Here is a 102,454-nt window from a genome sequence, read left to right on the forward strand (position 1 = left end):
CGTCGGGCGCGCGGTGAGCAGCGCCGCGATCGAGCTCGCGCTCGGCAGCTACCCCGGCTTCCACGTGACGGCCCCGCCGGGCAAGGGCGCACCGTACGGGGTGTTCGACGCGGTGTACGTCCCGGCCGGCACGGTCCCGCACACCGCCGTGCTGCCGGACGGGGAGCGCGTGGACATCCCGTCCGCCGCCGGCGCGACGCCGGACGGCGACGTGCCCCCCGGCGCGCTGCCCGAACCCCTGCCGCCCGGCCCGACCCGTCGCGCCCCCCTCGGTCTCGTCCTGGGCGCCCGCAGCGGCGACAAGGGCGGTGACGCCAACATCGGCGTCTGGGCCCGCACCGACGACGCCTGGCGCTGGCTCGCCCACGAGCTGACCACCGAGCGGCTGCGCGTCCTGCTCCCGGAGACCGCCCGGCTGCCCGTCGCCCGGCACGTGCTGCCCAACCTGCGCGCCCTGAACTTCGTCGTCGAGGGGATCCTCGGCGAAGGGGTCGCCGCGCAGGCCCGTTTCGACCCGCAGGCCAAGGCGCTGGGCGAATGGCTGCGCGCCCGCTACGCCGACATCCCGGAGGCACTGCTGTGACCGTCCTCGGCTCGGCCCTCGATGTGACGGGCCCCGAATACGCCGCCCACCGCGAGGCGATGCTCGCCCGTCTCGCCGACCTGGAGGCGGAGCACGCCAAGGCGCTCGCGGGCGGCGGCGAGAAGTACGTCGCCCGGCACCGCAAGCGGGGCAAGCTGCTCGCGCGCGAGCGGATCGAGCTGCTGCTCGACCCCGACACCCCCTTCCTGGAGCTGTCACCGCTCGCCGCGTGGGGCAGCGACTATCCCGTGGGCGCGTCGATCGTCACCGGCATCGGCGTCGTCGAGGGCGTCGAGTGCCTGATCACCGCCAACGACCCGACGGTGCGCGGCGGCGCGTCCAACCCGTGGACGCTCAAGAAGGCCCTGCGCGCCAACGAGATCGCGTACGCCAACCGGCTGCCGTGCGTCGCGCTCGTCGAGTCGGGCGGCGCGGACCTGCCGTCCCAGAAGGAGATCTTCATCCCCGGCGGGGCGCTGTTCCGCGACATCACCCGGCTCTCGGCGGCCGGCATCCCGACGATCGCGGTCGTGTTCGGCAACTCGACGGCCGGCGGGGCGTACGTCCCCGGCATGTCCGACCACACCGTGATGATCAAGGAGCGGTCGAAGGTCTTCCTCGGCGGGCCGCCGCTGGTGAAGATGGCGACCGGCGAGGAGAGCGACGACGAGTCGCTGGGCGGTGCCGAGATGCACGCGCGGACCTCCGGCCTCGCCGACCACTACGCGCTCGACGAGCAGGACGCGCTGCGTCAGGCGCGGCGGATCGTCGCCCGTCTCAACTGGCGCAAGGCGCACGCGGATCCCCTTCCGGCAGAGCCTCCGAAGTACGCGGCCGACGAGCTGCTCGGCATCGTGCCGGAGGACCTGAAGACGCCGTTCGACCCGCGGGAGGTCATCGCCCGGATCGTGGACGGCTCGGACTTCGACGAGTTCAAGCCGCTGTACGGGCCGAGCCTGGTGACCGGGTGGGCGCGGCTGCACGGCTATCCCGTCGGGATCCTCGCCAACGCGCAGGGCGTGCTGTTCAGCGCCGAGTCGCAGAAGGCGGCCCAGTTCATCCAGATCGCCAACCAGCGCGACATCCCCCTGGTCTTCCTGCACAACACGACCGGCTACATGGTCGGCAAGGAGTACGAGCAGGGCGGCATCATCAAGCACGGCGCGATGATGATCAACGCGGTGTCCAACTCCCGCGTACCCCACCTGTCGGTGCTGATGGGCGCCTCGTACGGGGCCGGGCACTACGGCATGTGCGGACGGGCGTACGACCCGCGGTTCCTGTTCGCCTGGCCGAGCGCCAAGTCGGCGGTGATGGGCCCGCAGCAGCTCGCCGGCGTGCTGTCGATCGTGGCCCGTGCGTCGGCGGCGGCGAAGGGACAGCCGTACGACAACGAGGCGGACGCCGGGCTGCGGGCGATGGTCGAGCAGCAGATCGAGGCCGAGTCGCTGCCGGTGTTCCTGTCGGGGCGGCTCTACGACGACGGGGTCATCGACCCCCGCGACACGCGGACGGTGCTCGGCCTGTGCCTCTCCGCGATCCACACGGCACCGGTCGAGGGCGCCCGCGGCGGCTTCGGCGTCTTCCGGATGTGAGGACCCTTCCGTGATTGCTTCTGTCCTGGTCGCGAACCGCGGCGAGATCGCCTGCCGCGTCTTCCGCACCTGCCGTGACCTCGGGATCGCGACGGTCGCGGTCCACTCCGACCCCGACGCCTCGGCCCTGCACGTGCGCGAGGCGGACGCGGCGGTACGGCTGCCGGGCGCCGCGCCCGCGGAGACGTACCTGCGCGGCGAACTGATCGTGAAGGCGGCGCTGGCGGCCGGCGCGGACGCGGTGCACCCGGGCTACGGATTCCTGTCCGAGAACGCGCACTTCGCGCGCGCCGTGCTGGACGCCGGCCTGGTCTGGATCGGCCCGCCTCCCGAGGCCGTCGAGGCGATGGCCTCGAAGACGCGGGCCAAGGAGCTGATGGGCCTCACGCCCCTGGACACCGGCACGCTCACCGAGGCCGACCTCCCCGTCCTGGTGAAGGCGGCGGCCGGCGGCGGCGGCCGGGGGATGCGGATCGTCCGTTCCCTGTCCGCGCTGCCGGGCGAACTGGAGGCGGCGAGCTCGGAGGCGGCGTCCGCGTTCGGCGACGGAGAGGTGTTCGTCGAGCCGTACGTGGAGGACGGCCGTCACGTGGAGGTCCAGATCCTCGCCGACACGCACGGCACGGTGTGGGCGCTGGGCACGCGGGACTGCTCGCTGCAGCGCCGCCACCAGAAGGTGATCGAGGAGTCGCCGGCGCCCGGACTGCCGGACGGGCTCGTCGACGCGCTGCACGGGCAGGCCGTGCGGGCGGCGCGGGCCGTGGGCTACACGGGCGCGGGCACGGTCGAGTTCCTGGTGGGCCGGGACGGCCGGGCCCACTTCCTGGAGATGAACACCCGCCTGCAGGTCGAACACCCGGTCACCGAGGCCGTCTTCGGCATCGACCTGGTCGCCCTGCAGCTCGCCGTGGCCGAGGGGGCGGCCCTGCCGCCGGCCCCGCCCGCGGCCGCGGGTCACGCCGTGGAGGCCCGCCTGTACGCGGAGGATCCGGCCTCCGGCTGGACCCCGCAGACCGGGGTGCTGCACGCCTTCGACGTACCCGGCGGCCCCCCGTCCGTCCGCGTCGACTCCGGGTACGCGGCCGGCGACACCATCGGCGTCCACTACGACCCCATGATCGCGAAGGTCGTCGCCTGGGCGCCCACCCGCGCCGAGGCCGTCCGCAGGCTCGCGCTCGCCCTGCGCCGGGCCCGGCTGCACGGGCCCGTCACCAACCGGGACCTGCTCGTGCGGTCCCTGGAACACCCCGACTTCGCCGGGGCCCGCCTCGACACCGGGTTCTACGAGCACCACCTCGGCGACCTCACCGCCCCCCGGCCCGGCGAGGCGCACGCCGCCGTCGCGGCCGCGCTCGCGGACGCCGCCGCGCGCCGGGGCCGGTTCGGCGGCGCCTGGCGCAACCTCGCCTCCCAGGACCAGGCCAAGACCTACAACGGCCACGAGGTCCGCTACCGGCCCGCCCGCGACGGGGGCTACGAGCTCCCCGGCACCCCCGGCGTACGCGCCGTCGAGGCGACCCCGTCTCGCGTGCGCCTGGAGACCGACGGGGTCGTACGGGCCTACGACGTCGCCGTCCACGGCGACACCGTGTACGTCGACAGCCCCGCCGGCACCCACACCCTCACCGCGCACCCCCGGTTCACCGACCCCGCCGCCCGGGCCGAGCCCGGCTCGCTCCTCGCTCCCATGCCCGGGACCGTCGTGCGCGTCGGGGACGGCGTCCACGAGGGCGCCCGGGTCGTCCAGGGACAGCCGCTCGTCTGGCTGGAGGCCATGAAGATGGAGCACAGGATCGTCTCGCCCGCCTCCGGCACGCTCACCGCACTCCACGCCCACCCCGGCCGCCAGGTCGAGGTCGGCGCTCTGCTCGCCGTCGTACAGGACGTACCGGAAGCCCAGGAGGACATCGCGTCATGACCGTCATCGAGAGCCAGGACCACCGGGACCTGCGCGCCGCCGTCGCCGCCCTCGGCAGGCGGCACGGACAGTCCTACGACCGCGCCACGCTGTGGGCCGAGGCCGGCAAGCTGGGCTACCTCGGCGTGAACCTCCCCGAGGAGTACGGCGGCGGAGGCGGCGGCATCAGCGAACTGTCCATCGTGCTCGAGGAGTCCGGCGCGGCCGGCTGCCCCCTGCTCATGATGATCGTCTCGCCCGCGATCTGCGCCACCGTCATCGCACGGTTCGGCACCGAGGAGCAGAAGCGCACCTGGCTGCCCGGTCTCGCCGACGGCAGCCTGAGCATGGCGTTCGGCATCACCGAGCCCGACGCCGGATCCAACGCGCACCGCATCACCACCACCGCCCGCCGGACCGCCGACGGCTGGTCGCTGACCGGCCGCAAGGTCTTCGTCTCCGGGGTCGACATCGCGGACGCCACGCTGATCGTCGGGCGGACCGAGACTGCATCTTCTCGGGGGGCCGCACCGGCGCTGAAGCCCTGCCTGTTCATCGTCCCCCGCGACGCCGAGGGCTTCCACCGCTCGGCCATCGACATGGAACTGCAGGCGCAGGAGAAGCAGTTCGAGCTCGTGCTCGACGATGTGCGGCTGCCCGCCGACGCGCTGGTGGGCGAGGAGGACGCCGGCCTGCTCCAGCTGTTCGCCGGGCTCAACCCCGAGCGCATCATGACCGCCGCCTTCGCCATCGGCATGGGCCGCTACGCGCTCGCCAAGGCCGTCGACTACGCCAAGGAGCGCCAGGTCTGGAAGGACCCCATCGGCGCCCACCAGGCCATCGCCCACCCCCTCGCCCAGGCCCACATCGAGCTGGAGCTCGCCCGGCTGATGATGCAGAAGGCCGCCGCCCTGTACGACGCGGGCGACGACGTCGGCGCGGGAGAGGCCGCGAACATGGCCAAGTACGCGGCCGGTGAGGCGTGCGTGAAGGCCGTCGACCAGGCCGTGCACACCCTCGGCGGCAACGGGCTCACCCGCGAGTACGGTCTCGCGAAGCTGGTCACCGCGGCCCGGGTGGCCCGTATCGCCCCGGTCAGCCGCGAGATGATCCTGAACTACGTGTCCCACCAGTCCCTGGGTCTCCCCAAGTCGTACTGACAGACGACATCCTGGCCGTCCGTACCCACCCGCCGAGGGGGCCGTCATGGTGTTCCGCAGCAGCTACGCAGATGTTCCGGCCGTCGTCGAACCCATCCACGAGGCCGTGCTGGGCCGCGCCGCCGAGTACGGCGACACGGTCGCCCTCGTCGACGGCGCGAACGGCACCACCGTCACCTACCGGCAGCTCGACCTGTTCCACCGCAGAATCGCCGCGGCCCTCGCCGACGCCGGCCTCGTCAAGGGCGACGTACTGGCCCTGCACAGCCCCAACACGGTCGCCTACCCGGCGGTGTTCTACGGGGCGACGCGGGCCGGTGCGTCGGTGACCACCGTCCATCCGCTCTCCACGGCGGACGAGTTCGCGAAGCAGCTGCGCGACTCCCGCGCCCGCTGGATCGTCACCGTCTCCCCGCTGCTGGAGGTCGCCCGCCGCGCCGCCGAACTCGCCGCCGGGATCGAGGAGATCTTCGTCTGCGACCGCGCCGACGGGCATGCGAGCGTCCTCGACATGCTCGGCTCCACCGCCCCCGAGCCCAAGGTGGCGATCGACCCGTCCGAGGACGTCGCGGCCCTGCCGTACTCGTCGGGCACGACCGGCGTGCCCAAGGGCGTGATGCTCACGCACCGGTCCATCGCCACCAACCTGGCGCAGCTGGAGCCCTTCATCCCGATGGGCCCCGGCGACCGCATCCTGGCCGTTCTGCCCTTCTTCCACATCTACGGGCTGACCGCCCTGATGAACGCCCCGCTGCGGCAGGGCGCGACCGTCGTCGTGCTGTCCCGCTTCGAGCTCGACCCGTTCCTGTCGGCGATCCAGGAACACCGCATCAGCGGCCTGTACGTCGCCCCGCCGATCGTCCTCGCGCTCGCCAAGCACCCGGCCGTCGCGAAATACGACCTGTCCTCCCTGCGGTACATCGTCAGCGCGGCCGCCCCGCTGGACGCCCGGCTCGCCGAGGCCTGCTCGCGCCGCCTCGGCCTGCCGCCGGTGCGGCAGGCCTACGGGATGACCGAACTCTCCCCGGGCACCCACGTCGTGCCGCTCGCCGCGCAGAACCCTCCGCCGGGCGCCGTGGGGCTGCTCCTGCCGAACACCGAGATGCGCGTCCTCGCCCTCGACGGCTCCGGCGAGGACGCGGGCGCCGGCCAGGAGGGCGAGATCGCCATCCGCGGACCTCAGGTGATGAAGGGCTACCTCGGTCGGCCCGACGCCACCGCCGCCATGATCGACGCCGACGGCTGGGTGCACACCGGCGACATCGGGCGCGTCGACGAGGACGGCTGGCTCTTCGTCGTCGACCGCGTCAAGGAACTGATCAAGTACAACGGCTTCCAGATCGCCCCCGCCGAGCTGGAGGCGCTGCTGCTCACCCACGCGTCCGTCGCCGACGCCGCGGTGATCGGCGTCCCGGACGAGGACGGCAACGAGGTCCCGAAGGCGTACGTCGTACGGCAGCCGGACGCCGAGGAACTGACCGAGGACGACGTCCTCGCGTTCGTCGCCGAGCGCGTCGCGCCGTACAAGAAAGTGCGCCGCGTCGAGTTCACCGCCGGCATCCCGCGCGCCGCGTCGGGGAAGATCCTCCGGCGAGAGCTCAGGGACCGCGAGAACCGTTCCAAGGAGTAGACCCCCATGACGATCCGCACCGACCGCGACCGCGGCATCACCACCCTGACGCTCGACGACCCGGACAGCCGCAACGCGCTGTCCGCGCGGCTCGTCGGCGAGCTGGCCGAGGCGCTCGCCCGGTGCGGCGAGGACGAGACCGTACGGGCCGTGGTGCTCACGCACACCGGCACCACGTTCAGCGCCGGCGCCGACCTGAAGGCGCCGCCGAGCCCGTACGCGTTCGTCGCCCTGCTGCGGCAGATCGTGACGCTGCCCAAACCGGTCGTGGCGCGGATCGCGGGCCATGCGCGGGCCGGCGGGCTCGGTCTGGTCGGGGCGTGCGACATCGCCGCCGCGACGGACACGTCGGACTTCGCGTTCACCGAGGTGCGGATCGGGGTGGCGCCCGCGATGATCTCGCTGCCGCTGCTGCCCCGGATGGACCCCCGCGCCGCCGAGCGCTACTACCTCACCGGGGAACGGTTCGACGCCGCCGAGGCCGCCCGGACCGGGCTGCTCACGCTCGCCGCCGCCGACGTGGACGAGGCACTGGCGCCGCTGGCCGAGGGGCTGCGCAGGGCGTCCCCGCAGGGGCTGGCCGCGTCCAAGGCGCTGCTCACGGCTAGGGTGCTGGAAACCTTCGACCGGGACGCCGAAGACCTGGTCCGGCGTTCGGCGTCGCTCTTCGCGTCGCCCGAGGCGCGCGAGGGGATGACGGCCTTTCTCGAACGACGGGATCCCGCATGGGTGTTGTGACGCCGCCCCCGGCGGCGAAGGCCCCGAAGCAGGACCGCAGCCGGGCGACCCGGCAGCGGCTGCTGGAGGCCGCCGTGGCCTGCCTGGCCGAGGTCGGCTGGGCCGGCTCGACCGTGTCGGTGGTCGCCGAGCGCGCCGGGGTCTCCCGCGGCGCGGCGCAGCACCACTTCCCGACGCGCGAGGACCTGTTCACGGCCGCGGTCGAGTACGTTGCCGAGGAACGCTCGCAGGCCCTGCGGAACCTGCCCGTCCAGGACCGGGCGTCGGTCGTCGCGGCCCTGGTCGACCTGTACACGGGCCCGCTGTTCCGGGCCGCGCTCCAGCTGTGGGTGGCCGCCTCCAACGAGGAGCAGCTGCGTCCGCGCGTGACCGAGCTGGAGGCGAGGGTCGGCCGCGAGACCCACCGCATCGCGGTCCGCCTGCTGGACGCCGACGAGTCACGCCCCGGCGTGCGCGAGACGGTCCAGGGCCTGCTCGACATGGCCCGCGGCCTAGGCCTCGCCAACCTCCTCACCGACGACGCGGCCCGGCGCGAGCGGGTGGTGGCGCAGTGGGCGGTGCTGGTGGAGGAGGGGCTGGGCTGAAACGTATCTGCATACCGGGGTATGCATTCGCGCGGTATGCTCACCGCATGGCTGAGACCACGCGTATCACGGTGACTCTCCCCACGGAGCATGTGGAGGAGCTGAAGAAGCTCACGGACAACGTGTCCGCCTTCGTGGCCGAGGCGGTCGACCGCCGGATAAGGCACGTGTTGCTGGGTGAGGAACTGCAGCGCTATCAGGCGGAGCACGGCGCGTTCACCGAGGAGGAGCTGGCCGAGGCGCGCGCAGAGATCGACCAGGCGATGGACCTCGGCAGCATCTCGGCCAGGGCAGCGTGACGGACCGCATCAACACCGTCGTCCTCGACTCCGAGGGGCTGTCGGCCTGGATCGCGCAGGACCGCAAGATCACGGCGAAGATCCAGCACTTCTACAACGTGGAAGCGGGGATCGTCGTCTGCGCCAACACCATCGTCGAGGTGATGTATGACGGAGTGAGCCTTCCTCGGCTTCAGTGGCTGCTGTCGCGGGTGAAGGTCGAGGCCGTCACCGAACAGTCCGCCCGCGCCGCCGCCCGCCTCCTCAAGGAGACCGGCCTGCACGGCCACAAGGACGCCATCGACGCCACGGTCGCCGAGATGGCTCTGCGCCAGCCGGGGCCGGTCGTGATGCTCACCTCCGACGTCGACGACATGGCCCGCCTGTGCGGGGGCCGGGTCCGGCTCATCGGCGTCTGACGTACGTACGTGAACGGCGCCGCCCCCTGGTGGGCGGCGCCGTATTCGTATGCGCGCGTCAGCCCGCGATGTCCTCCCAGCCCGGGATCTCGCGCGGGCTGCGCGCGCCCGGCCCGACGTAGCGCGCCGACGGGCGCACCAGGCGGCCCGTGCGCTTCTGCTCCAGGATGTGCGCCGACCAGCCCGCCGTACGGGCACAGGTGAACATCGACGTGAACATGTGCGCCGGGACCTCGGCGAAGTCCAGCATGATCGCCGCCCAGAACTCCACGTTCGTCGCCAGCACCCGGTCCGGACGGCGGTTGTGCAGCTCCTCCAGCGCCGCCTTCTCCAGCGCCTCCGCCACCTCGAAGCGCGGCGCGCCCAGCTCCTTCGCCGTACGGCGCAGCACGCGCGCCCGCGGGTCCTCGGCCCGGTAGACACGGTGACCGAAGCCCATCAGACGCTCGCCCTTGTCGAGAGCCTGCCGGACGTACGCGCCCGCGTCGCCGGTGCGCTCGATCTCCTCGATCATGCCGAGCACGCGCGAGGGCGCGCCGCCGTGCAGCGGTCCCGACATCGCGCCCACGGCACCGGACAGGGCCGCCGCCACGTCGGCGCCGGTGGAGGCGATGACGCGCGCGGTGAACGTCGAGGCGTTCATGCCGTGCTCGGCGGCGGAGGTCCAGTACGCGTCGACCGCCTTGACGTGCTTGGGGTCCGGCTCGCCGCGCCAGCGGATCATGAAGCGCTCGACGACCGACTCGGCCTTGTCGATCTCCCGCTGCGGCACCATCGGCAGGCCCTGACCGCGCGCCGACTGGGCGACGTACGACAGCGCCATCACGGCCGCGCGGGCCAGGTCGTCGCGGGCCTGCGCCTCGTCGATGTCCAGGAGCGGTTTGAGACCCCACACCGGAGCGAGCATCGCGAGCGCGGACTGGACGTCGACGCGGATGTCACCCGAGTGCACCGGGATCGGGAACGGCTCGGCGGGCGGCAGACCGGGGTTGAAGGCGCCGTCGACGAGCAGACCCCACACATTGCCGAAGGAGACGTGCCCGACCAGGTCTTCGATGTCGACGCCCCGGTAGCGGAGCGAGCCGCCCTCCTTGTCCGGTTCGGCGATCTCCGTCTCGAACGCGACGACTCCTTCGAGTCCAGGTACGAAGTCGGACATCAGGCGGCTCCTCGAGATGTGTACGACATGGTGTGCACGGGTGGTGTGCGTGTGCCGTATGGACGGCGGGGGCGGTCCCCCCGGTGATGCCCCGTGCGGCCGGTGGTCATCCAACCGCCGGGAGGCAGGCACGATATCCCCTGCTGTAGGGAGGTCACAGCGGCCCGACCCAAGATTTTGGCCGGTCCGTCCGATGCGGGGAAGCGTGACATCCGGCACACTGCCCCGATTCGCCCAGGGAGGATTGGCGGCACTCCGTGCCGGGCAAACTGGGGCCTGCGGCAGGATGTCTCCGTGACCGACCACGCCGCCCACGATGCCGCCGGCCCGCGCCGCCCGGGCCCGGACCACGCCGCGCCGGACGTGACCGTCTCCGGCCTGCCCCTGCCGGACCCGGCCGAGACCGAGCTCGTCGTCCCGGACCCCGCCGTCATGCGCGAGCAGTACCGCTCCACGCCGCTGAACGAGTCGGCACTGGCCACCGGGCCCATGGAGCAGTTCTCCCGCTGGTTCGCCGAGGCCGCGGCGGCGGCGCTGCACGAGCCCAACGCCATGATCCTCGCCACGGCCACGCCCGACGGCCGGCCCTCCTCGCGGACGGTGCTGCTCAAGCAGTACGACGAGCGCGGCTTCGTGTTCTTCACGAACTACGACTCCCGCAAGGGCCGGGAGATCGACGCCAACCCGTACGTCTCGCTGCTCTTCCCCTGGCACCCGCTCGAGCGCCAGATCATCGTCACCGGCACCGCGTCCCGCATCGGCCGCGACGAGACCGCCGCGTACTTCCGCACCCGCCCGCACGGCTCGCAGCTCGGCGCCTGGGCGAGCGACCAGTCGTCGGTGATCGGCTCGCGCGCCGAACTGCTGCGCCGCTACGAGGAGCTGGCCGCACGCTACCCCGAGGGCGAGCAGGTCCCCGCCCCCGCGCACTGGGGCGGCATTCGGGTCGTGCCGGACGCGGTGGAGTTCTGGCAGGGCCACGAGAACCGGCTGCACGACCGCCTGCGCTACGTGCGCACCGACGGCGCCTGGCGCGTGGATCGCCTCGCGCCCTGAGGCCTGGCGCTCCGCGGCGTCCTGCGCCCGGCCCGAGCCGCTGCGCGGACGCCCGGAAACGCAGGCGACCCGTGGGCCTTGGTCCCTCCGTCCGGACGGAGGGAGCCGGCCGGACTTACCGGCGGCCCACGGGTCGGGTGACTGCTTGGGTTTCGGCAGGCGGCCTGCCGAGGTGCACAGAGTGCGACGGCAGGCCGTTAGCCCGCAGTCACCTCACGAGTCCGAAAAGAAACCATGTTTTCGGATCACCTCCTTTCGCGTGTGCCCACACCCTAAGAAGCGCTGCGGCACGGTTCAAGCGAATTAGGAGGTTCTCCGGGGTGGGGGCGATTTCGGGGAACGGTGTGTGTCCTGTGTCACGTTGAAGTTCAATGGGCCTAGGTGCGTCAGTACACGTGGACACGTCCTGCAAGGGGTGCCGGGATGAGTGCTTCCAGGAGTGAGATCACCGACGCGCTCGGGTCCGGGGAGCCGGAGCCCGGGGCCGGGGCCACGGGGCCGCCCGATGCCGACCTGCTCGCGGCGTTGCTCGACGGGATGGACGCGGCGTTGTGCGCGTTCGACGCCGAAGGGACCGTCACGCACTGGAACCGCGAGGCGGAGCGCATTCTGGGCTGGACCGCCGAGGAGGCCGTGGGGCGGCGCGGGTTCGCCGGGTGGGCGGTCCGCCGGGCCGACGCGGACGAGGTGCAGGAGCGGCTGATGGCCGCGATGGCCGTGCCGGGGCGGCAGGTGCACGAGTTCGCGCTGCTGCGCAAGGACGGGGGCCGGGTCCTGGTGCGCACGCAGTCCGCGCGGGTGCTCGGTGCCGACGGGAAGCCCGCCGGGGTGTACTGCGCGTTCAGCGAGGTCCATGCCCAGATCGATCTGGAGCGGTCCATCGCGCTGAGCGAGGCGCTGTTCGACGACGCGTCCTGGGGTGTCGTCATGGTCGATGTGGATCTGCGTCCGGCCGTGGTCAACAGCGAGGCCGCGCGGGTGCTCGGCGCCGGCCGGGCGAACGTGCTGGGCCGCCCGCTCGGGGAGCTCGTCTCCCAGGGTGTCGAGGAGCTGGAGGGCGCGCTGCACCACGTGCTGGCGGAGGGCGCGCCGCGCGGCCTCGTGGACCTGTGGGTGAGCGTCGCGACGCCGGAGGGCGAGCGCAGGCGCTGCTGGCGCAGCGGGTTCCTGCGGCTGGCCTCGCCGCTCGCGGAGGAGCCGGTGCCGCTCGGGGTGGGCTGGGTGTTCCACGACGTGACGGACGTGAAGCTGGCGGAGCAGGAAGCGGACCGGCTGCGGTTCCGTTCGGGGCAGCTGCACCGGGCGGGGCGGGTGGCCGCGGAGTGCGAGGACCCGCTGGAGGCGGCGGCCGTGCAGCTGGACTTCGCGCTCGCCGGATTCGCGGATCACGCGCTGCTCGACCTGGCGGAGGACGACGGGCAGCGCCTGGTGCGGGCGGCGGTCTCGCCGTCGGGCGCGTCGGGTCCTTCGGCGCAGGCCGCGGGCGGCGGGCTTCCGGTGCGGTACGAGCCGGGGCATCCGGTGTTCCAGGCGATCGAGCGTACGGGGTCGGTGCGGGCGAGCGCGGGGAAGGAGGCGACGCCGGGCGGCTGGGCGGAGCGCCGTCAGTGGCCCGGGGACGCGGCCCACGCGCTGTGCACGTCGCTGCGCAGCCGGGGCCGGACGGTGGGCGTGCTGACGTTCCTGCGCACCGCGAGCCGTCCCGCGTTCGAGCGCCCGGACGCGGTGTACGCGGAGAGTGTGGCGGTCCTGGTGGCGGCCTCGCTGGATCTGGCGCGGGTGACGGAGCAGACGGAACAGACGGAGCAGACGGAGCAGGAAGACCCGCCGCGCTAGCGGGGCCGCGCATGGGGCGGCGTGCCGTACGCGGGCGCCGCCCCGGGGCTGGGCGCCGGCCGGGCCGCGAACGCGATGGTGCGGCGCGGCCCCCTCAGTGACGGAAGAAGATCCGGTCGCGGTACTCCGTCATCACCCGGCCGTTCCACTCGTGTCCGCCGTCCACGTTGCCCGAGCGCAGCAGCGGGGGCTCGATGCCGCGGGCGACCAGGTGCTCGACGGCGGCGGCCGTCATGGCCTGCATCAGCGCGCTGGTCACGACCGTCGACGCGGGCGCGAACGGCGCCTCGATGCCCTCGTGCGTCAGCTCCGCGTCGCCGACCGCGATCTTGGAGTCGAGGACGATGTCGCAGTGGTCCTTGAGGAAGGTGCCGGAGGCGTGCCGGGACGTGGTCTCCTCGGCGTACGCCACGGACGTCACGCCGATGACGGTGAGTCCGAGGGCGCGGGCGTTCATCGCCATTTCGACGGGCAGGGCGTTGCGCCCGGACAGGGAGACGATCACGAGGACGTCGCCGGCCGTGGCGGGGCTGGAGTCGAGGACCGCCGCGGCGAGGCCGTCGACGCGCTCCAGGGCGGAGCCGAGCGTGGCGGGCATGACGTCGACGCCGACGGCGCCGGGCACGGCCAGCAGGTTCATCAGGGCCAGGCCGCCGGCCCGGTAGACGACGTCCTGGGCGGCGAGGGAGGAGTGGCCGGCGCCGAAGGCGAACAGCCGGCCGCCCGCGGCGACGGCGTCGGCGACGGCCGAGCCGGCGGCGGCGATGTTGGCCGACTCCTCGTCGCGTGCGCGCTGCAGCAGACCGATCGCGGCGTCGAAGAACTGACCGGCCAGCTTGCTCTCGCTCATCGCCGAGCCCTTTCCGGAGGGTGGGAGGTGGGTAGGAACCGTACGAGTGCGTGACGGCCCGGGAACAACCGTGCCGCCGATCACGTTGCGGTCTGGACCATTGCGCTGTCAATACGGGCTTCACCCGCCGCGGCACGGTTGTCGGCGGGATGCGTAAGAATTGAGCCGGGGCCGCAGCGCACGATTTATTCGAGGGGCACGTATGTCCGGACTGATCGACACGACGGAGATGTATCTCCGCACCATCCTCGAGCTCGAAGAGGAAGGTGTGGTGCCCATGCGGGCCCGTATCGCGGAGCGGCTCGACCAGAGCGGTCCCACGGTCAGCCAGACCGTGGCCCGCATGGAGCGGGACGGCCTGGTGACGGTGGCGGGCGACCGGCACCTGGAGCTGACCGGCGAGGGCAGGCAGCTGGCGACGCGCGTGATGCGCAAGCACCGGCTCGCCGAGTGCCTGCTGGTCGACGTGATCGGCCTGGAGTGGGAGCAGGTCCACGCCGAGGCGTGCCGCTGGGAGCACGTGATGAGCGAGGCGGTGGAGCGCCGTGTGCTGGAGCTGCTGCGTCACCCGACCGAGTCGCCGTACGGGAATCCGATCCCGGGCCTGGAGGAGCTGGGCGAGAAGGCGGAGGCGGACCCGTTCCTGGACGACAGCATGGTCTCGCTGGCCGAGCTCGACCCGGGCACGGACGGCAAGACGGTGGTCGTGCGGCGGATCGGCGAGCCGATCCAGACCGACGCGCAGCTGATGTACACGCTGCGCAGGGCGGGCGTGCAGCCCGGCTCGGTGGTGAGCGTGACGGAGTCGCCGGGTGGCGTGCTGGTGGGCAGCAGCGGGGAGGCGGCGGAGCTGCAGGCGGAGATCGCCTCGCACGTCTTCGTGGCGAAGCGCTGAGGCCGCGCCCGGGTGACCGGGCGGTGAACGATGTCGGGCGGCCCCGGAGTCCTGTGCTCCGGGGCCGCCCTACGTGTGTCGCCGACGCGGGTCGCCCGGCACCCGGCGCCCTGCTGGACTTTCACCGTGCTGAAACCGTTTTGCGCCCGGAATGGCAGCGGCCGGGCGGATCGCGTGCCACTCTGAAGCCGAGGCATATGACCACGGTTCGGGGAGGGGAGCCAGGGTGATGCGCCGTCTGCCGTGCGTTTCGCACGTCCCGCACGTCCTGACATGGAGGAGTCCCGACGCCCGAGGGCGCCGGGACCTGTCCTCCCCGGTGCTGACCCGGAGCCCCGAGCTCCCAGGGTCAATCCCGTCGGACCGTTTTCCCCGAGCGGCCCGCCTCCCGCAGGGAATCTCCCCTCGGCTGCGCCGTCCAATCCCCGAGCCTGGTCACTCGAACGAGGGGTGTTGCGCGACAGAGCCGCTTTTTCGAATACAGGTTCGATAGTCTGGCGTCATCTCGACACGAGCCACTCGACTCGACACGAGCCACTCGATCCGGGGGAGACAAGGGGGTGCCAGGCCAGATGGTGCGGCGCATCGATGTGACCGGAGCCGGCGGCGTGCGCCTGGCTGCCTGGGAGTTCGCGGATCCGCCGAAAGGGCGCGAGGAGCACGAGAGCGCGCCGGGGGTCTTACTGCTGCACGGGCTGATGGGCCGCGCCTCGCACTGGGCGCCCACGGCGCGGTGGCTGGCCGAGAGGCACCGCGCGGTCGCCCTCGACCAACGCGGCCACGGTCGCAGCGAGAAGCCGGTCGACGGGCCGTTCACCCGCGAGGCGTATGTGGCGGACGCGGAGGCGGCCGTCGAGCAACTGGGGCTGGCCCCGGTGACCTTGATAGGTCACTCCATGGGGGCGCTCACGGCCTGGCAGCTCGCGGCCAGGCGTCCCGACCTCGTGCGCGCGCTCATCATCTGCGACATGCGGGCGTCGGCGCTCGGGGTGGCGTCCCAGCGCGAATGGGAGGACTGGTTCCGTTCCTGGCCGGTCCCGTTCGCGACGCTGGCGGATGTCCGCAAGTGGTTCGGTGAGGACGACCCCCGGGTGGAGCGTCCGAATCCGGCGCGGGGCGAGTTCTTCGCCGAGGTGATGGCCGAGCGGGCGGACGGCTGGCGCCCGGTGTTCTCCCGCCGCCAGATGCTCACGTCCCGCGAGACATGGGTCTTCGACGCGCACTGGGAGGAGCTGGCCCAGGTCCGCTGTCCGACGCTGGTGGTGCGCGGACTCGACGGCGAACTGGGCCGCGCGGAGGCCCAGGAGATGGTCCGCGTGCTCCCCCTCGGGCAGTACGGGGAGGTCCCCGACGCCGGCCACCTCGTCCACTACGACCACCCGGACGGCTGGCGCGCGGCGATCGAGCCCTTTCTGGACGGGGTCCTGACACCGTGACGGCCCCCGCCCGGAGGCGGACGACCAGGGCGCGACCACCACGGAGCCCTGCGGCCTGTGCGGCGCGTCCTGGCGCAGGGCGTCCGGAAGGGGAGCCCTTGGCGGGGGCGCTGAAGGGCCGCGGGTTCGACGTGATGGTCACAGCGGTGAGTTGAGGCGTATGACGGACGAGTACGGCGCGTTGCGGATCCACACCGTGGAGCCGGTCGATGCGCGCACCGCCGTGTGCGTCGTGCGGTGCGTCGGCGGCGTGATCCGGCCGGGGCAGGTGTACGACGGGGGACGGCTGCGCCTGGAGGCGATCGACCGGTACGGGCGGGGCGTCGACCTCGTGGACCCGCCGCACAGCGCGAAGGTGCGGTTCTCGGGTGACGGTGTGGCGCGGCTGCGTGCCCGGAGCGTCATCGCGACCCACGGGCGCCGCCGCTACGGATACGTGGGTCCCCCGGACATCCGGCGCGCCGCCCAGGGCGCCCCGGTCGGGCGAGTGGTGCGGACGGCCGGCGACTTCGCGGCCTGGGCCGGGGAGCAGGATCCGCGCGACCTGGCCGAGCCGTTCACGTACGTCGTCGACGGCGAGGGATTCCTGCGGCTGGCGCCCCGGCGCAGCGAGCACGTCGCCTGTGCCGGAGGCGCCGCCGTCACCGGGGCCGGGGAAGTCGCCTTCCGGCGGACCGGCGACGGCCGCTGGCGGGCCGGTTACGTCAGCAACCAGTCCACGGGCTACTGCCCCGATCCCGACTCGTGGCCCGCGGTCGCCGCCGCCCTCGACCGGGCGGGCCTCGCCCGGCCCGGCGACGGCTTCACGCACGAGGTCGTCTTCCGCCACTGCGGCGCCTGCGCCGAGCTCAACGTGGTGCGCGAGGGCCACTTCGTGTGCGTCTTCTGCGACGCGGGCCTTCCGCTCGCGTGACGCGTGACGGCCCCGGGGCGCTCAGCCCTTGCTCACCGCCGTCAGGATCTCGGGCAGCCGGTCCGCCGTCCGGGGCGCGGACAGGCGCAGGCCCGCCCACGTGAGCAGCGCTCCGTACGCCGTGCCCACCGGCAGCAGCAGCCACAGCGCGGCCGACTCCGAGGCGTGCAGCCAGATCGTCAGCGCCAGCAGCGGCGTGCACAGGAGCGCCGAGAGGAGCATGCCGCCGAAGATCGAGATCCAGGCGATGCCGCCCTGCCCCGGCGCGACGTTCTTGTACGCGCTGTCCTGCGGGATCGAGTACGGGAAGTGCGCCGAGGCCACCGCCCCCGTCGCCATCATCGCGCCCAGCAGCGCGAACGACAGGCCCAGCGTTTCCGGCAGGTCCTCCCACCGGCCGAGCAGGCCCACCGTGACCAGGGCCACCAGCGTCATGTACGGCACGGTGATCAGAAGCAACGAGAGGGCGCGGGCGCGCAGTTCGGCGTACGCGTCCCGCGCGGACGAGATCGTCAGCGCGACCATCCAGAAGGCCGACGTGTCCTGGCCGAACTGGTTGTACATCAGCAGGCCCAGCATGCTCGCCGCGAAGCACACGAGATAGATCGAGCCGGTGCCCTGGAGCGCGTTGAAGACCGGCACGATCATGCCGACCGCCAGCGACGTCACCCACGCCGCCTTCGTCTTGGGGTCGCGCCACACGTATCGCAGGCTGCGCTGCATCACCGTGCCCGTACGGCCCTCGGGCAGCAGCCGGTGCAGGCCGGTCGACGTTCCCTTGCGGGTCGGTTCCGAGGCCGCCGCGAGGGTCGAGCCGTCGGGGGTCGTCATCAGCTTCGTCAGGCTGCGCTGCCACCACCACAGCAGGGCGGCCAGGGCCAGGGCAGCGAGGGCGAGTTGGCCGAGCGCGGTCCCGTACGCGCCGTCGCCCGCCGAGCCGACCGCGCCGAGCGCGGAGGCGGGCGGGACCCAGCGCACGACGTCGGCCACCGGGTCCAGCGTGGCGAGCCCGCCCGCCTCGCCGATGCGCTGCGCGCCGAAGTTCACGAGCTGGAAGCCCACCGCGATCACCAGTCCGCTGAGCACGGCCAGGTCGCGGCCCTTGCGCGAGGTCAGCAGCCGGATGTTGGCCGCGGCGACCGCCCTGGCCAGCGCCACGCAGACGAGCAGCGTCAGCGGCACGGCGAGCACCGACACCAGGACCGCACCCGCCCCGTGCGCCACGGCGATCGCCGAACCGACCGCCAGGCACAGCGTGAACAGCGGCCCGATGCCCACCACCGATGCGCCGAGCAGGGCCGTCACCAGTGGCCGCGGCCGCAGCGGCAGCATCACCAGCCGGGTCGGGTCCAGCGTCTCGTCGCCGCTGGGGAAGAACAGCGGCATCACGGCCCAGCCGAGTGCCAGGACACCCGCGAGCAGCACGACGAGCGAGGCGGCGTGCGCCTCGCCGCGGAGCAGGATCAGGCCCGCGAGCTGCGCGGCCGCGAACAGCAGCGCGCACACGAGCGAGACGATGTAGACGGCCTTGCGGCCGGACGACTGGCGCAGCCCGTTGCGCAGCAGCGACAGCTTCAGTCCGACGAAGACCCGGGTCAGCGACGCGGTGCTCAACGCGCACCGCCGCCGAGCCAGTCCAGCGAGTCCCCGGTGTCCCGGTCCCGCGCGCCCACGAGTTCCAGGAAGGCGCTCTGCAGCGTCGGCGCGTCGCCCCGCACGTCGGCGAGCGGTCCCTGCGCGCGGATGCGGCCCGCGGCCATCACCGCGACCCAGTCGCACAGCGACTCGACGAGCTCCATGACGTGGCTGGAGAAGACGACGGTCGCGCCGGACGCGGTGTAGCGCTCCAGCACGCCGCGGATCGTCTGCGCGGACACCGGGTCGACGCCCTCGAACGGCTCGTCCAGGAAGAGCACTTCGGGGTTGTGCAGCAGCGCGGCCGCGAGCCCGATCTTCTTGCGCATGCCGGTCGAGTAGTCGACGACGAGCTTGTGCTGCGAGCCGGCGAGGTCGAGGACGTCGAGCAGTTGGGCCGCGCGCTTGTCGACCTCGTCGCCCGGCAGGCCGCGCAACCGGCCGTTGTACGCGAGCAGTTCGCGGCCCGACAGGCGTTCGAACAGTCGCAGCCCCTCCGGCAGGACGCCGATGCGGGACTTCACCTCGACCGGGTCGCGCCACACGTCGTGACCGCCGACCAGCACCCGGCCCTGGTCGGGCCGGAGCAACCCGGTGACCATGGAGAGCGTGGTCGTCTTGCCCGCTCCGTTCGGTCCGACCAGGCCGATGAACCTGCCCGCCGGAAGCGTCAGGTCGATCCCCTCGACGGCGACCTGATCGCCGAACCGTTTCCACAGGCCTTCCACCCGCACCGCGGGCGGTGCCGCGCCCCCGTCCGTGCCGCCCGCTCCGCCAACTGTCTGTTCCGGCATGGTCACTGCCTCTCACTGTCCCCGTGGTCCCCGTTGGTACGGGCACAGCCTACGGACGGCCGCGCCCGGGGCGCAGGTGTGATCCGGGCAGCAACTCGCTGGTCAGCGTTGCCGGGATCGTGCGGCGGCGGTCTCCCTGCCGCAGGCGTAGGCGAGCGGGCTGATCAGCTCGTCGGCGTCCGGGAGCCATCGGTTCGCGGGGGTGGGGCGGCGCGCCCACTGCACGGCGCCCCGGCCGCCGATGCGGGTCGGCGGCGCGGCGACGTAATGGCCCTCGCCGCGGGCGGCGAGATCGAGGGAGGAGGGCGCCCAGCCCAGTTCGCGGATCAGCCCGGGGACCTTGAGGGAGGCGCCGGGGAGCACGAAGAAGAGCATGCGGCGGTCGGGGGTGCAGGTCACCGGGCCGAGGGGAAGATCCATCCGCTCCAGCCGTGCCAGGGCGAGGAACCCGGCGGACTCCGGAACGTCGATCGCGTCGAAGGTGCGGCCCGTCGGCAGGAGGATCGACGCCTTGGGCTGGTTGTCCCACAGCCGTCTGACGGCCGTGGCGCTGCCCGTCGCGTGGTTCGCCCAGTCCGGCGTGGCCGGGTGGGCGCCGGGCGTCGCGCAGCCGGCGTCTCCGCAGGAGCAGCGCTCCGCTCCGTCCACGGCCTCCAGCCAGGTGCCGGGGAGCACGTCCCAGTGCCGCTCTTCCGCGTACCGCACGGCGTTGTCCAGCATCTGCTCGCCTCGTTGCTGGGGGATCCATGCGGATTGACTGACTGACATGGTCTCTTCCACGACACACTCAACTACCGCCCCCACCTCGGGTTACGGGGCCTCTCGCGGTGGACGGTGGAGCATCGATCCTGCACACGGGGCGCACGGGTGCACGGCCGGGGGCGCGCAGGGGGCAGCGCCCGCAGGGACGGGTAGCCAGAGCGGGACACGTACGGGACGCGTACGGGAAAGGCGGGAACGGGGCCCGTGCGACGACGAAACGGAACCAACCCGACCAACTCTGCATTCTCCGCATATCAGCCGGGCAGTGATCAATTCATCGATCACCGCGGCATCAGGGGGTAGTTCATGGCAGCCAGGCCTCTCGTCGCCCGACAGCCGAACGAACGGTTGCAGGCACTCATCCAGGAAGCCGGGTGCTCGAACGCCGGTCTCGCCCGGCGCGTCAACATGGTCGGCACCGAACGGGGCCTGGACCTGCGCTACGACAAGACGTCGGTGGCCCGCTGGCTGCGCGGCCAGCAGCCGCGCGGCCGGGCGCCCGGCATCATCGCCGAGGCGCTGGGCCGCAAGCTCGGGCGCACGGTCACGATCGACGAGATCGGCATGGCGAACGGCAAGAACCTGGCGACCGGTGTCGGCCTGCAGTTCTCCCCGACCGTGGTGGGCGCGATCGAGCAGGTCTGCGAGCTGTGGCGGTCCGACGTGGGCCGCCGCGAGTTCCTGTCCGGTTCCGCCGTCGCCGCCTCCGCGCTCGTCGAGCCCAGCCGCGACTGGCTGATCACCGGCGCGGACGCCCAGGTGGCGCGTACGGCGGGGGCGCGCGTCGGCACCTCGGACGTCGAGGCGGTACGGGCCATGACCGCCGCCCTGACCGAGCTGGACCACCGCTTCGGAAGCGGGCACGTGCGGCCCGTCCTCGCGCACTACCTCAACAGCGTGGTCTCCGGCCTGCTCTCTGGGTCCTACCGGGAAGCGGTCGGCCGCGAGCTGTTCGCGGCGGTCGCCCGGCTGACCGAGCTCGCCGGGTACATGGCCGTGGACACCGGTCAGCCGGGGCTCGCCCAGCGCTACTACATCCAGGCGCTGCGGCTCGCGCAGGCGGCCGGGGACCGCGGCTACGGAGGCTATGTGCTCGCCGCGTCCATGAGCCACCTCGCCGCCGAGCTCGGCAACCCGCGCGAGATCGCGCAACTGGCCAGGGCCGCGCAGGAAGGGGCGCGCGGGCAGGTCACGCCACGGGTCGAGGCCATGTTCCACGCGGCCGAGGCCCGCGGACACGCGCTGCTCGGTGACTCCCGCACCTGCCACGAGGCCGCGGCGAGGGCGGTGGCCGCGCTGGAGCGGGCCGAGCCGGACACGGGCGACGATCCGGTGTGGATCACCCACTTCGACGAGGCGTACCTCGCGGACGAGCTGGCGCACTGCCACCGTGACCTCGGCGAGGCGGGGGAGGCCGCCCGGCAGGCGGAGGACGCGCTCGCCGGCCACCCGGCCTCCCGGGCGCGGCGTCGTGCGATCGGGCTGGTGCTGCTGGCGACGGCCCAGGTCCAGCAACGGGAGGTGGAGCACGCCTGCCACACGGCGGCCCGCGCCGTCGACCTGCTGGACACGCTGCGCTCCAGCCGGGGAGCGGAGTACCTGGACGACCTCCAGCTCCGGCTCGAGCCGTACGCGGCCGAGCCGGCGGTGCGGGAGCTGGGCGCGCGCCTGGAGATGCGGGCGGCGTGAGGGCCCGCGGGGGCCGGCGTGCCGGATGGGCTCTCCCCAGCCCGCGCAGGGCATGAACAGCGTCCTGTGTCCGCATCTTGTCACTGCTCCGGCACGTGTGTGCGGAGCGCTCCGGGCACCCGGTAGCGTGAACCGACGATTCCGTAGGTCCACACGTAGGAGTCCCGGTGACGCACAGCGGACAGGGTGACGAGCAGCGGCTGCCGGCCGCGCGGCCCGCGTACGAAGGCGTCGTGCTGCCCGCCGACGGCAGTGAGCCCCTCATACCCGGATCCCCGGGAGCGCAGGCGGCCCCTGCGGGCGGTCAGCCGTGGGGCGCGCCCTGGGGACCGCAGCAGCCGCCTGAGCCACAGGCGCCGGGCGGCGTGCCCGGTACGTCGGCGCCGCAGCCGGGCTACGGCTACCCGGGCGCGGCCGGCCCGCAGGCCCCGCAGGGCTACGGCGACCCCAACGTCCCCGGCGCGCCCGGCCCTTCGGCGCCGCAGCCGGGTTACGGTGCCCCGGCCCCGCAGGGGCAGCCCGGTTACGGATATCCCGGTGCGCCGATGCCGCAGGTGAGTGGTCCCGGTCACCCCGGTGCTCCGGTGCAGGGGCAGGCGAACGGCTACGGTGCCCCGGCTCCGCAGGGGCAGCCGGGCTACGGATATCCCGGTGCGCCGATGCCGCAGGTGAGTGGTCCCGGTCACCCCGGTGCTCCGGTGCAGGGGCAGGCGAACGGCTACGGCGCCCCGGCTCCGCAGGGGCAGCCGGGCTACGGATATCCCGGTGCGCCGATGCCGCAGGTGAGTGGTCCCGGTCACCCCGGTGCTCCGGTGCAAGGACAGACGAACGGCTACGGCGCCCCGGCCCCGCAGGCCACCGCCACGCCCGCGCAGCAGCGTGTCACGTCGCAGCCGCTGCCGCCGCAGGACGCTCCCGGGCAGGAGGAGCGCACCCAGATGCTGCCGCCCCAGGGCGGGCCCGGCTCTGTCGGGGCGTCCGACCCCACGCAGTACATCCAGCCCGTCGCCGGCGGCTCCGCCACGCCGCCCGGGGCTCTGCCGCCCGAGTCGCCCGCCGAGTCGACGACGTTCCTCGGGACCGTGCGCGCGGGCGGGGGCGACTCGGAGGCCACGCAGTACATCGCGCCCGTGCCGCCCGCCCCCGCCGCGGCGCCCTTCGGCATCCGGCCGGGTGCGCCGGGGGACAGACAGCCCCCGGCCGAGTTCGACAGCCTGTTCCGTTCGGACGCTCCCCAGGCCCAGCCGGCCGACTCCACCCAGCAGCTCCCCCGGTTCGACGCCCGGCAGGGCGCCCAGCCGTCCGCGTACCAGGAGCCGGGGCGCGCGCATCGCTACGACGACGAGCCCGTGACACGCAGGCGCTCCATCGTGCCCGTCGTGGCCGCGCTCGTGATCGGCTGCGCCGTGCTCGGGCTGGGTGTCGGGGCCGTGATGTCCGGCGGGGACGACGACGAGGACCCGGCGCCGGACAAGAACGTCGCCGCCACCACCCCCGCGCCGAGCCAGAGCGCGTCCACCCAGGCCGCCGACCCCGCCGAGCCGCAGGCGAAGGCGCTCGACAAGCTGCTCGCGGACAGCAACAACAGCCGTGCCGCAGTGATCCGTTCGGTCGAGAACATCAAGGTCTGCAAGAACCTCGACCAGGCCGTCACGGACCTGAAGGGCGCTGCCGCCCAGCGGCGCAGCCTGGTGACCCGGCTCGACGGCATGACCGTGGACAAGCTTCCGGACAACGCCGCGCTGACCGCCGCCCTGACCAAGGCGTGGCAGGCGTCGGCGTCGGCCGACGACCACTACGCGGCGTGGGCGCAGCAGGTCAAGGGCAAGAAGGGGTGCAAGGGCGGGAAGGCCCGCGTCACCTCGCAGACCGCGCAGGGCAACCGGGCCAGTGGCGAGGCGACGAAGGCGAAGAACGAGGCCGCGCCGCTGTGGAACACGATCGCCCGCACGTACGGCCTGACCGAGCGGCGCAGCGAGCAGCTGTGAGGCGGTCGGCGGGGGTGGTGAACCCGGTTCACCCGCCTCCGCCGAGGAGCCGCCCGCGGAACGCTCAGGCCGCGTCCATCAGCGTCGTGCCCACGTCCACGAAGTCCTTGCCCTGGGCCACCAGCCGTCCGTCCCGCACCACTTGGAACGTCACGCTGCGGTTGACGATCCGCGGATAGCCGGGCGCGCCGAGCATGTTCTCGTAGCCCCACCGCAGCGGCGGCGTCAGGCCGTCGGTCGTCACCTCCAGGCCCTGGTCGAGGGCGTGGGAGATACGGCCAGGGGTGATCACGTCGGTGTCGAGCGCGCGGATCACCCGCTCCAGCACCGTGTACGCGATCCAAGTGGTCTGCACGCCGGCGTCGGCCGGGTCGATGCGGTCGTCGTGGAAGGCGTGCTCGGTGACCACCTGGCGCATCCCGTCCCAGCGTTCGTCGTTCGCGTCCGGGTACCAGCCGGTGATGTAGGCGCCCTCGAAGGGGCCCTTGCGGCCGCCGGTGCGGTCGACGAGGGGCTGGCCGACGCTGCCGATGACGGACGAGATGCGGATGTGCCGGCCGTCCTCGGGCAGCCGCCGGAAGGAGTCGAAGAAGGTCTCCGTGCGGTCGCCGAGCGCGGCGGTGACGCAGCCGGGCCGGGTGCCGGAGGAGGCGGTCGACGTCCAGGTGGGCTCCGCGGCCCGCCTGCGGGCCTGCTTGGCCTGCTCGGTGTACTCGGTGGCGTCGTCGGCCGCGAGGATGTCGGCCGAGGGGATGTCCCGACTGCCTTCGTCAAGACCGGAGTTGAGCAGTTGGACGAGGTCGTCGCCGTTGATGCTGTCGGGGCGCACGAGGGAGACGCCGGCGCAGTAGTCGGCGAGCTGCCTGCCGTTGCCAGCGACGAGGGCGGGCTGGCCGCCGTTGACCGGGTAGGAGAGGTAGCTGGTGAACTCCTCCCCGGACATGCCGTATCCGCCGATGAAGGGGATGCCGGCGGCCTCGAGGGGCGCCATGAAGGAGCCGTACTGGCTGTAGGAGCCGACGACCGCGGCCGCGCCCTCCCTGACGGCCCGGCGTGCGCAGTTGGCCGCGCCCTGGGGGGTGTTGCCCTCGTTGCAGGTGATGACGCGCAGGTCGTGTCCGTCGATGCCGCCGCGCGCGTCGGCCCAGCGTTCGTAGGCCTTGGCCATCGCCATCATGCCGGGCATGTTGGTGGCCTTCGTGTCCTCGGGGGCGAACGTCATGACGGTGACGGGCTCTCTCGAGCCCCCGGCCTCTCCCGGGAGGACACCACAGCCGGCGACGAGGAACATTCCTGCCGCCACGGCCGAGGTGCACGCGGCCCGGCGACGGGTCTTGGAGGGGCGGGGGGTGGAGGAACGACGCCAACCGGTCATGACTCCACACACTTTCTCCCTCCGGGGAACGGCGCAGTGAGCATTGTTCAACGCAAGGTAACTGGAGGGTGAATTGCAGGGGCGGGTCCGGATGATCGAAAAGGGAACGTACGATCGAAGGCGTGCAGCAAGGTTCGGTCAACCCTTCCCGTCGCGGCCGTCGCTCCTCCACCATGGGCGGCATGCCGCTCAACGACATGCCCTGGTGGCGCTGGCGCAGCAACGTGCGCTCGGCGCTGCACATGCTTTCCGACCCCGTTTTCCACCAGGAGTGCTGGCTGGCCGGGCGCGAGGGGTACGGCGACGTCACGGACGCCGTGTACCGCCTGGTCGAGGACACCTGGCTGGACAACTGGTCGGCCGAGAAGTACGTCGGCACGATCTTCCGCGACTCGGGCGAGGCCGCGCTGGTTGACGTCGCCGTGCTGCGGGTGCTGCGCATCATGCACCAGGTCGGCGCGGACGCCCCGGTGTCGGCGTACCTGGAGCACCACGGCTGGCCCGAGGCCGTCCGCGCGGCCCGTGACGCGCACGTGCGCCTCGCGTCGAACGACGGCGAGGACCCGGACGCGCCGCCGCGCTCGCTGGACGTGCTGCGGATCATGACCCGGTCGGTGTGAGCCGGCTGTCCACGACCGCGTCCGCAGGACGGACGCCGGACGGGCCCGCCGCCCGTTTGTGGCAGGCTACAAGGATGACTGACCAGTACGTCCTCACGCTTTCCTGCCCGGACAAGCAGGGCATTGTGCACGCCGTGTCGAGTTACCTCTTCATCACCGGCTGCAACATCGAGGACAGCCAGCAGTTCGGAGACCGGGACACGGGCCTGTTCTTCATGCGGGTGCACTTCTCCGCCGAGGCTCCGGTGACCGTGGACAAGCTGCGCGCCAGCTTCGCCGCCGTCGGCGACGCCTTCGACATGGACTGGCAGATCCACCAGGCCGACGAGCGCATGCGGATCATCCTGATGGTCAGCAAGTTCGGCCACTGCCTCAACGACCTCCTCTTCCGCTCCCGGACCGGCGCCCTGCCGGTGGAGATCGCGGCGGTCGTCTCCAACCACACGGACTTCGCCGAGCTGGTCGGCTCGTACGGCATCCCCTTCCACCACATCCCGGTGACGAAGGACACCAAGGCCGACGCCGAGGCGCGGCTGCTGGACCTCGTGCACGACGAGCGGGTCGAGCTGGTCGTCCTCGCCCGCTACATGCAGGTGCTCTCCGACGACCTGTGCAAGCAGCTCAGCGGCCGGATCATCAACATCCACCACTCCTTCCTGCCGAGCTTCAAGGGCGCCAAGCCCTACCACCAGGCGCACGCGCGGGGCGTGAAGCTGATCGGCGCGACCGCGCACTACGTGACGGCCGACCTCGACGAGGGCCCGATCATCGAGCAGGAGGTCGAGCGCGTCGGCCACGAGGTCACGCCCGAGCAGCTGGTGGCCGTGGGCCGGGACGTGGAGTGCCAGGCGCTTGCCCGCGCCGTGAAGTGGCACGCCGAACACCGCATCCTGCTCAACGGGCGCCGCACCGTCGTCTTCGCCTGAGCGGGCGGGCGCGGACCGGGAGCCGGGGAGAGCGGGGACGCGTCCCTACGACGTGCCAGCGTCCTGCGATCCGGCCACCGGGTTGTCGCAGAGGTCGTCCAGGACGAACGCCCCCTCCTCCTCTTCCTCCTTCTCCCGCTGGAGCGCGGTCTCCGCGTCCAGCCGTTCGAGCAGGCGGGTCAGCAGCGCCGGGTCCTCCGGGTCGCCGACGAACTCCAGCACGGCCCGGTAGAACGCGTCGCGCAGCGTCGGCGGCATCGTGTCCGAGGCGTCCATGCAGATGCGGCCCGCCGAGTCGAACAGCTCCTGCACCGCCCGCGTCCCCGGCGACGGCGCCTCGGAGGCGAACGTGCCTCCCGGGAAGAACGGCCGCTCACCGGACTTCGCCGCGTCCGCCCAGTCCTTGCGGGCGGGCGCCGAGGTGAGCCGGCCCAGGAGGTCCCAGGCGGCGGCGCTCGGCCGGAAGACCGCGGCCATGTCGCCGGACACCTCGAAGACGCCGCCGCCCTCCTCGGCGGAGGCGGCCCCGCCGAGATGGCGGGCCGTCGGGGTCGGCCGCACGTCGTCGCCGTAGTGCCTGCGGATGAACGAACCCTGGTGCTCGTGGGTGCAGTCGCCGCGGTTCAGCAGCCCGTAGCGGCCGTCGTCGAGCAGCTCGAACGAGTCCGTCAGCGCGTCCGGCGCTGGGGAGCGCCCGTTCGCGGTGAGCATCCGCGCCCACTCCTCCCACACCGGGCGCGTGCTCTTCCACGACGTCTTGCCGGTCGCCCAGCGCTCGTACGCGTCCGGGCCCCGGCGCTGCAGGATCAGGTCCTCGATCCAGTCCGTGCCCGGCCAGCCGGAGGTGGCGCCGGAGTTCAGGCCGAGACACCACACGGGCTCGCTCTCCCCGACATCCGCACGGCTCCACACCAGCGACTTCAGGTCGACGCGCACCGGCGCCCAGAAGACGTGCGTCCTGGCCGCGCCGCCCCTGCCGGGGACGGTCACCGGCGGCGCCCACGGCGGGATGGCCGCCCCGGCGACCTTCTCCGGCAGCGGATGGGCGTCGCCCGAGCGCGCGTACTGGGCCAGCTCGCCGGGGCTGTTGAGGATCGCCAGGTCCGGTGGCGCACCGGCCTGGAGCTGGGCGACCAGGGTCTCGCGCAGCGAGCGCGTGCCCTTGTAGACGTACCGGTGGCCCGTCTTGTCGCCGATGCTCCTCAAGGCCGCCACGAACGGGGCCTCCTCGCCGTCCGTCCACGGGCCGAGGACGACGAGCGTCCGCTCCTCGGGGGCACTCGCGCAACCGCCCGCCGAGGCGGCGGACACGGCCAGCAGACAGGCCGCCAGGGCGAGCCTCAGGCGCTTCATGCGTCCGCGTCCTTTCGCCGGGTGAAGTGCGGCGGGTACGGCCGGGCGTACAGGTAGAGCGTGACGCCGCAGGCGAGCGCGCCGAGACCGGTCACGGGCACGGCGACGCCCGCGGTCAGCGCCCAGCCGTCCGGGTGCGCCGACCCCATCCGGGCCGCAGCCCCGCCCGCCACGCTCTCGATCTCGCGCCCGACCCCGGACACGGCCGTGACGTACTCCAGCTGGGCGACCGCGTCGTGCACCTCCTCCTGGGCGGCGTGCTCCTGGGCGCCGCCGACGGTCAGCAGTACCGGCGTCAGCAGCACGGGCACCGACGCCGCCACGATCTGGAGGCTCACCAGGCGCAGCCGGTCCCGCAGGAACACCGACGTGCCCACGACCGTGAAGGCGAACAGGGCGGCCACCAGCGCGGCCGCGGCCGCCGCCGCCTGGGTGAGGGGGCTCCAGTCGGCCAAGTCGCCGCTCTCGTCGAGGAGTTGCTCCTCCAGGACCTCGATGCGGTCCAGCACGGTGGTGGGGTCCTGCTCGCCGTTGGCCGGCTGCGGGCTGCGCAGCATCCCGGCCGCGTACGCCACCCCCGCCTCGCGCAGCACCCGGCTCGTGCGGTTGCGGTCCGCCCAGGCGATCTTGTCCCCGTACGCGACGACGAGGCCGGACACCACCCGCAGCTCCTGCTCCTGGGCCTTGCTCAGGGCCCCGGACTGGGCGACCCGGTTCAGGCTCTGGGTCGTCTCGGCCAGGTGCGAACGGTAGGTCTCGCCGAGTTCGACGAGCCCGGCGTGCTCGGGGTTCAGCAGCCGTAACTCGGCCTGGGCCTGGGTGAGTCCGAGGGAGGTCCGTGCCTGGGCGAGCCCCACGAGTGCCGGCACGGACCGGTCCCGCAGCTCTTCGGAGCGCCGGTGCACGTCGTTGTAGGCGGCGGTGCTCAGCGCCAGCGCGATCAGCGCGAGGGCGGGCAGCACCAGCATCCTGCGCCGCAGGAACGCGGCGGTCGGCCGCCCCGTGCCGGGGGAGCGGCCGGTGGCCCGCACCCACAGGGCGGGCGGGACGCGCCGGGCCTGCCGCCAGGCGCGGCCGCCGAGCCGGCGGGCGAGGGCGGCGAGCCGCCGCAGCGTCGCGGCGCGCGAGGTCCCGCCGTCGCGGGGGGCACCATCGCCGTCCTCCGCGGCCGTACGTGACGGTCCGTCGTCGCGGGGCGGCGCCGTGGCGGGCGACGCGTCCGTGCCGCCGGCCGTCATGCGGACTCCTCCCCGTCCCGGAGCAGGGCGCGCCGGGCCCACCGCGGCCAGGGCGCCGAGCGGACGCGGCCCCGGACGTGGCGGACGCCCAGCGGGCGGGTGCGGAACGCCCGGTCCAGCAGCGCCTCCGCCAGCGCCGCGTCCTCCGGCCGGTCCGTGCGGGGAACCTGCTTCGCCAGCCGGCGGTAGCTCGCCGACAGTTCGTCCCGCAGCTGCCGCTCCGTCCTCGGGACCTGCTTCTCCGAGAAGCCGGCCGCCTCCAGCCGCTCCAGGGGGCCGCCGGGGCCGGGATCCTCGCCCGCCTCCTCGACCAGGCCGAGCAGCATCGACAGCAGCTCCGTCCTGATCCGGTCCTGCGCCTGCCCGTCCGTGAGTCCCTCGTCGTTGGTCAGCCGGTGCAGCGCGGCGTAGGCGGCCGCCGGCGAGCGCCGGTTCACGTGGATGCGCACGACGGCCGTGCGCGCGGCCGTGCGGTGCCGCGAGTCCGGCGGCACGCTGTCCAGGTACGCGCACGCCTTCTGCCACTCGTCCTCCGCGAGGTGGATCCGGGCGAGCCCGAACGCCGCCGAGCCCATCGCGTGGTTGCGCTGGAGCACCGCCTCGTAGAACTTCTTCGCCTGCGCCACGTTCTCCTCCCGGTCCGCCGGAGGCCGTGGCAGCTCCGACGGTGCGTCCTCCCCCGGCGGCGCGGCGGCCAGCTTCTCGTGGCAGTAGCCGAGCGCGAGCTTGGGCGCATACTCGCCGGGAATCGCCCGGTACACCGCGTCGAAGCCGCGCCAGGCGTCCGCCGTGCGGCCGGACGCGAGGTCGATGAGCCCCTGGTGCCAGTCCAGCCGCCAGTCGTAGCGGGACCTGTCGCCCAGCCGCTCCTCGGCCAGCCTCCGCTCCGTCCCGGCCGCCGCCACGTCCCCGAGCTGGAGATGGAGCCGGCAGCGCAGCAGATGCAGTTCCGGCGAGCGCTCCCACTCACGGCTGAGCTGCAACAGACCGGCCGGGTCGTCGTACGACGTGCGCTGCAGCTCCTTCCAGTTGGGGTCCCGCACGTCCGGCTTGGGCTTCGGCAGCGACACCGCCGCCTCCGCCGGATCCGGGATGCGCGCGCCGAGGCGGTCCGGCGCGCGGTCCGTACGCCAGCGCTCCAGCGGCGGCGCCTTGCCGAGCTGGCCGTCGAGCGCGGCGGCCGGCGGGTCGAACAGGGTCGACGGCTGGTAGGTCTCCTCGCCCAGCCGCAGCGACCGCAGCTCGCGCAGCACACCGCGCAGCTGCACGGCCATCTCGTCGGCGGAGGCGTACCGCAGCTCCGGCTCCTGGGCCATGGCCCGCTCCAGCGCCCGGTTCAGCGACTCCTCGCCGATGTCGGCGGACGGCTCGGGGTCCCGGGAGAGCAGCTCGCGCAGCACGGCGCCGACGGTGTAGAGGTCGCCGGCGGTCGTCATCTCGCCCATCGGCCCCGAGCGCGGCGGCTTGTGGGTGACCGGCCCCGGCTCGCCGGGCTTGCGCACGCCGGCGACGTCGATCAGCTTGATGCCGTCGCCGCAGTGCAGGACGTTCGTGAGCGACAGGTCGCCGTAGACGAGCCCCTCCTTGTGCAGATGGCTCAGCGCGTCCAGGATCAGCAGCCCGTACGTGACGACGAACTCGCGGACCCGCGGCCCGGTGAACGGCGCTCTGCGCTCGGCGATGCGGTCCGCGACCCACGACAGCGGCGCCCCGTCGGCGAACTCCATCACGATGAACTCGTCCGGTGCCGACGGATGCCGCGCGTAGTTGACCACGCGGATGATGGACGGATGGTTGAGCCGCACCAGCCGCAGCCGCTCCTGGTGCGCCTGGCGGACGGCCGCCGGGTTGTCGGGGTCGAGGACCCCCTTGAGCGCCACCGGCCGCTTCTCCAGCAGCAGATCGCGGGCCAGGTAGACCTGCCCGTGGCTGCCCCGGCCGATCGGCCCCACCACCTCGTACTGCTGGTGCAGCAGGTCGCCGGCCGCCAGCTTCGCGCCGGAGCGGGCGGTGACCAGCGCGTCCGGCGCGCCGACGGCGACGACCGGCAGATCCGTCAGCCCCTCGCCCGGCGGCCCGGCGACGAACTCGGGCGGGCCCGCCGTCCGGTGCAGGATCTCCTCCCTGTTCTCGGCCTCCAGCAGCGCCGCCTCGATGTCGACGGCGATGCGGAACATGGCGTACGGTAGGGTCCGGCTGTCGTACGACAGACCGCCGGGGCGTAGTTGTCCGAGCTTCGCCCGTAACCGCTCGGCGTGCGCATGCCGTTCCGCCGCGTCCTTCGGCCGGGCGGGGTGTTCGCGGATGCGCCGCTCGCACACGGCGAGCCGGTCGAGCCGTGGCCGCAGCCGGACGGCACGGCGGCCCGGCCAGTCGGGCTCCATCAGGTCGGCGCCCACCCGGTCGAGCAGAGGCGAACTGCGGTCGCCGAAGACGAGGAGGAGGCGGGTCCCGCCGCCGGCGCGCAGGGCGCGCAGCAGATCCATGATCTCGTCGTCGGAGGACGCGGACATGTCGACGGCGAGGAACGCGATGTTCAGCGGCGGGCTCTCCTCGGCGATGCGCCGCAGCAGGGTCTCGAGGGACTCCGGTCCGGCTTCCTCCGCCGGCGCCGGCACGTCGAGTCCGATACGGTCCGCCGCCTGGCGTGCCAGCTCCTCCGCCGTGCGGTTCGTCGCGTCCACCGCGATGTCGATGCTGCCCAGCTGCGGCTCGCCTGCCGGAGCGGGCATCGCCGACGGCGTCGGCGGGCTCTGCTCGCGGTCCGCCAGCGTCAGCACCGACCGGATCGTGTACCGGAGGTCGTGCTCGCCGGCTCCGGCGAAGACGGGCTCCACCGGGTCGGTGTCCGGCTCGCCGTCCAGCCAGCGGGTCAGCCGCCGTTGCAGTCCCGGCACCCGCCCCGAGACCGTCCGGTCCGGGGCGACCGCCACGTCCCGGGACACGGCCCGCAGTCCGGTGATCTTCAGCCCGAGCCGCTCCAGCCGCTCCCGCCGCAGGTGTCGCAGCACCGTCTCCGTCGGGATCATGTACGCGTGGTCCCGGCGCACGCGGGCCTCGGGGGTGCCGAACTGGTGCACCAGGATGCCGATGACGCGGCGGGAGCGGCTGTGCACGACCCCGCAGCCGCTGTAGCCGTGCCGCACCACGTACGGCGAGTCCTGGGTGTCGAGCTGCACCCACTCCGGTGTCGGCGCGGGCCCGCCGCGCCCCATCAGCCGGGCGTGCAGGTGCTCGCCGCCCGGCAGGTCGTCCGGGTAGCCCGTGAAGTGGACCGGCTCGCCGGTGGCCGGGATCTGCCGGTGCAGCACCGCGGCCGGAACGTCGTGCGGCAGACCGGGCCGGTCGTCCAGTTCGAGGAGGGCGATGTCGCCGCCGAAGTCGGGGGTGGGCTCGACGAAGAACTTGGGGACCACGCGGGCGCGCACCGGCGTCGCCGGGCCGCCGGACGGCGTGGGGCGCACCACGTCGATGTACACCGTGTCCAGCCTGGCACGGGCGCCCGACCGGTCGGGCGGCGAGAGGACCGTGTGCGCGCAGGTCAGCACCCAGGAACGGGACAGGAGGACTCCGGCGCCCAGCGGGGTGCCGCCGCGGTCGGGCGTGCGCAGCAGACGGACCCGCCAACTCTCCTCGTAAGCCGAGGAGTTGGATGTGCGATACGCATCGCTCATACTGGCCAACGATAACTACGGGAAGCGGGGGGCGCGATGGCCGAGCGTGACGAAACCGCGGTGGCGGGGCTGGCCGAGGTGATCGGACAGGTCCGCGACGAGCTGGAGCGGGCCCAGCGCGCCGGCGCGGGCCGCGATCTGCGGTTCAGCGTGGAGAGCGTGCAGCTGGAGTTCGCCGTGCAGGTCAGGCGCGAGGCCACCGGGAGCGGCGAACTGCGGATCGGCGTGCTGACGGCGGGCGGGGGCGGCACGAAGGGCCACGACCGCACCCACACCATCCAGATCCAGCTCAAGCCGCACGGGCGCGACGGCAACCCGAACATCAGCGTCGGCGGCCTCGGGCCGCGCTAGCGTCCGCCCGCTGCCTCACAGCCGGCTCAGCGAGGCCGCCGCGAACAGCACGTCCCGGATCGCCTCCCGGTCACCGTCCTGGCCCGCCGCGGCTTCATCCGGCGACACGTGCCCGGCGACGAGCCGGCAGAACTCGACGCCGTCGAGCGCCACCTGGGCCACCGAACGGTCGGGCGATCCGACGGCGGCCGGCGAGTCCAGGGCGATGTACCAGTTGCCCCCGCCCGACCCCTCGACCTCCAGGTGCAGCGAGCGCCCCGGTGCCCCGGCCGCCACCAGATCGCGTACGGGCCCTGCGAGACCCGCGCGGCGCCGTTCGGCGAGGGCGGCCGGCAGGAGGCGGGCGGCGAGGTCGATCATCCGGTTGAGATGGGCGCCGCTCGGCGGGGCGTAGGGGTAGTCGACCGCGTCGGCGATGTCCTCGGCGTGGATCCAGCACTCGAAGGCCCGGTCGAGGAGCGAGTCGCGCAGCGGCAGGGCGAACGCCCCGTACGAGACGGACAGTTCGGTGACGTCCCGGCTCGCGAACGACACGGTGCGGATGAGGGCGTGGCTCTGGTCGCGCCAGGGTACGCGGATCGTGCGCGTGGGCGGCAGCTCGGCGCTGCCCCAGAACGCCTCCGTCCGCTCGGCGGGCCGCACGGGCGCGGCCCGGCCCAGCGGGTCGTCCAGACCGAGCGCGCCGGAGACCAGGCCGTCCACGCTCATCAGGTGCCCGATGACCCCGGCGACGGTCGTGCGCCGGTTGACCTGCCGGCCGCCCTCGAACCACTTCAGCCGCACGGGCGCGTGCCACTCGGACTCGCCGATGTCGCGCAGCAGCGCATCCAGCCGGGCGGTCTCGGCGTCGTACGGGTCGGCCCAGTCGGGCACAGGGATACGGGCGGGCCTGCGGCCCAGGCAGTTCTCCAGGACCTGGAAGCGCAGCAGCGGATCGAGGTCCAGGTCCCGGTCGGTGTGCAGCAGGCCGACGGCGTCGCGCAGCCGCAGCGCCTCGTCGGCGCAGGGGGCGCACTCGCCGAGATGCTCCTCGACGGCGGCGGTCTCCTCCGCGGAACAGGCGGACAGGGCCCACGCGCCCAGCAGCGACTTGAGCACGCCGTGCGACGCGGGGCCTTCGGGCGCCGCCGGCGCGCCGGCGTGCGCGCCGTGCACGGGTCCGGGCACCGCGTCGTCGCTCGCCGCCCCGTCCGCGTCGGGCGCCTCGGCATCCGCGCCGGAGCCGGCTGCTGTGCGGTCGCCCGCGGGCTGCGCGCCGGGCGTGCCAGGGACTGCCCCGGTCGCGGGTGCGGGTGCGGGGCCCGCGGCCTGCGCGTCGGGATCTGCGCCTGCCCCGGACGCCCCGGGCGTCGGGCCCGTGTCCGCGTCGGACGGGAGTACGGGGCCGTCGTCGGCAGGCTCCACGCCGTGCGCGTCATCGGGCGCGGCCGCGCCCGAGTTGTCCGCGGTGCCCGAGTTCTCACGCGGCTCCGGGCGCGGCGGACGGTACGCGTGCGGCGACAGGTCGTCCGCGGCCGGCCTGGGGGACGGTATGCGGGGAACGCCTCGCGTCTCGTCCCCTCCTCGGTCGCGATCGCGTCCGTCGCCGCCGCCGTCGAGTGGCCCGCTCACAGCGCGCGTCCGTATCCGGGCGGTGACGACCCCTCCAGCGGGCGCGTGTGCGCGGTGGACAGCAGTTGCAGCCCCAGCCGCAGCCTGCGCCGCGCCTCGTCCTCCGTCACCCCGAGGTCGGCCGCGGTCTGCCGGTAGTCCCGGCGCTGGAAGTACGCCAGCTCCAGCGCCGCCCGCAGCGGAGCGGGCATCGACGTCACGATGTAGTCGGCGCGGGCGGCGACCGCCGCGCGCCGCACCTTCTGCTCGAGCTCCTCGGCGGTGCCTCCGCCGCCCCGGGCCAGGGCCGCGGCCTCGCTCTGGCGCAGCCGGTGCACGGCCTGCTTGTTGGTGAGCCGCGCCACCCAGGAGCGCATCGAGCCCTGTTTGGGGTCGTAGGCGTCCGGGTTCTCCCAGATGTAGCCGAAGACCTCGCGGGTGACCTGGTCGGCCGCCTCCTCGTCCTCCAGCACCCGGTGGGCCTGGCTGTGCACGAGCGCGGCGAACCGGTCGTACAGCTCCCCGAGCGCCGCGGCCTCGCCCCGCGCGAGCCGCTGCTGCATCTTGCGGTCCCAGCGCGGTGGTGCGTCCTTCGCCATGCGGCCCCCAGCCGTGTCGCCCTCGCAGTCCCCGGTCCGTGCCTCGTTCGAATGTAGTGCGCCCCCTGACGTACGCACCCCTCTTTGCACCAAGTACGCCCCCTGTCGCGGCCGTGGGTGGTAGGAGCCCGCCGGGCGGGGGCGCGGACGCGGGCCGGAGGACGGAACTCCGGGTGAGATGCGTCGCGTTTCAGGGAGGGACGGCAGGGCAGTGGCCAGTGGAAGGACGGCTTCCGGTCTCCGGGCCGGCCGGTTCGACGAGAGGTCCGTACGTGATGATGCTCAAGGTGGCCGAGACCCGGCAGGGCGCGTGGACCGTGCTGCACGTCTGCGGCGAGCTCGATCTCGTGTCCTCGCCCGTGGTCCGCCAGCGGGTCCACGACGCGGTCGCGGCAGGCGACCGCGATGTGGTGCTCGACCTCTCCGAGGTCTTCTTCTGCGACTCCAGCGGCGTGGGGGTGCTCGTCGCCGCCCGCCGGCTGATGCGCTCCTGCCAGGGCAGGCTCCGGCTGATACTTCCCGCGCGCGGCGCCGAGGAGGGCTCGCACGTCAACAGGGTGCTGAGCGCGCTCGGCGTGCGCCGCCTGTTCGAGGTGTACGCGGACGTGCTCTCGGCGACGGACGACGACGCGCGGCCCCTCTCGGCGTGAGCCCGCGCGACGCGATCCCGTTCGGTCACCGGCGCGTCGTCCCGAAGTCGCCGCCCGGTAATTCACCGGGTGTGTACACGCGTCAGCGCCCGGGGCTCTACGCTCCCGCCATGGACAGCGCAGAGTATGAGCGGAAGATTGCTTCCCGCTTCGCCGCTTTCGATCAGGACGGCAACGGCTCCATCGACCGCGAGGACTTCAGCAAGGCCGCGGCCTCGGTCCTCGCCGAGTTCTCCGTGACGGCACGCTCCGTCAAGGGACAGGCCCTCTACAGCGGCGCCGAGGCGTTCTGGCAGGGCATGGCCGGGATCGCCGACGTGGACGGGGACCAGCGGGTCAGCCGGCAGGAGTTCGTGACCGGCGCGGTGAAGCGGCTGCGCGACAACCCCCAGCGGTTCGGCGAGATCGCCCGTCCGTTCCTGCACGCCGTCGTCGCCGTCGCCGAGGAGGACGGCGCCGGTGTCACCCCCGCGTCGGCCGCCCGCGTGATGCGCGCCCTCGGCGTCGACGCGCCGGTCGCGGAGCAGGCCGCGGCGGCGCTGGACACGGACGGCGACGGCAGGATCTCCGAGGAGGAGATCCTGACGGCGTTCGCCGCGTACTGCGTCACCCCCGAGCAGCCCAGGTGACAGACGGTCCCGGGCCGCCCGGCGCACTGGGCGGCCCCCACCCCGCGCCGGTCAGGCGTAGCGCTCCCTGAGCCTGTACTTGAGCACCTTCCGCAGCGTCTCGTTGCGGGGCAGTGCGTCCACCACCTCCAGTTGTTCCGGCAGTTTGTGCACCGCCAGGCCCGATGACCGCAGGTGGGAACGGAGTTCCCCGAGCGTGGGGTCGTCCGCGCCCCGGGCCCGTTCGACCACCGCGCAGACGCGCTCGCCGCGTTCCGCGTCGGGCAGTCCGATCACCGCGGCGTCGCCCACCGCCGGATGCGTGTGCAGCAGGCTCTCGATCTCCTGGGCCGAGATGTTCTCGCCCTTGCGGATGATCACGTCCTTGGCCCGGCCCGTGAGCACGAGGTGGCCGCTGTCGGTGAGGTGGCCGAGGTCGCCCGTCCGCAGGAAGCCCTCGGAGTCGAACGGGCTCTCCGTGGCTCCCAGATAGCCCCGGCAGACGGCCTCGCCGCGGAGCCGGACCTCGCCGTCGACGATGCGGATCTCCATCCCGGCGGGCGGCCGGCCCTCGGTACGGGCGAGGTTCTCGGGGGTGTCGTCGGGCGCGTTCATGGTGATCATCGGGACCTCGGTCATGCCGTAGCCGTGGGTGAGCGCGCAGCCCAGCTCGCGGACGACGGCGTGGTACAGCTCCGGCGGCTTGGGCGCGCCGCCGCCCGCGAGCAGCCGCAGGGTCGGAATGAGCTTCTCGCCGGGCCGCTTGCGCTGTTCGGCGAGGAACATCGCGTAGAACGCGGTGGAGCCGCCGGCCGTCGTGACGCCGTGCCTGCGGTACTCGGCCAGCGCGTCGGGCAGCGCGAACCGCTCGAAGAGGACCGCCGGGAACCCGTACAGCAGCAGCATCACGAGGTAGTCCGGGCCGCCGATGTGCGCGAAGGGAAAGGCGATCGAGCCGATGTCGTCGGGGGTCAGGCGCAGCGCGTGGGCGAGACACGAACCGCCCGCGATCAGGGAGCGGTCCGTGTGCAGGACGCCCTTCGGGTCGGACGTGGTGCCGGAGGTCCAGTAGATCCAGCGCACGTCGGTCCCCGACGAGGGCGGCTCGGGCAGCACGGCCGGGTCGCCGTCGGGCAGTGTCCTGTACGCCTCGAAGACGCCGCGCGCCCCGAGCCGTCCGGCCATCGCCGTGTGGTCGAAACCCCGCCACTCACCGGGCACGGCGAAGAACTCCGCCTTGGACTCGCGCAGCGCGAAGCCGGTCTCGCGGTCCCGGTAGAAGGGGATCACGGGGCTCTGCACGGCGCCGATCCTGGCGAGGGCGACGGTCAGCAGCACGGTCTCGATGCGGGTGGGCAGTTGCCAGGCGACGACCGTGCCGGGGCGTACGCCCATGCCGTACAGCCCGGCCGCGACCCGCTCGGCGCGCTCGCGCAGCCCGCCGAAGCCGAGGGCGCGCTCCTCCTGGAGAAGGACGGGGCGGCCCGGGGTGAGCGCGGCGCGCCGGTCGACGAGCTCCCACAGGGTGCGTGACGCGCCGAGCGCGTGTGCGGTCTCGTTCATCGCCGGACCTCCGTAACTGACGGACAGTCAGATAGTGCGCAGAGCGTAGGGCTCCGCGCCTTGTCGGTCCAGGGGTGCGGGACTAGCCTATGAGCTGACGACCCATCAGAAACGGTTCGAACCCGTCCGCAGCGGAGGCCCCGGTGGAACAGGAACTGCCCCGGATCGTGAGCGTCGACGACCATGTGATCGAGCCCGCGCACCTCTTCGAGACCTGGCTGCCGGCCCGGTACCGCGACCGCGGGCCCAAGCCGCTGACCGCGGGCATCGGTGAGCTCGCCTACGTGGGCGGCAAGTACCGCATCACGATGGACCCGGACGGGCCGCCGGCCGACTGGTGGATCTACGAGGACCTGAAGTTCCCGTACAAGCGCAACATCGCCGCCGTCGGCTTCGACCGCGACGACATGACGCTGGAGGGGATCACACGCGCGGAGATGCGCCCCGGGTGCTGGGACCCGAAGGAACGGCTCAAGGACATGGATCTCAACCATGTCGAGGCGTCCCTGTGCTTTCCCACCTTCCCCCGCTTCTGCGGGCAGACCTTCGCCGAGGCCCACGACAAGGAGGTCGCCCTCGCCTGCGTGCGCGCCTACAACGACTGGATGGTCGAGGAGTGGTGCGGCGACAGCGGCGGCCGGCTCGTCCCCCTGTGCATCGTCCCGCTGTGGGACGTCGGCCTCGCGGTGGCGGAGATCGGGCGGAACGCCGCGCGGGGCGTGAGGGCGGTGACCTTCTCCGAGATCCCGACCCACCTCGGACTCCCATCCATCCACTCCGGGTACTGGGACCCCTTCTTCGCCGCCTGCCAGGACACCGGCACGGTCGTCAACATGCACATCGGGTCCAGCTCCCAGATGCCCGCCGCGTCCCCCGACGCCCCGCCCGCCGTCCAGGCGTCGCTCAGCTTCAACAACGCCATGGCCTCTATGACGGACTTCCTCTTCAGCGGCGTCCTGGTGAGATTCCCCCGGCTCACGCTCGCCTACAGCGAGGGGCAGATGGGCTGGATCCCGTACGCCCTCGAACGGGCCGACGACGTGTGGGAGGAGCACCGCGCCTGGGGCGGTGTGCGCGACCTGATCCCCGAACCGCCCTCCACCTACTACTACCGGCAGATCTTCTGCTGCTTCTTCCGAGACAAGCACGGCATCGCCTCGATCGACACCGTCGGCCGCGACAACGCCACCTTCGAGACCGACTACCCGCACGTCGACTCGACCTTCCCGCACACCAAGGAGGTCGCCCTCGACCACGTGAAGGACCTCGACGACGAGACGGTGTACAAGCTCATGCGGGGCAACGCGATCCGCATGCTCGGCCTGGACCTCGTCTGATGGACCTGGGGAGTACGGCCGAGGAGGAGGAGTTCCGGGCCCGGCTGCGCGCCTGGCTCGCCGTCGCCCTCCCGAAGCTCCCACCCGAACCGCCGCCGGAGGACTGGCCGGCCCGGCGCGCGTACGACACCGCCTGGCAGCGCGCGCTGTACGACGCCGGGTACGGGGACGTGCACACGAACGCCCCGCCGGCCCTGCGGCTGGTCTTCCTGGAGGAGACGGAGCTCGCCGGCGCCCCCTACGTCGGCGCCAACTTCGTCGGACTGCTCCACGCCGGGCCCACCATCGCCGCCGAGGGCACCCCCGGACAGCGGGAGCGCTGGCTGACGCCGATCCTGCGCGGCGACGAGATCTGGTGCCAGGGCTTCAGCGAACCGGACGCCGGATCCGACCTCGCCTCGCTGCGCACCCGCGCCGTCCGCGACGGCGCCGACTACGTCGTGACCGGCTCCAAGATCTGGACCTCGCACGCGGAGGTCGCCGACTGGTGCGAACTCCTCGTCCGCACCGGCTCCGACACCTGCGGACACCGCGGCATCACCTGGCTCGCGATGCCGATGGACGCCCCCGGCATCACCGTGCGGCCGCTGCGCACCCTTGCCGGATCGGCCGAGTTCGCCGAGGTGTTCCTCGACGAGGTGCGGGTGCCGGCGGCCAACCGGGTGGGGGAGGAGAACGACGGCTGGCGGGTCACCATGATCACGCTCTCCTTCGAGCGCGGCACCGCCTTCGCCGGAGAGGTCGTCGCCTGCCGCCGCACCCTGGCCCGTCTGGCCCGCGCGGCCCGCGGCAACGGCCGCTGGGACGACACCGTGCTGCGTCGCAGACTCGGCAGGCTGCACGCCGAGTTCGCCGCCCTGTGGCGGCTCGTGCAGTGGAACGTGAGCGAGGCCGCCGCCACCGGCGGCGTCCCCGGCACCGGCGGCTCCGTCTTCAAGCTCCGCTACTCGCACGCCCGTCAGGAGCTGTACGACGCGGCCGCCGACGTCCTCGGCCCCGACGCGTTCGACCTCGGCCACGACTGGACGCGCGACCGGCTCTCCTCCCTGTCGTACACGATCGCCGCCGGCACCTCGCAGATCCAGCGGAACATCGTCGCCGAGCGGATACTCGGCCTGCCGAAGGGGCGCTGATGGACTTCCGGCTCACCGACGACCAGCGGGCCCTGCGCGCGGGCGTGCGTGCCCTGCTGTCCGCCCGCTTCGACCGCGATGCGCTGCGCGCCGCCGTGGCGGAGCCCCGGCTCGACCGGGGGCTGTGGCGGGAGTTGGGGTCCGCCGGATTCTTCTGCCTGCGGCTTCCGGAGGCGGACGGCGGCGTCGGACTGGGCCTCCCGGAGGCGGTTCTCGCCTTCGAGGAGGCCGGCCGGACCCTGCTGCCGGGGCCGTTGGTCGCCACGCACCTCGCGGCGGGCCGGATCCCCGGCGCCGCCACCGGCGAGACGGTCGTCACCGCGTCCGACGGCGCGCTCGTGCCCTGGCTGGACGCCGCCGACGCCGTTCTCGAAGAGCTCACCGACCCCGTGCCCGTACGCTCGCTCGACCCGCTGACGCCGCTGCACCGGGACACCGGCGGCCGCGGCGGGCCGCCCGATCCCGTCGCGGCGCTGCTCACCGCCGCCGAACAGCTCGGTTCGGCGGCCAGGACGACGGACACGGCCGCGCGATACGCCCGCGAACGCACCCAGTTCGGACGGCCCATCGGCTCCTTCCAGGCCGTGGCGCACCTGTGCGCCGGCATGCTCGTCCGCACGGAACTCGCCCGCTGCGCCGTCTACGCCGCGGCCGTCACCGCCGACCCCGTCGACATCGGCGGGGCCAAGCTCCTCGCCGACGACGCGGCCGTGCAGGGAGCGCGGGACTGTCTCCAGATCTTCGGCGGGATGGGCTTCACCTGGGAGTCGGACGTCCATCTCCATCTCAAGCGCGCCTGGTTGCGGGCCGGGACGTGGCTCACGGCGGCGGAGGCGGAGGAGACGCAGGCCCAGGCATTGGCCTCAGCACTGTGAAGAGTCACCGAGCGTCGATATCGGGTTGTGTCCTTCGGGCGACTCGTCACGGCCCGGAGTCGTCATGCCGCTCCGGTACGCTCCATCAGATGCGAGTCGCTGCGAGGACGAGGCGTCACGGTGCGGCCGGTCCGGCCGGTCCGGGCCTGCCGATGCGCGCTGATCGGCCGGTGCGTGTGCGGACTGCGAGCCTGTGTTCGACTCCCCGCGAGGTGCGTCGCACAGTATGCACCATCGGTACTCCGTCACGCTGGAATATGCCCGAAGCGCTTGTTGTGGTGACAGAACGTCAACCATGCTGTCCTGCAAGGGAATCACGTTCCGTGATGACTGTGAGGCGCAAGGCGATGTGTCCGCCGGTTCGGATGGTGTGAGCGGTGCAGGTGCTTCAGGTGCAGTTGGAGGTCGGGCCCGATCCCGCGGAGGTGGGGCGGGCGCGCAGGTGGGCCCGTTCTCGCCTCGTGCGGTCAGGGGTGGGTGACGACGAGGCGCTGGCCGAGACGTTGATCCTGCTGATCTCGGAGCTCGTGACCAACGCCGTGGTGCACACGGGGTGTCCGGCGGTGCTGCGGATGCTGTTCGGCGGGAGTCCTGCGGAGGTGGGGACCGTGCGGGTCGAGGTCGCCGACAGCAGCGCCTGCCCGCCCCTGCGCCGGCGCGCGGAGGGCGAGGACACGAACGGCCGCGGGCTCGAACTCGTCGACGGGCTCGCGGATCGCTGGGGCTGGCGTGCGGAGGGCGCGGGCAAGTCCATCTGGTGCGAGGTGGACCGATGTCCCGGTCCCGTACGGGAGGCGCCGCACACGGGGCCGCGCGTGCACGAGGTGGCGTACGGGATCGAGTCGTACGGCACGCTGCGCGCGACGGCGCGCGGTGCCTGACGTCTGACGCCCGCCGTCTAGAGCACGGCCACCGGAGCGACGGGCGTGCCGGTTCCGCCGACGAACGGTTCCGGCATGGCGCACAGCAGGAAGGCGTGACGCCCCTGCTCCGCGCAGGTCGCGCTCAGCTCCTCCAGGTTCCAGTTCTGACCCTGGAGCAGGCCCATCTCGACCAGGTGGAGCGCGTGCACGGGCAGCCAGAGGCCCTCGATCTCCGGCGGGAAGATCTCGAAGGCGAGCGTGTCGTTGGCGACGGCCGCGACGTCACGGGCGTGGAACCACTCGGGGGTTCGGACGGACAGGCCGGGCGAGGGATGGCCGTAGCCGTGCCTGTCCCCCTCCAGCAGGCGTCGCATCTGCCCGGTTCGTACGAGGACGATGTCACCGGACCGGACCGTGACCCCGCCGAACTCCGCGGCCTCGTCCAGGTCCTCGGGCGTGACGGCGTGGTCGCCGGGCAGCGCGTCCACGCCCTTCGCGCGGGCCACGTCCAGCAGGACGCCCCGTGACACGACCGGCGGGACGGTGCCGATGCCGCTGAAGCCGGCGCCGCCGTGGGGGGTGATGGAGGCGGCGGGGCGGCCGTTGTAGAGCACGCCCGAGTGCGAGGCGTGCGGGAGCGCGTCCCAGTGCGTCGCGCACTGCAGCCCCATCGTCACCACGTCGTCGCTGGTGGCGACTGTGCCGGGGCCGAAAAGCTCCTGGTTGATCTGCACCATGGTGTGCAGGGGGTTGACGCGCCCCGGAATGACGCCGGTCTGGACGCCGTCCTGCCGGAGCGGGAGCGCGAGCGGGACGCGCAGCCCCTGTGTGACGGTGGCGGCGGCGTCCCGCACGGCGGCCGGGGTGATCAGGTTCAGTGTGCCGATCTCGTCGTCGGCCCCCCACCGTCCCCAGTTGTTGACGCGTTTGGCGATCTCGTGGAACTCGGCCGGCAGGGACATGGCGCCTCCTGGGGCTTGTGCTCGGCTGTCCGACGGGCCAAGAATCTAACGGGTCGTCAGATTCCTCGGGAAGGGGCCGGTGTGGGGAACTTCTTGGCAGGCAAGGTGGTTGCCGTGACCGGCGCGGGACGCGGCATCGGCCGCGCGGTCGCCCGCGCCGCCGCGGCCGAGGGCGCGAAGGTCGTCGTCAACGACTACGGCGTCTCCGTCGCGGGTGGCGAACCGACGAGCGAGATCGCGGCCGGCGTCGTCAAGGAGATCGAGGCGGCGGGCGGCGACGCGGTCGCGGTCGCCGACGACATCTCCACGATGGCGGGCGGGCAGCGGGTCGTCGACGTCGCGCTGGAGCGGTACGGGCGGCTCGACGGGGTCGTGTGCGTGGCAGGGATCCTGCGCGAGCGGATGCTGTTCAACATGACCGAGGAGGAGTGGGACCCGGTCGTCGCCACCCATCTCAAGGGCACGTTCACCGTCTTCCGGGCGGCGTCCGCGGTGATGCGGCGGCAGGGAGCGGGCACGCTGATCGGCTTCACCAGCGGCAACCACCAGGGATCGGTGTCCCAGGCCAACTACGCGGCGGCGAAGGGCGGCGTCATCTCGCTGGTCCGCAGCGCGGCGCTCGGCCTCCACAAGTACGGCGTCACGGCGAACGCAGTGGCCCCCGTCGCCCGCACCCGCATGTCGGCGAACGTCCCCGTGGAACTCGCCGAGATCGGCGACCCGGAGGACGTGGCGGCGTTCGTGGTCTACCTGCTCTCCGACGCCGCGCACGCGGAGGGCGTCACGGGCCAGGTGTACACGGTGGCGGGCCCCAAGATCGCGGTCTGGGCCCAGCCGAGGGAACTCCGCGCGGCGTACGCGGAGGGCGGCGCCTGGACGCCGGAACGCATCGCCCGCACCCTCCCGGGCACGGTGGGCACGGACCCGATGCCGCTGCTGTCGCATGTCGCCGCCATGTCCGCAGCGGCGGCCCAGGGCGCCCGCCCGAACGCGTGACAGGAGCACCCCATGAACGTCCACGTCGTCAGCAGTGACCCCGCCTTCCGGGCCGCCGGCACCGTCCACGGCGGCTCGGACGAGATCCGGCGCACCCGCATCGCCGAGCGCCTGCTCGGCCTTCCCAAGGAGCCGAGGCCATGAGAGGCGTGGTGTTCGACGGCACGCGGGCGCAGGTCGTCGACGATCTGGAGGTACGCGAGCCGGGTCCCGGCGAGGTCCTCGTCGCGATCGCCGCCGCCGGGCTGTGCCACAGCGACCTGTCGGTGATCGACGGAACGATCCCCTTCCCTTCCCCCGTCGTCCTCGGCCACGAGGGCGCGGGGATCGTCGAGGCGGTCGGCCCCGGTGTCGGCCATGTGGCGCCTGGCGACCATGTCTGCCTGTCGACCCTCGCGAACTGCGGGACGTGCGCCGACTGCGACCGCGGACGCCCGACCATGTGCCGGCGGGCGATCGGCCGCCCCGGCCGGCCGTTCTCGCGCGGCGGCACGCCGGTGTTCCAGTTCGCCGCCAACTCCGCCTTCGCCGAGCGCACGGTCGTCAAGGCCGTGCAGGCGGTGAGGATCCCCGCCGACATCCCCCTCACCTCCGCCGCGCTCATCGGCTGCGCGGTCCTCACCGGCGTCGGCGCCGTACTGAACCGGGCCGGGACCGGACGCGGCGAGACCGTCGTCGTGATCGGCGCCGGCGGCATCGGGCTCAATGTCGTCCAGGGCGCTCGTATCGCGGGCGCGTCCGCGATCGTCGCGGTCGACGCCAACCCGGCGAAGGAGGCCATGGCACGCAGGTTCGGCGCGACGGACTTCCTCACCTCCGCCGGCGCCGTGCGGGACGTCCTGCCGGCCGGCGCCGACCACGTCTTCGAGTGCGTCGGGAGCCCCGCGCTGGTCAGGCAGGCGATCGACCTCCTCGACCGGCGCGGGCAGGCGGTCCTGCTGGGCATGACCCCACCCGCGGCGGAGGCCACGTTCCTGCCGGCGTCGCTGTTCCTGGACAAGTCGGTCCTCGGCTGCCGTTACGGGTCGTCGCGGCCGCAGCACGACATCGCGCTCTACGCGGAGCTGTACCGGCGGGGCGAGCTGCTGCTCGACGAACTCGTCACCGAGACCTACTCGGTCGAGGATTTCGCGAAGGCGGCGGACGACGCGCACCACGGGCGGGTGGCACGCGGGGTGCTGACCTTCTGAGCCGGACGCGCTCCCGCCGTGTGCCGCGCCCCCGCCGTACACCGCACAGGCGCCGCCCGGCGGCGGGCGCCGAACCCGGCGGAGAGAACGGTCAGTTGCTCCCCGCCGCCGCGCGGAACGTCCGGCGGTAGACCGTCGGAGGCACCCCCAGCGCCGACTGCAGGTGCTGGCGCATCGACTGGGCCGTGCCGAAGCCCGCGTCCCGCGCCACCTGGTCCACCGACAGGTCCGTGGACTCCAGCAGGTGCCGGGCCCGCTCCACGCGCTGCTGGGTGATCCACTGGCCGGGGCTGACGCCGGCCTCCTCGCGGAAGCGCCGCGTGAAGGTCCGTACGGACATCGACTCCTGCGCGGCCATGTCGCGCAGCTGGATCGGCTCGTGGAGGCGGGCGAGCGCCCAGGCGCGGGCCGCCGTGGTGGTCGCCATCTGCGGTTCGGGGAGGGGGCGGTGGATGAACTGGGCCTGGCCGCCGTCCCGGTGCGGCGGGACCACCGTGCCGCGCGCGACCTCGTTGGCGACGGCCGTGCCGTGGTCGCGGCGCACGATGTGCAGGCACAGGTCGATCCCGGCCGCGACGCCCGCGGAGGTGAGCACGTCCCCGTCGTCGATGAACAGGACGTCGGCGTCGACCCGTACGGACGGGAACAGCCGCTGGAAGTGCTCGGCCGACGACCAGTGCGTGGTGGCGGGCCGGCCGTCGAGGTAGCCCGCCGCGGCGAGGACGTAGCCGCCGGTGCAGATCGAGACCATGCGGGTGCCCGGCCGGATGTACGCGAGGGCCGCGGCCAGCTCGTCGGTGAGGCGTCCCTCCTCGTAGACGGGCCCGAGCTCGTACGAGGCGGGGACCACGACCGTGTCGGCGGTGGCCAGCACCTCGGGGCCGTGCTCGACGGTCACCGCGAAGTCGGCGTCCGTCCGGACCGGGCCCGCGGTGAGAGCGCACGTGAGGATCTCGTACAGGAGACGGCCCTCGGCGTCCTTGGCGCGGCCGAAGATGCGGTGCGGAATGCCCAGCTCGAAGGGGAGCAGCCCGGTCAGCGCCAGGACCACCACCCGATGCCTTCTCACCTCGGTCATGGCCCGATCCTAGCGAATGCTGTCCTTCGGGCCACTCGTTGTGCGCGGTACGAACGCCGAAGCTGTGTGACGTGACCCAGACAACCGTCCCGCACACCGGTTCCCAGCAGCCCCTTCGCCGTCCTCCTCGTGTCCACCGCGCGTGGTTCGTCGCCGCCGTCACCTTCGTGACGATCATCGGCGCCGCCGCCTTCGCCTCCTTGCCGGGCCTGCTGATCGAGCCGCTGCACGCGGAGTTCGACTGGTCGCGCGGGACGATCGGGTTCGCCGTCTCGGTGAACCTCGCGCTGTACGGGCTCACCGCGCCGTTCGCCGCGGCGCTCATGGACCGGTTCGGTATCCGCCGGGTCGTCGCGGTCGCCCTCTCCGTGATCGCGGCGGGCTCCGTCCTCACGGTGTGGATGACCGCGCCGTGGCAGCTCGTCCTGTACTGGGGCATCCTCGTCGGCCTCGGCTCCGGCTCGATGGCGCTCGCGTTCGCCGCGACCGTCACCAACCGCTGGTTCGTCAAGCGCCGGGGCCTGGTCACCGGCATCCTCACCGCGGCGGGCGCGTCCGGGCAGCTCGTCTTCCTGCCCCTGCTGTCCTGGCTGGTGGAGCACCACGAGTGGCGGCCCGCAGCGGTCACCGTCGCGCTCGCGGCGCTCGCCGTCGTCCCGTTCGTATGGCTGCTGCTGCGCGACCACCCGGCCGACGTGGGCCTCGCGGCATACGGCGCCGAGGGCTTCACGCCCAAGCCCGACCCCGTGCCCGGCGCGGCCCGCCGCGCGCTCACCGTCCTGTTCAAGGCGGCTCGCACCGGCCCGTTCTGGCTGCTCGCCGGCACTTTCGCGATCTGCGGCGCCTCGACGAACGGCCTGGTCAAGACCCACTTCGTGCCCGCGGCCCACGACCACGGCATGCCGATCACGGCGGCCGCGTCGCTGCTCGCCGTCATCGGCGTCTTCGACGTCGTCGGCACCATCGCGTCCGGCTGGTTCACGGACCGCTTCGAGGCGCGCCGGCTGCTCGCGGTCTACTACGCGCTGCGCGGCGTCTCGCTCCTTTTCCTGCCGATGCTGCTGGCGCCGTCCGTGCAGCCGCCGATGATCTTCTTCATCGTCTTCTACGGCCTGGACTGGGTGGCCACGGTTCCGCCGACCATCGCCCTGTGCCGCGAGCACTACGGCGAGGACAGCGCGATCGTCTTCGGCTGGGTCCTCGCCTCCCACCAGGTGGGCGCGGCGGTGGTGGCGTTCGCCGGGGGTGTGGCGCGCGACGTGTTCGGCTCGTACGACGTGGTCTGGTACGCCTCGGGCGCGCTGTGCGCGGCGGCGGCGCTGATGGCCCTCGTCATCCGCCGCAGGCCGCTGCCGAAGGTGACGCCGGCGGCCGCGTAGAAACCCCGCCGGACCCCGGGTACCTGCTGCGCACGGACACGGGCCGGCCCGTGCCGGAGCAGACCCCGCCCGAGCGGCGTGATCCGCGCCCGGGCTGGTGACGGCGTCCGCTCAGCGGCGGCGGACCTCGACCAGGAAGCAGCCGAACTCCACGGCGCGCACGTGGACCAGCGCCACGGCCGGGTCGGCGAACACGTCCCGCAGCATGCCGTCCACCTCGGCGGCCCGCTCCCTGGGCACCTCGACGAGCGTGCCGCCGAGGATGCGCCCGTCGGCGCCGTAGGCGCGCAACACCCGGCGCGCGCCGTGCAGTTCGGCCGGGTAGCCGGGGCCGGACGTCTGCCCCGCACACTCCTCGGCGTGCACGAAGACGGGCCCGACCTCGTCGTACGGGCCCGGCTCGGCACCCGTCGCGGCCGCCCAGCGGCGCAGCGGCGCGTACGCGACGAGGGCGATGCGCTCCCCGGCCTCGCTGTGCCGCAGGCAGCAGCGCAGCGGGGCGCCGCCCTCCGGGTCGGTGTACGGGCGCGGGACGAGCCCGCCGTCGTCGCGCTCGCGCAGCTGCTTCAGTACGACGGGGGCGATGGCGAGAGCCTCGTAGCCGATGTCCATGCGACCAGCATCGGGCGCGGCCCGCCCGTCCTCCGGCGGGATTCAGACGTCGAGCCGCCCGAACCGCCCCCGGTGGAACAACAGCGGCATGGCGTCGTCCCGGGCGTCCAGGGCCTCGACCCGGCCCACCACGACGAGGTGGTCTCCACCGGTGTGGACGGCCTGGACCGTGCAGTCGATCCACGCCGCCACTCCGTCCAGCAGCGGGGACCCGGTCACCGGGGCGGGACCGTGTCCGACGCCCGCGAACTTGTCGGCGCCGCTCACCGCGAAGCCCCGGCACAGCGCCCCCTGGTTCTCGGCGAGGACGTTGACGCAGAAGACCCCGGCGCGGGCGATGCGCGGCCAGGTCGTGGAGGTGCGCCCGACCATGAAGACGACGAGCGGCGGGTCGAGCGACAGCGAGGCGAAGGACTGGCACGCGAACCCGGCGGGCCCGTCCGCGTCGCGCGTCGTGACGACGGTGACGCCGCTCGCGAAGCTCCCGAGCACCCGCCGGAACTCACGTCCGTCGACGCCGGCCCGCTCGTCCTCCCCGACGGCCCGCAACCGCGGCCGCGGCGTCACCTCGTACGCCCCGGGCGAGGCGGTCGCGGCCCCGACGGACCGGAGGTAGCGGACGGCGGTGGCGGCCATGGCCGCGTGTCCCATCATGCTTCCATTGAACCTGACGAAGCGTCAGATAGGAACATCGGTGGCCTTGTCCAGGGGTGACCCGCCTCGGCTGGCTCGGTCGAGGGGCTCGAACGCCACACTGAGCCGTGCTCCCAGTGCCGCCGCGAGCCGTTCGAGCAAGGGCAGAGTCGGCATGGTGCCACCGGCCTCGAAGCGCGCCACAGCGGGCTGCTGAAGCCCGGCGGCCTGGGCGAGCTGGGCCTGAGTCATTCCGAGGGCCTCCCTGCGCTGCCGCACTTCGCGGCCCAGTTCGAAGCGGATACGAGCCGCCTCGTACGCTTCACGGGCCTCCGGATTCGCGACGACCTCGTCCCGCAGTTCGGCCCACGATCGCCGGTCGTTCATCCCGTCACTCCTCATCCGCCGTGTGCTCCTCCGCCACGCAGGCACGCATGGCGCGAAGTGCCCGCTCGACCTCGCCGGACTCCCGCATGCGCTGCTTGCGGAAGACCGTGAGCAGGATGATTCTGCGCCCCCGCGCGATCCAGTACGTGATGCGGATCGACTCGCTGTCGAGGTGGGAGCGCAGCTCTCTGAGCTTGCCGCTCAGCTGTCTGGTGCACCGTTCGCCCAGCAGGACGCCCTGCCGCGCGAGCAGGTCCACGTAGAACGCGGCCGTACCGCGATGCTGCTGGCTCAGTCCGAGGAACCACTTCTCCACCTCCGGCTCGAGCTCGACTTCTCCCCACGTCATAACAAGGACGTTATGAGCAGGCTAGCGCGGGCAGCAGGTGATCGCCTCCCGTTCACTCGATCGTGCCGGGCCCGTCCCTACCGGCCCTCGAACCCCGGCGTCCGCCGCTCCCTGAAGCTCGTCACGCCCTCCGCCGCGTCCCGCGTCGTCATGGTGATCTCCTGGGCCCACGCCTCCGCCGCGAACGACGTCGCCCGGTCCGAGTCCAGGGAGGCGTTCACCAGCTGCTTCGTCAGGGCCAGCGCCCGCGTCGGGCCCGAAGCCAGGCGGTTCGCCCAGGTGCGGGCCGTCTGCTGAAGGGCGTCCGCCGGGACCACCCGGTTCACCAGGCCGAGGCGTTCCGCGTCGTGCGCCGGGAGCGCGTCGCCGAAGAACATCAGCTCCTTCGTGCGCTGCGGGCCGATCAGGCGGGGGAGGAGGTAGGCCCCGCCGCCGTCGGGCACGAGCCCCCGCCGGACGAACACCTCGACGAAGCGCGCGCCCTGTGACGCCAGCACCAGGTCGCACGCGAACGCCAGATGCGCCCCGATACCGGCCGCCGTCCCGTTCACCGCCGCGATCACCGGCTTCTCGCAGTCCAGTACGGCCCCGATCAGCCGCTGCGCGCCCAGCCGGATCATCCGGGCCACGTCGCCCGGCAGCCGGTCGCCGGCCGTCGCGGCCGACGGGCCGCGCAGGTCCGCCCCCGCGCAGAAGCCCCGCCCCGTGGCCGTCAGCACCACGGCCCGTACGGCCGGATCCTCGGACGCCGAGGCCAGCAGGCCGATGATCCGCTCCCGCTGCTCCCAGGTCACCGCGTTCATCGCCTCGGGCCGGTTCAGCGTGATCCACGAGACGCCGTCGCCGCACGCGTGCAGCACGTCCGGCGTCACCGGCACACCGCCAGCGCGTCCAGCGCCACCGCGCCCTGGCCCCGCGGCAGGACCATCAGCGGATTGATGTCCAGCTCGGACAGCACCCCGCCCAGTTCGAGCGCCATCCGCTGCACCCGCAGCACCACCTCCACGAGCGCGTCCACATCCACCGGCGGCCCGCCGCGCACCCCCTCCAGCAGCGCACGGCCGCGCAGTTCGGCGAGCATCGCGCGCGCCTGGTCCTCGCCGAACGGAGGGACGCGTACGGCCACGTCGTTCAGCACCTCCACCAGCACGCCCCCCAGCCCCGCCGTCACCGTGGGCCCGAACACCTCGTCCTGGGTGACGCCGACGACCATCTCCACTCCCCGCTCGACCATCTGGCACACCAGCACCCCGTCGAGCCCGATGTCCTCGTAGCGGGCGACGTCGGTCAGCTCCCGGTACGCCTCGCGCACCTGGCTCGCCGAGGTGAGCCCGATCCTGACCAGGCCCAGCTCGGTCTTGTGCGCGAGGCGCGGCGCGGACGCCTTCATCACGACCGGGTACCCGACCAGACCCGCCGCCCGCACCGCCGCGGCCGCGCTCGTCACCAGCTGCTCGCGCGGCACCCGGATCCCGTACGCCCGCAGCAGCTGCTTGGCCGCGTGCTCGCTCAGCTGCTCGCCCGGCCGCATCAGCGCCTGCGCCTTGCGGAAGGACGGGGAGGGGGTGCGCGGTGCCGCGTCGAACGGCGAGACGTACCCGGCGGTGAAGCGGTGGTGCGCCAGGTGGGCCCGTACGGCCGTGATGCAGTTGGCGAACGTGCGGAACGTCGCCACGCGCGAGGACCCGAGCAGGGTCGACCGGTACGCCTCCTCCGTCCCGACCGGCGACCCCCACACCACGCACACCAGCTTGTCCGTGGTCTCCGCGGCGTCCACCAGGTCCTGCGCGAGCCGGTCGCTCATCGGCGGGAACGGGCCGGTGATCGGACAGATCAGCACCCCGATCGCGGGGTCGGCGAGGATCGCGTCGATGATCTTCCGGCCCCGTTCGTCACCGACGGGGTGGCCGCCGTTGTCGACCGGGTTCGCCACGTTCAGATACGGCGGTATCCACTGGTGCAGCTCGGCCTGCCGGGCCTCGGAGAGCCGCGGGATGCGCAGCCCCGCGGCCGTCGCCAGATCCGCGAAGTGCGCGCCCGTGCCTCCGGATATCGCGTACACGGCGACCCCGTCGGCGAGCGGGGTGCGGGCACGCGCCAGCAGGGCGGCGGTGTCCTGGAGTTCGTCGAGCCCGTCGACCCGGATCACTCCGTACTGGCGCATCGCCGCGTCCACCACCGCGTCCGTCCCGGTGAGCTTGCCGGTGTGCGAGGCGGCCGTGCGCGCGCCCGCCTCGGTGCGGCCCACCTTGACCGCGACGACCGGCACCTTGCGGCGCGCGGCGCGGTCGGCGGCGAGCAGGAAGGAACGCCCGTCCTTCAGCCCCTCCAGGTAGCACGCGATGGCCCCGACCTCCGGCTGCTCGGCGAAGTACGAGAGGAAGTCCGCGCTCTCCAGGTCCGCCTCGTTCCCGGTGGGCGCCCAGTGCGAGAGGCGTACGCCGAGTTCCTGGAGGGCGAACACGGGCCGGCCCTGGTGCCCGGACTGGGTGATCAGCGCGACGGTCGGTCCTTCGAGGTCGTCGCGGAAGCGCTCGAAGGCGTTGAGGTTGGTGTTGGGCCCGAGCAGCCGGACGCCGGCCCGCTCGGCGGCCCCGGCGAGCCGCGCCTGGGCGGCCGCGCCCTCGGGGCCCGTCTCGGCGTATCCGGACGCGAAGGCCACGGCGAACCGCACCTTGGCCTCGGCCAGCTCCTCGATCACCGGCAGCGGGTCGGAGACCAGGAGGACGGCCAGATCGACCGGCGCGGGCAGATCCCGTACGGTCCGCACGCAGGCGCGCCCGAAGACGGACGCGCGCGACGGGTGGACGGGGTGCAGCCGTGCCCCGACGCGCTCGGCCCACGCGACGAGCCGGCGGGTGATGCCGGCGTTCGGGCGGCCCTCGGTGTCGGACGCGCCGACGACGGCGACGGACGCGGGCCGGAAGAACCGGTCGAGGTCGGGCACGGGCGCGTACAACGGCCGTCCGCTGACGTCGGTTTCGCCTGGCGCCACGGTGACGGCGGCGGTTTCGTGGACGGCGTCCCCGGTCTGCTCACCGCAGGCGACGACGCGCGCGCGGAGGTCGGAGGTGAGGGTGCCGTGAGTTGATCCGAGCATCGCAGGTCCCCGCTCCCGCTCGACGGTGCGGGCCGACTGGCCCCATAACTGACGCGCAGTCAGGTTAGCGAACTGACGGAGCGTCAGGAACCGCTCGTGCGGAAAGAGTGCCGAGCCACCGCGCCGGCCCCGCCACGGCGTCGCAGCTGATGCGCGACGACGCGCGCGCCCGGCCGCGCGCCGGCCCCGCGATGCCGTGTTCAGGCCGTCGAACGGTCCGGGGCTCCGCGTGCAGGTCGCAGGCCAGTCCCCCACCGGCCCCGGCTGGTCAGGCCGTCGGCCTGGCGTGTGTGCGGGCCACCGCTCTCGCGATCCGTTCCGCGTCCTTCGCCAGCTCCCGCAGCATCCCGCTGATCGGGTTCGTGAAGCCCGTGAAGTACAGGCCGGGCGCCCCCGCCGGGCAGCGTCCGCCGCGCACCAGCGGGCGGCCGGCGGCGTCCAGTACGCCGAGATGGCCGACCAGGCCCTCCAGGCCGCGCCGGTAGCCCGTCGCCGCGATCACCGCGTCCGCGGTCAGCCGGGTGCCGTCCGCGAGGACCACCTTGCGGTCGTCGAACGACTCCACCGCCGCGACCACTTCGACCCGGCCCGAACGCACCGCGTCGGTCAGCCCCATGTCCAGGACCGGGGTCGCGCCGGCCCGCGCCCGCGCGTGCAGGCCGGTGTCCGGGCGCGGCAGACCGTGTTCCGCCAGGTCGGGCAGGGTCAGCCGGCACAGCAGCGCGGTCGCGGGGTCCGTCAGCAGCGCCGGCAGGCGGCGTACGAGGATGCCCGTGCGCTGGGCGGGCCAGCCGGCCACGGAGCGGGGCACGATGTGCGGGACCGTACGGATCGCGAGGCGGACGCGCGCCGCCCCGCCCGCCGCGAGGTCGACCGCGATCTCCGCGCCGGTGTTGCCCGCGCCCACGACCAGGATGTCCTTGCCCGCGTAGGGCGCGGCGTCGCGGTACCGCGAGGCGTGGACCAGCTCGTCCCCGTACCCCTCCAGGCCCGGCCAGGCGGGCAGGTGCGGGGTGTGGTTGTGGCCGGTGGCCACCACGACCGCGCGGCCGGTCAGTTCACGGCCGCCGCTCGCCCGCAGCAGCCAGCCCGCGTCCGCCCGCTCGATGCGGGACGCCTCGACCCCCGTGACGATCTCCAGCTCGTGGTGCTCTGCGTAATTCTCCAGGTAGCGGATGACGTCGTCGCGCGCGACCCAGCGCCCGAACGAGCGCGGCATCGCAAGGCCCGGCAGTCCGGACAGGGCGCGGGTGGTGTGCAGGCGCAGCCGGTCGTAGTGGCCGCGCCAGGAGGCGCCGACGGAACCGGACCGCTCCAGCACCACGGCCCGTACGCCGCGCTTGCGCAGCGCGGCCGCGGCGGCGAGTCCGCCCGGGCCCCCGCCGACGACGTAGACGGGCCGGTCGTCCGTGCGGTCGATGCCCTTGATCCTGCCCATTTCGACGGCCATGAACGGTGAGCGTAAAACTTCCGTTTTATTGATGGGTCTCGGTCAAGACCTTGTTCGGTTGCGAATGGGTCACGCCTGTGGAGGTCTTGCGCCCAGCAGTCCGATCCGCTCAACTGACGTATCGTCAGATTCCACTGGGGGAGAGTGACCGGCCATGAGGACCGTCTGGCTCACCGGCGCCGAATGGGCCGCCGTCCTGCGCATCGGTCTCGGCCTGTGGTGGCTGGAGAGCTGGCGTCACAAGGACCGGAAGGGCTGGTTCGAGCGCGGCACCGGCATCGCCTGGGCCGCCGGCGTCGCGCGGGAGCACCGCTGGCAGGCCGTGCGCACCGGCTTCGAGAAGGTGGTCGCCCCGCGCCCCAGGCTGATGGCGTACATCGTCGTGTACGCCGAACTCGCCCTCGGCCTGGGTCTGGTGACGGGCCTGCTCACCCCGGTCGCCCTCGTCGGCGGGCTGCTCCTCAACCTGCTCTATCTCGTGCTGATGATCCACGACTGGGCGGAACAGGGGCAGAACGCCATGATGGCGCTCGTCTCCGTCGTCGCCCTGTTCGCCATGTCCTGGCAGACCTGGTCCCTCGACCGCGCGATCGGACTCCTCCCGTGACCGCCACCCCCGAAGCCGACGACTTCACCCGCCCCTTCTGGGACGCGGCCGCGGCCGGGGCCCTGCTGATCCGCCGCTGCGACGACTGCGGCAGGGCGCACCACTACCCGCGCGAGTTCTGCCCGCACTGCTGGAGCGAGAACGTCGCCTGGGAGCGGGCGAGCGGGCGGGCCGTGCTCCACACCTGGTCCGTCGTCCACCGCAACGACCTGCCGCCGTTCGGCGACCGCGTCCCGTACACGGCCGCCGTCGTGGAACTCGCCGAAGGGCCGCGGATGATGACCGAGGTCGTCGCGTGCGCGGCGGCGGACCTCGCCGTCGGAATGCGGCTGGTCGTGGCGTTCCGCACGGGGGAGGACGACGGTGTCACGGTCCCGGTCTTCCGGCCGGCGTGAGGGTCAAGGCCAGAGCAGCTCCCGCTCCCAGCCGTCCTCGGTGCGCCGGTAGCGCAGCCGTACGTGCCTGCGCCGGGCGTCCCCCTGGAAGAACTCGACCTCGCGCGGCCGGAGCACGTACAGCGTCCAGGTCGGCACAGGCGCGTCCGGCTCCGCCTCGGCCCGCTCCCACGCGGCCTCCGACGCCCGCGCGAGCTCGGCCCGCGAGGACAGCACCTCACTCTGGCGCCCGGTGAGCGCGGCGGCGAGCGCTCCCGTCGAGCGGGCGTGCAGATCGGCCTGCCCCTCCGTCGCCGTGCCCGTGGTGACCGTGCCGCGCACCCTCACCTGGCGGCCCTGCGTGGCCCAGTAGAAGCCGAGCGCGGCCTCCGGAAGGGCGGCGAGCTGCCGGCCCTTGGCACTCGTGGAGTGCGAGGCGAAGTGCCAGCCGCGCGCGTCGGCGTCGTGCAGCATCAGCGTCCGCAGATCGGGGCGGCCCTCGTCGTCCACGGTCGCGAGCGTCATCGTGTGCGGTTCGCGCTGCCCGGCCGCGGCGGCCTCGGCGAACCAGTGGTGGAACAGTTCCAGCGGTGTGTCCGGTGCCGCGTCCGGGCCGAAGGAGGGCAGGGACGGCACGTCCCACACACGCTGGGCGTGCAGGAGGGCCCGGAACGTCTCCTGGCGGGCGGTCTGGTCGTCGCTCATGGGGGTCATTCAACGCCCCCACGGCGCGGGCCGTGTCCACGGGTCCGGCGACCCGCGCCGCGGGGGTCGGGGGGCATCTCACCCCCGCCCCAGCACCACCGTCCCCGACGCGCAGAACCAGCCCCCGGTCCCCGACGCCACCGCCAGCCGGGGCACCGTGCCTCCCGCGCCGCGGACCTGGTGCGCCCCTGCCTCGCCGCGCAGCTGGCGCACCGCCTCCACCAGAAGGAACAGGCCCCGCATTCCGGGGTGGCACGCCGACAGCCCGCCGCCGTCCGTGTTCACCGGAAGCCCCCCGTCCCGCAGCAGCCGGCCCTTCTCCACGAACGCGCCGCCCTCGCCCTTCGCGCAGAAGCCCAGGTCCTCCAGCGTCACCAGCGTCATGTACGTGAAGGCGTCGTAGATCTCGGCGATGTCGATCTCGTCGGGCCGCACCCCGGCCCGTTCGAAGGCGAGCCGGCCGCTCACCGCCGCCGGCGAGACGGTGAAGTCGTCCCACTCCGACATCGTGGTGTGCGAGACGTGCTCACCGGTGCCGAGGATCCACACCGGCTCCTTCGCCGTGTCCGGCACGTACTCCTCCGCGGCCAGCAGCACCGCGCAGCCTCCGTCGCTGCGGATGCAGCAGTGCAGCTTGGTGAACGGGTCCGCGATCACCGGTCCGCCCAGCACGTCGTCCACGGTGATCGGGTCGCGGAACATGGCGTCCGGGTTCGCGCCGGCGTTCGCACGGGCCTGGACGGCGACCTCGGCGAGCTGCTCCAGGGTCGTGCCGTACCGGTGCATGTGGCGGCGCGCGGCCATCGCGTACTTGGCGACCAGCGTGTGCCCGTACGGCACCTCGAACTGCAGCGGGCCGCGGGCACCGAAGGAGAGATTGGAGGTCCGGCGGCCCGCCCTGATGTCCGCACGGGCGGTCGATCCGTAGACGAGGAGGACCGCGTTCGCGTGCCCCGCGGCGATCGCATCCGCCGCGTGCGCGGCCATGACCTCCCAGGTCGCGCCGCCGACCGCCGTGGAGTCCACCCAGGTCGGGCGCAGGCCCAGGTATTCCGCGACGTCGATCGGAGCCAGCGTGCCGAGGCCGGCCGAGCACAGGCCGTCGACGACGGACCGGTCGAGGCCGGAGTCGGTGAGCGCGCGCCGCGCGGCCTGGGCGTGGAGGGTGTAGGGGGTGGGGCCGTCGACGCGTCCGCAGTCCGAGAGGGCTACGCCCACGACGGCGGCCTTGCGCGGTGGGGAAGGCATGTTTCTGACGGTACATCAGAACATGCTCTGGGCATCCGATGGTGTCGGCCCTAACATGACAATCCGTCAGGTCGGGTTCGCGGGAGGAGCTCCGGATGGACGCCGATGCCCTCGACTTCACCGCTTTCACCGCCTTCACCGCCGAGCAGGACGGGATCCGCCGCACCCTGCGCGATCTGCTGGCCGAGCGGTCCACCCCCGAGGACGTCCGGTCCGCCGTGCGCACGGCTGCCGGCTACGACACCGAGCTGTGGGGGCGGCTCGCCGGCCGCCTCGGCCTGCCCGGCCTCGCGCTGCCCGCCACGTACGGGGGCGCGGGCCGCACCCTCACCGAGCTCGCCCTCGCCTGCGAGGAGACGGGCCGGGTGCTGCTGCCGACCCCTCTGCCCGCCACCGTGGGGATCGCGGCGCCGCTGATCGACGCGCTCGGCACCCCCGGCCAGTGTCAGCGGCTGCTGCCGCTCATCGCCGACGGCTCGCTGACCTGCACCCTCGCCGTCCCCGGCGGCGCCCTCGCCACCGCGCTCGCCCTGACGTGCGGTGCGTCGGTCCGGGGTGAGTGGGCCGGGGGAGGGCGCGCGGGAGGCATCCAGGCGCGGCCCGTGGGCGACGGGCGCTGGCTGCTCTACGGGGAGGCCGCCCAGGTCCTCGACGGCCGCAGCGCCGGCCTGCTGCTGGTCGCCGCGCACACGGGGGGCTTCGCCCGGAGCCGTGCGCTCCTGTTCCTGGTGCGCCCGGAGGCGGCCGGTGTGACCCGGATCCGGCAGGCCGCGCTCGACGGTACCCGGCCGCAGGCGCGTGTCGAACTGAGGGAGGCGGAGGGCGAGTTGCTCGGCGCCGACGACGCGGCAGCGGTGGCGGACGCGCTCGCGGCGGCCGGAACGCAGGTCGCGGTGATGCTGGCGGCCGAGGCGGCGGGTGCCGCAGCGAGCGCGCTGGAGCGGACCGTCGGGTACGTCACGATGCGCGAGCGGTCCGGGCGGGCGATCGGTTCGTTCCAGGCGGCCAAGCACCGGCTGGCCGACGCGTACGTGCACGTCCAGGCAGCCCGCTCGGCGGCGTACTGCGCTGCCCGGGACCGGGCGGCGGGCCCGCTCGCGCTCGCGCAGTGCCTCCAGTCGCTGCGCGCGGTCGCGGCCGAGGCCGCGCAGCTGCACGGCGGCATCGGCTTCACGTGGGAGCGCGAGGCGCATCTGTACGTCAAGCGGGCGGCGGCCGACGAGCTGCTCTTCGGGCCGGTCCACCTGCTGCGCGAGGCCGCGGCCGAACGCGCGGGTCTCTTCGCGCCGTGCCCGGCCGGCGGGTGAGCGGGGAGCGGGGGCAGAACGCGCGACGGCGGTCACCTCGTGGGTGACCGCCGTCGGCGTGACAGGACTTCGGGTGGTGCTGGGGCGACGCTACTTCGTCGGCTTCTTGCCGGTGATGCCCAGATGCACCAACAGCGCCAGGTTCGGCTTCAGTTCGGCCTGCTTCACGCCCCAGGTGGTGAAGCCCTTCTGGTGCGAGGCCACCGCGGCGAGCATCGCCACGAGTGATCCGGCCATGGCCGCGGGGCTCACGTCCTTGTCGACCTTGCCCTTGGACTGGAGCTCCTGCACCGCTTCGGTAAGGGAATTGGTGACGGAGTTCAGGATCTTCATGCGGATCTTGTAGAACCGCTTGTCGCCCTCCGCCGCGCCGAGGTCGACCACGCGCAGGATCGCGTCGTTGCGGCGCCAGAAGTCGAGGAAACCCTCGACCAGTTCCTCCGAGGACTGCCAGCCGGCCTTGCCGACCCAGGAGCGCCCGGAGACCAGATCGGTCAACGATGCGCCTTCCTTGGCCATTTCCTCGGCGATCTCGAGGACGGCGCCCTCCACGTCCGGGAAGTACTGATAGAACGTCGCGGGCGAAGTGCCCGCTTTCCGGGCCACGTCGATGACCTTGACGTCCCGGTACGGCGAGGAGCTGAGCATCTCGCTGAGGCAGTCGAGCAGCTTCTGCCGCGTCGCCTGGCCGCGTCGCCCGGCCACTCGGCCGTCGACGGTGCGTACTTGTCCTGTCATGCCGTCAGCTTACCGAGGGGTGATCGGCGCGCGATTCGGCCGACTGCAAATGGGGTGCGGGCGCGCGACGGCAATAGTGTTATCAACAGCCTGTGGACAACTTTGGTGGACAACTCACCGAGACGGGTCGTCGCGGACCGTGACGCCTGACCGTCACGTCCCCCTTTGAGGTCTTTGTTCGATTTTCCTTCCGCGCGCCCCAGGTGCTGCGACGTTAGCTTGATGTGACGGGCACCACACGGAAGGGACCGGTCCATGGCCGTATTCACAGAGGGCACGCCGTGCTGGGTGGACGCGTCCCTTCCCGACGTCGAGGCGGGCAAGCGCTTCTACGGGGAGCTCTTCGGATGGACCTTCACCGAGGGCGGCGGGGATCCGCTCCCCGGCGGCGGCACGCGCGGCCGGTACGCCGACGCCTACAGCGGCGGCCGTCTCGTCGCCGCCCTCACCCCCAAGCGCGACGGCCGCATGCCCACCGTATGGAACGTGTACCTGGCCACCCCCGACGCCGCCGGGCTCGCGCGCCGCATCGCCGCGGGCGGCGGCCAGGTGATCAACGACCCGCTGCCCGTGGGCCGGGCGGGCACGGCCGCCGTCGTGGCGGACCCCGGCGGCGCGGTCTTCGGGCTGTGGCAGGCGGGGGAGCGCACGGGCTTCGAGAAGCACGGCGAGCCCGGCTCGTTCTGCTGGACCGAGGTGTACACGCGGGACAAGGAGCGTGTCGACGCCTTCTACGAGGGGGTCCTCGGCTTCCAGGGCACCGACCTGCCCGCCATCACGTCCGAGGACTTCCGCATGTGGTCGCCCGCGGGCACGGAACCGGGCGAGAGCACGGCCGTCGGCGGACGCAGTGTGATCGACGACTCCCTGCCGGCGGAGATGCCCGGCCACTTCCTCGTCTACTTCCGCGTCGAGGACTGCGACGCGGCGGCGGAGACGGTCGTCCGGCTCGGCGGCCGGGTGCGGACGGCGCCGTCCGACATCCCGTACGGCCGCATCGCGGTCCTCACGGACGACCAGGGCGCGACGTTCGCGATCCTGGCGGAGCCCGCGCCCCCGGAGCCCGTCCTCCCGGAAGGCCCCCTGGCCCACCGGGCCCCGGAACCGACCACGTCGCCGGGCCCCCGCCTGGACCCCGAACTCCACCCGGACACGGAGTGGGACCGCGTGCGGGGCGCGGAACCCGAGCACCGAGAGCGGGGTCCCGCCCGCGAGCCGGAGTCCGCCGACGAGCCGGGTCCCGCCCGCAGGCCGGGTCGCGCCCTCAGGCGGGGGGCCGGTCCTGAGCGGGGCCCCCAGCCTGAGCCGGCGGCCGGACCCGAGCCGGATGCAGAGCCACGGCCGGGCGGCCCCACCGGCGGGTGAGTGCGGTGAATCCCTGCCGGCGGCGGGTGGAGGCAGCGGCCCGTCCGGGCGGCAGCGCCTGTGGGCGGCGCGCGTGACCGGCAGCCGACGCGCCGTGCCGGGACCGAGGCGGCGCGCCGTGTCTCGCGGGGGCGACGCCCGAGTGAGGTGGCGGCCCGGCGCCAGGCTGCCCACCCCCCGGCCGCGCCGGACGGAAGAGGCGGCCCCGCGGCGGGCCTCCCGCGGACGCCGCGCGCTGGGCAACCCCGCGCGGCGGGTCGCGTCCCCACGAGGCGTGCGGCCCGGGTGTCCGACGTGTCCGAAACCGGGTGAGACACCCCGATCCGCCCCCGGGTTCGCAACCGTCGCCCCGGACAGGAAGAATCAGGGTGCTCACCGCAGAGGGGCTTGAGGGTGAGACCCTGCACGGGGCTGTAGATGACGGGCTCCTTCAGACGGAGCCCGTACGGGGAGGTGGCACGCAAGTATGGAGCAGCTGACGCAGCACGACCCGAGACGGATCGGTCCGTTCGAGGTGCTGGGCCGGCTCGGTGCCGGCGGCATGGGACTGGTCTATCTCGCCCGGTCGGCGTCCGGCCGCCGGGTCGCGATCAAGACTGTGCGCACCGAGCTCGCCGAGGACCAGCTGTTCCGCGTCCGCTTCACACGCGAGGTGGAGGCCGCCCGCGCGGTCAGCGGCTTCTACACGGCCGCCGTCGTGGACGCCGACCCGCGCGCCGCCGTGCCCTGGCTCGCCACCGCCTACGTGCCCGCGCCCTCCCTCGAGGAGATCGTCAACGAGTGCGGGCCGCTGCCCGCGCAGGCGGTGCGCTGGCTCGCGGCGGGGATCGCGGAGGCCCTCCAGTCCATCCACGGCGCGGGCCTCGTCCATCGCGACCTCAAGCCGTCCAACGTCCTCGTCGTCGAGGACGGCCCCCGCGTCATCGACTTCGGTATCGCGTCCGGCGTCTCCAACACCCGCCTGACCATGACCAACGTCGCCGTCGGCACGCCCGCCTACATGTCGCCCGAGCAGGCCCGCGACTCGCGCAGCGTCACCGGCGCCAGCGACGTGTTCTCCCTCGGCTCCACCCTCGTCTTCGCCGCCACCGGCCACGCCCCCTTCCACGGCGCGAACCCGGTGGAGACGGTCTTCATGCTGCTGCGCGAGGGCCCTGACCTGGAGGGCCTCCCCGACGAACTGCGGCCGCTGATCGACTCGTGCATGCAGATGGAGGCCGGGCTGCGGCCGACCCCCGAGGACCTGCAGGCCCAGCTCGCCCCGCACCTGTTCTCCGCCGGCGGTGACGACAGCGGCACCGCCTCCGCGTGGCTGCCCGGCCTCGCCACCGCCATGATCGAGGCCCGCCGCGGCGGCGGCCGCGCCCCCGTGCCGCGCCCGGCCGAGCCCTCCCGGCCCGCACCCCACGCGCCCCCTCCGCCTTCCGTGCCGCCCGCTCCCGACCGTGAGCCCGCCTGGCGCGGCGCGAGCGACCCCCGTACCGGTCACGCCCCCGCCCACTCCGGCGGCGGCCCCGTGCGGCTGGCGGGCTCCGCCGTGCCCATCGGCCCCGGGCTGCGCGCGGTCGGCGCCGGCCGCGCCCCGGTCGCCGAGGCCGGCCCGGCCACCGGCTGGATCCGCCCGCCCGGCGGACTGAACGGTTCCGATGCCGCCACCAGCGCCGTCCCCGCGCCGGCGCCCGCCCCTGCCCCGCCCCCGCCGGAGACCGGCCCCGGGCACTGGCGCCCGTGGCGTTTTCGCATGTCGAACGACGTGTGGGGGACGCCGGTCGTCTCCGGCGATCTGCTGTACGTGACCTCGTTCGAGGTCCACGCGCTCGACGTCGGCACCGGCCGCCGCCAGTTCAAGACCCGCGACGTCGCCTGGTCCATGGCCGTGGCGGGCGGCCGTATCCACGCCTCCGACGGGCCGACGCTCTACGCGCTCGACGCCGCGAGCGGCGGCGAGCGCTGGCGGCTGCAGACCGATGCCTGGGTGTACTCCCTCAAGGTGGACCGCGGCACCGTCCTCACCGGCACCCGCGGCGGCGGCGTGCAGGCATGGGAGGCGTCCAACGGCGAGAAGCTGTGGGAGATCACCGGCGCCCAGACGGACTTCGAGACGCCCGAGGCGGGGCCGGCGATCTTCGGCGACACCGTCTACGTGTGGAAGGACGCCCGCCTGCGCGCGCTGGAGGCCCGCACCGGCGAGGAGCGCTGGTCCTACCCCGTGGGCGACGCCGCGTCCTGCGGCAACGTGCCCGTGCGCGTACAGCCGGCGCCCGACGGCTACGTCTACGTCTCCGCCGGCACGCGCGTCCTCGCCGTGGACATCGCCTCCGGTCTGGTGCGCTGGCACTTCGAGGCGCCGGCCGTCTTCCTCTCGCCGCCCGCCTTCGCGCCGGGCCCGGCTGTGACGGGCGGCGGCGTGTACCTCGCCGACTACCTCGGCACCGTGTACGCGCTGGACGCCACCACCGGCAAGGACCGCTGGCGCATCGCCACCGAGTCCCGCCAGTCCATCGAGCCCGTGCTCGCCGCCGCCGGCAACATCCACGTCGGCAGCGGCAGCGCGCTCTACACCCTCGACGCCGTGACCGGGACGCCGATGTGGCGGTTCGCGGCGGGCGGCGAGGTCGTCGGCACACCGGTCGTCGCGGACGGCCGCGTGCACTTCGGTTCGGCCGACCACGTGCTCTACACCCTCGACGCGAGCGGCGGCCAGCTGCGCTGGAAGCTCGCCACGGGCGGCGAGATCACCGGCTCCCCGGTCGCCCAGAACGGGGTCGTGTACGCGTGCAGCAAGGACCGCTGCGTCTACGCGCTCGACGCGGAGAAGGGCACGGCCACGGGCCGCGGGCCGCGGTAGGACGCGGGCCCGCACCGGCGTCCGGCCGGGGTCCTACGTCCGGCGGAGGCGTACGACGCGCATGGCGGGGTACCCGCGTCGGGCGTAGCGTCATGACCGGGAGCGGTCACGACCGGAGCGGCTGACCCAAGGAGGCCGGCGATGATCCGCAACGTCATCGGCTCGATTCTCGCTCTCGCCGGAGCGACGGCCGCCGTATGGAGCCCCTTCCGTGACTGGTACGACGGCCGTCACGGGCGCGACTACCGCGTCCAGGACCTCTTCCTCGGCATCACCGGCAGCGGCGGCCCGCTTCTGACGTCGGTCCTGCTGCCGCTCGCCTTCGGCGCGCTGATCGCGCTGCTCGGCGTGCTGCTGCGCTCCCGCCTGCTCGTCGCCGTGTCCGGACTGGTCGTGCTCGGCTTCACCGTCCTGTGGATGGTCCGCCAGGGCCAGGCGGCCGGCAGCCTGACCGTCGGCGGTGACGGGGCCGGGCTCGGCACCGGCGTCGCGCTCGCGGCGGGCGGCGGCGTCCTGCTGCTCGTCGCCGCCGTGGTGATGAGCGGACGCCCGCGCAGGGACGAGCTCGACGAGCACCCCCCGCAGGAGGAGGACTGGGGCCCGTACGGGTCCGACCCCGGCGGACCCGTCCCGTACCGCGACAGCCCCTACCGGATGGGCCCCCACGACGGCGGACACGGCCCGGAGGGCCCGCCCACGCGTCCCGGGCCGGGGCAGCGGGACGAGCGCTGAGGCGGTCGCGGGCGGCGGGTGAGCGGGACGAGCGGGGTCCCGAGCGCTGCTAGGGTGACGTGCGCTCGTCAAACGAGCCCATCTGCCGACACTTTCAACGGGGGTTGAAACGTGAAGATCCGTCATGTCCGCGCGCTCGCCGTCTTCGGGATCGCGCTCGTCGCCCTGACCGGAGCTCGTGGTTCCGGAGGCGGCGGCTGCGACAACCACAGCAGCTCCGGCTCCAGCAGCGGCGGCAGCAGCCACCGGGACGACGACAGCTCCGGAAGCAGCGGCGGTTCGCTGCCCGGCGGCGGTTCCAGCGCCGACAAGGCCGCGCGCGACATCACCATCGACGAGTGCAAGTACGACACCGCGACCAAGAACCTCACCGCGAGGATCACCGTCACCAACAGCGGTGCGCTGGACTACGACTACGACGTCACCATGAAGTTCATCGGTGCCGCCGGCGGCTCCGCCGTCCCGGCGACCGCCACCAAGACGGCCATCGCCGTCGCCGCGGGCGCCTCCGAGAGCGCCGTGCTCACCACCCCGTACACCGGTTCCGGTGACGGCTCCGAGTACACCAAGTGCGAGGTCTCCCGCGCGTCCCGCAGCTGACCGGGCCGAACCGCCGCGCCTCAGCGCAGCCTGAAGCCGGCCCGGCCCCGCCCGTCCCCGCCCCGCCCCTGCGTGAACAGCTCGGCCTGCCGCTCCGGCGGCAGGTTCCCGAGCACGACCAGGTGCGGGGCAAGGGCGAGCGCCCCCGCCCGCGCCGACTCCGTCGCCGACCACACCGCCCGTACGGTGCCCTGCACCGCCTCCGGCGGGTACGAGGCGATCACCGCGGCGGCCCGCAGCGCCGCCGCGACGGCCCCGCCCGGCTCGGTCAGCTCCGAGACCAGACCGGTCTCGTACGCGCGCCGGGCCGACAGCCGCTCCGCCGTCCCCATCAGCGCCATCCGCGCCACCTCGCCCGGCGGCATGCGCAGCGCCATGTACGCCGACTCGTACGCGCTGACCATCCCGTACGACGTGTGCGGATCGAAGAACGTCGCCTCGCGCGAGGCCACCACGAACTCGCTCTCCCCGAGCAGGTAGAACGCCCCTCCGCAGGCCATGCCCTCCACCGCCGAGACGACCGGCTTCCACAGGTCGTTGGCCTTGGGCCCGATCCGCAGCAGCGGATCGTCCACCGAATACGGCGACGAGGGCTGCGGCACCTCGGCCGAGCGGTCGATGCCCGTGCAGAACGCCGCGGCGCCCGCGCCCGTCACGACCGCCGCGCGCACCGTGTCGTCGAAGCGGAACCGCCGCCAGGCAGCGGCCAGTTCACCGGCCATGGCGAGGTCGATCGCGTTGTGCCTCGCCGGCCGGTCGAGGGTGACGATCGCGACGCCCGTGTCCTCGTCCGTCTCCACCCGGATGCTCACGGCCGCTCCAGGAGCCAGCGGGGAAGGCCGGTGCGGTCGAACACGGCCCTCACCGGGGCCCCGATCCGCAGCCGCGCGGGGTCGAGCGAGTTCAGCGGGGCGTCGGGAGAGGCGACGACATTGCCGACGAGGCGGATGCGGGGGTCGTCGGCGAGCTCGACGACGACCACGTTGTACGGGGCCTGGGCGGCGTAGTCGGGCAGCAGCGGCGGGTGGGGGACCACGTACGACCAGATGCGCCCGCGACCGGACATCAGGCGCCACTCGCTGTCGAAGGACCCGCAGTGCGGACAGCACGGGCGGGGCGGGAAGCGCGGCTCACCGCAGGCGGGCCGGGCGCAGCACTGGACGCGGAGCTCTCCGCGGGCAGCGTACTCCCAGAAGGGGGCGCCGTCGTCGTCGACCACCGGTACGAGCATCTCCACTCCTCACGTACGCAGCAGAAGGGCCGATGTGGGCACGCCCTCGCCCGCGGTGACCAGGCACGTCGCCGCGCCCGCCACCTGGGCCGTCGACGTGCCGCGCAGTTGCTTCACGCCCTCGTTGATCAGGTTGAAGCCGTGCACGTACGCCTCGCTCAGCCCGCCCCCGCCGGTGTTGAGCGGCAGCCGTCCGCCGATCTCCAGTGCCCCGCCCTCCGTGAAGGCGCCGCCCTCGCCCCTCCCGCAGAAGCCGTAGCCCTCCAGGGACAGCGGGACGAGCGGCGTGAACGCGTCGTAGATCTGGGCCACGTCGACGTCCTCGGGGCCGAAGTCGGCGTGCTTCCACAGCTGCCGGGCCGCCGTCCAGGCCGGGCCGGTGAGCGGGTCGTCGTTCCAGTAGTTGACCATGCCGTGGTGCTGGGCGGGCAGGCCCTGGGCGGCTGAGTGGACGTAGACGGGCCGCCGGCGGCAGTCGCGGGCCCGTTCGGCGGAGACGACCACGCAGGCGAGGGCGCCGTCGGTCTCCAGGCAGTTGTCGAACAGGCACAGCGGTTCGCTGATCCAGCGGGCCGTCATGTACATCTCTCGGGTCAGCGGCCGGTCGTACATGATCGCGGCCGGGTTCTGGTTGGCCCTGTTCCTGCACGCCAGCGCGACGTTGAAGAAGTGGTCGCGGGTCGCGCCGTACTCGTGCATGTAGCGGCGGGCGAGCATGCCGATCTCGTCGGCGGGCCGAAGCAGCCCGAAAGGGCGTGTCCACTGGGCGGGCGTGGGCAGTTGGGCCGTCGTGTTCCTCCAGGGGCGCGGGCCCGAGCCGCGCTTGCGGGAGCGCCAGGCGACGCCGACGCTCGCCTGTCCCGTGGCAATCGCTGTGGCGAGGTGCGCGACGGTGGCGCAGGAGCCACCGCCGCCGAAGCCCACCCGGGAGAGGAACGTGACGTCCCCGGCGCCGATCGCCTTCGCGAGCTCCACCTCGTCCGTCTCCTCCATCGTGTACGAGGCGAAGGCGTCGACCTCCGAGGGTGCGATGCCGGCGTCGTCGAGTGCGGCGAGCACCGCCCGGCAGGCCAGGGCCTTCTCGGATTCCGGCAGGTGTTTCGCGAAGGCGGTCTGTCCTGTGCCGGCTATCGCCGCCCGGTCCTTGAGGGTCGCCATGCCGGGCAGCGTACAGCTAATCTGACGTACCGTCAGCTAACGAGAGGGGCTTGCGATGCGACGCGGCGACCTGGAGTGGGGCTCCGTCCCGGGGCTGGTGCGGGACGCGGCCGAGCGGTACGGGCAACGGGAGGCCGTCGTCGACGGCCGCACCCGCGTCACCTACGCCGAACTCGGCGAACGCGTCGAACGCGCCGCCGCCGCGTGCATCGCCTCCGGCGTCGCCAAGGGCGACCGGGTCGCGATCTGGGCGCCCAACACGCTCGACTGGATCGTCTCCGCGCTCGGAGCGGTCACCGCGGGCGCCGTGCTCGTCCCCCTCAACACCCGCTTCAAGGGCGCCGAAGCCGCCGACGTCCTGCGGCGCTCCCGCTCCCGGCTCCTGTTCGTCACCGGCACCTTCCTCGGCACCTCGTACGTCGCCTCGCTGCGCCGCGCCGACGGGGAACTGCCCGACCTGGAACAGATCGTGGTCCTCGCCGACAGCGCGCCCGACGACCCCCGCTACCGCACCTGGAAGGACTTCCTCGCGGGCGGCGACTTGGTCACCGCCGGCGAGGTCCGGGCCCGGGCGGACACCGTCACCGGTGCCGACCCGTCCGACATCGTGTACACGTCGGGCACCACCGGCCGCCCCAAGGGCGCGGTCATCACCCACGCCCAGACGCTGCGCTGCTACGACCTGTGGAGCGAACTCGCCGGGCTGCGCGCGGGCGACCGCTACCTGATCGTGAACCCGTTCTTCCACACCTTCGGCTACAAGGCGGGCGTGATCGCCTGCCTCACCCACGGCGCGACGATGGTGCCGCAGCCCGTCTTCAACGTGGACACGGTCCTCGCCAACATCGCCGCCGAACGGATCTCGGTCCTGCCCGGACCGCCGACCCTGCACCAGTCGCTGCTCGACCATCCCGCCCGGGACCGGCACGACCTGTCGGCCCTGCGCCTCGTGGTGACCGGGGCAGCGGTCGTGCCCCTCCGCCTCGTCGAGCGCCTCCGCGGCGAACTCGGCGTCCCCACCGTGCTGACCGCCTACGGCCTCTCCGAGGCGAGCGGCATCGTCACCATGTGCCGCCGCGGCGACGCCCCGTCGGTGATCTCCGCGAGCTCGGGCCGCGCGATCCCCGGCACGGAGGTGAAGGTCCTCGCCGCGCCCGGCGAACCGGGCGAGATCCTGGTCCGCGGGCACAACGTGATGACGGGTTACTTCGAGGACCCGGCCGAGACGTCCCGGGCCCTCACCTCGGACGGCTGGCTGCACACGGGCGACGTGGGCGTCCTCGACGCGGACGGCAACCTGCGCATCACGGACCGGATCAAGGACATGTTCATCGTCGGCGGCTTCAACGCCTACCCCGCGGAGATCGAGCAACTGCTCGGCCTGCACCCCGACATCGCGGACGTCGCGGTGATCGGCATCCCCGACGCCCGCCTCGGCGAGACCGGCAAGGCGTACGCGGTCCGCCGCCCGGACACGACGCTCACGGCGGACGACCTGATCGCCTGGTCGAGGCGGGAGATGGCGAACTACAAGGTGCCCCGGCAGGTGGAGTTCGTGGACGAACTCCCGAGGAACGCGAGCGGGAAGGTGCTCAAGGCCGAACTGCGGGCGCGGCACGCCGGCTGACCGCCCGGACACACCACGGCCGCGGCGGCTCCCCCTCCGCGCCGCCGCGGCCGTTCCCCCGTCGTGTGTGGCTCAGTCGCGCGGAGGCGCGGGTGAGTGGTGGTCACCCATGGTGGTGATGCCGCTGGTGGTGATGCCGCTGTCGGCGGGCGGAAGGGGCGAGTGGTGGTCTCCGAGAGTCGTCACCGTACCGTCGGCGGGCGGGATCGGTGAGTGGTGGTCACCCATGGTGGTGATGCCGCCGTCGGTCGGCGGCGCCGGCGAGTGGTGGTCGCCCATCGTGGTGATCTCTTCGCTCTTCTTCTTCTCGGTGCTGCTCATGTTTCGTCCCCCATGGGATGGCCCTACATGACTGAAGGTGGCCTTCCGCCCGGAGACTCCCCCGAGTACCGCCGGACAGAAGGCCAGTGGACCTTTCGGTCCCGGTGATCCGTCTGCCCCCCGACGCGACGGATCGACTGCCGTTGAGCATGTCGGACGAGCATAAACATTCGATGAACGCCCTGGCCCGGCCTTTTCAGGCGGCGCTCAGCGGAGTGGTGAGCAGTTGCCGGGCCTGCTCGGCCTCCACAGCGCCGGACTGCTCGTGCAGGGTCAGCGCCTCACGCCAGCAGGCACGGGCACGGTCTGACTGGCCGAGAGCTTCGAGCGCCCGGCCGAGCGTGATCAGTACCTTGCCCCGTGTGCGGTCTCCGCCGATGCAGCCGATGGCCAGTGCTTGCTCGGCATGCTGTGCGGCTCCTGCGGGGCGGCGGGCGGACAAGTGGGCCTCGGCGATGCGGAAGTGAGTGGTCCCCTCCCACAGTCGCTGGCGGTTGGCCTCGAACTGGGCCAAGGCCTCCGTCAGTTGCTTCAACGCCTCAGAATGCTTGCCCGCCGCCGTAAGTGCGATGCCCAACGCGAATCGCGCATTGGCCAGGCGCAGCTTGTGCCCGATCCTGTCGTAAATGGCGAGGCCCTCCCGGGCCAGCGTGATGGCTTGCGAGGCCCGGCCCGTGACGACGTGCACGCGTGAGAGGTTGCACAGCGCACTGGCCTCGCCGGGCAGATTGCCGTCGGCGCGCGAGCCCTCCATGGCGTTGCGCAGGTGTTCCTCGGCCTGCGCGTTGCGCCCCTGGTTGAACGCGATGATGCCGCGATCGTTGTCCGACCAGTACACCGGAGCCGGATCGTCAGCGGCCTTCGCCAGCGCGGCCGCCTGCGCGGCCTCCTCGTCCGCCTCCGCGTAACGGCCTGCCACCAGATGGACATTGGTGAGGGACGTCCTCGCGCGGGCTTCCGTACGCGTATCACCGGCGGCTCGCGCAGCCTCGAAAGCGAGGAAGGCCGCCGCCTCGTACGTCTTGGAGTTGGCCCCGGACTCGGCCAGATTCTGGGCTGCCCACAGCAGGTCCACCGCCCGCCGGAGCTGCTTTCCGCTGGACGCCTGGCGCGCGCATGCCAGCAGGCAGTGCGCCTCGGCGTAGAGCCAGTCCTGGGCCTCCTGCCGGTCGGCGAACGACAGCCCGGCATCCCCGGTCGGCTCCAGATGGTCCACCAGCCGGTCGCCGGGACGCTCGATGGCGAACACCCGCGCCGCCGTCCCCAGATAGAAGTCCAGCAGCCGCGACAGCGCCGCCTCCCGCTCCTGCGGCGGATGTTCGTCCCTCTCCGCGCATGCACGCGCGTAGAGCCTCACCAGGTCGTGGTAGCGGTAGCGCCCCGGCGCCGCCGACTCCAGCAGGGACGTGTCGACCAGGGCCTCCAGCAGGTCCTCCGTCTCGTGGAGGGGCAGGTCCAGCACCGCCGCGGCCGCCGCCAGCGAGATGTCCGGGCCGTCCGCCAGGCCCAGCAGGCGGAAGGCGCGGGCCTGGGCCGGCTCCAGCTGGCCGTAGCCCAGCTCGAACGTCGCCTTCACCGCCAGGTCGCCCGCCTGGAGCTCGTCCAGCCTGCGGCGTTCGTCCGCGAGCTTGGCCGCCAGGACCGAGACGGTCCAGGTCCGGCGGGACGCGAGGCGGGACGCGGCGATACGGATCGCCAGCGGCAGGAACCCGCACGCCGCTACCACGTCCAGCGCCGACTCCCGCTCCGCACGCACCCGTTCCTCGCCCACAATCCGCGTGAAGAGCTGCAGCGCCTCCTCCGGCGACATCACGTCCAGGTCCACCAGGTGCGCCCCCGCGAGGTCCACCATCCGCACCCGGCTGGTGATCAGCGCGGCGCACCCGGCCGTGCCCGGCAGCAGGGGCCGGATCTGGGCTGCGTCGCGTGCGTTGTCCAGCAGGACGAGCACCCGGCGCCCGTCCAGCATCGAGCGGTACAGCGCGGCCCGCTCGTCCAGGGTGTCCGGGATCGCGGAGTCCGCCGCGCCCAGGGAGCGCAGGAACGCGCCGAGCACGGTCTCCGGCTCGGCGGCCCGGTTGCCCGCGCCCTGGAGGTCCACGTACAGCTGCCCGTCGGGGAAGTGCTTGCGCGCCTGGTGGGCGACGTGCACCGCCAGCGTCGTCTTGCCGACGCCGCCGATGCCCGCGAGGGCGGAGACCGCCATCACCGAGCCCTCGGCGGTGGCGAGCTGGTCGCCCAGCTCCCGTACGAAGGAGGACCTGCCGGTGAAGTCGGGGACGCTGGCGGGAAGTTGTGCGGGGCGCGTGACCTGCGGTGCGGGTGACGGCTCCTCGACCGGCGGCGCCAGCTCCGCGTCCGCCTGGAGGATGCGCTGCTGGAGGCGGGCCAGCTCGGGCCGCGGGTCGACGCCCAGTTCGTCGGCGAGCAGACGCCGTGTGTCGGCGTACACGGCGAGGGCCTCCGCCTGCCGTCCGCTGCGGTACAGCGCGAGCATCAGCAGTTCCCGCAGCCGCTCGCGCAGCGGATGCGCGGCGGTGAGCGCGGTCAGCTCCGAGACGGCCTCGGCGTGGCAGCCGAGCTCCAGGTCCAGGTCGAGGCGGGTCTCCAGCAGTTGCAGCCGCCACTCCTCCAGCCAGGCGCGCTGGTTCTCCGCGTACGGCCCGGGGACGTTGGCCAGCGGCTCGCCGTCCCACAGGCCGAGCGACTTGTTGATCAGGGTCCGGGCCTGGGAGCGGTCGCCGGCGGAGCGCGCCTTGTCCGCCTCCGCGGCGAGTTCCTGCGCCACGGCGAGGTCGAGCGCGTCGCGCCCCACCCGCAGGGCGTAACCGCCGGACTCGCTCACGAGCGCGGCGGCGGACAGGGACTTGCGCAGCCGGGAGGCGTACGTGCGAACGGCGGCGAGGGCCTGCGAGGGCGGTTCTTCGCCCCAGATCGCGTCGATCAGCTCCGACGCCGTCGCGGTCCGGCCGTCGCGCAGCAACAGCGCGGCGAGCAGGGCGCGTTGCTGCGGCGAGCCGGGCGGCAGGGTCTCCGCGCCCCGCCAGACCCGGACCGGCCCGAGCACGCTGAAGTGGAGCCGGGCCGCGTCGTCCGCTCCGCTGTGCAGCGGAGCGCGCTGATTCGGTACGCGTGGCCCGCTGTCACGGTCCATTGGCTGCCCCCTGCCCGTACTGCCGGAAATCGCCCTCGACAGTCTGCCCTGTAGGGGGCGGCCCCGTCAGCAGCGGGGCACCTCCGTCTCCCGCCTGCCCGTGTGAGCCTCGTCCCACACCTGATCAGGGACGATAGACCGTTCCGGGCTGCGGTTCGGCGGGCGCGAGGAGCTCGGGGACCGTGACGAAGGTGTAACCGCGTTTCTTCAGCTCCTCGATGATGCCGGGCACGGCGGGCACCGTTCCGTCGTAGATGTCGTGGAGCAGGATGATTCCGTCACGGTCGGCCTGGTCGAGGATGCGCTGCTCGATGAGCGCGGAGTCGGTGGTCGAGTAGTCCTTGGCCGTGGCGCTCCACAGCACCTGGGAGAGGCCGAGTTCCTTGCTGACGGCGGTGACGTCGTCGTCGGTACGGCCCTGGGGCGGGCGCATCAGTGTGGGCTTCGTGCCGGTGATGTCGGCGATGGCGTCCTGGGTGCGGCCCAGTTCGTCGCGTATCTCCTCCTTGCCCAGTTGGTCCAGGCGCTGGTGCGTCCAGGTGTGGTTGGCGACCTCGTGGCCCTCGGCGGCGAGGCGCCGGACGACGTCCGGGTGCTTGAGGACGTGGTTCTTGCCGAGGAGGAAGAAGGTGGCGTGCACCTTCTCCTTCTCGAGGATGTCGAGCAGGCGCGGAGTGTCCTTGCCGGGGCCCGCGTCGAAGGTCAGGGCGATGCACTTGGCCTTCTCGCAGTCCACGGCCGGCCGGGCCTCCGCTCCGACGCCCTTGCCGCTGCCCGGCTGCTTGCCGTCGGAGAGCGCCGCCCCGTCGGCGCGGGCGTCCGCGCGGGCGTCGGCGGGCGAGGTGGCGTCCGCCGTGCAGCCGGCGAGGACGAGCGCGAGCGAGGCGGCGGCGAGGGCGGAGACAACCCGCGCCCTGCGTATGTGCGTCTTGACGGGCATGACGGTGTTCCCCCTGTGTGGTGGTCGCGGCGCGCGGCGGTGTGCCGCGGTGGTCTGCCGCGTGCGTGAGCGCACTATACACAGGGCGTATACGCGGAGTTCATAGCGACTTCGGGGTGGTCACCACTAGCTGACGAACCGTCAGATCAGCGCTACCGTGAGGGACATGGAGACCTTCCCCAAGATCATCTCGGTGGACGACCACACGGTGGAGCCCCCCCATGTCTGGCGGGACCGGCTCCCGTCGAAGCACCGCGACACCGGCCCGCGCGTCGTCAGGGCCCCGCTGAAGGACATGACCTTCCTCGGCGGAAAGTTCTCCCCGGTCATGGGGGCGCCCGGCGACGACGGCCCGATCGGCGACTGGTGGGTGTACGAGGACCTGCACCGCCCCCTGACCCGCCTCGACACGGCCGTCGGGTACGACAGGGACGAGATCAAGCTGGAGATCATCACCTACGAGCAGATGCGCCCGGGGTCGTACTCCGTGCCCGACCGGCTCGCCGACATGGACGTCAACCACGTCCAGTCCGCGCTCTGCTTCCCGACCTTCCCCCGCTTCTGCGGCCAGACCTTCACCGAGGCCGCCGACCGGGAGCTCGGCCTGCTGGGCGTGCGGGCGTACAACGACTGGATGGTGGGGGAGTGGTGCGGCCCCGAGGCCGGCGGCCGGCTGATCCCGCTCACCCTCGTCCCGCTGTGGGACGCACGCCTCGCCGCCGACGAGGTGCGGCGCAACGCGGCACGCGGAGTGCGCGCGGTCGCCTTCTCCGAGATACCCCCGCACCTCGGACTGCCGTCCATCCACACCGACGCGTGGGACCCGTTCCTCGCGGCGTGCGACGAGACCGGCACGGTCGTCGCCATGCACATCGGCTCGTCCTCGAAGATGCCCTCGACGTCGGCGGACGCCCCGCCGGCCGTGGGATCGACCATCACCTTCGCCAACTGCTGCTTCTCGATGGTGGACTGGCTGATGAGCGGCAAGTTCGAACGCTTCCCGAACCTGCGGATCATGTACGCCGAGGGCCAGATCGGCTGGATCCCCTACATCCTGGAACGGGCCGACGTGGTCTGGGAGGAGAACCGCGCCTGGGGCGGCGTCGCCGACAAGGTCACCCGCCCGCCCTCCGAGCTGTTCGCCGAGCACGTGTACGGCTGCTTCTTCGACGACGCCTTCGGCCTGCGGAACCTGCACGCGATCGGCGCGGGCAACGTGCTGTACGAGACGGACTACCCGCACTCGGACTCGACGTGGCCGAAGTCGAAGGAGGTCGGCGAGTCCCAGATGGCCCACCTCCCCCCGGACGTGGTGAACCGCATCGTGCGCGGCAACGCGATCGACCTGCTGGGCCTGACGGAGGACGGGTTGTGGGCGGGGGCGTAGCGCTGTCCGATCACCAGCCGCCCGGTGCGCAGGACCTCTTCACGCCCCTTGTGCTCACCGCCAGGGGAAGGCCGGACTCGTCCACGTACTCCAGGACGATGCCCGCGAACAACGCAGCCGCGTCCGCCCGCCCTGCGTCAGCCAGTTCCTGCACCCGGCGGGCCACCGCGAGGGCTCCCTGCTTGGCGGCGTCGACGAAGGCGAGGCCCGGGGCGACCCAGTCGCCCGCGTCGGCGGCGTGCCGGGCCGTGTCCAAGAGCTCGTCGACCGTGCGGATGTCAGCCATGCGGTCACCCTGGATCGTGTCCCGGACGGGGCTGTGGCCGGGACGTCCGCTACCCCGCGGCCCCCGTTCGCGGCACCATGCTCCGCATGACGCTCTCCCTCGCCGAAGCCGACAAGATCCTCTCCGACAATTTCGCGCCCTGGGTGCTCGACCTCGGGCTGACCGTCCATGAGGCGGGCGAGCTGCACGCGGTGCTGCGCCTGCCGTGGTCCGAGCGGCTCGCGCGGGAGGGCGGGGCCCTGTCCGGGCAGGCGCTGATGGCCGCGGCCGACACCGCCACCGTGATCGCCGTGTCGTCGGCGCGCGGCGGCTTCGTCCCCATGACGACGGTCCAGCAGTCCACCAGCTTCCTGCGCGCCGTCACGGGCGCGGACGTCCTCGTCGACGCGCGGATCACCAAGCTGGGCCGGCGCATGGCGTTCGCCGACATCACCATGACGCCCGAGGGCGCGGACGCTCCCGCGGCCCGCGCCTCCACGGTGTACGCGCTGCTGGGGTAGGCGGCGCAGGGGCCTTGCCTCATGGACCGCGGGGCAAGACCATGGGCGGGCCGTCGTTCATGACGAACCGTCAGATACGAGGAGTCCCCCATGGTCGCGTACGGGATGCAGCTCCCGGTCCAGTCCCAGAGCACCCTCTACGCCGAGTCCTGGGAGGCCCACGTCGGGCCGGGCGCGCTCGTCGATATCGCCCGCGCCGCCGACCGCGCCGGTTTCGCGTACATCGCCGTCTGCGACCACGTCGCGATCCCGCGCCGTCTCGCCGATGCCATGTCCACCGTCTGGTACGACCCCGTCGCCACGCTCTCCCATCTCGCGGCGGTCACCGAACGCGTCCGCCTCCTGAGCCATGTCGCCGTCGTCGGACTGCGGCACCCCCTGCTGACCGCCAAGCAGTACGCGACCCTCGACCACCTCTCCGGCGGGCGGCTGATCCTCGGGGTCGGCGCGGGGCATGTGCGCGAGGAGTTCGACGCGCTCGGCGTCGGCTTCGACGACCGCGGACCCGTGCTGGACGAGACCGTCGACGCGCTGCGGGCGGCGCTCGGTCCGGAGGAGTTCCCCGAGTTCACCGGGGAGCGGTACTCCTTCAAGGGCCTGGGGCAACGGCCCCGGCCCGCCCAGGAGCACGTACCGCTCTGGGTCGGCGGCTCCTCGCCCGCCGCCGTCCGCCGTGCCGCGCTCAAGGGCGACGGCTGGCTGCCGCAGGGGGATCCACGCGACCGGCTGCCCGCGCAGATCGCCCGCATCAGGGCGCTGCGCGAGAAGGCCGGGATCGAGGCGCCCTGCGTGATCGGCGCCATCACCGAACCGCTCTACGTCGGCGAACCCGCCTGGCACACCGGCCGCAGGACCCTCGCCGGCGGGCCGCAGGCCCTCGCCGATGCGCTGCGCGCCTACGCGGTGATGGGCGTGGACCAGATCCAGGTCCGCTTCCGCAGCCGCGGCGTGGCCGAACTGACGGACCAGATGGCGGCGTTCGCCGCCGAGGTGGCCCCCCAGCTCGGATGACCCTCGAACCATCCTCGAACGACCAGGGAGACTCGGCATGGGCAAGCTGGACGGACGCGTCGTGTTCATCACCGGAGCGGCACGCGGGCAAGGCGAGGCGGAGGCCCGGCTCTTCACGGCGGAGGGCGCACGCGTGGTCCTCGCCGACGTCCTCGACGAGCAGGGCGAAAAGCTCGCCGAGGAACTGGGAGCCCTGTACGTCCACCTGGACGTGAGCCGGGAGGACGACTGGACCGCCGCGGTCGCCGCCGCGAAGGACGCCTTCGGACGCGTCGACGGTCTGGTCAACAACGCGGGCATCCTGCGCTTCAACGAGCTGGTCGGCACGCCGCTGGAGGAGTTCCAGCTGATCACCCAGGTGAACCAGGTCGGCGCGTTCCTCGGGATCAAGACGCTCGCCCCCGAGATCGAGGCCGCCGGCGGCGGGACGATCGTCAACACCGCCTCGTACACGGCCCTGACCGGCATGGCGTACGTCGGCGCGTACACCGCCTCCAAGCACGCCGTCCTCGGCCTGACCAGGGTCGCCGCGCTGGAGCTCGCGGGGCGGGGGATCCGGGTCAACGCCGTGTGCCCGGGCGCGGTGGACACCCCGATGAGCAATCCGGAAGGCGCGGACCCCGGCGCGGTCGAGGAGCTGTACCGCACGCTCGTGCCGCTGGGCCGGGTCGGGCGGCCGGAGGAGGTCGCGCGGCTCGCGCTCTTCCTGACCGGTGAGGACTCCTCGTACATCACGGGTCAGCCGTTCGTCATCGACGGGGGATGGCTCGCCGGGGTCAGCGTGCTGTGACACGGCAGGGCCGCGACTGACGAACGGTCAGGTATTGCGTTCCCGTCCGGGCGGTGGAACAGTCGGAGCCATCCTGACCTGACGGAGCGTCAGAAATGATTGGGCGGTGAACCCCCGTGGAATTCGGCATCTTCGTACAGGGATACCTCGGCAAGCGCGCCGCGACCGACCCGCTCGCCGAGCACAAGGCGCTCATGGAGGAGACCGAGTACGTCATCCAGGCGGACCGGTCCGGGTTCAAGTACGCCTGGGCCTCCGAACACCACTTCCTGGAGGAGTACTCCCACCTGTCGGCCAACGACGTCTTCCTCGGCTACCTCGCGCACGCGACGGAACGGATCCACCTGGGATCGGGGATCTTCAACCCTCTCGCGCCCGTCAACCACCCCGTCAAGGTCGCCGAGAAGGTCGCGATGCTCGACCACCTGTCGAAGGGCCGCTTCGAGTTCGGCTCGGGCCGCGGCGCGGGATCGCACGAGATCCTCGGATTCATGCCGGGCATCACGGACATGAACCACACCAAGGAGATCTGGGAGGAGACGATCGCCGAGTTCCCGAGGATGTGGCTCCAGGACGAGTACGCGGGCTTCCAGGGCAAGCACTGGTCCCTTCCGCCGCGGAAGGTCCTCCCCAAGCCGTACGGGAAGGCCCACCCCGCCATGTGGTACGCGGCCGGTTCCCCGTCCTCGTACGCCATGGCGGGCCGGAAGGGCCTTGGCGTGCTGGGCTTCAGCGTGCAGAAGGTCTCCGACATGGAGTGGGTCGTCGAGTCGTACAAGACGGCGGTGAAGGAAGCGAAGGCGGTCGGCGCGTTCGTCAACGACAACGTGATGGTGACGTCGACGGCGATCTGCGCGGAGACGCACGAGAAGGCGGTCGAGATCGCGGCCGGCGGCGGACTGAACTACCTCCAGTCGCTGCTCTTCCGCTACCACGACACCTTCCCGCGGCCGGAAGGGATCCCGGAGTGGCCCGAGCTGCTGCCCGAGTACACGGCGGAGATCATCGAGCTGCTGATAGCGGAGGAACTGATGATCTGCGGCGACCCGGGGGAGGTGCTGCAGCAGTGCAAGAGGTGGGAGCAGGCGGGGGCGGACCAGTTGTCGTTCGGGCTGCCGACCGGGGTGTCGTACGAGGACACCATGACGACGATCCGGCTGATCGGTGAGCACGTGATCCCCCACATCGACACGGACCCGATCCACCGCACGACGCGCTTCCGGGAGTCGGCGGGCTGAGGGGGGCGCCTGCGGCGCTGTGTTCCCCACCCCGCCCTCCCCCTACGGCCTGGCGGCCGTGGGAGGTGCCCCCATCCCGAACCGGGGGCTCCGCCCCCGGACCCTCCCCCTACGGCCTGCGGGCGGGGGGACCCCCAGCGCCTCAATCGCCGGCGGGGCTGGATTTCGCTGCGCGAAATCAGCCCCCCACGGCCGCCAGGCCGCAGGGGGAGCTTGAGGACATCGCGCGAAGCGCGGTACGAGGTCTGGGGCGAAGCCCCGGTTCGGGAAAGGGCGGGGTGGGGAAAAGGCCCGCCGCAGGCGCCACCCGCCCTCGCCCTCTCCTCCACCCACGCGGGTGGCGTCTTCCCGGACCGCCACCCGTACCGGCCCGGCCGGCGTGCGCCCGTTCGCGGCCGAACGCGGCGCCCCCGGCCGGGCCACACACCGCCCACGCGCAGGCGACCACCCATCCGCACGAGAAGGGACGCCCCATGCTCGACCACCTCATACGGCGCGCGACCGTCGTCGACGGCAGCGGCGGGCCCGCCTTCGCCGCCGACGTCGGCATCCGCGACGGCCGCATCGCCGTCATCGCCCCGCCGGACAGCGTCACCCAGGACACCCGCACCGCCGAGGACGCCACCGGTCTCGTTCTCGCGCCCGGCTTCGTCGACCCGCACACCCACTACGACGCCCAGCTGTTCTGGGACCCGTACGCCACGCCCTCCCTCAACCACGGCGTCACCACCGTCGCGGGCGGCAACTGCGGCTTCACCCTCGCCCCGCTGAACCCCGGCCGGCCCGAGGACGCCGACTACACGCGGCGCATGATGTCCAAGGTCGAGGGCATGTCGCTGGTCGCTCTGGAACAGGGGGCTCCCTGGACCTGGCACACCTTCGGCGAGTACCTGGACGCGCTCGACGGCCGGACGGCCGTCAACGCCGGGTTCATGGTCGGGCACTGTGCCCTGCGCCGCCATGTCATGGGGCCGGACGCCGTCGGCGGGCAGCCCACGCCCGCGCAGCTCCGGCAGATGACCGGCCTCCTCCACGACGCCATGGACGCGGGCGCCTGGGGCCTGTCCACGACCCAGTCGTCGACGCACTCCGACGGCGACGGGCGGCCCGTCGCCTCGCGGCACGCCCGGCCCGAGGAGCTGATCGCACTGTCGAGGGCCGTGGGCGAGCACGAGGGAACCCAGCTCGAAGCCATCGTCGCGGGCTGCCTCGACCGGTTCGCGGACGAGGAGATCGACCTGCTCGTCGCGATGAGCGCCGCCGCCGGGCGGCCCCTCAACTGGAACGTCCTCACCATCGACGCCGCGGTTCCCGAGCGCGTGCCGCGCCAGCTCGTACCGAGCGAGCGCGCCCGGAGGGCCGGCGGCCGGATCGTCGCCCTCACCATGCCGATCCTGACCCCCATGAACATGTCGCTCGGCACGTTCTGCGCGCTCAACCTGATCCCCGGCTGGGGCGAGATCCTCGCCCTCCCGGTCCCCGAGCGGATCGCGAAGCTCCGTGACCCGGGGGTCCGGGCGGAGATGCTGCGCCGCGCGGAGGCGAAGGAGGCCGGCGTCTTCCGCCGCCTCGCCGACTTCGGCCGGTACGTCATAGGCGACACGTACGCGAAGGAGAACGAGGGCCTGTCCGGGCGGGTCGTGCGCGACATCGCCGCCGAGCGCGGCCAGGACCCCTTCGGGTGCCTCGTCGAGATCTGCGCCGAGGACGAGCTGCGGACGGTCCTGTGGCCCATGCCCACCGACAACGACCCGGCGTCCTGGGCGCTGCGGGCCGAGACGTGGCAGCACGAGGACGTCATGCTCGGCGGCTCCGACGCGGGCGCGCACCTGGACCGCATGTGCGGGGCGCCGTACACGACGCGGTTCCTCGGGGACTGCCTGCGCGGCCGCGGGCTGGTCGGCCTGGAACAGGCGGTCGGGATGCTCACGGACGAGCCGGCTCGGCTGTTCGGCCTGCGCGAGCGCGGACGGGTCCAGGAGGGCTGGCACGCGGACCTGGTGCTGTTCGACCCGGAGCGGATCGACGCCGGGCCCGCGCGGCTGGTGCACGACCTGCCCGGTGACAGCCCCCGCCTGGACGCGCCCGCGCTCGGCATCGTCTCCGTCCGTGTCAACGGCGTCGAGACAATCAGGGACGACCGGGTCACCGGGGCCGTGCCGGGCGTCGTGCTGCGCTCGGGACGGGACACGAGGACGGTGTCGGCCCGATGAGGCCGCAGAAGCTGTTCATCGGCGGCGCGTGGGTCGAGCCGGACCTCGGCCACTACGAGGTGGTCGACCCGGCCACGGAGGAGGTCGTCGGGCTCGCGCCCGAGGCGAGCCGCGCCCAGGTGCACCAGGCGGCCGCGGCGGCCCGGGAGGCGTTCGCGGCCTGGTCGCGTACGAAACCGGAGGAGCGGGCGGCGATCCTGGACCGGGCCGCGGACCTCGTCCAGCGGGACGCGGAGGCCCACACCGCGCTCGCCCGCGCCGAGACGGGTGCGACCACCGCCACCGCCCGCGGCATGCAGGTCGCCGTCGGCGCGGCCCGCTTCCGCCGTTACGCCCGCGGCGCGCTGGAACCCGTCGAGCAGGCGGTGCCCCCGCAGATCAACGCGGCGGGCCCCATGGGGAGGGCGGGCGTGTTCGGTGCGGTCGCCGTGCGCCGCCCGGTCGGTGTCGTCACCTGCATCACCTCGTACAACAACCCGTGGGCCAATGCGGCCGGCAAGGTCGCGCCCGCACTGGCGGCGGGCAACACGGTCGTCGTCAAGCCCGCCCCGCAGGACCCGCTGTCGGTCTACCGGATGGCCGAGGCGCTTCATGAGGCCGGTGCCCCGCCCGGCACGGTGAACGTCGTGACGGATTCCGCGTCCGCGGCAGGGGAGGCAGCCGTCGACTCGCCGGATGTCGACATGGTGAGCTTCACCGGCTCGACGGCGGTCGGACAGCGCATCGCCGGGGTGTGCGGCCGGACGATGAAACGCCAGCTGATGGAGCTCGGCGGCAAGGGGGCGGCGCTCGTCTACGACGACGCGGACGTGGAATCCGCAGTGCGCGGGATCGGGACGACGTTCTCGTTCTACAGCGGCCAGATCTGTACGGCGCCGACGCGCGTGCTCGCGCAGCGTGGCGTGTACGAGCGGGTGGTGGCGGGCCTCGCCACGTACGCCGGGCGGCTGCGGGTCGGTGATCCGGCCGACCCGGCGACGGTGGTCGGCCCGCTGATCTCGGCAGCGCAGCGCGACCGGGTCGAGTCGTACGTGGAGCTGGGCCGCAAGGAGGGGGCGCGGCTGGTGGCGGGCGGTGAGCGCCCGGCGTTCGAGCGGGGCTTCTACGTCGCGCCGGCGCTGTTCGCGGACTGCACCAACGACATGCGCGTGGTGCGGGAGGAGATCTTCGGGCCGGTGGTGGTCGTGGTCCCGTTCGACGACGAGGAGGAGGGTGTGGCGCTCGCGAACGACAGCGACTACGGCCTGATCGACTACGTCTGGTCGGGCGATGTGGCCCGCGCGTTCCGTGTGGCGGGGGAGTTGCGGGCGGGTGGGGTCGGGGTGAACACGGTCGGCCGGAACATGGAGGCGCCGTTCGGCGGGTTCAAGCGGAGCGGGGTGGGGCGGGACGTGGGGTCGTATGCGCTGCATGCGTACAGCGAGCTCCAGGCGGTGGTGTGGCCGGGGTGAGGACGGCCGCCGAACCTGCGGGAAAGGTGTCCGAAAATCGCCGTGGGAAATTTTGAAACCGGACAAATCGGGCATGGCTGCGGTTCTCGCAATCGAGAGCCGGTCGGCCATGGCCTGGCAAAGTGGGGCCGTCTGCCCGTGAGAGTCTTTCATCAAGAAGCAATCTCCCGATGGAACCTTCGAATCCCAAGGGTGGTATTCGGACTTCGATCTTCCGGATGTGGAAAACGCAGGACTTAACGTCCTGTTCATGACCCAGATCGATGCGCGGCCGCAGGCCGGAGATGCAGTACGGGGCGCGGCCGCCCCCGAAGACGCCGGAGGCGTCCGCGAGAAAGGCCTCGGCGGAAACTCCGTCGGCCTGATGGGCGGAGCCGTCATCGGCGTCTCGACGGTCGCCCCCGTCTACTGCCTGACCTCGACACTCGGACCCACCGTCGGGGAGGTCGGCCTCCAGATGCCGGCGATCTTCCTGGCCGGCTTCCTCCCGATGCTCCTCGTCGCCTTCGCCTACCGCGAGCTCAACAAGGCGGTCCCGGACTGCGGCACCTCCTTCACCTGGACGGTGAAGGCCTTCGGCCCGCGGATCGGCTGGATGTGCGGCTGGGGTCTGCTGGTGGCCACCGTCGTCGTCCTCTCCAACCTCGCCGGAGTGGCCACGTCCTTCTTCTGGCTCACCGCCGGAGAGATCAGCGGCAGCGAGAGCGTTGCCGCGCTCGACGGCAACAAGGCCGTCCACATCCTCACCACGCTCGCCTTCATCGGCGTCGCCACGGCGATCAGCTACCGCGGCATCACCGCGACCAAGTGGGTCCAGTACGCCCTGGTCGGTCTCCAGCTCACCGTCCTCGCGATCTTCGCCGTCATGGCCATCGCCAAGGCCGACCAGGTCGCCGGCTCCCTGGACTTCTCCCTGTCCTGGATGAACCCGTTCGGTATCGAGTCCTTCTCCGCCTTCACCGCCGGACTCTCCCTGTCGATCTTCATCTACTGGGGCTGGGACGCCTGCCTGTCCATCAACGAGGAGAGCGTCGGCAGCACCCGCACCCCCGGCCGCTCCGCCATGCTCGCCATGGTGATCATCGTCGTCTCGTACCTGATGGTCGCCATCGCCGTGCAGATGTACGCCGGCATCGGCGAGAAGGGCACCGGCCTCGGCAACCCGGACACCTCCGACAACGTGTTCGCGGTCCTGGCCGACCCGATCATGGGCTCGGGCCTCGGCATCCTGCTCTTCGTCGCCGTCCTGGCCTCCGCCGCGGCGAGCCTCCAGACGACCTTCATCCCCGTCGCCCGCACCGCCCTCGCGATGAGCTCGTACGAGGCCATGCCCAAGGCGTTCGCGAAGGTCCACCCCCGCTTCAAGACCCCCGGTCTCGCCACCGTCGCCGCGGGCGTCGCCACCGGCCTCTTCTACACGGTGATGAGCCTCGTCAGCGAGAACGTCCTGGTCGACACCATCTACGCGCTCGGCCTGATGATCTGCTTCTACTACTCGATCACGGCCTTCGCCTGCGTCTGGTTCTTCCGCAAGGAGCTCTCGCGCTCGGCGGCCAACCTGATGATCAAGGGAGTGCTCCCCGGCGTCGGCGGCCTGATGCTCACCGCCGTCTTCGCCAAGACCCTCTACGACATGTGGGACCCGGCCTACGGCTCGGGTTCCTCCGTCCTCGGCATGGGGTCGGTGTTCGTGATCGGCGTCGGCCTGCTGCTCCTCGGCGTCGTGCTGATGCTCGTGATGCAGCGCCGCAGCCCGGCGTTCTTCCGCGGCGAGGTGCTGACCAAGGAGACGCCGGCCCTGGTGATGGCCGACTGACGGACACCGTCACACGGCGGCGGGGCGCAGCCGCAGATGGGTCACGGAAGGTGAGTCGATCACCCGGGTCGTCTCGAACTCGACCGTCCGGTCACCCTCTTCGGTGAACAGCCGCACCCCGCCGCCGAGCAGCACCGGCACCAGATGCAGTTGGAGCTCGTCGAGCAGCCCGGCCGCCAGCACGCCGCGGATCAGCTGCCCGCCGCCGGCGAGGGCCACGTCCTTGTCCCCGGCGGCGCGGCGGGCCCGTTCGACGGCCTCCCCGACCCCGCCCGTGACGAAGGCGAACGTCGTCCCGCCCTGCTTCACCAGCGGCTCACGCTCCTCGTGCGTGACGACGAACACCTGGGCGTGGAACGGCGGCTCGTCCCCCCACGGCTCCTCGCCGCAGTCGAACATCCGCCGGCCCATGACGTAGGCCCCGGCACGCTGCACCGTCTCCTCCACCAGGTCGGCGTCGGGCCCCGTGGCTCCCCCGTCGAGACCGTGCATCTCCCGCCAGCTCGCGAGCGGATACACCCACTCGTGCAGGCGCTCCCCCCGGTCGCCGAGCGGGTTTCCGGGGCCGTCGTTCGGTCCGGCGATGAATCCGTCCAGCGACACGGAGATGTCCGCGACGACCTTGCTCATGACGTGCTCCTTCGGTCGGTGTCCGGCACCGACTCTGCCGCCGCCGGCCGCGGGAGTGTCGGCGCCTCGCCGTCGGCCGCCTCCAGCCGTGCACGCCGTGCGCCGATGGCCCGCTGCGGGGGCGCGGCCCTGCGGTTGTCGGACCCGGCCCGTACAGTCGCCCGCATGACGAAGCCGTTGATCCGGGCGAGCGAGGCGGGCGGGAAGTCGATCGACGACCCCACCTACGTCGAAGTGCACGACCTGCTCGCCGACATGAACCTCTCCCACCCCTACGTGATCGTCGAACGGCGCGACAGGGAGCCGGTGGACCAGCACTACATGCAGGTGCACCTCAACGACGACCTCAGCTACCAGGTCGAGTACCGCGAGGGCCGCGAGGAGCTGCACTTCCAGGCCCATGTGCCCTCGCAGGGCCCCGTGATCGGCCCCGAGCCGGTGGCGAAGGTCATCGACGACTGGATGCGCGACCGCGAGGCATGGCGCACCGCGCTGCCGTGGACCCCGCTGTTCCCGCAGAAGCGTGGACAGTTCCGTCCGTCCAGCCCTCGGAGCTGACGGAATACGATGCATGGAAGGTGTTTTCTTTCTGCTCTCCGGCACCTCGGGTCATGGGATGTCGTACAGCTTTCTGACGGTGTACATGAAGGAGCAGCCGCCGTCGGGCCCCGATGGCGATTCCGTGTCGATGGTGCGGTTGAGACCGTCCAACTGCGACGAGGTCAGGGGGCCGGTTGACCGATGTATCTGGCAGATGACGTCATCGCCGGAGCCCGAGTCGTAGTCCCGCCCATCAAGGTTGACGTCGACCGATTCTCCCGGCCGGACCGTCAGCAGCACCTTGTTGTTGCCCTTGGCGTACGCGCTGTCGCAACGAGCGTAGGTGGCCGACACGCAAAGGCCGCGATCCGCGAACTGGTAACCGCTCCAACCAGTCGGGGCCCATGCCTGGTTGGCCACCTCCGCCGGGGAGGCGGCCGCTGTCCCCGAGGAGGACCACGCGTTACCGAAGTCCCCCGTGCCGCCCCAGCGGCCTATGTTGCGTACCCCCTGACCGTCGTTCCCCCCTCCTGGGGCACTGGTGTGCACGGATACCGAGCCGTAGAAGTCGGCACATTCGGAGTAGCCGCTGCCCGTCCAGCACGAGTGATCGTCGAGCTGGAAGAATCCCACCTTCACCAGAGTCACTTCGACACGATATGAACTTGCCGCCGCTACGGCGCTGTCGGCGTGCACGGTGGGCACCGCCACCGCAGCCGCTGCGACGAACAGGGCCGACAACTTCTTCCGTCTCACGCCCCTCGAACGTTCGGCTTGCGTTCTTGGATTGGCTGCATGGCTCACGCCGAGAGCCCCCGCAGCAGCCGCCAATGTTTTCATGCGAGCACCTTTCATTTCCGTGGCGTGCCAGTCGTTCGGAATGCACTACGTGTCAGAACGTCCACGGCGATACCACTGCCTTCCATTGCCACGACCCAAAGGACGGATTCCAGTACTGAATGGAGGCGACGGCGCGCTCAGAGTTGAGATCGGCGTTCGTGTCGTTCATTTCGAACGAAGCACACGTCCGAGTGGCACCGGGGACGAGGGTCACGTCTGCACAGTTCGCATCACCGCCGAAGGGGTTCAGCAGGACTGTCCGACTCCCCAGGAATACGTTGCGTGTTCCGCCGTTGTAGATGTGAACATGCCCGCCTTTCTTCTGTGTTGCCGCCTCCGTCCGTTCGGAGACGCACATGTTGACCGTCACCCCGGGGAGAGAGCTGTCGAAAGCGCGCCAACCGGTGCAGGAGGTGCCGTCGACCGCTCTTGCCGGAGTGGCCAGTAGCATGAGTTCCGCCGCGGCGGCCAGAATGACTGCACCTGAAACTGCTTTCCGCATGGGGACTTCACTTCTTTCTCGTAGGAACGTCGGCTGTCGCTTCAGCAGGACGGCAAGGACAGTTCGGCGACACGAGCAGGAGTCCGCCGCTTCGTGACGAGTTCACGTGGCATTCCTGCCTGCGGTTCAGGACTCCTTTGCAGGAGTTCAGGTGAGCCGTCGGTCACCACCGAGAGTGCGACAGAGCCGTTCGTTTGACAGGCCCCTCGGTCGGTGGCCGGCGGTGGCCGCCCCGCGCAGCCGGGCGGGGCTCCTCACGTGGCGACGGTCACATCACCGCGCCGACAGTCTCAAGGTGGTAGTGCACGGTGCATGACGAGTTGGATTCCCCGCTGGAGGAGGCTTGGTCGGACAGTGAAAGGCCAGGCAGTGTGGAGTAAGTGAGATTCCCGATGAAGAGATTGCCTTCACACAGCACGTCATCCTCCGACGAACTGTCCTTGTCCATGAACTTGTAGGAGATCTTCAGCTGATCGCCTGCATATACGGCCACCCGGACCTTGTTGTTGTTCTTGATCCGAGGGTGGCTTGAATCGCAACTCTTGTAAGTGCCGCTTGCGCAGAGGAATGTATCCGAGAACTTGTACTGAGTGCCCGAGTAAACCCCCCTGGGACAACTGGCCAGGTCCTGGTTGTTGCTGTTCCATGGCGCCATGGACCAATCGGTACCGTTGTACGAGCAATCCCGGTCTTCTTCGCGCCACGCCGCGAGGTTAAGGGCGCGATTGAGCCTTACGCTGGTGGCGCCGGGAGCCTGAGATCCGGCCGACAGGGTTCCGTAGACCTCGGCCCGATCGCAGCCCTCGAAGAATTCGCAATCGTCGAACGTCGAAGAGAATGCGTCAAACGTGACCTCCACGACGTAGTAGTCCGGGAGTGCGGCCGCCTGAGCCGAAGTTCCTGGAACCAGCAATCCCGCAGTCACAGCCACGAGAGCAGCAGCAGATGACAAAAGCCTCTTCATGAGATCCCCATTCTAGAAACTACTCGCCAGTCCTGTTCATCGATCCGTGCGTTCCTGCAACGAAGGCGGCGGCGCCGACTACAAGATCGCGCCGGCCGGACTCGGCACAGGCCGTATCGGCGCCACCGCTCAACTCCGTCTTCGGCACTTACAGCACCGGGCGCGGCTTTGCTGAGAAGTCTCAACTGCTCACAGCCCGGCCGCATGTCGCGGCAGCGCTCAGAACGCCGGCGACGCCGTGGTGAAGAACGTCCCATACGTACTTGTCGCAGTGTCAGCCCAGGTGGGGGTCTGGTCGAGCGTCCACGGCGTGCTGCAGGAGAAGCTCTGTCCCGGTCCGACGGTGCGGGAAGGGCATGTACGCCCGGTGGTACCGAAGTCCGCGCTGTTCCTCACCTCAAGGCCGGCGGTGTTGGTGACGCCTCCCGTGTTGGTCACGATGCCGTACGCGTAGCTGTGGCTACCGTCTTTGACGAGGCATGCCTTCTGCCAGAACCCCGACAGGTGGGGGACTGCCTGCCAGGCGCTGCAGCTTTGAACCTGAGCCGCACTGGCTTCCGCCGCGGAGAATCCGACAATCGCTGCACTCGCTGTTGCAGTTGCCGACAAGATTCCCGCGAGTCGCTTCAGGCGCTTCATTGAAATCTCTCTCTGGGAGTTTGTGAATCACTCGGACTCGGTTGCCGATCTACCGACCGGTGAGGTTTGGGTTTTTCTTCATGGCTGCCCCATTGAGGCGCGCTGCGTCGGCCAGGTTCCGCTGCAGCGGGTGCCGAGAATTCCATGCATTATTGGAACACCCGTCCGGCTCCGCGAGTAGAGTAATGACTACCCACAAGGTGACGCCGGTTCAGAAGCGGCTGCGTTGCCACACGATGGATTCTTTCGGCGCACTACAAGCGCCGCGTGCATGAGGGGAGTCTCGCCCCCAGGCGCGTCGACGGCGCGTCGCCGGCGGCTTCCCCGTCACCGACGACCTGTCGGCCCGCCTGTCCCCGCTGCTGTTGGACCACATCAACTTCCTGGGCCGGTAGGCGTTTCGTGCGCCCGCAGGAGGCCGGCCGCAGGCCGCTATGCGAACCGTCGGCCGGTGAGGACGAGAGCGAGCGGCAGGACCGCCGATCAAGCGACGGCGGGGCTGGGGCGCTTCACGAGGACGACGTCGTGCCAATGCTCGCGGGGGCGGCCGCGGCGCTCGGGGTGCCCAGGATCGGGAAGCCGGCCCTGGTGTGCAGGGCGGAGGATCGGGTGTTCTTCGGAAGGCGATGAGCGCGAGGTTCGCCAGGCCAGGGCCGCTGCCGAAGCTTGATGCGCACCGGCAGCCTTCAGTCGGGCGATCGACGATCGGCGAACTGCAGCAGGTGCAGCCGATCTCCAACTGAAGAGTGTGTCAGGCGGTGGTGAGTCGCTCATAGCAGTCATAGTTCCGCTGAGTGATGATCTTCCCATCGCGAAATTCCAGGAAGACCGCGATGTGGGCGCGCAGGGTATGCCCCGCGGGCAGGTTGCCCAGAGGGACGGCGGTCGTCCCGACCCAGAGCACTTCCAGAGCGACCTGGTCCCCCACGGCAAGAGCATTGAGCACCTCGAAGCTCTGCATGCTCAGTCCGTTGCGGCCCGCTTCGGCAGCAGCGCACAAGCCTGCCAGGTCTCGGACGTTGCCGTCGGGAAAGAGCGCGTTGGGCAGCTCATGGTGGGTGGCGTCGGGATGGAAGAACGCGCAGAGTTCCTCGCCGGTAGCGAAGCCGGAGACGGCTTGGTGGTAGCGGACAGCGGTGTCGATGTTGGGATGTTGTTGCAGTGACATATGAACAACTATAGTTGTGCAACTGTGGTTGTCAAGTGTAGGATGGCCCCATGCCACCCTCGCTCGACCCACAGCAACTGGACACCGGAACGCTCGCCCTCCTTGTCGGCCACGCCGCCGCCAAGCTGGTTCAGGAGCAGTTGGCCAAGGAGGGTTTTGGCGACCTGCGCTTCTCGCACGGCTATGTCTTCCAGCACCTGATTGACGATGAGCCCACGGTTGGCGAGCTGGCTGCGCACTTGGCCATGACCCAGCAAGGAGCCTCCAAAGCGGTAGCAGAGCTCGAACGCCTCGGCTACTGCGAGCGCGCGCCCGATGCTGCCGACGCCCGCATCCGCCGCGTCCGGCTGACCGCTCGCGGCCAGGAGGCCGTGGCCGCGGCACGACGCGCCCGCAGTGCTCTGGATCAGCGACTGGCCGACCACCTCGGCGAGCAGCACCTGGCCGAGCATCGAGACCTGCTGGTCCGGCTCCTGGACGAACTCGGCGGAACCGCAGCGGTGGAACGCCGGGCTGTACGACCGCCCCGGTAACCAGGCAGAACACGCATCGGCTGTCCGCCCACACGGCCCACCGGGGAGGCTCATTCGCAGCCGCGGGTGGAGTCGGTCCCGGGTCCGGTGGTGGCGGTGCCGTACATGCGGCCCTGGTCGGTTGCCGCGTCGGAGGTGTCCAGGTGGCGGGATCACCGAAGAGAACTCACACCGCCGTGGCGCGACGGGCGCTTCCGGGTGCTGGGCTCACGCGGGGGCACCACGCGGCGCGGGACGCGGTCCGAGCGCATCCGGCCCAGCACCTGCACCGGCAGATCGTCGAGCAGGAAGGCCAAGCGGGGCAGGTCGTTTCCGGCGTCCACCCCATCAGGATCTCCGGGTCACCGTTCCTCCACTGACCGGCTGCGAGCAGCCGCTCGACCAGTTCGGAGGTGCGCGCGTCGGGCCGCAGCCGGCCGGTTATGTCGGCGGCCGGCGCCAGCCGTCCGTCCGCCGCCCGCGGCAGAGACACCGCGGCCAGGGCCCGCCGGAGCCGGGCCCCCTCCAGCCGACCGGACTCCGGCAGCAAGCCGCCGCGGAGGCGCGAAGCGGCTCGAGGCGACACTCACATCGGCCACGTCGCCGGGGAGTGGGCGACAGCGCCAGGCGCGAGCCGACCGCCGTGGAAGCCACCCAGACCCAGTACACCGCGTAGGCCGGTGAGGAGCCGACAGCCTCGGGAGGGAGGCGCCGGTCACAGGCGCTCGGGCGAGGGCACCCAGAAGTGCCGGAAGTACACGTTCTCGCCGTCGATTTCGACATCGTCCAGGATGCCCACAGTGATATGGGTGTCCCGGGCGTCGCTCCAGGCCAGGTGGGCCCAGACCACGCATTCCACCTCGTTTCCCGCGTCCGGGACGGCGATCTTCCCCCAGTAAGGCGGGGGTACACCGTCGCGCGGCTGGGAGAAGTCGTAGGCGTAGACGTGCTTTCTGCCGTTCGAGGCTTCTTCGTAGTCAGAGGCGATGTAGAGGTTCCTGCCGTCGTTTCCGCCGAACGTGGCGCCCTGCACATGGTGCAATCCGCTGGGCAGCGGGATTTCCTTCACCAGTCGTCCGTTGTCGCGGTCGTAGCCCCACAGATGGTCCACCCGCTGAAACGCGCTGTCCGAAGAGCCGAAGACCGAGCTGTACACCAGCGTGTCAAAGGGGTTGAACGCGAGCCATGGGTTCTTCGAACGCTGGGGTGCAGGCGAACCGATGCTCCTGCCCCACATCGACACGATTCCCACCGTCCTCAGTTCGCGGGAGACCTTCCATATACGAGGAGGTTCACTCTGCTCGATGGGCACGTACACCACCCCGCGCTGTGTGTCGAAGGTCGGCGCCCCAATGTGGCCGCTGCCGGGCGGCGCGGCGAGGGTCCCGTACTGCACGGAGAAATCGAGTGACAGCTTGTACAGGCGCTGGTTCCCAGGTGCATTGGAGACCACGTACCAGAACGCACCGTCCGTGCACATCCCTTGGAACTGCGTACACCAGGACCGCTCGAAACCCGTGTTCTTGGCGTGCTGCCACTCCCGGATACGGGGATCCAGAGAGGGCCTGGGCGTCAGGCGAAGGGATGCCGTCCCAGCGGCGTCCGCTGCCGTTGCGGAACCCGCAGCGCCGTACACGGGAAGTGCCGTAGCCGCGGCGACCGCGCCGAGACCGGTGAGAAAGCTTCTCCGCTGCATACCTTTTCCCCCACCTTCCCAGGAGCTCTTGCCCCTGACACGCTAGGCAGCCGGCAGCGGTCCAGGCATGAGCATGTAATACTCAAGATCGCCGAAGTTCAGTCCGGCACCCCGCACCTTCCACTGGTGCCTCGAGCCGGCACACGCAGCCGGAGCGCCGAGTAGCGCGCGAGAGAGCCTGTTGGCCGCCATCAGGAACACTCTCGAGTAGGCCTTGTCCGCGGCGACAGCGTCAGGCCGGGTCCGGGGACGGCCGACCGGTAGACGGACCCGCACCTTCTGCAGCACGGGGACGACCTGCGGGCTGCCGGCGGCCTGTCCTGCGGTCAGGAGGAACGACAAGGGACGGCACTCGCGGTCAGCGGCGCGAGATGAACCTTGCTGGTCAACCCGCCACGGGATCTGCCGAGCAGGGCTTCCTTCAAGCGGAGCTTGCGCCGTCGCCTGATGTGCCGCCGCTCGTCCTGGCCGGGGGCGTCACTTCCGTCCTGTCCGTTCTGTTCCGGCGGGCCGCCCCCTTTTGCCGGGCCCTTTTCTGGTCGGCGGCGGCTTCCTCGAGGGCCTCCATGACCTCCTTGCCGATGCACATCCCGGCGGCGTCGTGGTGGGCGCGGGCGGTGGTGGAGTCCACGTGACCACGGACAAGTCCGTCTGCCCCTGGCGGACGGCCTCAGGGATCACGCCTTCCAGCAACGCGGTGAAGACACCGGCGTCCCTCCAGGCCCGGAAGCGGCCGTAGACCGTCGGCCACGGGGCCGAACTCGCCCGGCATCTCCCGCCACTGACTGCTGGTGCGGAACCGCCAGATCACCCCCTCGAACTGCTCACGCAGCCGCTCGGGGGTACGGGCCGTACTCTCCTATCGGCAGGAACGGCTTCCAGACGAATCCGGATCGGCAAGATTGATCACGACGTCACACAGGCCCTAGTCGCGCGCGGCGGGCTCGAGCTCGGCCATCTCGTTCCAGCCCTGGCCCGGCACCTCGACGTTGATGATCTCGGGCTTGGTCGCGATCGCGGTGGCCATCGCCTCCATGCCGGCCTTGAAGTGGTCGGACGCGACGTGGACCGCGCCCGCCTCCGCGTCGGCGAAGGCCTCCAGCAGCGTGAACTTGTGGGGGTCGTCGACGCTGCGCGACCAGTCGTAGAAGAGATTCCCGGGCTCGGCGCGGGTGGCGCGCGTGAAGTCGTCGACGATGTCGAGCCAGCGGTCGCTGTACTCGGGGCGGACGGTGAACCTGACGGCGATGAAGATCATGCCTCCAGGGTGGGCCGCGCGGCGGACCGGCACCACTGGGGCGGCCCCGCATTCCGACGCCGTCGGAAACCGGGTCCGGCGTACGGTCAGCCGGCCGGTGGCAGATGCCGTGCCGTGCGTACCAGCGCCGCCCGCAGCTCGCCGTGCCGGCGCCGGAAGTCCGCCGTCGGCAGCGACAACGACAACGCGTGCACCACACCGTCCGCGCCCTGCTCCGGAAGCGCCGCCGCGAGGCAGGTGTACGCCGGGTCGGCCTCGCCCACGGACACCGCGTACCCCCGGCCCCGCACCCGCTCGACCTCCGCCTCGAAGCGTTCCGCGCCGGTGATCGTACGGTCGGTGAAGCGGGCCATCCCGTACTCGGCCAGGTACCGCCGACGCGCCGCCCTCGGCAGCGCGGCGAGCAGCACCTTGCCGTGCGCGGTCGCGTGCGCCCGCGTCTCGGGGCCGGGCACGAAGGGGTGCTCGCTGTCCGTGACCGGCACCGTGCTGTCGAGCATGACGATCCGGCCGTCGCGGTACGCCGTGACGTACGCCTCCGCGCCGGTCGCCCGCCGCAGCCGCGGCAGCAGTCCGGCGAGCTGCGGCCCGAGCCCGAGATGCCGCTGGAACGACCGGTGCAGGACGGCCACGCGCGGTCCCGGTGCGTACCCGTCGCCGGTCCTGACCAGATGCCCGCGCGCGGCGAGCGGCCCCAGCAGGTGGTACACGGTCGACAGCGAGCACCCCAGCCGCCGCGCGAGCGCCTTGGCCCCGAGGGGGCCGGGCGCGTCGGCGACGGCGTCGAGGATCTCCAGCGCGCGGTCGACGGACTGCGGCCCGGAGGCGGGGCTGGGCATGATCACGTTCCTTCCACGGTCTCTCGGGTTCCCCCGAGCGTACGTGGCCGGAACGCCCGGTCAGCCGCCCAGGAAGATCGGATTGGTGAAGGCGGCCAGCGGCCCCGGCAACCCGGGGACGACCGGCGCGTGCCGCACCTCGGCGCGTACGTACGTGGCGTACTGCGCCGTCGTACGCCACTCCACCGTGCCCGCCCCGGAGGCCGGGACCGCCGCCGTGTGCAGGACGCCCTGGTCGGTGACGATGCGGACCGTGCAGCCGGGCACGCCCGCCACCTCCACCCGTACGGTCACCGGGTCGTCGTCGTCCACGCGCAGCCGCCCGCCGATCCCCGCGTGCTGCCCGCGCCCGCCGGCCGCCGAGAAGGCCACGGTCACGTCCTTGTTCTCGGCGACATAGCTGCGCCCGGCCCTGATCCCCTCGAGGATCGCCTCGCGCGTCAGATCGTCGGCGAGGACGACCGTCTGCGGAGAGCCGATCGGGTCGGGGTGGCGATGGGCGTCGCTGTTGCCCATGGCCGGGGTCCAGCGCTTCCCGGTGCGCGCGGCGACGGCCAGCGCGCTGTCCCAGTCGGCGAGGGACACCTCGTCGTCGGGGGTGTAGGGCCCGTTCCAGACCTCCACCGCGTCCGCGTCGCCGAAGCCGAACTTCCAGTTGCAGCCGATGCAGGTGGCGTGCGGGTGGGCCGGGACGACGAGGCCGCCGGCCCGGCGGATCGCGCGGGCGTAGTGCCCGAAGCGGTTGTCGCGGGCGCGATAGCGCCAGTCGACGAACGTCCCCGGGTCGGTGCCGAGCGCCACCACGTGCCCGTTGCGCGTCGTGACCTCCTCCCCGAGCAGGATCAGCAGGTCGTCACCGGCCTGGTCGGCCCAGTGGGCATGTGCCGCATGGGTGTTGTGCTCGGAGGAGTTGATGAAGTCGAGCCCGGCGGCGCGGGCGAGGGCGGCGATCTCGGCCGGGGTGCGCCTGCCGTCCGAGTACCACGAGTGCAGGTGGCAGTCGCCCCGGTACCAGGCGCGCCCGCGCCCCTTGGCCCGCTCCGGCGGGTACGCCGCCGGGCGCGGCTCGGCCTGCTCCCCGTAGGTGAGCGTGACGCGGACCTCGTACGTCAGGCCCTGCGGCGCGACGGTGTACGGCCCGAGGGCGATGTGCCACAGGCCGGGCAGGACGGGCCCGGGGATGTAGCCCGGAGTCGCGTCGTCCGCCTGGATGAAGAACTCCGTCCTGGCGCCGCCCGACCAGCCGCGGAACCCTTTGCCGCCGAGGGCGGTTCCGCGCTCGTCGAAGATGCCGATGTCGAGGGCGTTGCCCGCGGTGCCGGCGGGCTGGGGCGGCTTCTCGTAGCTGTACGAGACGTGGATCCGGCTGACGCCCGCCGGGATCTCCACGGGGAGGTACACGAAGTCGGGTGCGCCGGGCGGCAGCGTGCCGCGTACGACCTCCGTCGCCCCTTCGCCGGTGCGTGGTGCCGCGTTCGCGAAGCTCACGGTGCCCAAGGTGAGGGCGGCGGCGGCTCCCGTCACGAGGAGACCGCGTCTGCCCAGGGCGTGTTCGTCGTCGTTGCACATGCCGTCGGCTCCCGGGATGTCGAGGGGACAGGAGAGGTGCGGTGGTGCGTCGATGCAGTCGAACCCTGGTATTGAGCCGTGAACGCGGGTGCAAGGGAAGGGGGTTGGCAGGGGATCGGCGGATGACGCGGCCATGACGGCGACGCGGCCCGTCGTTTGGGCCTACCTTGTCCCCATGCGGATCGCGACCACGATCTTCCTCACCGACGAGACGATCACCCCCGTGCGGCTGGCCCGCGAACTCGAACAGCGCGGCTACGCCGGGCTCTACCTCCCCGAACACACCCATATCCCGGTGGCGCGGACCACCCCGTACGGCGCGGGCGGCGAACTCCCGCCCGAGTACGGCCGCATGCTGGACCCCTTCGTGGCGCTGGCCCAGGCGGCGGCGGTCACGTCGACCCTGCGGCTGGGCACGGGCGTGACGCTGGTGGCCCAGCACGACCCGATCGCCCTGGCGAAGCGGATCGCGACCCTGGACCACGTGTCCGGGGGCCGGTTCACGCTGGGCGTCGGCTTCGGCTGGAACGTCGAGGAGGCGGCGGACCACGGCGTCGAATGGTCGACGCGCCGGGAACTGGTCCGGGACAGGATGCGCCTGATGCGGGCGCTGTGGTCGCCGGAGCCGCACGCCTTCGAGGGCGAACACGCTTCGGTCAGCGCCTCGTTCGCCCACCCCAAACCCCAGGGCGGAGCCCCGCGCACGCTGGTGGGCGGCGCGGCGGGCCCGAAGCTGTTCGCGCACATCGCGGAGTACGGCGACGGCTGGATGCCGATCGGCGGCCGCGGGATGGGGGAGTCGGTCCCGAAGCTGCGCGACGTGTGGACGGCGGCGGGCCGCGACCCGAAGTCCCTGGAAGTGGTCCCGTACGCGGTCCGCCCGTCACCGGGCAAGCTGGCGCACTACGCGGACCAGGGCGTGACGGAGGTGGTGCTGCAACTGCCGCCGGGGAGCGATCTGGAGGTGCTGCGGGCGCTGGACGAGTACGCGCAGTATCTGTGAGCCGGTGCGGCTTCGTCTGTCGCGAAGGTTCGCCCCGCGAACCTGTACGGCCCGGGCCATGGGCACATCGCTGGATGCCCCCAACCGATGACCCCGGCCCCCGGCTTGCGAACGTCTTCCCCTGGCCGAGGACCACGGATAGGTCCTCGCTCCGTGACGGGTGGGTACTGACTCAGAGTTCCACGCGCGCGTAGACGACGAAGGCGGCCCAGGCGGGAGCGGTGAGCGCGAGCTGAGGGCCGGGGAGATTCTTGGAGTCGCGGACGTGGACGGTGGTGGGGGTGGTGGCGACCTCGACGCACTCCCCGCCGCCGCCACTGCTGTAGCTGCTCTTGAACCAGTTGAGCTTCTGCTCGGTGTTCATCGCTCTCCCAGCATCTTCTCGATCAGGGCAAGGGACTCACCAGGCCTGAGAGCCTGCGACTGCATGATCCCATAGCGGATCGACAGCACACTGACCTCTTCCCTGTCGGTGATCAGGCGCGGGTAGGTGTGTGTCTCCAGATATGCCACCTGCTGTCGGCCTTTGGGTGTGACGAGAGTGAACGGGCCGTCCAGGCCCGGCTGTTCCTCCCGGTCGAGGGGCATCACCTGAAGCTGGACAGTCCGGAGCCGCCCGACATCGATGAGCCTGCGCAGTTGCTGGTGGTGAACGGCTCGCCCTCCGATCGGCCGGAGCAGGACGCTCTCGTCGAGGATGAAACTGAACGTGGGGGACGGCCAAGGCTCGAAGATCTGCTGCCGAGCGAGGCGGTCGGCTACCCGCTTCTCGATTGTGGCGTCGTCAAGCAGTGACCGCCATTGCGTGAAGACAGCACGGGCGTAGTCCTCGGTCTGGAGCAAGCCGGGCACGGACTGGTTGTTGTAGACGCAGAGCTGAACAGCATCTGCCTCCAGCGTGGCGTAGTTCCGATACCACTCCGGATGCCGGGTCCGTGCCTTCGACTGCGCCTCCCTTACGTCATCGACGGCGGCCTTGAGCACGCCTCCCGCGCTCACCAGACCGTCCACGCGCTCCAGGAAGTCGGGTTGTGGGGTCCGGACCCCGCGCTCGATCGCGGAGATCAGGTCCTCCCCGCAATGGGCAGCGATGCCGAGCTCCTTCTGGCTCAGCCCGGCCCGTTCCCGCAGTACCTTGATCTGCTTGCCGAGTGCCCGGAACAGATGCGCTGTCCCGTCCACCTCGGCCGGCCTCTCCGGTCGCTCTTCCCGCCCGGCGTTCCCCATGCCGTACCCGCCCTTGCGTACGTACCCGAAGGTCACGGCCGACAGCCGTACAGCGGACCGACCGTGTCCGTACGGATACCCGGCGTCGAGCCGTAGGTCCTGGTCAGCGTAGGCAGAGCCGGACACGCTCGGTGACGTGAATACGGAAATCACCACCCCGACGGCTGAGTTCACCCAGCGCTTCACGTCGACCCGGCGCGGCGCCCGTCTGGCCCGCCGCTTGGCGGTGCACCAACTCGACGCGTGGGGCTACGCGTACGGCAGCGAGCTGTCCGACACGGCGGCGCTGATCGCGGCGGAGCTCGCCGCGAACGCGGTCACGCACGGCCGGGTCCCGGGCCGGGACTTCGAGCTACGCCTGCGCTTGACGGAGACGACGCTCCGCATCGAGGTCTCGGACGCCCGGGGCGAACGCGCGCCGTTGGCGGGAGCGCCGACCCCGAATGCGGAAGCGAGCCGCGGGCTGGTGCTAGTCACGGCGCTGGCGACGGATTGGGGCGTGTTCGAGCGCCAGGTCGGCAAGACGGTCTGGGCTGAGCTTGCCTTGTGAGCGTCAGTGTTGTGCGCTGCGGCACCTTGTCTCAGGAGTCTTCCAGGAGGTCGCGTACATAGTCTCTAAGGTTCGAAGGCAGTCTAGTGGTGTCGATATCTCTCAGTCGTCTGAGGTGCTCGGTACTGGTAAATCCGCCGGCTCCGAGCTCCAGCAGCGAATTCAACTGCGACTCCAGGGCGTCGAGATCTGACTCACATGCGGCAGCGATCGACACCACGCCAGCCAGTAGCACTCCATCGAAGGGCGAGTAACTATTCAGCCAGTCGCTGATTCTGTCTGCAGCGAGCTCGCGTTGGCGAGGATCTTTGTCCATTACCTGGCGTAGAAGTTCCATCATCGCGTCGGCTTGTAGTGCCATATTTGCGTGACCCTTCGTGCTAGTACGGAAGTTGATATTGACTGGGCCAGGGTATATGAGTGTCGTTGGCGGCTTCTGAATTGTAGTTCGGGCTGTTTGGGTTGTGGACTTGTCGATGGTAGAGAGTTCCCGCCTCGTCCTGATATCGACCGCCGATCGAAAGTCTGTAGACGTCTCCGTTGGCTGCGTTCGATCCGGCTGGGGCGGTCCCGTCGGCGTCATGCACACGCAGGCGGACAACGTTTCCTGTTACGTCGTCCTTCCACTTGTACTCCACCCCCTTCTGAGCCCCGCCGTTCGGGTCCGGTGTAAGTTGGCGAACCTCGGCGTCCTTTGGGACTACGGCCAATGGGTTTTTGTCTCGTAGGTCCCAGCCACCTCCTTCAATCCGTTCCGGGCACGGAGACAAACCGAGTGGGTCTGTCCAGCTGTGCGGATTGTGAACGTACGCGTTGGCGTTCGGTGCGGGAGCGAGCCCTAGGGGGTCTTGTGTAACGTAGCGAGCAGTCTCGGGGTCGTAGTGGCGATGGAAGTTGTAGTGCAGGCCGGTTTCTGTGTCGAAGTATTGTCCCGGAAAGCGCAGTGGTGTGTACGCGGTGCTTGATGCCGCCCAGGCTGTGGCACCCCAGAGTGTCGCTCGCATGCGCCACGCCAAATTACCTGATTCATCGAAGAGTTCTTGCGGCGTGCCGACCAGGTCAGTGACAATGGCGAAGAAGCGCTCATCGAACTCCTCTTGGGATGCGTCGCCGTCGAATAGACGCTCTATTTGCGCAATCGGGCGCAAGTCGTGGTAATCCCAGGCGAGCGCAACAGCGTTGGGGAACGCTTCGTCGATGGTGAGCTGTTCACAAAGTGTCGCCCCGTCCCACGCGAAGGAGACCTGTTCCAAGACGGTTTGTTCGTCGCCGAAAATGCGCTGTTTCGCCACGCGCCGGCCGAGTGCGTCGTACTGGTAGCGCCAAACGGTGCCGTCCGGGGTGGTCACGGAGGTGAGCCGGTCCTCTGCGTCCCACACGTAGTGCCAGGTGTCGGGCTTGCGTGACAGCCGAGTTTTCCGGCGCAGGACGATCCTGCCCTGGGCGTCGTGTTCGTAGCGGACGTTCCCGGCGCGGGTCAGGCGCGTTCCCGCGTAGACGCGGCTGCCGGTGGCTTCCTGACCCGGGTGGGAGGCTGGCCATGATGCGTCGGTCTGGTTGCTTTCCGCGTCGTACGCGTAGCGCTCGGTCCAGTTTGCAGCGTGGACAGCGGTGACACGGCCGACCATGTCCAGGTCGAACCTGCGCGGGCCAGCCAACAGATCGTCGATGCCGACAAGGTTGCCGTCTGCCCGGTAGGTATAGGTCCGATGCTGGAGATCGCGGTCCCGTCCGCTGATCCTCTGATCGGTGAGCCGGCCCATCGTGTCGAAGGAGTGGCTCAGCCTGAGCGTCTCGCCTATGTGGCGGGTGAGTTCGCGCCCTGCGGCGTCGCGTTCGAAGGTGAGGGTGCGGCCAGAGCTGGTGAGCGAGGCGCGGCGTCCGGCCGGGTCGTAGGTCCATGAGCTGACGGTGCCGCTGGGCGTCGTTCTGCCCGTTCTGCGTCCGAGCACGTCGTGGTCGAAGGTGACCTTGCGGCCGTTGACTGTTTCGGACTTGAGGCGTCCGTAGCGGTCGCGCAGCCTGGTGAGTATCGCGTCAGGAGACGTGGCCACAGCCAGTTCATCGAAGATGTCGTATTCGAAGGTGCTGACCGCACCGGCTGCGTCCTTGCGGACGACCTGACTCAGCTCGTTGTGTAGGTATGTGATGCTCTGGCCGAGGCCGTTCGTGCGGGTCGTGAGCCGATCGGCTGCGTCGTAGGCGTAGGCGAGGGTCCGGCTGTCGAAGTCGTTCTCGGATATGAGTCGGCCGGCAGGATCGTAGGTGTAGTTCCAGGTGAGACCCTGCGGATTGATGACCTGGGTCAGCCGGAGGTTCGTGTCGTGGCTGAACACATAGCGGACCCCGTCCGCGTCAGTACGGGCGGTCAGGAGGTCGAAGTCCGTGTACTCGAACGTGGTGACGCCGCCGACCGCGTCGGTGTTGCTGGTGCAGTTGCCTTCGCCATCGTAGGTCCACGACTGTTCGCTGCGGTCGGCGTCGATGCGCCGCGCGAGTTTGCCCTCGACGGTCCACTCCAAGCGCGTGACTGCTCCGAGGGGGTCGGTGATGGCGACCGGGCGGCCGAAGGCATCGCGCTGGTAGTGCGTGACCCCGCCCAAGGGGTCGGTGATGTCCACGGGCAGGCCGGCCTTGTCGCAGCAGACGGCGGTCGTGTATCCGATGGCGTCCGTTACGGATGTGAGGTGCCCTGCCTCGTCATAGGTGAAGTGGGTCGTTGCTCCTGACGGATCGGTGACGGACCTGCGGTTGCCGCGATCGTCGTAGGTCTGCCGTGTGACGTTCCCGTCGGTACTGATGATGCGGATGGGGAGGCCGAGGTCGTTGTACTCGGCGCGCGACTGCCGTCCGTCCGGTCGTTCCACCATGGTCAATCGGCCGCGCTCGTCGTAGGTGGACCGGCTGACGTGGCCCAGAGCGTCGGTGCGGGACAGCAGGCGGTTGTAGCGGTCGTATTCGTAGCGGGTGACCGCGCCCAGCGCGTTGATTTCTGCGACGACCTGCGAGCGGTCGTTGATCAGGAAGCGCTTGGTGTGGCCGAGGCCGTCGGTGATGGACGTCGTCCGCAGGCCCGTGTCCGGGTCGGTGTCGTCCCATGTGAAGCGCGATTCGACATGCCCGTTCGAGCCCGTCTGGTAAGTGCAGCGGTCTTGGTCGTCGTAGACGTAGTCGTAGTGGCTGCCGTTGGTGTCGGTCCATGACGTGATGCGGCCGTGCTCGTCGCAGCCGAAGCGGAGCGGCTTGCCGGAGGAGTTGGTGACCTCGCTGAGGTGGCCGTCGGTGTAGCCGTAACGGAGGATCTCCTGATCACTGCCGTCCGGGGCCGCGCCTGCCAGGTGCAGGGCGGTGATACGGCCTTCGCCGGTGGTGAGCTTCAGGTGGTAGCCGCCGTGGTGGACGATCGACGTCGGTGCACCCGATTCGTCGTATTCGAAGGCGATCCAGCGGCCGTTGCGATCGTCTGTCTGGGCGAGCAGCGCGAGTTCATCACTGTGGTCGACGAAGTGCCAGACCCTCCCGGTGTCGGGGTCAGTGATGGTGTAGCCGTCGTCGACCCGGTCGAGGGGCCAGCGTCGGCCGTGAGTGGGCATGACCGGAACACCGGGTGCGGGATGGGGGTAGGCGAGAAGGCTGCCTTCGTCGCAGCTGAAGACGACTCCTTCTGAGTCGATCTCCAGCCGCTGGTCGACGGTGGACGACCATGCGGGCCCGAACCAGCGGCCGGAACGCCGGGACGAGTCGAATGTGCGCTGGAACACGAGGGGCAGGGAGCCGGGCAGTACGATGTCGGTCTGCGGCAGGAGCATCCGGCCCGTAGCCATCTCGACGGGGTCGCCGTCGCACTTGTTGTCACGGCACCTGTTGCTGTTGCTGTCCGGATTCTTCTCGTGGTCTCCGCGGGTATTGTCCGGTTTACCGTCCCCGTCGGGCAGGTGCTTGGCTCCGTTCATGCCCGCGCGCAGGCCGCCACGTGCCAGCCCTGTGCCCTTGGTGCCGAGGATTTCGGGGACGAGGCGGCCGAGGAATTCGGCGGGGTCGCCCTTCGCCGCGTCCCACGCGTTCTTCAAGGCGCGGTCGGG

Annotated in this window: 93 protein-coding genes and 3 pseudogenes (1 of these 96 running past the window's edge); 49 read left to right on the forward strand and 47 right to left on the reverse strand. The window is 72.0% G+C overall.

Annotated elements, in window-relative coordinates:
* The 9 genes in view from ACWD0A_RS09500 to ACWD0A_RS09540 are tightly spaced (at most 47 nt apart) and all read left to right on the forward strand, a layout consistent with a single transcriptional unit that may run on beyond the window.
* On the forward strand, positions 1 to 583 hold the end of the coding sequence (locus tag ACWD0A_RS09500; RefSeq protein ID WP_451296222.1) for an acyclic terpene utilization AtuA family protein. 1,136 nt of this gene lie to the left of the window's left edge; the window shows 583 of its 1,719 coding nt (coding positions 1,137-1,719); the start codon falls outside the window, past its left edge; its stop codon occupies positions 581 to 583.
* Entirely contained in the window at positions 580 to 2,178 is a 1,599-nt protein-coding gene (locus ACWD0A_RS09505; RefSeq protein WP_451296224.1) for an acyl-CoA carboxylase subunit beta, read from the forward strand. Before ACWD0A_RS09500 ends, ACWD0A_RS09505 begins: the two co-directional genes overlap by 4 nt.
* 10 nt (positions 2,179 to 2,188) lie before the next feature.
* Positions 2,189 to 4,096, forward strand: a complete 1,908-nt coding sequence (locus ACWD0A_RS09510) for an acetyl/propionyl/methylcrotonyl-CoA carboxylase subunit alpha (RefSeq protein WP_451296226.1) — start codon at positions 2,189 to 2,191, stop codon at positions 4,094 to 4,096.
* The gene (locus tag ACWD0A_RS09515) at positions 4,093 to 5,235 is read left to right on the forward strand and encodes an acyl-CoA dehydrogenase family protein (protein WP_451296228.1); all 1,143 of its coding nucleotides are present in this window, start codon (positions 4,093 to 4,095) and stop codon (positions 5,233 to 5,235) included. The genes ACWD0A_RS09510 and ACWD0A_RS09515 overlap by 4 nt, the downstream gene beginning before the upstream one ends.
* 46 nt (positions 5,236 to 5,281) lie before the next feature.
* Positions 5,282 to 6,865 (forward strand): 4-coumarate--CoA ligase family protein, encoded by a 1,584-nt coding sequence (locus ACWD0A_RS09520; RefSeq protein WP_451296230.1) that lies wholly within the window; start codon positions 5,282 to 5,284, stop codon positions 6,863 to 6,865.
* Positions 6,866 to 6,871: 6 nt separating this feature from the next.
* Complete coding sequence (locus ACWD0A_RS09525) at positions 6,872 to 7,603, forward strand: enoyl-CoA hydratase family protein (RefSeq protein ID WP_451296232.1); 732 nt, start codon at positions 6,872 to 6,874, stop codon at positions 7,601 to 7,603.
* Positions 7,591 to 8,187 carry a TetR/AcrR family transcriptional regulator gene (locus ACWD0A_RS09530; RefSeq protein WP_451296234.1) on the forward strand — a complete coding sequence of 199 codons (597 nt, stop codon included), beginning with the start codon at positions 7,591 to 7,593 and terminating at the stop codon, positions 8,185 to 8,187. Before ACWD0A_RS09525 ends, ACWD0A_RS09530 begins: the two co-directional genes overlap by 13 nt.
* A 47-nt stretch (positions 8,188 to 8,234) precedes the next feature.
* Positions 8,235 to 8,486, forward strand: a complete 252-nt coding sequence (locus ACWD0A_RS09535; RefSeq protein ID WP_451296236.1) for a hypothetical protein — start codon at positions 8,235 to 8,237, stop codon at positions 8,484 to 8,486.
* Complete coding sequence (locus tag ACWD0A_RS09540) at positions 8,483 to 8,884, forward strand: PIN domain-containing protein (RefSeq protein WP_451296238.1); 402 nt, start codon at positions 8,483 to 8,485, stop codon at positions 8,882 to 8,884. Before ACWD0A_RS09535 ends, ACWD0A_RS09540 begins: the two co-directional genes overlap by 4 nt.
* Before the next feature lie 58 nt (positions 8,885 to 8,942).
* Here ACWD0A_RS09540 and ACWD0A_RS09545 read toward each other — a convergent pair whose 3' ends face one another.
* The gene (locus ACWD0A_RS09545) at positions 8,943 to 10,043 is read right to left on the reverse strand and encodes a citrate synthase 2 (RefSeq protein WP_451296240.1); all 1,101 of its coding nucleotides are present in this window, start codon (positions 10,041 to 10,043) and stop codon (positions 8,943 to 8,945) included.
* A gap of 432 nt (positions 10,044 to 10,475) precedes the next feature.
* Here ACWD0A_RS09545 and pdxH point away from each other — a divergent pair, with 432 nt between their 5' ends.
* Together pdxH and ACWD0A_RS09555 are read left to right on the forward strand one after the other, a co-directional pair.
* Positions 10,476 to 11,099, forward strand: coding sequence for a pyridoxamine 5'-phosphate oxidase (gene pdxH, locus ACWD0A_RS09550; protein ID WP_451296393.1), 624 nt, complete (start codon positions 10,476 to 10,478; stop codon positions 11,097 to 11,099).
* Positions 11,100 to 11,522: 423 nt separating this feature from the next.
* Positions 11,523 to 12,935 (forward strand): PAS domain-containing protein, encoded by a 1,413-nt coding sequence (locus tag ACWD0A_RS09555; protein ID WP_451296242.1) that lies wholly within the window; start codon positions 11,523 to 11,525, stop codon positions 12,933 to 12,935.
* A gap of 94 nt (positions 12,936 to 13,029) precedes the next feature.
* On the opposite strand, the gene ACWD0A_RS09560 is transcribed toward ACWD0A_RS09555, so the two are convergent.
* The gene (locus tag ACWD0A_RS09560) at positions 13,030 to 13,785 is read right to left on the reverse strand and encodes an SIS domain-containing protein (RefSeq protein ID WP_451296244.1); all 756 of its coding nucleotides are present in this window, start codon (positions 13,783 to 13,785) and stop codon (positions 13,030 to 13,032) included.
* A gap of 202 nt (positions 13,786 to 13,987) precedes the next feature.
* Between ACWD0A_RS09560 and ACWD0A_RS09565 the strand changes: the two genes are divergently transcribed.
* The 3 genes from ACWD0A_RS09565 (at position 13,988) to ACWD0A_RS09575 (ending at position 17,029) form a co-directional block, all read left to right on the forward strand.
* Complete coding sequence (locus tag ACWD0A_RS09565) at positions 13,988 to 14,680, forward strand: metal-dependent transcriptional regulator (protein WP_307714900.1); 693 nt, start codon at positions 13,988 to 13,990, stop codon at positions 14,678 to 14,680.
* A gap of 572 nt (positions 14,681 to 15,252) precedes the next feature.
* Entirely contained in the window at positions 15,253 to 16,116 is an 864-nt protein-coding gene (locus ACWD0A_RS09570; protein ID WP_177150401.1) for an alpha/beta fold hydrolase, read from the forward strand.
* A gap of 160 nt (positions 16,117 to 16,276) precedes the next feature.
* Positions 16,277 to 17,029 (forward strand): hypothetical protein, encoded by a 753-nt coding sequence (locus tag ACWD0A_RS09575; RefSeq protein WP_451296246.1) that lies wholly within the window; start codon positions 16,277 to 16,279, stop codon positions 17,027 to 17,029.
* 21 nt (positions 17,030 to 17,050) lie between these two features.
* Here the strand turns inward: ACWD0A_RS09575 and ACWD0A_RS09580 are convergent, their stop codons facing one another.
* The 3 genes from ACWD0A_RS09580 to ACWD0A_RS09590 all read right to left on the reverse strand — a co-directional run bounded on the left by ACWD0A_RS09580 (position 17,051) and on the right by ACWD0A_RS09590 (position 20,226).
* Positions 17,051 to 18,643: a transporter gene (locus tag ACWD0A_RS09580; protein WP_451296248.1), complete on the reverse strand. Its 1,593-nt coding sequence runs from the start codon at positions 18,641 to 18,643 to the stop codon at positions 17,051 to 17,053.
* Positions 18,640 to 19,458 (reverse strand): ABC transporter ATP-binding protein, encoded by an 819-nt coding sequence (locus tag ACWD0A_RS09585; RefSeq protein WP_307714903.1) that lies wholly within the window; start codon positions 19,456 to 19,458, stop codon positions 18,640 to 18,642. The genes ACWD0A_RS09580 and ACWD0A_RS09585 overlap by 4 nt, the downstream gene beginning before the upstream one ends.
* Positions 19,459 to 19,560: 102 nt before the next feature.
* Entirely contained in the window at positions 19,561 to 20,226 is a 666-nt protein-coding gene (locus ACWD0A_RS09590; RefSeq protein WP_451296250.1) for a bifunctional DNA primase/polymerase, read from the reverse strand.
* 300 nt (positions 20,227 to 20,526) lie between these two features.
* On the opposite strand from ACWD0A_RS09590, the gene ACWD0A_RS09595 reads away from it, so the two are divergent.
* On the forward strand, positions 20,527 to 21,909 hold the full coding sequence (locus ACWD0A_RS09595) for a transcriptional regulator (protein WP_451296252.1): 1,383 nt from the start codon (positions 20,527 to 20,529) through the stop codon (positions 21,907 to 21,909).
* A 545-nt stretch (positions 21,910 to 22,454) separates the two neighbouring features.
* A complete protein-coding gene (locus ACWD0A_RS09600) occupies positions 22,455 to 23,897 on the forward strand; it encodes a hypothetical protein (RefSeq protein WP_451296395.1) in 1,443 nt (480 codons plus the stop codon).
* A gap of 64 nt (positions 23,898 to 23,961) precedes the next feature.
* Here the strand turns inward: ACWD0A_RS09600 and ACWD0A_RS09605 are convergent, their stop codons facing one another.
* Positions 23,962 to 25,272 carry an ABC transporter substrate-binding protein gene (locus ACWD0A_RS09605; RefSeq protein WP_451296253.1) on the reverse strand — a complete coding sequence of 437 codons (1,311 nt, stop codon included), beginning with the start codon at positions 25,270 to 25,272 and terminating at the stop codon, positions 23,962 to 23,964.
* 173 nt (positions 25,273 to 25,445) lie between these two features.
* On the opposite strand from ACWD0A_RS09605, the gene ACWD0A_RS09610 reads away from it, so the two are divergent.
* Both ACWD0A_RS09610 and purU read left to right on the forward strand, forming a co-directional pair.
* Positions 25,446 to 25,892, forward strand: coding sequence for an SCO4402 family protein (locus tag ACWD0A_RS09610; protein ID WP_307717808.1), 447 nt, complete (start codon positions 25,446 to 25,448; stop codon positions 25,890 to 25,892).
* 74 nt (positions 25,893 to 25,966) lie between these two features.
* Positions 25,967 to 26,818: a formyltetrahydrofolate deformylase gene (gene purU / locus ACWD0A_RS09615; RefSeq protein WP_451296255.1), complete on the forward strand. Its 852-nt coding sequence runs from the start codon at positions 25,967 to 25,969 to the stop codon at positions 26,816 to 26,818.
* A 45-nt stretch (positions 26,819 to 26,863) separates the two neighbouring features.
* Here purU and ACWD0A_RS09620 read toward each other — a convergent pair whose 3' ends face one another.
* The 3 genes from ACWD0A_RS09620 to ACWD0A_RS09630 are packed head-to-tail and all read right to left on the reverse strand — an operon-like array spanning position 26,864 to position 33,083.
* Positions 26,864 to 28,171 carry an extracellular solute-binding protein gene (locus ACWD0A_RS09620; protein WP_451296257.1) on the reverse strand — a complete coding sequence of 436 codons (1,308 nt, stop codon included), beginning with the start codon at positions 28,169 to 28,171 and terminating at the stop codon, positions 26,864 to 26,866.
* Positions 28,168 to 29,409: a hypothetical protein gene (locus ACWD0A_RS09625; protein WP_451296259.1), complete on the reverse strand. Its 1,242-nt coding sequence runs from the start codon at positions 29,407 to 29,409 to the stop codon at positions 28,168 to 28,170. Before ACWD0A_RS09625 ends, ACWD0A_RS09620 begins: the two co-directional genes overlap by 4 nt.
* Entirely contained in the window at positions 29,406 to 33,083 is a 3,678-nt protein-coding gene (locus tag ACWD0A_RS09630; RefSeq protein ID WP_451296261.1) for a tetratricopeptide repeat protein, read from the reverse strand. Before ACWD0A_RS09630 ends, ACWD0A_RS09625 begins: the two co-directional genes overlap by 4 nt.
* 36 nt (positions 33,084 to 33,119) lie before the next feature.
* Here ACWD0A_RS09630 and ACWD0A_RS09635 point away from each other — a divergent pair, with 36 nt between their 5' ends.
* The gene (locus ACWD0A_RS09635) at positions 33,120 to 33,434 is read left to right on the forward strand and encodes a trypco2 family protein (protein WP_177150405.1); all 315 of its coding nucleotides are present in this window, start codon (positions 33,120 to 33,122) and stop codon (positions 33,432 to 33,434) included.
* A gap of 15 nt (positions 33,435 to 33,449) precedes the next feature.
* Here the strand turns inward: ACWD0A_RS09635 and ACWD0A_RS09640 are convergent, their stop codons facing one another.
* Entirely contained in the window at positions 33,450 to 34,838 is a 1,389-nt protein-coding gene (locus tag ACWD0A_RS09640) for a zf-HC2 domain-containing protein (protein ID WP_451296263.1), read from the reverse strand.
* A 203-nt stretch (positions 34,839 to 35,041) separates the two neighbouring features.
* A complete protein-coding gene (locus ACWD0A_RS09645) occupies positions 35,042 to 35,623 on the reverse strand; it encodes a sigma-70 family RNA polymerase sigma factor (protein ID WP_451296265.1) in 582 nt (193 codons plus the stop codon).
* A 275-nt stretch (positions 35,624 to 35,898) separates the two neighbouring features.
* On the opposite strand from ACWD0A_RS09645, the gene ACWD0A_RS09650 reads away from it, so the two are divergent.
* Both ACWD0A_RS09650 and ACWD0A_RS09655 read left to right on the forward strand, forming a co-directional pair.
* Positions 35,899 to 36,273, forward strand: coding sequence for an STAS domain-containing protein (locus ACWD0A_RS09650; RefSeq protein ID WP_451296267.1), 375 nt, complete (start codon positions 35,899 to 35,901; stop codon positions 36,271 to 36,273).
* 110 nt (positions 36,274 to 36,383) lie between these two features.
* Positions 36,384 to 36,902, forward strand: a complete 519-nt coding sequence (locus ACWD0A_RS09655) for an EF-hand domain-containing protein (protein ID WP_307714915.1) — start codon at positions 36,384 to 36,386, stop codon at positions 36,900 to 36,902.
* A gap of 51 nt (positions 36,903 to 36,953) precedes the next feature.
* Here ACWD0A_RS09655 and ACWD0A_RS09660 read toward each other — a convergent pair whose 3' ends face one another.
* The gene (locus ACWD0A_RS09660) at positions 36,954 to 38,444 is read right to left on the reverse strand and encodes a class I adenylate-forming enzyme family protein (protein ID WP_451296270.1); all 1,491 of its coding nucleotides are present in this window, start codon (positions 38,442 to 38,444) and stop codon (positions 36,954 to 36,956) included.
* A gap of 143 nt (positions 38,445 to 38,587) precedes the next feature.
* Between ACWD0A_RS09660 and ACWD0A_RS09665 the strand changes: the two genes are divergently transcribed.
* The 4 genes from ACWD0A_RS09665 (at position 38,588) to ACWD0A_RS09680 (ending at position 42,670) form a co-directional block, all read left to right on the forward strand.
* Complete coding sequence (locus ACWD0A_RS09665; protein ID WP_451296272.1) at positions 38,588 to 39,781, forward strand: amidohydrolase family protein; 1,194 nt, start codon at positions 38,588 to 38,590, stop codon at positions 39,779 to 39,781.
* Positions 39,781 to 40,914: an acyl-CoA dehydrogenase family protein gene (locus ACWD0A_RS09670; protein WP_451296274.1), complete on the forward strand. Its 1,134-nt coding sequence runs from the start codon at positions 39,781 to 39,783 to the stop codon at positions 40,912 to 40,914. The genes ACWD0A_RS09665 and ACWD0A_RS09670 overlap by 1 nt, the downstream gene beginning before the upstream one ends.
* The gene (locus ACWD0A_RS09675) at positions 40,914 to 41,789 is read left to right on the forward strand and encodes an acyl-CoA dehydrogenase family protein (protein ID WP_451296276.1); all 876 of its coding nucleotides are present in this window, start codon (positions 40,914 to 40,916) and stop codon (positions 41,787 to 41,789) included. The genes ACWD0A_RS09670 and ACWD0A_RS09675 overlap by 1 nt, the downstream gene beginning before the upstream one ends.
* 377 nt (positions 41,790 to 42,166) lie before the next feature.
* Positions 42,167 to 42,670 (forward strand): ATP-binding protein, encoded by a 504-nt coding sequence (locus ACWD0A_RS09680; RefSeq protein ID WP_451296278.1) that lies wholly within the window; start codon positions 42,167 to 42,169, stop codon positions 42,668 to 42,670.
* 17 nt (positions 42,671 to 42,687) lie between these two features.
* On the opposite strand, the gene ACWD0A_RS09685 is transcribed toward ACWD0A_RS09680, so the two are convergent.
* Positions 42,688 to 43,614, reverse strand: coding sequence for a cyclase family protein (locus ACWD0A_RS09685; RefSeq protein ID WP_451296280.1), 927 nt, complete (start codon positions 43,612 to 43,614; stop codon positions 42,688 to 42,690).
* Between the two features lie 81 nt (positions 43,615 to 43,695).
* Between ACWD0A_RS09685 and ACWD0A_RS09690 the strand changes: the two genes are divergently transcribed.
* The 3 genes from ACWD0A_RS09690 to ACWD0A_RS09700 are packed head-to-tail and all read left to right on the forward strand — an operon-like array spanning position 43,696 to position 45,800.
* Positions 43,696 to 44,610, forward strand: coding sequence for an SDR family oxidoreductase (locus ACWD0A_RS09690; RefSeq protein ID WP_451296282.1), 915 nt, complete (start codon positions 43,696 to 43,698; stop codon positions 44,608 to 44,610).
* 12 nt (positions 44,611 to 44,622) lie between these two features.
* Positions 44,623 to 44,754, forward strand: a complete 132-nt coding sequence (locus tag ACWD0A_RS09695; RefSeq protein WP_451296284.1) for a hypothetical protein — start codon at positions 44,623 to 44,625, stop codon at positions 44,752 to 44,754.
* Positions 44,751 to 45,800, forward strand: coding sequence for a Zn-dependent alcohol dehydrogenase (locus ACWD0A_RS09700; protein WP_451296286.1), 1,050 nt, complete (start codon positions 44,751 to 44,753; stop codon positions 45,798 to 45,800). Before ACWD0A_RS09695 ends, ACWD0A_RS09700 begins: the two co-directional genes overlap by 4 nt.
* Positions 45,801 to 45,891: 91 nt before the next feature.
* Here the strand turns inward: ACWD0A_RS09700 and ACWD0A_RS09705 are convergent, their stop codons facing one another.
* The gene (locus ACWD0A_RS09705; protein ID WP_451296288.1) at positions 45,892 to 46,878 is read right to left on the reverse strand and encodes a GlxA family transcriptional regulator; all 987 of its coding nucleotides are present in this window, start codon (positions 46,876 to 46,878) and stop codon (positions 45,892 to 45,894) included.
* A 71-nt stretch (positions 46,879 to 46,949) separates the two neighbouring features.
* Here ACWD0A_RS09705 and ACWD0A_RS09710 point away from each other — a divergent pair, with 71 nt between their 5' ends.
* Positions 46,950 to 48,257 carry an MFS transporter gene (locus ACWD0A_RS09710; RefSeq protein WP_451296290.1) on the forward strand — a complete coding sequence of 436 codons (1,308 nt, stop codon included), beginning with the start codon at positions 46,950 to 46,952 and terminating at the stop codon, positions 48,255 to 48,257.
* Between the two features lie 111 nt (positions 48,258 to 48,368).
* Here the strand turns inward: ACWD0A_RS09710 and ACWD0A_RS09715 are convergent, their stop codons facing one another.
* The 7 genes from ACWD0A_RS09715 to ACWD0A_RS09745 all read right to left on the reverse strand — a co-directional run bounded on the left by ACWD0A_RS09715 (position 48,369) and on the right by ACWD0A_RS09745 (position 54,788).
* Positions 48,369 to 48,869, reverse strand: coding sequence for a DUF1203 domain-containing protein (locus ACWD0A_RS09715; protein WP_451296292.1), 501 nt, complete (start codon positions 48,867 to 48,869; stop codon positions 48,369 to 48,371).
* 42 nt (positions 48,870 to 48,911) lie between these two features.
* The gene (locus ACWD0A_RS09720) at positions 48,912 to 49,505 is read right to left on the reverse strand and encodes a flavin reductase family protein (protein WP_451296398.1); all 594 of its coding nucleotides are present in this window, start codon (positions 49,503 to 49,505) and stop codon (positions 48,912 to 48,914) included.
* Positions 49,506 to 49,547: 42 nt separating this feature from the next.
* Positions 49,548 to 49,889 (reverse strand): helix-turn-helix domain-containing protein, encoded by a 342-nt coding sequence (locus ACWD0A_RS09725; protein ID WP_451296294.1) that lies wholly within the window; start codon positions 49,887 to 49,889, stop codon positions 49,548 to 49,550.
* A 4-nt stretch (positions 49,890 to 49,893) separates the two neighbouring features.
* Positions 49,894 to 50,238 carry a type II toxin-antitoxin system RelE/ParE family toxin gene (locus ACWD0A_RS09730; RefSeq protein WP_451296296.1) on the reverse strand — a complete coding sequence of 115 codons (345 nt, stop codon included), beginning with the start codon at positions 50,236 to 50,238 and terminating at the stop codon, positions 49,894 to 49,896.
* Positions 50,239 to 50,315: 77 nt separating this feature from the next.
* Complete coding sequence (locus ACWD0A_RS09735; protein ID WP_451296298.1) at positions 50,316 to 51,116, reverse strand: enoyl-CoA hydratase/isomerase family protein; 801 nt, start codon at positions 51,114 to 51,116, stop codon at positions 50,316 to 50,318.
* Positions 51,107 to 53,338, reverse strand: coding sequence for an acetate--CoA ligase family protein (locus ACWD0A_RS09740; protein WP_451296300.1), 2,232 nt, complete (start codon positions 53,336 to 53,338; stop codon positions 51,107 to 51,109). Before ACWD0A_RS09740 ends, ACWD0A_RS09735 begins: the two co-directional genes overlap by 10 nt.
* Positions 53,339 to 53,606: 268 nt before the next feature.
* Positions 53,607 to 54,788 carry a flavin-containing monooxygenase gene (locus tag ACWD0A_RS09745; protein WP_451296302.1) on the reverse strand — a complete coding sequence of 394 codons (1,182 nt, stop codon included), beginning with the start codon at positions 54,786 to 54,788 and terminating at the stop codon, positions 53,607 to 53,609.
* Positions 54,789 to 54,942: 154 nt separating this feature from the next.
* Here ACWD0A_RS09745 and ACWD0A_RS09750 point away from each other — a divergent pair, with 154 nt between their 5' ends.
* A complete protein-coding gene (locus tag ACWD0A_RS09750; protein WP_451296304.1) occupies positions 54,943 to 55,395 on the forward strand; it encodes a DoxX family membrane protein in 453 nt (150 codons plus the stop codon).
* Entirely contained in the window at positions 55,392 to 55,790 is a 399-nt protein-coding gene (locus tag ACWD0A_RS09755; RefSeq protein ID WP_451296306.1) for a Zn-ribbon domain-containing OB-fold protein, read from the forward strand. Before ACWD0A_RS09750 ends, ACWD0A_RS09755 begins: the two co-directional genes overlap by 4 nt.
* A gap of 3 nt (positions 55,791 to 55,793) precedes the next feature.
* On the opposite strand, the gene ACWD0A_RS09760 is transcribed toward ACWD0A_RS09755, so the two are convergent.
* Positions 55,794 to 56,474, reverse strand: coding sequence for a pyridoxine/pyridoxamine 5'-phosphate oxidase (locus ACWD0A_RS09760; RefSeq protein ID WP_451296308.1), 681 nt, complete (start codon positions 56,472 to 56,474; stop codon positions 55,794 to 55,796).
* 78 nt (positions 56,475 to 56,552) lie between these two features.
* On the reverse strand, positions 56,553 to 57,722 hold the full coding sequence (locus tag ACWD0A_RS09765; protein ID WP_451296310.1) for a thiolase C-terminal domain-containing protein: 1,170 nt from the start codon (positions 57,720 to 57,722) through the stop codon (positions 56,553 to 56,555).
* Between the two features lie 95 nt (positions 57,723 to 57,817).
* Between ACWD0A_RS09765 and ACWD0A_RS09770 the strand changes: the two genes are divergently transcribed.
* Entirely contained in the window at positions 57,818 to 59,029 is a 1,212-nt protein-coding gene (locus ACWD0A_RS09770; protein ID WP_451296312.1) for an acyl-CoA dehydrogenase family protein, read from the forward strand.
* A gap of 90 nt (positions 59,030 to 59,119) precedes the next feature.
* Here the strand turns inward: ACWD0A_RS09770 and ACWD0A_RS09775 are convergent, their stop codons facing one another.
* On the reverse strand, positions 59,120 to 59,767 hold the full coding sequence (locus ACWD0A_RS09775; protein WP_307714933.1) for a TetR family transcriptional regulator: 648 nt from the start codon (positions 59,765 to 59,767) through the stop codon (positions 59,120 to 59,122).
* 255 nt (positions 59,768 to 60,022) lie between these two features.
* Between ACWD0A_RS09775 and ACWD0A_RS09780 the strand changes: the two are divergent.
* The 4 genes and pseudogenes from ACWD0A_RS09780 to ACWD0A_RS09795 all read left to right on the forward strand — a co-directional run.
* A pseudogene (locus ACWD0A_RS09780) lies at positions 60,023 to 60,832 on the forward strand (VOC family protein); the annotation flags it as partial.
* A 766-nt stretch (positions 60,833 to 61,598) separates the two neighbouring features.
* Complete coding sequence (locus ACWD0A_RS09785) at positions 61,599 to 63,980, forward strand: outer membrane protein assembly factor BamB family protein (RefSeq protein ID WP_451296314.1); 2,382 nt, start codon at positions 61,599 to 61,601, stop codon at positions 63,978 to 63,980.
* Between the two features lie 141 nt (positions 63,981 to 64,121).
* The gene (locus ACWD0A_RS09790) at positions 64,122 to 64,712 is read left to right on the forward strand and encodes a hypothetical protein (RefSeq protein WP_451296316.1); all 591 of its coding nucleotides are present in this window, start codon (positions 64,122 to 64,124) and stop codon (positions 64,710 to 64,712) included.
* A 111-nt stretch (positions 64,713 to 64,823) separates the two neighbouring features.
* Positions 64,824 to 65,312, forward strand: a complete 489-nt coding sequence (locus tag ACWD0A_RS09795) for a hypothetical protein (RefSeq protein WP_451296318.1) — start codon at positions 64,824 to 64,826, stop codon at positions 65,310 to 65,312.
* A 20-nt stretch (positions 65,313 to 65,332) separates the two neighbouring features.
* Here the strand turns inward: ACWD0A_RS09795 and ACWD0A_RS09800 are convergent, their stop codons facing one another.
* The 3 genes from ACWD0A_RS09800 to ACWD0A_RS09810 are packed head-to-tail and all read right to left on the reverse strand — an operon-like array spanning position 65,333 to position 67,701.
* A complete protein-coding gene (locus ACWD0A_RS09800; protein ID WP_451296320.1) occupies positions 65,333 to 66,124 on the reverse strand; it encodes an enoyl-CoA hydratase/isomerase family protein in 792 nt (263 codons plus the stop codon).
* Positions 66,121 to 66,543: a Zn-ribbon domain-containing OB-fold protein gene (locus ACWD0A_RS09805; protein ID WP_451296322.1), complete on the reverse strand. Its 423-nt coding sequence runs from the start codon at positions 66,541 to 66,543 to the stop codon at positions 66,121 to 66,123. The genes ACWD0A_RS09800 and ACWD0A_RS09805 overlap by 4 nt, the downstream gene beginning before the upstream one ends.
* 9 nt (positions 66,544 to 66,552) lie before the next feature.
* Positions 66,553 to 67,701 (reverse strand): lipid-transfer protein, encoded by a 1,149-nt coding sequence (locus tag ACWD0A_RS09810; protein ID WP_451296324.1) that lies wholly within the window; start codon positions 67,699 to 67,701, stop codon positions 66,553 to 66,555.
* A 55-nt stretch (positions 67,702 to 67,756) separates the two neighbouring features.
* On the opposite strand from ACWD0A_RS09810, the gene ACWD0A_RS09815 reads away from it, so the two are divergent.
* Complete coding sequence (locus ACWD0A_RS09815) at positions 67,757 to 69,328, forward strand: FadD3 family acyl-CoA ligase (protein ID WP_451296326.1); 1,572 nt, start codon at positions 67,757 to 67,759, stop codon at positions 69,326 to 69,328.
* 72 nt (positions 69,329 to 69,400) lie between these two features.
* Here the strand turns inward: ACWD0A_RS09815 and ACWD0A_RS09820 are convergent, their stop codons facing one another.
* From ACWD0A_RS09820 to ACWD0A_RS09830, 3 genes are all read right to left on the reverse strand, one after another.
* On the reverse strand, positions 69,401 to 69,649 hold the full coding sequence (locus tag ACWD0A_RS09820) for a hypothetical protein (RefSeq protein ID WP_451296328.1): 249 nt from the start codon (positions 69,647 to 69,649) through the stop codon (positions 69,401 to 69,403).
* 196 nt (positions 69,650 to 69,845) lie between these two features.
* A complete protein-coding gene (locus ACWD0A_RS09825; RefSeq protein WP_451296330.1) occupies positions 69,846 to 72,803 on the reverse strand; it encodes an AfsR/SARP family transcriptional regulator in 2,958 nt (985 codons plus the stop codon).
* Positions 72,804 to 72,927: 124 nt separating this feature from the next.
* On the reverse strand, positions 72,928 to 73,743 hold the full coding sequence (locus ACWD0A_RS09830) for a polysaccharide deacetylase family protein (RefSeq protein ID WP_451296332.1): 816 nt from the start codon (positions 73,741 to 73,743) through the stop codon (positions 72,928 to 72,930).
* Positions 73,744 to 73,909: 166 nt separating this feature from the next.
* On the opposite strand from ACWD0A_RS09830, the gene ACWD0A_RS09835 reads away from it, so the two are divergent.
* Complete coding sequence (locus ACWD0A_RS09835; RefSeq protein ID WP_451296334.1) at positions 73,910 to 75,130, forward strand: amidohydrolase family protein; 1,221 nt, start codon at positions 73,910 to 73,912, stop codon at positions 75,128 to 75,130.
* 10 nt (positions 75,131 to 75,140) lie between these two features.
* Here the strand turns inward: ACWD0A_RS09835 and ACWD0A_RS09840 are convergent, their stop codons facing one another.
* Complete coding sequence (locus tag ACWD0A_RS09840) at positions 75,141 to 75,416, reverse strand: hypothetical protein (protein WP_451296336.1); 276 nt, start codon at positions 75,414 to 75,416, stop codon at positions 75,141 to 75,143.
* A gap of 86 nt (positions 75,417 to 75,502) precedes the next feature.
* Here ACWD0A_RS09840 and ACWD0A_RS09845 point away from each other — a divergent pair, with 86 nt between their 5' ends.
* The 7 genes from ACWD0A_RS09845 (at position 75,503) to ACWD0A_RS09875 (ending at position 84,435) form a co-directional block, all read left to right on the forward strand.
* The gene (locus ACWD0A_RS09845; protein ID WP_451296338.1) at positions 75,503 to 75,916 is read left to right on the forward strand and encodes a PaaI family thioesterase; all 414 of its coding nucleotides are present in this window, start codon (positions 75,503 to 75,505) and stop codon (positions 75,914 to 75,916) included.
* 90 nt (positions 75,917 to 76,006) lie between these two features.
* The gene (locus ACWD0A_RS09850) at positions 76,007 to 76,927 is read left to right on the forward strand and encodes a TIGR03619 family F420-dependent LLM class oxidoreductase (RefSeq protein ID WP_451296340.1); all 921 of its coding nucleotides are present in this window, start codon (positions 76,007 to 76,009) and stop codon (positions 76,925 to 76,927) included.
* 37 nt (positions 76,928 to 76,964) lie between these two features.
* Positions 76,965 to 77,717, forward strand: a complete 753-nt coding sequence (locus tag ACWD0A_RS09855; RefSeq protein WP_451296342.1) for an SDR family NAD(P)-dependent oxidoreductase — start codon at positions 76,965 to 76,967, stop codon at positions 77,715 to 77,717.
* A gap of 116 nt (positions 77,718 to 77,833) precedes the next feature.
* Positions 77,834 to 78,955: an LLM class flavin-dependent oxidoreductase gene (locus tag ACWD0A_RS09860; RefSeq protein ID WP_307714957.1), complete on the forward strand. Its 1,122-nt coding sequence runs from the start codon at positions 77,834 to 77,836 to the stop codon at positions 78,953 to 78,955.
* A gap of 473 nt (positions 78,956 to 79,428) precedes the next feature.
* On the forward strand, positions 79,429 to 81,168 hold the full coding sequence (locus ACWD0A_RS09865) for an N-acyl-D-amino-acid deacylase family protein (protein ID WP_451296344.1): 1,740 nt from the start codon (positions 79,429 to 79,431) through the stop codon (positions 81,166 to 81,168).
* Positions 81,165 to 82,619: an aldehyde dehydrogenase family protein gene (locus ACWD0A_RS09870; RefSeq protein WP_451296346.1), complete on the forward strand. Its 1,455-nt coding sequence runs from the start codon at positions 81,165 to 81,167 to the stop codon at positions 82,617 to 82,619. The genes ACWD0A_RS09865 and ACWD0A_RS09870 overlap by 4 nt, the downstream gene beginning before the upstream one ends.
* A 250-nt stretch (positions 82,620 to 82,869) precedes the next feature.
* Positions 82,870 to 84,435 carry an APC family permease gene (locus ACWD0A_RS09875; RefSeq protein WP_451296348.1) on the forward strand — a complete coding sequence of 522 codons (1,566 nt, stop codon included), beginning with the start codon at positions 82,870 to 82,872 and terminating at the stop codon, positions 84,433 to 84,435.
* Positions 84,436 to 84,444: 9 nt separating this feature from the next.
* Here the strand turns inward: ACWD0A_RS09875 and ACWD0A_RS09880 are convergent, their stop codons facing one another.
* Positions 84,445 to 85,065 (reverse strand): dihydrofolate reductase family protein, encoded by a 621-nt coding sequence (locus tag ACWD0A_RS09880; RefSeq protein WP_451296350.1) that lies wholly within the window; start codon positions 85,063 to 85,065, stop codon positions 84,445 to 84,447.
* 165 nt (positions 85,066 to 85,230) lie between these two features.
* Here ACWD0A_RS09880 and ACWD0A_RS09885 point away from each other — a divergent pair, with 165 nt between their 5' ends.
* On the forward strand, positions 85,231 to 85,623 hold the full coding sequence (locus ACWD0A_RS09885) for a hypothetical protein (RefSeq protein ID WP_451296352.1): 393 nt from the start codon (positions 85,231 to 85,233) through the stop codon (positions 85,621 to 85,623).
* A 51-nt stretch (positions 85,624 to 85,674) separates the two neighbouring features.
* Here the strand turns inward: ACWD0A_RS09885 and ACWD0A_RS09890 are convergent, their stop codons facing one another.
* From ACWD0A_RS09890 to ACWD0A_RS09905, 4 genes are all read right to left on the reverse strand, one after another.
* Positions 85,675 to 86,361, reverse strand: a complete 687-nt coding sequence (locus tag ACWD0A_RS09890) for a hypothetical protein (RefSeq protein ID WP_451296354.1) — start codon at positions 86,359 to 86,361, stop codon at positions 85,675 to 85,677.
* 136 nt (positions 86,362 to 86,497) lie between these two features.
* The gene (locus ACWD0A_RS09895) at positions 86,498 to 86,947 is read right to left on the reverse strand and encodes a hypothetical protein (RefSeq protein WP_451296356.1); all 450 of its coding nucleotides are present in this window, start codon (positions 86,945 to 86,947) and stop codon (positions 86,498 to 86,500) included.
* A gap of 268 nt (positions 86,948 to 87,215) precedes the next feature.
* Positions 87,216 to 87,878: a hypothetical protein gene (locus ACWD0A_RS09900; RefSeq protein ID WP_451296358.1), complete on the reverse strand. Its 663-nt coding sequence runs from the start codon at positions 87,876 to 87,878 to the stop codon at positions 87,216 to 87,218.
* Between the two features lie 1,423 nt (positions 87,879 to 89,301).
* Complete coding sequence (locus ACWD0A_RS09905) at positions 89,302 to 89,718, reverse strand: nuclear transport factor 2 family protein (RefSeq protein ID WP_451296360.1); 417 nt, start codon at positions 89,716 to 89,718, stop codon at positions 89,302 to 89,304.
* A gap of 50 nt (positions 89,719 to 89,768) precedes the next feature.
* On the opposite strand from ACWD0A_RS09905, the gene ACWD0A_RS09910 reads away from it, so the two are divergent.
* Complete coding sequence (locus ACWD0A_RS09910; protein WP_451296362.1) at positions 89,769 to 90,251, forward strand: MarR family winged helix-turn-helix transcriptional regulator; 483 nt, start codon at positions 89,769 to 89,771, stop codon at positions 90,249 to 90,251.
* Between the two features lie 152 nt (positions 90,252 to 90,403).
* On the opposite strand, the gene ACWD0A_RS09915 is transcribed toward ACWD0A_RS09910, so the two are convergent.
* The 7 genes and pseudogenes from ACWD0A_RS09915 to ACWD0A_RS09945 form a co-directional block, all read right to left on the reverse strand.
* Entirely contained in the window at positions 90,404 to 90,574 is a 171-nt protein-coding gene (locus ACWD0A_RS09915; RefSeq protein ID WP_451296364.1) for a hypothetical protein, read from the reverse strand.
* Positions 90,575 to 90,945: 371 nt separating this feature from the next.
* Positions 90,946 to 91,683, reverse strand: a complete 738-nt coding sequence (locus ACWD0A_RS09920; protein ID WP_451296404.1) for a hypothetical protein — start codon at positions 91,681 to 91,683, stop codon at positions 90,946 to 90,948.
* Positions 91,684 to 91,869: 186 nt separating this feature from the next.
* Positions 91,870 to 91,926 (reverse strand): annotated as a pseudogene (locus tag ACWD0A_RS09925) (twin-arginine translocation signal domain-containing protein); the annotation flags it as partial.
* A gap of 204 nt (positions 91,927 to 92,130) precedes the next feature.
* A pseudogene (locus tag ACWD0A_RS09930) lies at positions 92,131 to 92,795 on the reverse strand (transposase); the annotation flags it as partial.
* 56 nt (positions 92,796 to 92,851) lie between these two features.
* On the reverse strand, positions 92,852 to 93,184 hold the full coding sequence (locus tag ACWD0A_RS09935) for a putative quinol monooxygenase (protein ID WP_451296366.1): 333 nt from the start codon (positions 93,182 to 93,184) through the stop codon (positions 92,852 to 92,854).
* An 86-nt stretch (positions 93,185 to 93,270) separates the two neighbouring features.
* A complete protein-coding gene (locus tag ACWD0A_RS09940; RefSeq protein WP_451296368.1) occupies positions 93,271 to 94,023 on the reverse strand; it encodes an IclR family transcriptional regulator in 753 nt (250 codons plus the stop codon).
* Positions 94,024 to 94,083: 60 nt separating this feature from the next.
* Positions 94,084 to 95,592, reverse strand: coding sequence for a CehA/McbA family metallohydrolase (locus ACWD0A_RS09945; RefSeq protein ID WP_451296370.1), 1,509 nt, complete (start codon positions 95,590 to 95,592; stop codon positions 94,084 to 94,086).
* A gap of 175 nt (positions 95,593 to 95,767) precedes the next feature.
* Between ACWD0A_RS09945 and ACWD0A_RS09950 the strand changes: the two genes are divergently transcribed.
* Positions 95,768 to 96,595 carry an LLM class F420-dependent oxidoreductase gene (locus ACWD0A_RS09950; protein WP_451296372.1) on the forward strand — a complete coding sequence of 276 codons (828 nt, stop codon included), beginning with the start codon at positions 95,768 to 95,770 and terminating at the stop codon, positions 96,593 to 96,595.
* Positions 96,596 to 96,767: 172 nt separating this feature from the next.
* On the opposite strand, the gene ACWD0A_RS09955 is transcribed toward ACWD0A_RS09950, so the two are convergent.
* Together ACWD0A_RS09955 and ACWD0A_RS09960 are read right to left on the reverse strand one after the other, a co-directional pair.
* A complete protein-coding gene (locus ACWD0A_RS09955; protein ID WP_451296374.1) occupies positions 96,768 to 96,959 on the reverse strand; it encodes a DUF397 domain-containing protein in 192 nt (63 codons plus the stop codon).
* Entirely contained in the window at positions 96,956 to 97,822 is an 867-nt protein-coding gene (locus ACWD0A_RS09960; RefSeq protein WP_451296400.1) for a helix-turn-helix domain-containing protein, read from the reverse strand. The genes ACWD0A_RS09955 and ACWD0A_RS09960 overlap by 4 nt, the downstream gene beginning before the upstream one ends.
* Before the next feature lie 136 nt (positions 97,823 to 97,958).
* Between ACWD0A_RS09960 and ACWD0A_RS09965 the strand changes: the two genes are divergently transcribed.
* Positions 97,959 to 98,372, forward strand: coding sequence for an ATP-binding protein (locus ACWD0A_RS09965; RefSeq protein ID WP_451296376.1), 414 nt, complete (start codon positions 97,959 to 97,961; stop codon positions 98,370 to 98,372).
* A gap of 31 nt (positions 98,373 to 98,403) precedes the next feature.
* Here the strand turns inward: ACWD0A_RS09965 and ACWD0A_RS09970 are convergent, their stop codons facing one another.
* Together ACWD0A_RS09970 and ACWD0A_RS09975 are read right to left on the reverse strand one after the other, a co-directional pair.
* Entirely contained in the window at positions 98,404 to 98,733 is a 330-nt protein-coding gene (locus tag ACWD0A_RS09970; RefSeq protein ID WP_451296378.1) for a hypothetical protein, read from the reverse strand.
* Between the two features lie 19 nt (positions 98,734 to 98,752).
* Positions 98,753 to 102,454 (reverse strand): polymorphic toxin type 30 domain-containing protein (locus ACWD0A_RS09975; protein ID WP_451296380.1); only part of this gene is annotated, 3,702 nt, incomplete at its 5' end.

Source organism: Streptomyces sp. NPDC002867 (assembly GCF_053591895.1).

What these genes read in the sequence shown, in the direction of transcription:
- ACWD0A_RS09515 (WP_451296228.1), top strand. Translation starts at nt 4,093, where the DNA reads ATGACCGTCATCGAGAGCCAGGACCACCGGGACCTGCGCGCCGCCGTC.
- ACWD0A_RS09520 (WP_451296230.1), top strand. Translation starts at nt 5,282, where the DNA reads ATGGTGTTCCGCAGCAGCTACGCAGATGTTCCGGCCGTCGTCGAACCC.
- ACWD0A_RS09525 (WP_451296232.1), top strand. Translation starts at nt 6,872, where the DNA reads ATGACGATCCGCACCGACCGCGACCGCGGCATCACCACCCTGACGCTC.
- ACWD0A_RS09530 (WP_451296234.1), top strand. Translation starts at nt 7,591, where the DNA reads ATGGGTGTTGTGACGCCGCCCCCGGCGGCGAAGGCCCCGAAGCAGGAC.
- ACWD0A_RS09535 (WP_451296236.1), top strand. Translation starts at nt 8,235, where the DNA reads ATGGCTGAGACCACGCGTATCACGGTGACTCTCCCCACGGAGCATGTG.
- ACWD0A_RS09545 (WP_451296240.1), bottom strand. Translation starts at nt 10,043, where the DNA reads ATGTCCGACTTCGTACCTGGACTCGAAGGAGTCGTCGCGTTCGAGACG.
- pdxH (WP_451296393.1), top strand. Translation starts at nt 10,476, where the DNA reads ATGCGCGAGCAGTACCGCTCCACGCCGCTGAACGAGTCGGCACTGGCC.
- ACWD0A_RS09555 (WP_451296242.1), top strand. Translation starts at nt 11,523, where the DNA reads ATGAGTGCTTCCAGGAGTGAGATCACCGACGCGCTCGGGTCCGGGGAG.
- ACWD0A_RS09560 (WP_451296244.1), bottom strand. Translation starts at nt 13,785, where the DNA reads ATGAGCGAGAGCAAGCTGGCCGGTCAGTTCTTCGACGCCGCGATCGGT.
- ACWD0A_RS09565 (WP_307714900.1), top strand. Translation starts at nt 13,988, where the DNA reads ATGTCCGGACTGATCGACACGACGGAGATGTATCTCCGCACCATCCTC.
- ACWD0A_RS09570 (WP_177150401.1), top strand. Translation starts at nt 15,253, where the DNA reads ATGGTGCGGCGCATCGATGTGACCGGAGCCGGCGGCGTGCGCCTGGCT.
- ACWD0A_RS09575 (WP_451296246.1), top strand. Translation starts at nt 16,277, where the DNA reads ATGACGGACGAGTACGGCGCGTTGCGGATCCACACCGTGGAGCCGGTC.
- ACWD0A_RS09585 (WP_307714903.1), bottom strand. Translation starts at nt 19,458, where the DNA reads ATGCCGGAACAGACAGTTGGCGGAGCGGGCGGCACGGACGGGGGCGCG.
- ACWD0A_RS09590 (WP_451296250.1), bottom strand. Translation starts at nt 20,226, where the DNA reads ATGTCAGTCAGTCAATCCGCATGGATCCCCCAGCAACGAGGCGAGCAG.
- ACWD0A_RS09595 (WP_451296252.1), top strand. Translation starts at nt 20,527, where the DNA reads ATGGCAGCCAGGCCTCTCGTCGCCCGACAGCCGAACGAACGGTTGCAG.
- ACWD0A_RS09600 (WP_451296395.1), top strand. Translation starts at nt 22,455, where the DNA reads ATGCCGCAGGTGAGTGGTCCCGGTCACCCCGGTGCTCCGGTGCAGGGG.
- ACWD0A_RS09605 (WP_451296253.1), bottom strand. Translation starts at nt 25,272, where the DNA reads ATGACCGGTTGGCGTCGTTCCTCCACCCCCCGCCCCTCCAAGACCCGT.
- ACWD0A_RS09610 (WP_307717808.1), top strand. Translation starts at nt 25,446, where the DNA reads ATGGGCGGCATGCCGCTCAACGACATGCCCTGGTGGCGCTGGCGCAGC.
- purU (WP_451296255.1), top strand. Translation starts at nt 25,967, where the DNA reads ATGACTGACCAGTACGTCCTCACGCTTTCCTGCCCGGACAAGCAGGGC.
- ACWD0A_RS09620 (WP_451296257.1), bottom strand. Translation starts at nt 28,171, where the DNA reads ATGAAGCGCCTGAGGCTCGCCCTGGCGGCCTGTCTGCTGGCCGTGTCC.
- ACWD0A_RS09625 (WP_451296259.1), bottom strand. Translation starts at nt 29,409, where the DNA reads ATGACGGCCGGCGGCACGGACGCGTCGCCCGCCACGGCGCCGCCCCGC.
- ACWD0A_RS09630 (WP_451296261.1), bottom strand. Translation starts at nt 33,083, where the DNA reads ATGAGCGATGCGTATCGCACATCCAACTCCTCGGCTTACGAGGAGAGT.
- ACWD0A_RS09635 (WP_177150405.1), top strand. Translation starts at nt 33,120, where the DNA reads ATGGCCGAGCGTGACGAAACCGCGGTGGCGGGGCTGGCCGAGGTGATC.
- ACWD0A_RS09645 (WP_451296265.1), bottom strand. Translation starts at nt 35,623, where the DNA reads ATGGCGAAGGACGCACCACCGCGCTGGGACCGCAAGATGCAGCAGCGG.
- ACWD0A_RS09650 (WP_451296267.1), top strand. Translation starts at nt 35,899, where the DNA reads ATGATGCTCAAGGTGGCCGAGACCCGGCAGGGCGCGTGGACCGTGCTG.
- ACWD0A_RS09655 (WP_307714915.1), top strand. Translation starts at nt 36,384, where the DNA reads ATGGACAGCGCAGAGTATGAGCGGAAGATTGCTTCCCGCTTCGCCGCT.
- ACWD0A_RS09660 (WP_451296270.1), bottom strand. Translation starts at nt 38,444, where the DNA reads ATGAACGAGACCGCACACGCGCTCGGCGCGTCACGCACCCTGTGGGAG.
- ACWD0A_RS09670 (WP_451296274.1), top strand. Translation starts at nt 39,781, where the DNA reads ATGGACCTGGGGAGTACGGCCGAGGAGGAGGAGTTCCGGGCCCGGCTG.
- ACWD0A_RS09675 (WP_451296276.1), top strand. Translation starts at nt 40,914, where the DNA reads ATGGACTTCCGGCTCACCGACGACCAGCGGGCCCTGCGCGCGGGCGTG.
- ACWD0A_RS09685 (WP_451296280.1), bottom strand. Translation starts at nt 43,614, where the DNA reads ATGTCCCTGCCGGCCGAGTTCCACGAGATCGCCAAACGCGTCAACAAC.
- ACWD0A_RS09695 (WP_451296284.1), top strand. Translation starts at nt 44,623, where the DNA reads ATGAACGTCCACGTCGTCAGCAGTGACCCCGCCTTCCGGGCCGCCGGC.
- ACWD0A_RS09700 (WP_451296286.1), top strand. Translation starts at nt 44,751, where the DNA reads ATGAGAGGCGTGGTGTTCGACGGCACGCGGGCGCAGGTCGTCGACGAT.
- ACWD0A_RS09705 (WP_451296288.1), bottom strand. Translation starts at nt 46,878, where the DNA reads ATGACCGAGGTGAGAAGGCATCGGGTGGTGGTCCTGGCGCTGACCGGG.
- ACWD0A_RS09715 (WP_451296292.1), bottom strand. Translation starts at nt 48,869, where the DNA reads ATGGACATCGGCTACGAGGCTCTCGCCATCGCCCCCGTCGTACTGAAG.
- ACWD0A_RS09720 (WP_451296398.1), bottom strand. Translation starts at nt 49,505, where the DNA reads ATGGCCGCCACCGCCGTCCGCTACCTCCGGTCCGTCGGGGCCGCGACC.
- ACWD0A_RS09725 (WP_451296294.1), bottom strand. Translation starts at nt 49,889, where the DNA reads ATGAACGACCGGCGATCGTGGGCCGAACTGCGGGACGAGGTCGTCGCG.
- ACWD0A_RS09730 (WP_451296296.1), bottom strand. Translation starts at nt 50,238, where the DNA reads ATGACGTGGGGAGAAGTCGAGCTCGAGCCGGAGGTGGAGAAGTGGTTC.
- ACWD0A_RS09740 (WP_451296300.1), bottom strand. Translation starts at nt 53,338, where the DNA reads ATGCTCGGATCAACTCACGGCACCCTCACCTCCGACCTCCGCGCGCGC.
- ACWD0A_RS09745 (WP_451296302.1), bottom strand. Translation starts at nt 54,788, where the DNA reads ATGGCCGTCGAAATGGGCAGGATCAAGGGCATCGACCGCACGGACGAC.
- ACWD0A_RS09750 (WP_451296304.1), top strand. Translation starts at nt 54,943, where the DNA reads ATGAGGACCGTCTGGCTCACCGGCGCCGAATGGGCCGCCGTCCTGCGC.
- ACWD0A_RS09760 (WP_451296308.1), bottom strand. Translation starts at nt 56,474, where the DNA reads ATGAGCGACGACCAGACCGCCCGCCAGGAGACGTTCCGGGCCCTCCTG.
- ACWD0A_RS09765 (WP_451296310.1), bottom strand. Translation starts at nt 57,722, where the DNA reads ATGCCTTCCCCACCGCGCAAGGCCGCCGTCGTGGGCGTAGCCCTCTCG.
- ACWD0A_RS09770 (WP_451296312.1), top strand. Translation starts at nt 57,818, where the DNA reads ATGGACGCCGATGCCCTCGACTTCACCGCTTTCACCGCCTTCACCGCC.
- ACWD0A_RS09775 (WP_307714933.1), bottom strand. Translation starts at nt 59,767, where the DNA reads ATGACAGGACAAGTACGCACCGTCGACGGCCGAGTGGCCGGGCGACGC.
- ACWD0A_RS09785 (WP_451296314.1), top strand. Translation starts at nt 61,599, where the DNA reads ATGGAGCAGCTGACGCAGCACGACCCGAGACGGATCGGTCCGTTCGAG.
- ACWD0A_RS09790 (WP_451296316.1), top strand. Translation starts at nt 64,122, where the DNA reads ATGATCCGCAACGTCATCGGCTCGATTCTCGCTCTCGCCGGAGCGACG.
- ACWD0A_RS09805 (WP_451296322.1), bottom strand. Translation starts at nt 66,543, where the DNA reads ATGCTCGTACCGGTGGTCGACGACGACGGCGCCCCCTTCTGGGAGTAC.
- ACWD0A_RS09810 (WP_451296324.1), bottom strand. Translation starts at nt 67,701, where the DNA reads ATGGCGACCCTCAAGGACCGGGCGGCGATAGCCGGCACAGGACAGACC.
- ACWD0A_RS09815 (WP_451296326.1), top strand. Translation starts at nt 67,757, where the DNA reads ATGCGACGCGGCGACCTGGAGTGGGGCTCCGTCCCGGGGCTGGTGCGG.
- ACWD0A_RS09820 (WP_451296328.1), bottom strand. Translation starts at nt 69,649, where the DNA reads ATGAGCAGCACCGAGAAGAAGAAGAGCGAAGAGATCACCACGATGGGC.
- ACWD0A_RS09825 (WP_451296330.1), bottom strand. Translation starts at nt 72,803, where the DNA reads ATGGACCGTGACAGCGGGCCACGCGTACCGAATCAGCGCGCTCCGCTG.
- ACWD0A_RS09830 (WP_451296332.1), bottom strand. Translation starts at nt 73,743, where the DNA reads ATGCCCGTCAAGACGCACATACGCAGGGCGCGGGTTGTCTCCGCCCTC.
- ACWD0A_RS09835 (WP_451296334.1), top strand. Translation starts at nt 73,910, where the DNA reads ATGGAGACCTTCCCCAAGATCATCTCGGTGGACGACCACACGGTGGAG.
- ACWD0A_RS09840 (WP_451296336.1), bottom strand. Translation starts at nt 75,416, where the DNA reads ATGGCTGACATCCGCACGGTCGACGAGCTCTTGGACACGGCCCGGCAC.
- ACWD0A_RS09845 (WP_451296338.1), top strand. Translation starts at nt 75,503, where the DNA reads ATGACGCTCTCCCTCGCCGAAGCCGACAAGATCCTCTCCGACAATTTC.
- ACWD0A_RS09850 (WP_451296340.1), top strand. Translation starts at nt 76,007, where the DNA reads ATGGTCGCGTACGGGATGCAGCTCCCGGTCCAGTCCCAGAGCACCCTC.
- ACWD0A_RS09855 (WP_451296342.1), top strand. Translation starts at nt 76,965, where the DNA reads ATGGGCAAGCTGGACGGACGCGTCGTGTTCATCACCGGAGCGGCACGC.
- ACWD0A_RS09865 (WP_451296344.1), top strand. Translation starts at nt 79,429, where the DNA reads ATGCTCGACCACCTCATACGGCGCGCGACCGTCGTCGACGGCAGCGGC.
- ACWD0A_RS09870 (WP_451296346.1), top strand. Translation starts at nt 81,165, where the DNA reads ATGAGGCCGCAGAAGCTGTTCATCGGCGGCGCGTGGGTCGAGCCGGAC.
- ACWD0A_RS09875 (WP_451296348.1), top strand. Translation starts at nt 82,870, where the DNA reads ATGACCCAGATCGATGCGCGGCCGCAGGCCGGAGATGCAGTACGGGGC.
- ACWD0A_RS09880 (WP_451296350.1), bottom strand. Translation starts at nt 85,065, where the DNA reads ATGAGCAAGGTCGTCGCGGACATCTCCGTGTCGCTGGACGGATTCATC.
- ACWD0A_RS09885 (WP_451296352.1), top strand. Translation starts at nt 85,231, where the DNA reads ATGACGAAGCCGTTGATCCGGGCGAGCGAGGCGGGCGGGAAGTCGATC.
- ACWD0A_RS09895 (WP_451296356.1), bottom strand. Translation starts at nt 86,947, where the DNA reads ATGCGGAAAGCAGTTTCAGGTGCAGTCATTCTGGCCGCCGCGGCGGAA.
- ACWD0A_RS09905 (WP_451296360.1), bottom strand. Translation starts at nt 89,718, where the DNA reads ATGTCACTGCAACAACATCCCAACATCGACACCGCTGTCCGCTACCAC.
- ACWD0A_RS09910 (WP_451296362.1), top strand. Translation starts at nt 89,769, where the DNA reads ATGCCACCCTCGCTCGACCCACAGCAACTGGACACCGGAACGCTCGCC.
- ACWD0A_RS09935 (WP_451296366.1), bottom strand. Translation starts at nt 93,184, where the DNA reads ATGATCTTCATCGCCGTCAGGTTCACCGTCCGCCCCGAGTACAGCGAC.
- ACWD0A_RS09940 (WP_451296368.1), bottom strand. Translation starts at nt 94,023, where the DNA reads ATGCCCAGCCCCGCCTCCGGGCCGCAGTCCGTCGACCGCGCGCTGGAG.
- ACWD0A_RS09945 (WP_451296370.1), bottom strand. Translation starts at nt 95,592, where the DNA reads ATGTGCAACGACGACGAACACGCCCTGGGCAGACGCGGTCTCCTCGTG.
- ACWD0A_RS09950 (WP_451296372.1), top strand. Translation starts at nt 95,768, where the DNA reads ATGCGGATCGCGACCACGATCTTCCTCACCGACGAGACGATCACCCCC.
- ACWD0A_RS09955 (WP_451296374.1), bottom strand. Translation starts at nt 96,959, where the DNA reads ATGAACACCGAGCAGAAGCTCAACTGGTTCAAGAGCAGCTACAGCAGT.
- ACWD0A_RS09960 (WP_451296400.1), bottom strand. Translation starts at nt 97,822, where the DNA reads ATGGGGAACGCCGGGCGGGAAGAGCGACCGGAGAGGCCGGCCGAGGTG.
- ACWD0A_RS09970 (WP_451296378.1), bottom strand. Translation starts at nt 98,733, where the DNA reads ATGGCACTACAAGCCGACGCGATGATGGAACTTCTACGCCAGGTAATG.